Annotated in this window: 110 protein-coding genes; 46 read left to right on the top strand and 64 right to left on the bottom strand. The window is 37.9% G+C overall.

Going from position 1 to position 115343, the window contains the following annotated elements; all coding sequences use genetic code 11:
- Positions 1-24 precede the first annotated feature (24 nt).
- The 10 genes from AC27IF_RS09815 to AC27IF_RS09860 form a co-directional block, all read right to left on the bottom strand.
- Complete coding sequence (locus tag AC27IF_RS09815) at positions 25-468, bottom strand: thiol-disulfide oxidoreductase DCC family protein (protein ID WP_487054030.1); 444 nt, start codon at positions 466-468, stop codon at positions 25-27.
- Positions 469-479: 11 nt separating this feature from the next.
- Positions 480-863, bottom strand: a complete 384-nt coding sequence (locus AC27IF_RS09820; protein ID WP_487054032.1) for a DoxX-like family protein — start codon at positions 861-863, stop codon at positions 480-482.
- Positions 864-1057: 194 nt separating this feature from the next.
- On the bottom strand, positions 1058-1573 hold the full coding sequence (locus AC27IF_RS09825; protein ID WP_487054034.1) for a GNAT family N-acetyltransferase: 516 nt from the start codon (positions 1571-1573) through the stop codon (positions 1058-1060).
- Positions 1574-1637: 64 nt separating this feature from the next.
- Positions 1638-2207 carry an START domain-containing protein gene (locus tag AC27IF_RS09830; protein WP_487054035.1) on the bottom strand — a complete coding sequence of 190 codons (570 nt, stop codon included), beginning with the start codon at positions 2205-2207 and terminating at the stop codon, positions 1638-1640.
- Between the two features lie 114 nt (positions 2208-2321).
- Entirely contained in the window at positions 2322-3164 is an 843-nt protein-coding gene (locus AC27IF_RS09835) for a DUF6999 family protein (RefSeq protein WP_487054037.1), read from the bottom strand.
- Positions 3157-3840, bottom strand: a complete 684-nt coding sequence (locus AC27IF_RS09840) for an iron-containing redox enzyme family protein (RefSeq protein WP_487054039.1) — start codon at positions 3838-3840, stop codon at positions 3157-3159. Before AC27IF_RS09840 ends, AC27IF_RS09835 begins: the two co-directional genes overlap by 8 nt.
- Positions 3841-3842: 2 nt before the next feature.
- Positions 3843-4955, bottom strand: a complete 1113-nt coding sequence (locus tag AC27IF_RS09845) for a beta-ketoacyl-ACP synthase III (protein ID WP_487054041.1) — start codon at positions 4953-4955, stop codon at positions 3843-3845.
- A complete protein-coding gene (locus AC27IF_RS09850) occupies positions 4956-5516 on the bottom strand; it encodes a diguanylate cyclase (RefSeq protein ID WP_487054043.1) in 561 nt (186 codons plus the stop codon). It abuts the gene before it with no gap.
- Positions 5517-5690: 174 nt separating this feature from the next.
- Positions 5691-6296 carry a DUF1294 domain-containing protein gene (locus AC27IF_RS09855; protein ID WP_487054045.1) on the bottom strand — a complete coding sequence of 202 codons (606 nt, stop codon included), beginning with the start codon at positions 6294-6296 and terminating at the stop codon, positions 5691-5693.
- Between the two features lie 58 nt (positions 6297-6354).
- Positions 6355-7518: a benzoate/H(+) symporter BenE family transporter gene (locus AC27IF_RS09860; RefSeq protein ID WP_487054047.1), complete on the bottom strand. Its 1164-nt coding sequence runs from the start codon at positions 7516-7518 to the stop codon at positions 6355-6357.
- Between the two features lie 80 nt (positions 7519-7598).
- On the opposite strand from AC27IF_RS09860, the gene AC27IF_RS09865 reads away from it, so the two are divergent.
- Positions 7599-8153, top strand: a complete 555-nt coding sequence (locus AC27IF_RS09865) for a helix-turn-helix domain-containing protein (protein ID WP_487054049.1) — start codon at positions 7599-7601, stop codon at positions 8151-8153.
- Positions 8154-8176: 23 nt separating this feature from the next.
- On the opposite strand, the gene AC27IF_RS09870 is transcribed toward AC27IF_RS09865, so the two are convergent.
- From AC27IF_RS09870 to AC27IF_RS09885, 4 genes are all read right to left on the bottom strand, one after another.
- A complete protein-coding gene (locus AC27IF_RS09870; RefSeq protein ID WP_487054051.1) occupies positions 8177-8767 on the bottom strand; it encodes a Crp/Fnr family transcriptional regulator in 591 nt (196 codons plus the stop codon).
- 45 nt (positions 8768-8812) lie between these two features.
- Entirely contained in the window at positions 8813-9688 is an 876-nt protein-coding gene (locus AC27IF_RS09875; RefSeq protein WP_487054053.1) for a DMT family transporter, read from the bottom strand.
- A gap of 17 nt (positions 9689-9705) precedes the next feature.
- Positions 9706-10521 (bottom strand): arylamine N-acetyltransferase family protein, encoded by an 816-nt coding sequence (locus AC27IF_RS09880; RefSeq protein WP_487054055.1) that lies wholly within the window; start codon positions 10519-10521, stop codon positions 9706-9708.
- 212 nt (positions 10522-10733) lie between these two features.
- Positions 10734-11348, bottom strand: coding sequence for an outer membrane beta-barrel protein (locus AC27IF_RS09885; RefSeq protein WP_487054057.1), 615 nt, complete (start codon positions 11346-11348; stop codon positions 10734-10736).
- 306 nt (positions 11349-11654) lie between these two features.
- Between AC27IF_RS09885 and AC27IF_RS09890 the strand changes: the two genes are divergently transcribed.
- Both AC27IF_RS09890 and AC27IF_RS09895 read left to right on the top strand, forming a co-directional pair.
- Positions 11655-13700, top strand: coding sequence for an MHYT domain-containing protein (locus tag AC27IF_RS09890; protein ID WP_487054059.1), 2046 nt, complete (start codon positions 11655-11657; stop codon positions 13698-13700).
- Complete coding sequence (locus tag AC27IF_RS09895; protein WP_487054061.1) at positions 13697-14827, top strand: HDOD domain-containing protein; 1131 nt, start codon at positions 13697-13699, stop codon at positions 14825-14827. Before AC27IF_RS09890 ends, AC27IF_RS09895 begins: the two co-directional genes overlap by 4 nt.
- A 21-nt stretch (positions 14828-14848) precedes the next feature.
- On the opposite strand, the gene AC27IF_RS09900 is transcribed toward AC27IF_RS09895, so the two are convergent.
- Positions 14849-15994, bottom strand: coding sequence for an HD domain-containing phosphohydrolase (locus AC27IF_RS09900; protein WP_487054063.1), 1146 nt, complete (start codon positions 15992-15994; stop codon positions 14849-14851).
- Positions 15995-16164: 170 nt separating this feature from the next.
- Positions 16165-17073, bottom strand: coding sequence for a LysR family transcriptional regulator (locus AC27IF_RS09905; RefSeq protein ID WP_487054065.1), 909 nt, complete (start codon positions 17071-17073; stop codon positions 16165-16167).
- 165 nt (positions 17074-17238) lie between these two features.
- Between AC27IF_RS09905 and trxA the strand changes: the two genes are divergently transcribed.
- A complete protein-coding gene (gene trxA / locus AC27IF_RS09910) occupies positions 17239-17550 on the top strand; it encodes a thioredoxin (RefSeq protein ID WP_487054066.1) in 312 nt (103 codons plus the stop codon).
- Between the two features lie 61 nt (positions 17551-17611).
- Here the strand turns inward: trxA and cydB are convergent, their stop codons facing one another.
- From cydB to AC27IF_RS09925, 3 genes are all read right to left on the bottom strand, one after another.
- Positions 17612-18643 (bottom strand): cytochrome d ubiquinol oxidase subunit II, encoded by a 1032-nt coding sequence (gene cydB, locus AC27IF_RS09915; protein ID WP_487054068.1) that lies wholly within the window; start codon positions 18641-18643, stop codon positions 17612-17614.
- Positions 18636-20033 (bottom strand): cytochrome ubiquinol oxidase subunit I, encoded by a 1398-nt coding sequence (locus tag AC27IF_RS09920; RefSeq protein ID WP_487054070.1) that lies wholly within the window; start codon positions 20031-20033, stop codon positions 18636-18638. Before AC27IF_RS09920 ends, cydB begins: the two co-directional genes overlap by 8 nt.
- Positions 20034-20150: 117 nt before the next feature.
- Complete coding sequence (locus AC27IF_RS09925; protein WP_487054072.1) at positions 20151-20699, bottom strand: GbsR/MarR family transcriptional regulator; 549 nt, start codon at positions 20697-20699, stop codon at positions 20151-20153.
- Between the two features lie 242 nt (positions 20700-20941).
- Between AC27IF_RS09925 and AC27IF_RS09930 the strand changes: the two genes are divergently transcribed.
- A complete protein-coding gene (locus tag AC27IF_RS09930; RefSeq protein ID WP_487054073.1) occupies positions 20942-21754 on the top strand; it encodes a LytTR family DNA-binding domain-containing protein in 813 nt (270 codons plus the stop codon).
- Between the two features lie 160 nt (positions 21755-21914).
- On the top strand, positions 21915-22463 hold the full coding sequence (locus tag AC27IF_RS09935) for a cytochrome b (RefSeq protein ID WP_487054074.1): 549 nt from the start codon (positions 21915-21917) through the stop codon (positions 22461-22463).
- Positions 22464-22495: 32 nt separating this feature from the next.
- Here the strand turns inward: AC27IF_RS09935 and AC27IF_RS09940 are convergent, their stop codons facing one another.
- The 3 genes from AC27IF_RS09940 to AC27IF_RS09950 all read right to left on the bottom strand — a co-directional run bounded on the left by AC27IF_RS09940 (position 22496) and on the right by AC27IF_RS09950 (position 24924).
- Entirely contained in the window at positions 22496-23419 is a 924-nt protein-coding gene (locus AC27IF_RS09940; RefSeq protein ID WP_487054075.1) for a glutaminase, read from the bottom strand.
- 133 nt (positions 23420-23552) lie between these two features.
- Positions 23553-23843, bottom strand: a complete 291-nt coding sequence (locus AC27IF_RS09945) for a putative quinol monooxygenase (protein WP_487054076.1) — start codon at positions 23841-23843, stop codon at positions 23553-23555.
- A 52-nt stretch (positions 23844-23895) separates the two neighbouring features.
- On the bottom strand, positions 23896-24924 hold the full coding sequence (locus AC27IF_RS09950) for a zinc-binding alcohol dehydrogenase family protein (RefSeq protein WP_487054078.1): 1029 nt from the start codon (positions 24922-24924) through the stop codon (positions 23896-23898).
- A 232-nt stretch (positions 24925-25156) separates the two neighbouring features.
- Between AC27IF_RS09950 and AC27IF_RS09955 the strand changes: the two genes are divergently transcribed.
- Positions 25157-27130 (top strand): MHYT domain-containing protein, encoded by a 1974-nt coding sequence (locus tag AC27IF_RS09955; protein ID WP_487054080.1) that lies wholly within the window; start codon positions 25157-25159, stop codon positions 27128-27130.
- 85 nt (positions 27131-27215) lie between these two features.
- On the top strand, positions 27216-28031 hold the full coding sequence (locus AC27IF_RS09960; protein WP_487054081.1) for a hypothetical protein: 816 nt from the start codon (positions 27216-27218) through the stop codon (positions 28029-28031).
- A gap of 30 nt (positions 28032-28061) precedes the next feature.
- On the opposite strand, the gene AC27IF_RS09965 is transcribed toward AC27IF_RS09960, so the two are convergent.
- Positions 28062-28754 (bottom strand): aspartate/glutamate racemase family protein, encoded by a 693-nt coding sequence (locus AC27IF_RS09965; RefSeq protein ID WP_487054082.1) that lies wholly within the window; start codon positions 28752-28754, stop codon positions 28062-28064.
- 362 nt (positions 28755-29116) lie between these two features.
- Between AC27IF_RS09965 and AC27IF_RS09970 the strand changes: the two genes are divergently transcribed.
- The 3 genes from AC27IF_RS09970 (at position 29117) to AC27IF_RS09980 (ending at position 33527) form a co-directional block, all read left to right on the top strand.
- Positions 29117-30256, top strand: coding sequence for a YHYH protein (locus AC27IF_RS09970; protein ID WP_487054084.1), 1140 nt, complete (start codon positions 29117-29119; stop codon positions 30254-30256).
- Positions 30257-30439: 183 nt separating this feature from the next.
- The gene (locus AC27IF_RS09975) at positions 30440-31078 is read left to right on the top strand and encodes a histidine phosphatase family protein (RefSeq protein ID WP_487054086.1); all 639 of its coding nucleotides are present in this window, start codon (positions 30440-30442) and stop codon (positions 31076-31078) included.
- A 7-nt stretch (positions 31079-31085) separates the two neighbouring features.
- Positions 31086-33527 (top strand): hybrid sensor histidine kinase/response regulator, encoded by a 2442-nt coding sequence (locus AC27IF_RS09980; protein ID WP_487054087.1) that lies wholly within the window; start codon positions 31086-31088, stop codon positions 33525-33527.
- 37 nt (positions 33528-33564) lie between these two features.
- Here the strand turns inward: AC27IF_RS09980 and AC27IF_RS09985 are convergent, their stop codons facing one another.
- The 5 genes from AC27IF_RS09985 to AC27IF_RS10005 all read right to left on the bottom strand — a co-directional run bounded on the left by AC27IF_RS09985 (position 33565) and on the right by AC27IF_RS10005 (position 38066).
- Positions 33565-34842, bottom strand: coding sequence for a TRAP transporter large permease (locus tag AC27IF_RS09985; protein ID WP_487054089.1), 1278 nt, complete (start codon positions 34840-34842; stop codon positions 33565-33567).
- On the bottom strand, positions 34842-35360 hold the full coding sequence (locus AC27IF_RS09990; protein WP_487054091.1) for a TRAP transporter small permease subunit: 519 nt from the start codon (positions 35358-35360) through the stop codon (positions 34842-34844). Before AC27IF_RS09990 ends, AC27IF_RS09985 begins: the two co-directional genes overlap by 1 nt.
- A 99-nt stretch (positions 35361-35459) precedes the next feature.
- On the bottom strand, positions 35460-36533 hold the full coding sequence (locus AC27IF_RS09995) for a TRAP transporter substrate-binding protein (protein ID WP_487054093.1): 1074 nt from the start codon (positions 36531-36533) through the stop codon (positions 35460-35462).
- 89 nt (positions 36534-36622) lie between these two features.
- Positions 36623-37486, bottom strand: a complete 864-nt coding sequence (gene ubiA, locus AC27IF_RS10000) for a 4-hydroxybenzoate octaprenyltransferase (protein WP_487054095.1) — start codon at positions 37484-37486, stop codon at positions 36623-36625.
- A 4-nt stretch (positions 37487-37490) separates the two neighbouring features.
- Positions 37491-38066, bottom strand: coding sequence for a chorismate--pyruvate lyase family protein (locus AC27IF_RS10005; RefSeq protein WP_487054097.1), 576 nt, complete (start codon positions 38064-38066; stop codon positions 37491-37493).
- 179 nt (positions 38067-38245) lie between these two features.
- Here AC27IF_RS10005 and AC27IF_RS10010 point away from each other — a divergent pair, with 179 nt between their 5' ends.
- Together AC27IF_RS10010 and AC27IF_RS10015 are read left to right on the top strand one after the other, a co-directional pair.
- Positions 38246-38623 carry a flagellar basal body-associated protein FliL gene (locus AC27IF_RS10010; RefSeq protein WP_487054098.1) on the top strand — a complete coding sequence of 126 codons (378 nt, stop codon included), beginning with the start codon at positions 38246-38248 and terminating at the stop codon, positions 38621-38623.
- A 39-nt stretch (positions 38624-38662) separates the two neighbouring features.
- Positions 38663-39190 (top strand): type II secretion system protein, encoded by a 528-nt coding sequence (locus AC27IF_RS10015; RefSeq protein WP_487054099.1) that lies wholly within the window; start codon positions 38663-38665, stop codon positions 39188-39190.
- Between the two features lie 307 nt (positions 39191-39497).
- Here AC27IF_RS10015 and AC27IF_RS10020 read toward each other — a convergent pair whose 3' ends face one another.
- From AC27IF_RS10020 to AC27IF_RS10045, 6 genes are all read right to left on the bottom strand, one after another.
- Positions 39498-40601, bottom strand: a complete 1104-nt coding sequence (locus AC27IF_RS10020) for an OmpA family protein (protein ID WP_487054101.1) — start codon at positions 40599-40601, stop codon at positions 39498-39500.
- Between the two features lie 111 nt (positions 40602-40712).
- On the bottom strand, positions 40713-41609 hold the full coding sequence (gene glpG, locus AC27IF_RS10025; RefSeq protein WP_487054103.1) for a rhomboid family intramembrane serine protease GlpG: 897 nt from the start codon (positions 41607-41609) through the stop codon (positions 40713-40715).
- Positions 41610-41617: 8 nt separating this feature from the next.
- Positions 41618-41947 carry a thiosulfate sulfurtransferase GlpE gene (glpE, locus tag AC27IF_RS10030; protein WP_487054105.1) on the bottom strand — a complete coding sequence of 110 codons (330 nt, stop codon included), beginning with the start codon at positions 41945-41947 and terminating at the stop codon, positions 41618-41620.
- 8 nt (positions 41948-41955) lie between these two features.
- A complete protein-coding gene (tdh, locus tag AC27IF_RS10035; RefSeq protein ID WP_487054107.1) occupies positions 41956-42981 on the bottom strand; it encodes an L-threonine 3-dehydrogenase in 1026 nt (341 codons plus the stop codon).
- Positions 42981-44186 (bottom strand): glycine C-acetyltransferase, encoded by a 1206-nt coding sequence (locus AC27IF_RS10040; RefSeq protein ID WP_487054108.1) that lies wholly within the window; start codon positions 44184-44186, stop codon positions 42981-42983. Before AC27IF_RS10040 ends, tdh begins: the two co-directional genes overlap by 1 nt.
- A gap of 418 nt (positions 44187-44604) precedes the next feature.
- On the bottom strand, positions 44605-45354 hold the full coding sequence (locus AC27IF_RS10045) for an alpha/beta hydrolase family protein (RefSeq protein WP_487054110.1): 750 nt from the start codon (positions 45352-45354) through the stop codon (positions 44605-44607).
- 140 nt (positions 45355-45494) lie between these two features.
- Here AC27IF_RS10045 and waaA point away from each other — a divergent pair, with 140 nt between their 5' ends.
- Complete coding sequence (gene waaA / locus AC27IF_RS10050) at positions 45495-46790, top strand: lipid IV(A) 3-deoxy-D-manno-octulosonic acid transferase (RefSeq protein ID WP_487054112.1); 1296 nt, start codon at positions 45495-45497, stop codon at positions 46788-46790.
- On the top strand, positions 46783-47532 hold the full coding sequence (locus tag AC27IF_RS10055; RefSeq protein WP_487054114.1) for a 3-deoxy-D-manno-octulosonic acid kinase: 750 nt from the start codon (positions 46783-46785) through the stop codon (positions 47530-47532). The genes waaA and AC27IF_RS10055 overlap by 8 nt, the downstream gene beginning before the upstream one ends.
- 3 nt (positions 47533-47535) lie before the next feature.
- Here AC27IF_RS10055 and AC27IF_RS10060 read toward each other — a convergent pair whose 3' ends face one another.
- The gene (locus AC27IF_RS10060) at positions 47536-48192 is read right to left on the bottom strand and encodes a TetR/AcrR family transcriptional regulator (protein ID WP_487054115.1); all 657 of its coding nucleotides are present in this window, start codon (positions 48190-48192) and stop codon (positions 47536-47538) included.
- A 227-nt stretch (positions 48193-48419) separates the two neighbouring features.
- Between AC27IF_RS10060 and coaD the strand changes: the two genes are divergently transcribed.
- Positions 48420-48893, top strand: a complete 474-nt coding sequence (gene coaD, locus AC27IF_RS10065; RefSeq protein WP_487054117.1) for a pantetheine-phosphate adenylyltransferase — start codon at positions 48420-48422, stop codon at positions 48891-48893.
- Between the two features lie 45 nt (positions 48894-48938).
- On the opposite strand, the gene AC27IF_RS10070 is transcribed toward coaD, so the two are convergent.
- The 9 genes from AC27IF_RS10070 to radC form a co-directional block, all read right to left on the bottom strand.
- Complete coding sequence (locus AC27IF_RS10070) at positions 48939-50891, bottom strand: alpha/beta hydrolase family protein (protein WP_487054119.1); 1953 nt, start codon at positions 50889-50891, stop codon at positions 48939-48941.
- A 157-nt stretch (positions 50892-51048) separates the two neighbouring features.
- Positions 51049-51861, bottom strand: coding sequence for a bifunctional DNA-formamidopyrimidine glycosylase/DNA-(apurinic or apyrimidinic site) lyase (gene mutM, locus AC27IF_RS10075; RefSeq protein WP_487054121.1), 813 nt, complete (start codon positions 51859-51861; stop codon positions 51049-51051).
- A gap of 12 nt (positions 51862-51873) precedes the next feature.
- Positions 51874-52365: a hypothetical protein gene (locus AC27IF_RS10080; RefSeq protein ID WP_487054122.1), complete on the bottom strand. Its 492-nt coding sequence runs from the start codon at positions 52363-52365 to the stop codon at positions 51874-51876.
- Positions 52366-52805: 440 nt separating this feature from the next.
- Positions 52806-52961, bottom strand: a complete 156-nt coding sequence (gene rpmG / locus AC27IF_RS10085; protein WP_044834320.1) for a 50S ribosomal protein L33 — start codon at positions 52959-52961, stop codon at positions 52806-52808.
- 34 nt (positions 52962-52995) lie between these two features.
- Positions 52996-53232, bottom strand: coding sequence for a 50S ribosomal protein L28 (rpmB, locus tag AC27IF_RS10090; protein WP_159822134.1), 237 nt, complete (start codon positions 53230-53232; stop codon positions 52996-52998).
- A 300-nt stretch (positions 53233-53532) separates the two neighbouring features.
- Positions 53533-53919 (bottom strand): hypothetical protein, encoded by a 387-nt coding sequence (locus AC27IF_RS10095; RefSeq protein ID WP_487054124.1) that lies wholly within the window; start codon positions 53917-53919, stop codon positions 53533-53535.
- On the bottom strand, positions 53906-54574 hold the full coding sequence (locus tag AC27IF_RS10100; protein ID WP_487054126.1) for an AAA family ATPase: 669 nt from the start codon (positions 54572-54574) through the stop codon (positions 53906-53908). Before AC27IF_RS10100 ends, AC27IF_RS10095 begins: the two co-directional genes overlap by 14 nt.
- A gap of 102 nt (positions 54575-54676) precedes the next feature.
- Positions 54677-54979, bottom strand: a complete 303-nt coding sequence (locus tag AC27IF_RS10105) for a PilZ domain-containing protein (protein WP_487054127.1) — start codon at positions 54977-54979, stop codon at positions 54677-54679.
- A 90-nt stretch (positions 54980-55069) separates the two neighbouring features.
- Positions 55070-55798 (bottom strand): RadC family protein, encoded by a 729-nt coding sequence (gene radC / locus AC27IF_RS10110; RefSeq protein ID WP_487054128.1) that lies wholly within the window; start codon positions 55796-55798, stop codon positions 55070-55072.
- 113 nt (positions 55799-55911) lie between these two features.
- Between radC and coaBC the strand changes: the two genes are divergently transcribed.
- The 8 genes from coaBC (at position 55912) to AC27IF_RS10150 (ending at position 64917) form a co-directional block, all read left to right on the top strand.
- On the top strand, positions 55912-57120 hold the full coding sequence (coaBC, locus tag AC27IF_RS10115) for a bifunctional phosphopantothenoylcysteine decarboxylase/phosphopantothenate--cysteine ligase CoaBC (protein WP_487054129.1): 1209 nt from the start codon (positions 55912-55914) through the stop codon (positions 57118-57120).
- 63 nt (positions 57121-57183) lie between these two features.
- Positions 57184-57780: a nucleoid occlusion factor SlmA gene (gene slmA / locus AC27IF_RS10120; RefSeq protein ID WP_487054130.1), complete on the top strand. Its 597-nt coding sequence runs from the start codon at positions 57184-57186 to the stop codon at positions 57778-57780.
- Positions 57781-57877: 97 nt separating this feature from the next.
- Complete coding sequence (locus tag AC27IF_RS10125) at positions 57878-59347, top strand: aminoacyl-histidine dipeptidase (RefSeq protein WP_487054131.1); 1470 nt, start codon at positions 57878-57880, stop codon at positions 59345-59347.
- A 157-nt stretch (positions 59348-59504) separates the two neighbouring features.
- Positions 59505-60536 (top strand): extracellular solute-binding protein, encoded by a 1032-nt coding sequence (locus AC27IF_RS10130; RefSeq protein WP_487054132.1) that lies wholly within the window; start codon positions 59505-59507, stop codon positions 60534-60536.
- Positions 60537-60545: 9 nt separating this feature from the next.
- Positions 60546-62189, top strand: a complete 1644-nt coding sequence (locus AC27IF_RS10135; protein ID WP_487054133.1) for an ABC transporter permease — start codon at positions 60546-60548, stop codon at positions 62187-62189.
- A complete protein-coding gene (locus AC27IF_RS10140; RefSeq protein ID WP_487054134.1) occupies positions 62186-63250 on the top strand; it encodes an ABC transporter ATP-binding protein in 1065 nt (354 codons plus the stop codon). The genes AC27IF_RS10135 and AC27IF_RS10140 overlap by 4 nt, the downstream gene beginning before the upstream one ends.
- Before the next feature lie 74 nt (positions 63251-63324).
- On the top strand, positions 63325-63981 hold the full coding sequence (locus tag AC27IF_RS10145) for a response regulator (RefSeq protein ID WP_487054135.1): 657 nt from the start codon (positions 63325-63327) through the stop codon (positions 63979-63981).
- Between the two features lie 171 nt (positions 63982-64152).
- Positions 64153-64917 carry a phytanoyl-CoA dioxygenase family protein gene (locus tag AC27IF_RS10150; RefSeq protein WP_487054137.1) on the top strand — a complete coding sequence of 255 codons (765 nt, stop codon included), beginning with the start codon at positions 64153-64155 and terminating at the stop codon, positions 64915-64917.
- A gap of 40 nt (positions 64918-64957) precedes the next feature.
- Here AC27IF_RS10150 and AC27IF_RS10155 read toward each other — a convergent pair whose 3' ends face one another.
- Positions 64958-68425 carry a hybrid sensor histidine kinase/response regulator gene (locus AC27IF_RS10155; RefSeq protein ID WP_487054138.1) on the bottom strand — a complete coding sequence of 1156 codons (3468 nt, stop codon included), beginning with the start codon at positions 68423-68425 and terminating at the stop codon, positions 64958-64960.
- A gap of 396 nt (positions 68426-68821) precedes the next feature.
- On the opposite strand from AC27IF_RS10155, the gene AC27IF_RS10160 reads away from it, so the two are divergent.
- The 4 genes from AC27IF_RS10160 to AC27IF_RS10175 all read left to right on the top strand — a co-directional run bounded on the left by AC27IF_RS10160 (position 68822) and on the right by AC27IF_RS10175 (position 72909).
- Entirely contained in the window at positions 68822-70936 is a 2115-nt protein-coding gene (locus AC27IF_RS10160) for a TonB-dependent receptor (RefSeq protein WP_487054139.1), read from the top strand.
- A gap of 145 nt (positions 70937-71081) precedes the next feature.
- Entirely contained in the window at positions 71082-71369 is a 288-nt protein-coding gene (locus AC27IF_RS10165; RefSeq protein WP_487054141.1) for a hypothetical protein, read from the top strand.
- Positions 71369-72025 (top strand): nicotinamide riboside transporter PnuC, encoded by a 657-nt coding sequence (pnuC, locus tag AC27IF_RS10170; RefSeq protein WP_487054142.1) that lies wholly within the window; start codon positions 71369-71371, stop codon positions 72023-72025. Before AC27IF_RS10165 ends, pnuC begins: the two co-directional genes overlap by 1 nt.
- 5 nt (positions 72026-72030) lie before the next feature.
- On the top strand, positions 72031-72909 hold the full coding sequence (locus AC27IF_RS10175; RefSeq protein WP_487054143.1) for a phosphotransferase: 879 nt from the start codon (positions 72031-72033) through the stop codon (positions 72907-72909).
- 350 nt (positions 72910-73259) lie between these two features.
- On the opposite strand, the gene AC27IF_RS10180 is transcribed toward AC27IF_RS10175, so the two are convergent.
- The 7 genes from AC27IF_RS10180 to AC27IF_RS10210 form a co-directional block, all read right to left on the bottom strand.
- Positions 73260-73442 (bottom strand): hypothetical protein, encoded by a 183-nt coding sequence (locus AC27IF_RS10180; protein WP_487054145.1) that lies wholly within the window; start codon positions 73440-73442, stop codon positions 73260-73262.
- 21 nt (positions 73443-73463) lie between these two features.
- On the bottom strand, positions 73464-73775 hold the full coding sequence (locus AC27IF_RS10185) for a hypothetical protein (protein ID WP_487054146.1): 312 nt from the start codon (positions 73773-73775) through the stop codon (positions 73464-73466).
- 180 nt (positions 73776-73955) lie between these two features.
- The gene (locus tag AC27IF_RS10190; RefSeq protein ID WP_487054147.1) at positions 73956-74657 is read right to left on the bottom strand and encodes a helix-turn-helix transcriptional regulator; all 702 of its coding nucleotides are present in this window, start codon (positions 74655-74657) and stop codon (positions 73956-73958) included.
- Positions 74658-74690: 33 nt separating this feature from the next.
- A complete protein-coding gene (locus AC27IF_RS10195; protein ID WP_487054149.1) occupies positions 74691-75002 on the bottom strand; it encodes a hypothetical protein in 312 nt (103 codons plus the stop codon).
- 246 nt (positions 75003-75248) lie between these two features.
- Positions 75249-75689 (bottom strand): hypothetical protein, encoded by a 441-nt coding sequence (locus AC27IF_RS10200; RefSeq protein ID WP_487054150.1) that lies wholly within the window; start codon positions 75687-75689, stop codon positions 75249-75251.
- 275 nt (positions 75690-75964) lie between these two features.
- On the bottom strand, positions 75965-77701 hold the full coding sequence (locus AC27IF_RS10205; protein WP_487054152.1) for a sodium:solute symporter family protein: 1737 nt from the start codon (positions 77699-77701) through the stop codon (positions 75965-75967).
- A 2-nt stretch (positions 77702-77703) separates the two neighbouring features.
- Positions 77704-77952: a DUF4212 domain-containing protein gene (locus AC27IF_RS10210; RefSeq protein WP_487054154.1), complete on the bottom strand. Its 249-nt coding sequence runs from the start codon at positions 77950-77952 to the stop codon at positions 77704-77706.
- A 289-nt stretch (positions 77953-78241) separates the two neighbouring features.
- Between AC27IF_RS10210 and AC27IF_RS10215 the strand changes: the two genes are divergently transcribed.
- The 8 genes from AC27IF_RS10215 (at position 78242) to AC27IF_RS10250 (ending at position 91069) form a co-directional block, all read left to right on the top strand.
- On the top strand, positions 78242-80110 hold the full coding sequence (locus AC27IF_RS10215) for a putative nucleotidyltransferase substrate binding domain-containing protein (protein WP_487054156.1): 1869 nt from the start codon (positions 78242-78244) through the stop codon (positions 80108-80110).
- 2 nt (positions 80111-80112) lie between these two features.
- Complete coding sequence (locus AC27IF_RS10220; RefSeq protein WP_487054157.1) at positions 80113-80811, top strand: exonuclease domain-containing protein; 699 nt, start codon at positions 80113-80115, stop codon at positions 80809-80811.
- 107 nt (positions 80812-80918) lie between these two features.
- A complete protein-coding gene (locus tag AC27IF_RS10225; RefSeq protein WP_487054158.1) occupies positions 80919-82286 on the top strand; it encodes a leucyl aminopeptidase family protein in 1368 nt (455 codons plus the stop codon).
- Positions 82287-82892: 606 nt separating this feature from the next.
- Positions 82893-84473: a methyl-accepting chemotaxis protein gene (locus AC27IF_RS10230; RefSeq protein WP_487054159.1), complete on the top strand. Its 1581-nt coding sequence runs from the start codon at positions 82893-82895 to the stop codon at positions 84471-84473.
- Between the two features lie 246 nt (positions 84474-84719).
- The gene (locus AC27IF_RS10235; protein WP_487054160.1) at positions 84720-85787 is read left to right on the top strand and encodes a DcaP family trimeric outer membrane transporter; all 1068 of its coding nucleotides are present in this window, start codon (positions 84720-84722) and stop codon (positions 85785-85787) included.
- Between the two features lie 150 nt (positions 85788-85937).
- Positions 85938-86138 (top strand): hypothetical protein, encoded by a 201-nt coding sequence (locus AC27IF_RS10240; RefSeq protein WP_487054162.1) that lies wholly within the window; start codon positions 85938-85940, stop codon positions 86136-86138.
- A gap of 5 nt (positions 86139-86143) precedes the next feature.
- Positions 86144-89137, top strand: a complete 2994-nt coding sequence (locus AC27IF_RS10245) for an ATP-binding protein (protein ID WP_487054163.1) — start codon at positions 86144-86146, stop codon at positions 89135-89137.
- A 297-nt stretch (positions 89138-89434) separates the two neighbouring features.
- A complete protein-coding gene (locus AC27IF_RS10250) occupies positions 89435-91069 on the top strand; it encodes a methyl-accepting chemotaxis protein (RefSeq protein ID WP_487054164.1) in 1635 nt (544 codons plus the stop codon).
- An 846-nt stretch (positions 91070-91915) separates the two neighbouring features.
- Here the strand turns inward: AC27IF_RS10250 and AC27IF_RS10255 are convergent.
- Both AC27IF_RS10255 and AC27IF_RS10260 read right to left on the bottom strand, forming a co-directional pair.
- A complete protein-coding gene (locus AC27IF_RS10255; RefSeq protein ID WP_487054166.1) occupies positions 91916-94288 on the bottom strand; it encodes a Tex family protein in 2373 nt (790 codons plus the stop codon).
- Positions 94289-94454: 166 nt separating this feature from the next.
- Positions 94455-95726, bottom strand: a complete 1272-nt coding sequence (locus AC27IF_RS10260) for a diguanylate cyclase (protein WP_487054168.1) — start codon at positions 95724-95726, stop codon at positions 94455-94457.
- Between the two features lie 275 nt (positions 95727-96001).
- On the opposite strand from AC27IF_RS10260, the gene AC27IF_RS10265 reads away from it, so the two are divergent.
- The 4 genes from AC27IF_RS10265 (at position 96002) to AC27IF_RS10280 (ending at position 99378) form a co-directional block, all read left to right on the top strand.
- A complete protein-coding gene (locus AC27IF_RS10265; RefSeq protein ID WP_487054169.1) occupies positions 96002-96784 on the top strand; it encodes a 3-hydroxybutyrate dehydrogenase in 783 nt (260 codons plus the stop codon).
- 16 nt (positions 96785-96800) lie between these two features.
- Positions 96801-97157: a carboxymuconolactone decarboxylase family protein gene (locus tag AC27IF_RS10270; RefSeq protein WP_487054171.1), complete on the top strand. Its 357-nt coding sequence runs from the start codon at positions 96801-96803 to the stop codon at positions 97155-97157.
- Positions 97158-97519: 362 nt separating this feature from the next.
- On the top strand, positions 97520-98899 hold the full coding sequence (locus AC27IF_RS10275) for a DNA-3-methyladenine glycosylase 2 family protein (RefSeq protein ID WP_487054172.1): 1380 nt from the start codon (positions 97520-97522) through the stop codon (positions 98897-98899).
- Positions 98896-99378 carry a methylated-DNA--[protein]-cysteine S-methyltransferase gene (locus tag AC27IF_RS10280; protein WP_487054174.1) on the top strand — a complete coding sequence of 161 codons (483 nt, stop codon included), beginning with the start codon at positions 98896-98898 and terminating at the stop codon, positions 99376-99378. The genes AC27IF_RS10275 and AC27IF_RS10280 overlap by 4 nt, the downstream gene beginning before the upstream one ends.
- Positions 99379-99389: 11 nt before the next feature.
- Here the strand turns inward: AC27IF_RS10280 and AC27IF_RS10285 are convergent, their stop codons facing one another.
- The 4 genes from AC27IF_RS10285 to AC27IF_RS10300 form a co-directional block, all read right to left on the bottom strand.
- Entirely contained in the window at positions 99390-99848 is a 459-nt protein-coding gene (locus AC27IF_RS10285; RefSeq protein WP_487054175.1) for a DMT family transporter, read from the bottom strand.
- A 55-nt stretch (positions 99849-99903) separates the two neighbouring features.
- Positions 99904-100104, bottom strand: coding sequence for a 2-hydroxymuconate tautomerase family protein (locus AC27IF_RS10290; protein ID WP_487054176.1), 201 nt, complete (start codon positions 100102-100104; stop codon positions 99904-99906).
- A 2-nt stretch (positions 100105-100106) separates the two neighbouring features.
- Positions 100107-100493 (bottom strand): nuclear transport factor 2 family protein, encoded by a 387-nt coding sequence (locus AC27IF_RS10295; RefSeq protein WP_487054178.1) that lies wholly within the window; start codon positions 100491-100493, stop codon positions 100107-100109.
- A gap of 82 nt (positions 100494-100575) precedes the next feature.
- On the bottom strand, positions 100576-101178 hold the full coding sequence (locus AC27IF_RS10300) for a glutathione S-transferase family protein (RefSeq protein ID WP_487054179.1): 603 nt from the start codon (positions 101176-101178) through the stop codon (positions 100576-100578).
- Positions 101179-101351: 173 nt separating this feature from the next.
- On the opposite strand from AC27IF_RS10300, the gene AC27IF_RS10305 reads away from it, so the two are divergent.
- The 5 genes from AC27IF_RS10305 (at position 101352) to AC27IF_RS10325 (ending at position 106744) form a co-directional block, all read left to right on the top strand.
- Positions 101352-102239 carry a LysR family transcriptional regulator gene (locus AC27IF_RS10305; RefSeq protein ID WP_487054180.1) on the top strand — a complete coding sequence of 296 codons (888 nt, stop codon included), beginning with the start codon at positions 101352-101354 and terminating at the stop codon, positions 102237-102239.
- A gap of 77 nt (positions 102240-102316) precedes the next feature.
- The gene (locus AC27IF_RS10310; RefSeq protein WP_487054295.1) at positions 102317-102922 is read left to right on the top strand and encodes a glutathione S-transferase family protein; all 606 of its coding nucleotides are present in this window, start codon (positions 102317-102319) and stop codon (positions 102920-102922) included.
- A 10-nt stretch (positions 102923-102932) separates the two neighbouring features.
- The gene (locus AC27IF_RS10315) at positions 102933-103424 is read left to right on the top strand and encodes an arsinothricin resistance N-acetyltransferase ArsN1 family B (protein WP_487054182.1); all 492 of its coding nucleotides are present in this window, start codon (positions 102933-102935) and stop codon (positions 103422-103424) included.
- Between the two features lie 214 nt (positions 103425-103638).
- Positions 103639-105951 carry an extracellular catalytic domain type 1 short-chain-length polyhydroxyalkanoate depolymerase gene (locus tag AC27IF_RS10320; protein WP_487054184.1) on the top strand — a complete coding sequence of 771 codons (2313 nt, stop codon included), beginning with the start codon at positions 103639-103641 and terminating at the stop codon, positions 105949-105951.
- A 100-nt stretch (positions 105952-106051) separates the two neighbouring features.
- Positions 106052-106744: an esterase/lipase family protein gene (locus AC27IF_RS10325; protein WP_487054185.1), complete on the top strand. Its 693-nt coding sequence runs from the start codon at positions 106052-106054 to the stop codon at positions 106742-106744.
- Positions 106745-106809: 65 nt separating this feature from the next.
- Here the strand turns inward: AC27IF_RS10325 and AC27IF_RS10330 are convergent, their stop codons facing one another.
- Positions 106810-107739, bottom strand: coding sequence for an alpha/beta hydrolase (locus AC27IF_RS10330; RefSeq protein WP_487054187.1), 930 nt, complete (start codon positions 107737-107739; stop codon positions 106810-106812).
- A complete protein-coding gene (locus AC27IF_RS10335; RefSeq protein ID WP_487054189.1) occupies positions 107727-108941 on the bottom strand; it encodes an MFS transporter in 1215 nt (404 codons plus the stop codon). The genes AC27IF_RS10330 and AC27IF_RS10335 overlap by 13 nt, the downstream gene beginning before the upstream one ends.
- A gap of 153 nt (positions 108942-109094) precedes the next feature.
- On the opposite strand from AC27IF_RS10335, the gene AC27IF_RS10340 reads away from it, so the two are divergent.
- Positions 109095-112538, top strand: a complete 3444-nt coding sequence (locus AC27IF_RS10340; RefSeq protein WP_487054190.1) for a hybrid sensor histidine kinase/response regulator — start codon at positions 109095-109097, stop codon at positions 112536-112538.
- Between the two features lie 43 nt (positions 112539-112581).
- Here AC27IF_RS10340 and AC27IF_RS10345 read toward each other — a convergent pair whose 3' ends face one another.
- The 4 genes from AC27IF_RS10345 to AC27IF_RS10360 all read right to left on the bottom strand — a co-directional run bounded on the left by AC27IF_RS10345 (position 112582) and on the right by AC27IF_RS10360 (position 115304).
- The gene (locus AC27IF_RS10345) at positions 112582-113268 is read right to left on the bottom strand and encodes a helix-turn-helix domain-containing protein (protein WP_487054192.1); all 687 of its coding nucleotides are present in this window, start codon (positions 113266-113268) and stop codon (positions 112582-112584) included.
- A 316-nt stretch (positions 113269-113584) separates the two neighbouring features.
- Positions 113585-114094: an AAA family ATPase gene (locus AC27IF_RS10350; RefSeq protein WP_487054193.1), complete on the bottom strand. Its 510-nt coding sequence runs from the start codon at positions 114092-114094 to the stop codon at positions 113585-113587.
- 86 nt (positions 114095-114180) lie between these two features.
- On the bottom strand, positions 114181-114840 hold the full coding sequence (locus AC27IF_RS10355; RefSeq protein ID WP_487054195.1) for a cupin domain-containing protein: 660 nt from the start codon (positions 114838-114840) through the stop codon (positions 114181-114183).
- Between the two features lie 113 nt (positions 114841-114953).
- The gene (locus tag AC27IF_RS10360) at positions 114954-115304 is read right to left on the bottom strand and encodes a Fis family transcriptional regulator (protein WP_487054196.1); all 351 of its coding nucleotides are present in this window, start codon (positions 115302-115304) and stop codon (positions 114954-114956) included.
- Between the last annotated feature and the right edge of the window lie 39 nt (positions 115305-115343).

Consider the following 115343-nt stretch of genomic DNA (forward strand, 5'->3'; position numbering starts at 1 on the left):
TTCCAATATAAAGCTAGAACGTTTCTAATGAAGCTTGTTCTTTAGAAACCTATTATCATTTTCTTTATTAGGCGTCATACAACTATCGTATTTACCAAATAATGAATACCGATTTAGGGCTATCCGATCATAAAGCCAATTTCTTATTGCCGTTGGGATTATTTTGAATACGAATAATATGCGCCATGGGAATCCAAGCTTATTGACGACATTTAAAAATGCATCACTTTTATCAAAGTAGTGGTTACCTTCAACATACAACATGGTATCAAAATGATCCGTTGGCATATTAAAATGCGCTAGTATGCGCTGGCCTTCAGGAGATTGTACGCTACATAGTTTAAAACGCTGTCGGTTATCATATTTAATGATGAATTTGCTCCAAGCATTACAAAGCTTGCAGATACCATCAAATAAAATCACACAGTCATTTATATCAACGTTAGGAGGATACTTTTCGATAGTCATATCTTCTCCTTTCAGTGCTCATTTTTTATTTCGTCCTTTAATTCGACAAGTAAAATCAAACTAAAACCAATTAAGGCAATATTGGTGGTAACTGGGTTAAATGCTTCAATAAGAAGTTGAGGCTGCAATATTGCGACAAAACATAATAAGCCAGAAAGTCCGATAATGTTTAAGTAAACTATCATTTTATTGCGATAAAAAATGAAGAATAAAATTCCGAAAATAACCTCTCCTACACCCGCTGACTTAGTCACTAAATAAGAAAACTCGTTCGATAAACCAATGCTGGCAGTCATGGCTTTTTCTAATGGTGCAATATGAACAAGTTTTGGAAAAATCCCATGATATAACCAACTAAAGGAAATAATGAATCTTGCAATTTGTAGTGATGACAAGGTTGGCCTCTTTGTTTGTGATTTAAACTAATGATTTAAGTTGTTGGATTTGATTGAGGGCGTATTAGCATTATTAGAAATAGTATCAACATTCGCGATGTAAACATAACCAATCAAAACTAACCTCCTTTTAACCAACATCCTTTACTGCCCTTATCATACTTAGTGATTGATACAATGTCCGTAGCCTTTTATTATTTCTCGCTCTGTAAATTGATCTGGTATATATCAACACCAAAGCCATGAATACTTGATGATTTTAAAAATGAAAAGCCAGCTCTATGAGCAACTTTAATTGAAGGTACATTATTAGGGTCTATTAATGCGGAAATAGTTTTTCGTTTTAATGCTAACTTACAAAAATTAACCACTGCTACTGTTGCTTCCGATGCAAAACCTTTTCCTTGCTGTGAAATAGGTAATCGATAGCTAACGTGGAGCAAATCTTCACCTTCTACTGAATGGGAATTTAATCCGCATATGCCAACAAAATCATTCGTAGACTTTGAGAATATAGCCCATTGGCCATAGCCCTTAGAACTATATTGTTGTTGGCAATTAGCTATATATTTTTTTATATCTTCATCATCATGTACACCTACAATGGAGTACTTCATTATTTCTGGATCTGATAAAACTAGACGTAGCACTTCTGAATCTTTGTCAGTAATCTCACAAATAGTCAGCCTTTCAGTTTCCACAATACTCACAATGCACTCCTTAGAAAGTGATTAATGTTGCCCATAAAATTAATAGATTAAATTTGCTAAATAATTACTTTTCATCTGATTCATAAACATTATCTTTTAGTAAGTCCCGTAAGTCTTGAATATCACTTAATAAATAATTCACTAACTTAGAGTTAATTAACATTGGAGGTGTTTTTCCAGCAAAGTCTGTATGCATCTGAATGAAAAGCGAGCTTGATTTTGATGATAAAGACTTTAACTGGTAAGTTATAGTTGAGTTTGCTCGAATATACTTTGTATTCTCATAACCTTCTTCGTAAGGAGTTAATTTAATCGTAGCCAAACTATTGTGTTCATCTACTTGCCATATTGAACGAAATATAAAGTCTCTTTTCGTTAACGGCCAAGGCATTTTTACCACTGAGTAATAAACTCTATCGTTAGGCAATAGCTGTTTTATTATTTTGACACTATGGCAGTTCTTGATCCATTGCCAACATTTTTCATCATGATTAAATTGAGCTAGCAAACTTTTAAATGGCACATTAAATGTAACTTCTGCTTTTACTTGTAGATATTCTGAGTCGACAGCTTTGCGAGTATAAATGTTTATTGCTTCTTTTGAATGCTGTAATTTCCAAGAGGAAATTTCCACAGTATGACATTGGTAAGTTATTAAAAATAAAGTCCAAAAAGCAATATGCCTATTTATAAATATCATCTAAATTACAAAGTTCATTTAGCTCAATGAATCGCAAGACTATAATTTTCACTTTTCGTTGTACCCTTTTTCTATTCTGACCTTATCGAGCTTCGCATATAAGTGCTCTGTAAAAAAGCCATGCATTAAAAATCGCTGCCCTAAATTCCAAGGACCAACTAAGTATTGCGGGTATTTGTTATAAGCGTATTCAGTGATAGTAGTATCACCAATGATCTCTCCTACCCTAACTGCAATGGACTGGTCTAGATTGAAGCCATTAATTGCGTCACGGTATTCATCTTTTTTAAGTAATAAGCAAAATAGGCACATAAACAATGCATGCGAAGTTTCAAAATCTAAAATTTGGGTAGACTTTTTGTTAATAGAAAACTCTGCCATGTTAATTGGTTGCCAACTATGCCATTTGTATTCCTGATTCAGCGCATATGTTTTCGGCTGCTCTTTTTTACCTAACTTAATAAAGCAGTCAAACAGCTCTTGGTCATGATTAACAAATGTATCCATTAACATATCATTAATGGTTTTTGGATAAAGATTAACCCTATGATCATGCCCTGTATTTTCTGCTAAAAAGTTAAGGATATTAGATTCAGTCGCAAAATGTCGCAGAATAAGTAAGTTAGCTTCTGGGGATACAAAATACGTGCAAAACCAACAAATAGTTTTTTGCAAAAAATCATGTGCACTGAACTGAGGGAAAGGTAGACGTTTAATAAACCAAATAATATGCAGTAATATGGCAAAAAAGAACTGTAATAATGGCCTTAATACCCAGCGAAAGTTATTATTTAGATCTTGCATCCACAATTGTACTGCTTCATCTTCAATGGGTAGTGAGTCGTCGTTACTTATTGCTTGCAAGTAGGGACTAAAAGGCGGTTTACTCATTGTCTACCTCGGTTAATTGAACTTGATATAATTTCGCAACCACTTTGGCTGTTCTAATAATATCTTCAATGTTTTCAGGCGACGTGGCTACGCGATCAATAAGCTTATATAGATCAGTTAGATGATGTTCATCATTCTCGCCATGATAATCCATAAAGCTTGTTGCCGAGGTTTCAAATTGAAATTGCTCATTTACAAGCGCTGACCACTTAATTGCCATTTTATTGCCAAGGCCTTCAATAATCCACATGGCACCAATTAAATCAATGGGATTGGGCTGACTAGCGCGATACATTAAAAAACCATGTAAAGCTTCAGAGCCAATGTTTTTTTTAGCATCTTGAATAGTACTTAGTGTTCCACCAGCAGCAACATAATCAGCTTCAAGCAGTAAGTAATCTTTATGTTCTTCTGTGGCATGCGATATTACAATAGATCTTACATCAGCATAATGTCGGTCAAAGCTTGATGCACTACGGCTAATCCAACGTGATCCCTCAATAACCTGCTGGCGTAAATTAAGTAATAATTTTTGATAATCTTCAAGGCTGAGTCGCCCCTGTTCTAAACGTTTTATTATCGGAACTTGATTAACTTCAATATCGAAATTTAGCCACACAGTTAGCAGTGACTGTAAACAAGTTTGTCCTAACTTGGTTAATACCATATTGTCCATTATTAACTACCTGCTACTGTTAAGTGCATATATGCACAGTTAAAGCGTCCACTTTCGGGCACCATACAAAAAATAGTTTCACCCGCTTTAATGTCGTGCGTGTTAATAAACTCATCAAGCATGATAAAAATTGATGCGCAACCTGTATTACCTCTTTCATAAAGGTTGGTGTACCACTTTTCTTCAGGAATACTAGTCCCTGCAGTTTTAAGCATGTCAAAGATCTTGCTTTTAAAATACTTGGAAGAGAAATGACATAATACATGGTCTATTTTCTGTGTATTAACGTGACCTTGAGCAATAAGTTTTAAAAACCCTTGCACGCCAACCGCGACAATATTGTCCAATAACCTAACATCTTGACGTAACATCAAGGCACCCGCTTTTTCAGCTTCTGAATAGGTCTGATAGTCTTGCCAAGTTTTCTGCTCATCATTTTTTGCTTGCCCTACCGACATACAAACAGGGAAGGCATTGGCATGAGAGAAGCTTTTAATCCAATCAATGCGAATGCTTTTGGTATTAGGCCTTATTTGATTTTCTAATAACAAAGCACCTGCACCATCTGACAACATCCAACGTAAAAATTCGGCATTAAAATCTATATCATTATTAGATAATTGTTCATAACGTGAATTTTTAAATAAGCGTGACGTCAGCTCACTAGCGATCACTAAGGCATTATTGCTATCTTGACATTTTACATTATTGAAAGCTGTTTTCAGAGCCATCATGCTACTTGAACATATGCCATGACTAGTATGAAGCTCTACTTCTGATAAATTTAACGACGCTTGTACCATGCTACCAAATCCCGGTAATACCATATCACCTTGGCTTGTTGCACAACTGAGCATTTCAATTTTAGCAGGTGATATATAACTACCTTCAATACAGTTAATTCCTGCATTAGCTGCCATATCACTATTTGATATTTCGGTTTCTTGATGCTCATTAATGGCATAGTGTCGCTGTAATATGCCATTTGATTTCAAAATCTTCTTTTTCAACCGGCTTTCTTTGCCGTGAATTAAACCAAGTATGCCTTCAATCTCTTCATTATTAACAGCTTTTCCAGGTAGAAAATGCCCAGTACTATTGATATATACTTCCACTTAATTTCCTTTTTTTAAGTATGTTTTCAAACAACGTAAGTTTTCTTCAAAATATGGGAATACACACACCACTGCCATAAAGACTAAATAAAGCGGAATATAAGCAGAAGTGCCATGTGGTGTGTCTAATAATATTAATGACAAGCTACCAGCCCAATTAGCAGTAATAAGAAGGATAAAGACATCCCAATTAATAACAATAATAGAGATCAGCATATATAAGGGTAGTGAGCCAAGGTAAGTATGCGCATGCATTTCCCAGATAGATATTTCACGTCTAGGCGCCGCAAACCTTACATCCCAATGCGCCACTAATTCATGTGAAATCCAAGTAATAATGCAAATAAGTAGAATTAAGACATTCACGTAATAAATCAAACACAGCATTATGGGAATCGCCATTTGGATCCCCATAACCGAATGCATAAGTGACTCTTTAAGGCCTGACGTAACCTCTATTTTAGTGGCACGATGACAACACCAATCAACAAAGCCAGCTACCCCCCACAATGGAAGGAACACATAAAGCATTGCATTTATTAATAAATCAGATGTATCCATACTACCATTAACCTTATATTTTACTTTAGATACTACTTAATACATGTATGAAAAAATAGTAACTTTTCAAAGTGTACTTTTTCATAATTTGAATTGATTTTGTAAATATCTAAGTATATCTCCGTTCATTTTTTGGATCATAATGTCTAGAGCAGTTATTAACTTAGTGATTAATTACTTAAACATGCCCATCAACTGCTCTCCCTGTGATGACATTAACCAAGCGAGTGCGCCACAATTTACCATTACCGTTAACCAGAAAGTCATCCTGAATTCACGCTTTTGAGATTTATGCCGTAATGCTTGCTGGGCGATAGCGGCGCCGGGCCAACCGCCGGCTAACGACAATATGTGCAGGGTATTTTCAGATGTGCGCCATTTGCCATGTTTCGCTTTCGACTTATCAAAAGCGTAAGTAAAAAAGGTTAACATGCTCGCGATACAATAAACGAATAGTAAGTTTATAGGTAAACGTCCGAGAACAAATGCCACAAAAATCCCCGCCAAAAATAACAGGGATAAATATATTGAGAAATTACTTTTCGATTTTTGCTGTTTTTTAATAAGAACTTCGCCTGAAAAAGTCGCATTGGCTGCACAATGTCGGCCTTGCTTATCTTTGGTGGTAGAAAACGTGATTACATCGTTAATGCGTGGCATTCGGCTGCGATTTGAAAAGGCTGTTTTATGAATAAACACATGCTCGCTGCCGTCGTTAGGCGCAATAAAGCCAAAAGCTTTAGCGTCATTCCAATTAAGTAACCTTCCTTTTGAGCGCATAACACTAATCCATTAATGAGTCATTATTGCTTTGAATAAGTGTTATATAACCACACCTTTAACGACTTTTCAGTAAATTTTGTAAGAGCAAAATTAAACTACCGGCAATGAGCCCCCATAATACTGAGCTTAATCCCCATAAAGAGAGGTTTGAGGCCGTCACTAGTAAGGTAATGATTGCGGCCTCAGAAACCTTACTGTCGGTTAACGACTGTTTAATGCTATTGGTGATGGTAGATAACAGCGCTATGCCTGCTAATGCATAAATAAGTGCTGTAGGTAAGGCTGAAAATACTGTCATTAAATAGCCCGCGGAAATAGCCATCAGTAAATAAAAGATACCGCCAGCTATAGCCGCCCAATAACGCTGCTGCGGTTTTTCACTGACTTCGTCGCTCATGCAAATGGCTGCTGTTATGGCCGCTAAGTTAATGCCATAAGTACCAAAAGGCGCTGAAATTAGATTAACCAAACCTGTCACACTTAACACAGAAGAAACAGGCGCTTTATATAAATGAGCTTTAAGTACCGCTATGCCCGGTAAATTTTGTGCCGCCATAGTGACAATAAACAAAGGTAAACCAATACCTAGCATGCCGTTCACGGTAAAATTAGGTGAAATATAGGAAAACTCACTTAACTGCCATGATAATTCAACATTGGTGACTAAATCTAATTGCCAGGCAAACACGCCACTGATCACTAATACCCATAACATGGTAAATTTTGGGCTTATTAGTTTTGCTACTAGGTAAGTAACAAACATAGCCATAACCAGTATTGGCTGGTTATTCATTTGATTAAATACATCAATACCGAAGTTAATCAATATACCGGCAAGCATGGCTGAAGCGAGTTGCAGTGGTAATTTATCTACTAATTTTTCAAACCAACCCGATATGCCACAAATAAAAATGAGTAACGCAGAAAACATAAATCCAGCGACGGCTTCATTCAAACTAAAGCCTTGGCTGTTAGCAATAAGTAATGCTGCCCCCGGTGTAGACCAAGCAATAAGTATTGGCACGCGATGATACAAGGATAAGCCGATGGAAGTGAGCCCCATCGATAACCCCAGTGCCAACACCCAACTGGCAGCAAGGTTAACATCGCCCCCTAAGTTAATAACTGTTTGATAAATTAAGGCGATGGAGCTGGCAAAACCAACTATTACGGCAACTAAGCCGGCAACAGTCGCGCTAATAATACGATTGACTAACAATACCTATGCTCCCATAATAGTTTTTCTCTGTGCGTTATAGCGCACAATTTATCACTGTATGTTATAACGCACAAGGTAATATGAACAAGAGCATTATGAATGCGACTATTGGTAGTCAGCTTAAATCGGCTAGAAAACTTAAAGGCTGGAGCCTTGATACCGCCAGTCAATTTACTCACGTATCAAAAGCCATGTTAGGTCAAATAGAGCGCGGTGAATCAAGCCCTACGGTGGCAAAGCTGTGGGATATTGCCAATGGTTTTGAATACCCACTAAGTTACTTTTTGGGTGAAGCCGCCACACACAACACGACTCAAACCACGCTTGCATCAGAACAAGGAATTAGTATCACTACCCTATTTCCTTTTAATTCTGAAACACGTCTGGAAGTGTTTTCGCTATGTTTATCTGCTGAGCATCAGCATATGTCGACGCCTCACAATAAAGGCGTGATAGAACACATTTTAGTGATTGAGGGCGAAATGGAATATTTTTACCATGATAAATGGCATAAATTAGCGACAGGAGAGTCGGCAAAATTTACGGCGAATAAAACGCACGGCTACCGTAACCCATCAAAGAAGCCAGCAATTTTTCATAATATTATTTGCTATACCGAGCAAAACAGTAAGTAATTCATATTTTAGCTGTAACTAAGCTATTTGAGTTTATTTCGTATGCGGCTTAGCGCTATTGGCGTGATGCCAATATGTGAGGCGATCATTTTAAGCGGAATAATATCTCTTAACTGCGGGTTTTGGTCTAAAAAGGTTAAATATCGTTGCTCCGCACTTTGTTGAACAAAGGCGTATTCGCGCTCTTCCTTTTTAATAAACATGTTTTCAAGTAAACGATTATAGGCTGACATAAAACCGGGCTGTGATTTCATTTGTTGATAAAACACCTGCCAGTCAAATTCCAAACAAATAACATCATCTAAGGCTTCAATGCTAAACAAGGTATCAACATTTTTGGTCATTGCTCTTGTCGAGCCACTAACACTAGGAGCACAGGCAAAAGACTGAGTAAACTCTTTACCCTCAGGAGAAACACTTAAATAGCGAACAATCCCTTTGACGAGAAAAAAGAGCTTAGGTGCCGGTTGCCCTTGGCTGATTAGCTGCTGACCTTTTTGATAATGTTTGAGCTTAGCCTTAAGACCAAACTTCTCGAAATTAGCGCTATCAATACTAAGGTTAATACCTGAAAAGTATTGAACGAAGTCTTCCATATGTTTTTGCAGGCTCATGCGCTGTTAATATCCATTTATTTCGTTATGTATCGCCAAAGATAATTACTGAGGTTTTGAAGAGATCAAATATAGTGCGAATAAGGTTAACATTAATCCCGGTAATGCGCTGAATAATTGCGTTAACTCTGCTACACCTTGCGGTACAACAACCAAAGAAGGAATAAGATAAGTAAAGCCTAAGAGGCGATTGGGACCAACTTTTTTTACCAAATACTGCTGTAAAAAAAAGGTCGCAATAGTGGTAAATACCGTTAAATATAACAAGATCTTCCAAAATTTAGTTTGTTGCCACGTAATAGTATCTACCTCGCCAAACAGCAGTAAAAGCGGTAGTAAAATCACACTCCCTAATAGCATGATATAAAACGCCCCTAGCATTGGCGGTACATTAACAGCCCACTTTTTTATCAAGCTCACATGGATAGCCAAGCAGCAGCAAGCAACTAAAAATATGCTGTCGCCTAGTCGCCACTCTGTTATGGAAAGTGTTTCTTGGTTAAAGGCCTGTAACACCCATATTGCGCCTAGTGTGCCAATGAAAAACCCTGTTATTTGTTTACCCGAAGTCACAAGGTTTAAACCCAAATAAGTAATAGCAACACTCAGCAACGGCAGCAAGGTATAAATAACTGAGGTACGCTTAGCATCGGTGGTTTTAAGCGCCTCAAATAATCCGATAAAGAACAACACTAAAAAGACACTAATGAGGCTGTAATGAAATAATGTTTTTCTGTTCAGCTGTTTAACAAATGTCATGCCGACAAAAGGTGCCATCAACAATGTTGCCAATATAAATCTGAGCGCAGTACTGGCAACAGGATTTACAAAAGGAAGTAAATACTCTGAAACAACAAATGAAGATGCCATTAAACTCACCCACACCAGTAAAATGAGATTATCCCCAAGTGTTGATTGCATTGATTGCTTTCTCGTTTTTATGCTGCTTTAGCAGTGACAAACTTATGAAATAAAAACTCTGAAATAGCGATATCAATGTCGAGTTGGTATACCTCAGTTAATAATTGATGTAATTGCGCAATACTGATGATTTTAGTGGTTTGAGTAACGCCCTCTTTTATATGGTGATATTCGTTATTGCGTAATGATTTAATTTCATTAAAAAACTTACGGCAAATCACTAAATTATTAACAAAAGCGGCGTTAGGATGTTGATGCGAATAGAAATGCCCTAATACACAATCGGCTTCGCTGTAGTAATGTAAATCAAAAGTATAAAGAGTAAAGAATTCATCATCTTTAAACACTTGATAGCAATAATCACCTCGTTTATTTTTGATAATGCGGTATTGAGCATCACCTTGCTCTTGTATTACCCCAAGCGCTATTTTTACTGGAAAACGAGCGCCTAAGTGACCAAAACCAGCATCAACAATATAGTCTTCACCTGCTAAGGTAAGCAGTGTCACTCGGTGGGTTCTCGCAACGTCTATGTCTTGATTGTAGATAACTTTTGAGAGTAATAAACGCACGTTAAATTTAAGCTCAGACAAGACAGTGAAAACCAATTTATTATGCTCAAAGCAGTAACCACCACGGTGTCTGGTAACTATTTTATTAAAAAGCGATTCGGCATCTAATGGCAGCTCTTGCCCTAATACTACTGCCAAATTATTAAAACTATATTGGGCAATATGCTTACTTTGCAGTTCATTTAAAAAATCTATGCTGGTCGGCTGCTCTTGAAGATTTAGATCGGCTATATATTGCTGAGCTATTTGGGCTGTGTCCATGTTATTAGTCCTTTATGATTTTGAAGTACTTGATGAATAACTACAGCTTTATGGAGAAAGTTTGCGGGGTAATTAACCTAGGTTTAGTGCAGACAATTTTTATTAAAATAATATTTAATTAATTGAAATAAAATGTTCAGAAGCCAGAAACAGCAAACGAGTGTTATGGCTTCTAACATATTTATTCCTTCATAACCTCGCAGCGGTAACCACTAAAACTGATAGCTTATGCCCGTATTTAAGGTATAGGTATCTAAATCGCCCATATCAAATACCTCATAACCAACCTCCATGCCTAGACCAAAATCCCATCGATATTGCCAACCTGCTGATAAATATAAGCCCGTGCCAGAGTCGTCTGCTACAAGTCTGTTTTTTCTATACATATCATAGTCATATTTCTGTACGCCCACTTTAGTAAATAAACTATTACGTTTAGATAATGGCAAGGTGCCTTTCACTGCAGCAACTAAGTTTCGATAATCTACTTCATCAATACCTTGACCAAATAAATTATTATTCGTGTTTGAGCAATGCCAATCGTTATCAGAAACTTCGTTACATTCCCAATCATCAACATCAGTCCCTACATTCAAACCAACTTCAAGAGAGAAGTAGTTGTTTATGGCATAATTGTAATAGCTATAAAGCTGTACTACTCCATTATCCTTACTGTTAGAGCCCTTGTATTCCACACCACCCGCAGCTAGGTGTGTACCAAAGCTATGTTTCTTAATATTATTGTTATCATCTGTGAATGCCTGCACATTACAGCTAACCGTTATCAACAATAATAAACCCGTAGTTTGCCTAGTAAATATATTCATTTGTTCCTCTTAATATAATCAAGTGTCCTTTCTTGTGATTAAAAGTAAATCAACGCGCATGGTAAAGCTGTGTCTGTAGTGTTTAAAAAATGTCAGAAACTGTAAGGAAGGCGTCAGGTAAATATTTTATTGAAAACTGAGTAGGCATCTAATACAGCTCTTGCCTTAACACTACCGACAATTATTAACGCTATCGTGAGCAATACACGTGCTTTGCCGCTTAATTGAGAAAGTTAATTGGGTATTTTAGCAATATTGTTCTAGGCTGATTAAACAACAGACAAAAAATATCAGAAGGATTTGAATATGTTTGGCTTTTGGCGTTTCAAAGAAATTAATCACGACAACTATCAATTACTGACTTCTGAATTTAATTTTTTGTTAGTGGCTTTATCAATTGTTGTTGCCATATTCGCGGCCTATTCGGCTTTAGTTACACTCGATAGAGTCAGGGCTTCAAATAATAAAAAAATTATAGATTTCTGGTTGGTTTTTGGCAGTTTTGTCATGGGTATTGGTGTCTGGGCTATGCATTATACTGGCATGCTCGCATATAAAATGCCGATACCAATGTCATTTAGTCCTTTAATCACAACACTTTCAGTTTTACCTATTTGCATCGGCTCCTATATAACCCTACGAAAGATCGCTAACAATAAGTTAGACTTTTTAACGATTCAATTATCTGCACTTTCTTTAGCGCTAGCCATTGGTGCAATGCATTTTATTGGAATGGAAGCGATGCTGTCTGATGCCATAATGCAATATGATTTAAGCTTGTTTGTGTTATCCATCATAGTTGCGCATATTTTAGCTACCGGAACACTCTACCTCATCGTTCTTGAAACCAAATTAACTAAAAAGCGATTTGCAATACGCGCGCTTTGTGCTGTTTTCATGGGGGGAGCCGTTTCTAGCATGCACTACATCGCCATGGTGTCGGTTTCTTTTCAGCTGCCTCTTGATATACCTATACCAACGGGGCATTCAGCTCATGACTCATTAATTATCCCCGTTGCAATTGCAGGTATTATCTCTGTACTTGTTGTGAGCACAATCTTGTGTGCATTAATTGACAAACGTTTACAAGCCGCTGAGCTTTCCGTTAAGGAAAGTAAAATTAGAGAAAATGATATTGTAGAGCATTTGCCTGATGGCTTATTAGTTATAGACACTAAAGGGAAGATTGTATCAGCCAACACTGCTGCTCAAGTAATGTTTAACTTATCGAGTACTGCAATAAAAGAGCTTCAAATTGAACAACTTGTGCCCGCAGTTACCTACTCACAGTTAGTCGATGATGTCGTATTGTTTGATCATGTTTTTTTAGGGCAAACCATCGTCATTGAAGGGCTCAAAAAAAACGGTGAAACCTTCCCTATAGAAGCCCACTTTTCAAAAATGACTTTAGTTATCGATTTTCAAGTGATGTTTAGCTGCGTAATGCGAGACATAACCGAACGTATGCAACTAGAAAAACAATTAGGGCAAGCAAATAAGTTAGAGTCTATTGGTCAACTTGCAGCCGGTATCGCACATGAAATAAATACCCCTACCCAATATGTGACTGACAATACCACGTTTTTAGAAAGCGCATTTGCCAGTTGTGTTGAAGTAATTGAGCTTTATCAAAAAACCTATAACAAACCAATAAAAGAGATTAGTGAACAGGAAGTTCAAGCTCTCGCCAAGTTGGTTGATGAAACGGATATTGAGTTTATATTAGAGGAAGTGCCTTCAGCTATCTCACAATCGCTAGAAGGGTTGCATCGAATTGCAACGATAGTCAAAGCAATGAAGTCATTTTCGCATCCCAGCAAAGGAGAAATGGAGCTTACTAGTATTCCTGAGGCGATCGAAACAACAATTACAGTAGCCCGTAATGAGTGGCGATATATAGCAACATTAGAGACAAAGTTTGATGATGAATTGCCACAGATTATGTGTATCAGAGATGAATTAAATCAAGTATTCCTAAATATCATCGTTAATGCCGCGCATGCGATTCAAGATAAGCATAAAGCCCCAGATCAACCAAATGGAAAGATACACATAGCAGCATTTCAACAAGGCGATAACGTTATTATTGAAATAAATGATAATGGCTCGGGAATGCCTGACGAAGTTATTGAACGAATTTTTGATCCATTTTTTACCACAAAAGGTGTCGGTAAAGGGACAGGCCAAGGTCTTAGCTTAGCCTACTCAGTAATTGTAGACCGTCACCAAGGGACAATTAAAGCAAGATCTGTTCTTGGTGAAGGGACATATTTTATTATTTCATTGCCTATAAACAACAAACCATCCGTCGAAGAAATACCCGAAGAGTTAGAAGAAGGAACATTAATATGAGAGTAATGTTTGTCGATGACGAAATTATGATTCTTAATGGCTTAAAGCGCGCTTTATTTAGAAATAAGTGGACACTTGTTTTTGCTGATAGTGGTGATAAAGCATTAAAGAAGTTAGCGCTTGCGCCTGTTGACTTCATTGTAACCGACATGTTGATGCCGGGTATGAATGGTGCGGAATTTTTAGAGAAAGTTTCAACTTTATACCCACAAATTGTGCGAATAGTGCTGTCTGGCCACTCAGACAAGGAGGCAGCAAAAAGAGCAAGCTTTGTTGCCCATCAATGGTTTAATAAACCATGTCAGCCAGAAATGCTAGAGAAGGTTTTAAATCATATTAACGTAATTAAAAATGCTTTACCTGATCCTAATGTTCAAGAGGTTGTAGGGAAAATAAAAACATTACCTTCACCTCCCAAAGTTTACATGCGCTTGAGTGCCTCCTTACAAGATAAATCGGTAGACATGCAAAAGGTTGCTCAAATTATTGCTGATGAACCCTCACTCGTCGCAAAAATATTACAGCTAACCAACACCTCCTTTTTTTCAAACGGAAAACAAGTTGAAAGCTTAACAGAAGCAATTACCCGCCTTGGTGTGGAGTTGGTGTGTAGTATTGTCATCGCCGCCGAAACTTATTCTAAAATAGAAGAAATCCCTGGTTACTCTATTGCCGATGAACAAAAACATTGTTTGTCTACTGCTCGCTTAGCTGCTTCCATGGTTGAACCTTCACTTAGGCAAGAAACCATATTAGTCGGTTTATTACACAATATTGGCAAGTTTATTCTGTACGAAGTATCACCTGAAGCTATGGCTAGTTATATTAAACAAAGGGTTATTGGTGAGGATAATATTGAACTGGAACAAAGCCTATTTAATGCTGACCATACTCAACTAGCAGGGTATTTGCTACATTTGTGGAATTTTTCATACAACCTTATTGAGAATATTATCTTGCATCACCAACCACTTAAGCTTACAGAGAATACCTTTGGCTCAGGAGCGGCAGTTTATGTCGCCAGTAGGTTACTAAGACAGAAACCTATAGATGAAAGCTATATTAAACACTTTAATTTAGATAAAAAATTAGAAGTTTGGCAAGACAAAGCTATGGATTATTGTTGATAACGATACTTACGAACATCGTCACTCATGTTCTATTTGCGTACTAACAGTGACCTGTAAACCTTTACTTAATGCACCGTTTTCAATGCAATGAGATAATATCCTTCGCAAAGGCTCTGATATTTCCTGCCCTTTAGAAATAACTAGCAAGCCTGCTTCTGTGCAAATATCCTCTTGTACAACCATGCTATCTGTTAAATCAGCTAAATTAACTAATTCTTGGATATTTTCAATATTTGAATCTATTGAGCGTTTAAAAGCTGCCAATATTTTAGGATCATAATATTGGCTTTGTTCACTAAGCTTCATACTCGCTTGTATTGCTGTTGCTCCATTATTTTTATGTCGTAAAAAATCGAGTACTACTTTTAACATCCTCGCCCCGTAAGGGATTTCTTCACCTTTCACATCATCGTGTGGAATGCCTTCACCGTTATAGCATTTCTCTTGATATAAAATGGTCTGAGCTATATTGCTCATTCTTGGAATTTTTCGTATAAGATCGGACGCTAAGCATGGATGACGTTCTATCATTTGGCGCTGCTGCAGCGATAACGTACCTGAGTTCTGGCTTAAGTCTGAATCGGGAAACATGACACAGCCTAGTTGAGATAATTGGATCATGGGTTCAAAACTCCAATTAATAGGCATTTTTAACTCATTAGCTAATTTCATCATGTATTTTTTTATTTGAACCGTGTGCGAGAACACGGTGGGATTTACGATAGTTAGCACTTCTGCTAAAACGTTAATTGTACCTTTTAAGGTTTTATTTAATAAAACCTTCTCTGCAATAATTAAATTATACTGCTCAATGCCTGCTTCAATCGCCAAACATAAGTTTTCATGTGAACAAGGCTTGTTGATAAAGCGAAAAATATCGCCAATATTTAAGGCATCAATCGCCGTTTTTTGGTCCGCATTACCTGTTAACATCATTCGCACAGTATTGGGCGCTTTTACTTTTATTTGTTGTAATAATTCTATGCCATTCATTAACGGCATTTGCATATCAGTGATGATGACAGCGTACTTGTGCTTTTTCATCAATGTTAAGCCGTCGGCACCGCTTTGCGCGACATCAAATTTAAATTTATTCCTTAAGTTCCTGCGATAAGAGTTAAGAATATTAACTTCATCGTCAACGAGTAAAATTCGATTATTCATTGCTTATCGAACCCACATTGATTTTTGCAAAATTTGAAATAACGCATTGAAACTCCTTTTCAACTAGGGTCTAGCTTTGCTATTGAATAGATTGATAAAATAAGTTTATGCCGTAAGTTTGATTTGCGCCAATTAAATTACTTATATAGCTAATTATGCTGATTGAGTAGCTATACCTTCGTTGACAATCTACCAATGTTACTTTGAAAAAAATCTAAAAATATTCTAGTTTTAATGGGGATATCTCGGCTGTGGTACAACACACTTAACTGTTGAGCTACTGGTGCTTTAGTAAGTTTTATTCGCTGTAAATCACAGTACTTGTCTTGAAATTCATCACTGCTGTTTTGACAAATATAATTAGGAAATTTTGCTAACCCTAAACCTTGTTTGGTTGCTTCAAGTCGCATCTCAGGGCTAGAAAGAATAATTCTGCCGTGCATTGGCACTGTTTGTACGTTATTTTTATCTCGAAATAACCATTGCTGATTTGGCTCACTCAGTATCGCCGCTTCGTTTTGTAAATCTTCTGGATTTTTCAAATGTGAAATTTTCGTATCTTTCGCAGCAAACACAGATTGTGGAAAGTTAAGTAAGGTTTTTGACACCCATGAAGACTCTGGTAGTTGGCTTTCATGTAGCACGAAGGTTAAGTCATATTGATAATCCACTTCAGGAATAGCGCCTGAGTAATGACTACAATTCAAGCTGATTTTAGGATATATCTGTGCAAAATCGGTGATCAGATCGCTAATTATTTTATTAAAAAACTCTAGTGGTAAGAGAATAGTTAACCGACCTTTTGGCTCATTGATCAGCGCACCAACGTCTTCTTCAATTTGATTCAATGCCTCTATATGAGGTTTGCACGACTGATAAAGTAAGCGCCCACTTTCAGTTAACTGTTGATTTCTGGTAGTTCTAATTAGGAGTTGGCTACCAATTTGCTTTTCAAGATCAACTAAGTGCCTGCTAATTTTCGACTTTGGAATATGCAGTTTTTTAGCCGCTAGCGTAAAGCTGCCAGACTCGACTAAGGTGACGAACAGTAATAAATCATCCAGTTTAGTGATACTCATTATTGTTATCGCTCGCTATAGTTTTTTGATTTCAAAAACTTATCATTGTTTCATAAATAGAACAATGATTTCTATTAACCCCATCTAATCAATAAAAACAATTACCCTATACTGGCGCTCAGATAGAAACTTATTAACACTTTTAATCACACAATAGGAAAGCACATGAGCAATGTAGCCGTAGTAAATAGCAATGAATTTTCACAAGAAGTAGAAAATCATCAAGGTAAAGTATTAGTCGACTTTTATGCTGATTGGTGTGGACCATGTAAAGCAATCGCCCCCGTTATTGAGCAAATATCTCAAGACAATGACGAATTAAAAGTCGTTAAAGTGGATGCTGATAACGCTCAAGAATTGATGGTTAAGTATGGCATTAGAGGTATTCCGACACTGTTATTATTTAATGATGGCGAAGTTATTGATACTAAGGTTGGCGCGGCATCACTCTCTCAAATAAAAGAGTTTGTTAGTTAAAACTCATCAAAAAAGCCAGAGTGAAAGTTTCACTCTGGCTTTTTATATTATTTAACCTGAACTAGTAATAACGTAAGTCTTCAACTTTCCCCCAAAATACCCAATAAGAAAAGATTGTATATCCGACAATACTTGGGATAACTACTAAGGCACCATATAACAGAAAATTGAGAGATTCAGCTGCTGATACCGACTGCCAAATGGTTATTTGGTTAGGTACGATATAGGGGTAAAAACTAATCGCTAAACCTAAAAAGCTAAAGGTGAATATAACAATACAAGCCAAAAATGGTGCCGCTTCAAAGGTGTTTTTCTTAGCCTTATTAGCCATTGAATTATCGGTAGCAAAACCAAGTTCTAAACGCTTAATATGTTGCCAAGCGTAGATAAACATGGCGACCACCAAGGTTGGAATTAATAACAATAAACTAACCGAGGTACTTAACCAACGTTGGTAAATACTATTATCGATAATCAAATTAGTTACCGACACCAAACAAATACCAACAAAACTTATCACTAGCATACGTTTGGCATATCGAATAGCGCGCTGCTGCAAGCTCCCTTCCGTTTTCATAATCAGCCATGCTGAGCCAATAAAACAATAAGCAGCACTAACACCTAAAGCACTAATCAAGGAAAAACTAATACTGACTAGCGTTTGCTCAAAACCCATTACGTACATACCCAGCATATAACCTTGTGCACTTGAGGCTAGATAAGAGCCAAGTTTAAAGGCTTTATCCCAGGTGGGTTTATGACTAAAGGCTGCTTTAGCTCTGAAATCAAAAGCTACGCCACGTAAAATTAAACCGATTAACATAAAGACAGTCGGTAAATATAAGGCTTTTAAAATCATACTGTGTGCACTTGGGAATGCGATCAACAATAAGCCAATGGCCAATACCAACCATGTTTCATTGGCATCCCAAAATGGACCGATAGAGGCAATCATGCTATCGCTATCTTTTTGATTATCCAAAGGTAACAGCATACCTACGCCTAAGTCATAGCCGTCTAAAATCGCATAAACTAAAATTGAAAACGCCATAAGGGCTGCAAAAATTATTGCTAGGGTGTGTTGATCAAACATGAGCATTCTCCTGAGGTGATAATGATTTGTTTAACACCGGTTTATGGGCAGAATTCCTATGTTCCTGCTCTTGAATTTCTTCAATTTCCACAGCACGTAGCGTCATCACTACAATCGTACTTAAATAGGCAATGAGTAATACGCTGTAAACTAGAATGTATAACATCAAGGAGATACCAACGTTTGAGGCTGCAATATCAGTTACCGCATCTTTTACCAGTAAAACATCAGTCACTAAAAACGGTTGTCTACCTATTTCAGTAACATACCAACCAGCCAGTGTTGCTAGCCAACCTGAAAAGCTCATTAAGGCCAGTATTTTTAATAACCATGTCGGCATAGACTCATTGTGCTTGTCTTGACGGTATAATTTATATCTTGCCAGCCATGCGATGAAGATCATTAACATGCCTGTTCCCACCATAATTCTAAAGCTGAAAAATACCGGTTTTACTGGCGGTGTATGCTCAAAATCACTCAGGCCTTTAATTTCCCCATCCATTTGGTGAGTTAAAATAAAGCTGGCTAAGTTAGGGATAGCTACCTCAAAATCGTTTTCTTGGGTGGCTTCATTAGGTATGGCGAAAAGTAACAATGGCGCACCTTTTTCAGTGTGCCAAATACCTTCCATTGCTGCTATTTTCGCTGGTTGATGCTCAAGCGTATTCAAGCCATGTAAATCACCAACAAATATTTGCAATGGTGCTAATAACATTGCCGCCGTCAAACTCACCTTTAATGTTAATCTCGGTGCTCTTTTCTTATCACCATTTAGTAATCTAAAAGCACTGATCCCTGCAATTAAGAAACTTGCCGTTAGCCCTGAAGCAAGTAATACATGAACAAACCGATAAGGAAATGAAGGATTAAAAATAATGGCCCACCAATCTAGCGGAAACGCTACGCCATCGCGCATTTCAAATCCTGTTGGGGTATGCATCCACGAATTAAGTGACAATATCCAAAAAGCAGATAACGTAGTTCCAATAGCTACCACTATGGTGGCTAGAGTATGAATTTTAGCGGGAACACGTTTGATACCAAACAGCATCACCCCCAAAAATGTCGCCTCTAAGAAGAATGCCGTTAACACCTCGTACCCCAATAAGGGGCCAGCAATATTGCCTACTTTTTCCATAAAGCCCGGCCAGTTTGTGCCAAATTGAAAGCTCATGGTTACACCGCTAACAACACCTAAAGCAAATGATAAGGCGAATATTTTCACCCAAAAGCGATAAGCACGCATCCAAACAGCATCACCGGTTTGATCAAATCGAATTTTAAAAAAGACTAAAAACCAACACATGGCAATAGTAATAGTGGGAAACAAAATGTGGAAACTGATATTCACAGCAAACTGTATTCGAGATAGTAATTCGGTATCTAACATAACAACTCCTTGACTACTTTTTGGCAAAAAGCAGCCTATTGCGCCTCGAGTAAGGCACAAGAAATAATATAAATAGGATTAATTAGTTGCTGAGTTTTCAGCAGCTATTGGCGAAGATCAGGTGCCGCTTTTTAAGAATTTATCTTTCATGTCTAGCACTTTACCTATCCCAGATCCCAGCTTCATTAAGGTATTAAGCTTTTCAGGGCTCATGCCTTGCAACTCACTGGCAAAAAAGGTCAGCGTTTCGAGTAGGTCATGAATTTCATGCATTTTATCTTGCGCATAACTTTCTTCACTGTTGGCTGGCTCGTTTAATAAATTGTCACGTAAGACACTTAAGGTAGGATCTATTTCTCGTTTGCGGCGCTCTTCAAAAATACGATTAGCCATTTCCCAAATTGAGCCCGCAGGACTGTAATATTCTTTACGATCACCCGGCTTATGTTGCACCTGAATTAATCGCCAAGATTGCAATTCTTTAATACCCATACTGACATTGCCACGGGAAATATTTAATTGCTCTGACAACTCATTGGCAGTAAGTGCTGCTTCACTAATGACCAATAAACCATACATTTGACCTATGGTTCGATTAAACCCCCAACGACTGCCCATTTCACCGCAGTGCATTACAAAGGCTTCAATTTTTGCAGACATAATCATGTTACTGCTACTCCCTCAAAAGCTAAAATTCTAAAGTTTCAGAAATTACTGAAACTTTAGAACAAAGATTGATATAGATCAAGCTTTATTGAAAATTTCCCGAAAACTAATAGCTAGAATAACAGTGATAAAATTGATGACACACACGCTAACATTTTCTGTTAGCTACTCAGGTTAAATTTGCTACCAATCTAAATAAATATCATTAATAATGTTAGCTTATTAACAAGCCTAATCACCTGATGACATATTTTAAGCAATTCATTTTTTTGCCACAGTTACAGCAATTAATTAAGCGTAGCTTTATCGCTTGGCTGATATTTTTTATTGTCTTTGATATTTATTGCATTTTTTGGCGTCAATATGGCATGGGATTAAATTATGACTTTATTGATTCTTTTATTTGGTGGTTTGAAGAATGGGGAGCTTGGCTTGTTAGCATCCCTTTATTATGGAGCGCTTTAGAGCATTCACTGAAAAGGTTTAGTCTTATTGCAACGTTATCACTAAGTTCCCTAGTCTTTTTACCGTTGATGTTAGCCATTAGAATGTGGATTGGTTACCCGAACCAAGCAGATAATTTAGCACAAACCGTCGTGACAATATTCCCTCAGTACGCAACGGCATATGTTATCTGCATACTTGCCTGGTATTTTATGGTGCATGACAAAAAACACCTTGTTGAAACTGAGGATATTGCCAAGCCAGAAAACGCACCTGTAAGTAAAAAATTAACCGTTGAACATTCAGGGCTTAATTTAGAAATAGATATTGATAGTATTTTTTCAATAAAAGCGGCGGGTAATTATGTAGAGATATTTTGTCTCAATGCGAGTTATATTAAACGGACAACACTAAAACAAATGGTTGAGTCTTTATCAGAAAACAAATTCATGCAAGTACACCGCAGTTACTTTATTAACTTAACCAAAGCCAAAAAATTAGTAAATACTGACACGGGCGCAGGTTTACTCACCTTAACGAATGAACAAACTATTCCGGTGAGTAAAAAATATAAAACCACTCTAAAACAAGCCTGTATTCTAGAATATTAATCTGTTAACTACTTTTCGCTCATCCCTGATATTAACTTTTCATCCCTAATACTTTTTTACCTGCAATTTTTATCACAAAACTTGTTAATTCGTCCCAAAGCTTTGGTAGGAAAGGTATTGAGTGATTTATATTTTCCAAAAATAATACTGGAGAGCATAAATGAACAATGACAACCATACATCAACACATACACTTACCAGAAGCCTACACTGGCTTATGGCGCTACTACTATTAAGTTTATTAGTTATTGGTTTTTACATGACCATTGCTGAAGACTATAGCGTTTATGATATTCATAAAGCTTTTGGTGTGATTGCATTGGGTTTAATTATTCTACGTTTAATATGGCGAGTTAAAAACCCGTGGCAATCATCATCACAAGATACTGATCATGAAAAGTTAGTGCACTTCGCGCATTTATCATTATTAGCATTAGCACTGTTAATGCCAATTTCAGGTATGTTTAATAGTGGCTTTGGTGGTTATGGCATTCATGTATTTGGCTGGGAAATGATTGATAGTCGCTATAACGCAGAGGGTACTCGTATTGCGATTAATCAAACTTTATCTGATGCAGGTCGTCTAGTTCATGAAGTTTTAGGCTACCTTTTTAGTGCGATTATCCTTTTACATATTGCGGCAGCGTTAAAACATCACTTTATTGATAAAGATAATACCTTAACGCGAATGCTTGGCAGACAATCATGATTAATTAACCCCTGCTCCCAAGTTTAGGTTAATTAAAAAATAGACAAACCTGTTTTGGTGGTAAATAACTCAAGGGCTTTAGTTCCCACGAGTGAATTACCACTTTTGTTAAGTGCCGGAGAGTAAACTGCGATCGACATTTTACCCGGCACTACAGCAACTATACCGCCACCGACACCGCTCTTACCCGGTAAACCAACCCGAAAGGCAAAATCTCCTGAGGCATCATAATGTCCACAAGTTAACATTAACGAGTTGATACGCTTTGCCTGAGAGGGGCTAATAAATTGTATTTTGGAAATAGGATCTGTGCCATCATTTGCTAAATACAGCATAGAGCGGGACAGCTGCTGGGCATTCATTACAATTGAGCATTGTTGAAAGTATGTGGTTAGGACACTCTCAACATCATTATCAAAGTTGTTAAAGCTTTTCATTAAATTGGCTAAAGCAATATTGCGAAAGCCGTGTTCCATTTCTGATTCAGAAACCGCTTTATCAATTGTGATTTTTTGCTCGCCACTACAAGATTGAATAAAAGATAGAATTTCATTCGTGACTTGGTCGGGTTTAGAAAAATGAGACACTAAGCTATCGGACACCACAATAGCGCCAGCATTAATAAAAGGATTACGTGGTATGCCGGCTTCATATTCTAACTGCACCAAAGAATTAAAAGGATTACCCGAAGGCTCACGCCAAACACGCTTAAATAAATCTTTTTTATAGGCCTTAAGCGCCAGAGTATAACTAAAGACCTTAGAAATACTTTGAATAGAAAAGTCTTGCTCAAAAGCACCTACCCCGAATGTTTGACCATTGTTTAATGTAACAGCCATACCAAACTTCATCGGGTCTGCTTTCGCTAGCGCTGGAATATATTCAGCCACTTGTCCTTGTCCAAGTAACGGAGTTATCTCTTGCTCTATTTCAGATAATACTGTTGATAAGTTCATTCAAAACGCCTAGTAAATACGCTAAATAATTATTTATAGCCAGCGCTCTCGGCTAACCATTAACTTTCGCCTTTATATCGCTAAAGACACCATCCTGACAAGTGAAAAATTATGGTGGTAGTAAAATAAATATTTAGCTAATAGTCATCATTTCGTTAACGGTAAGTTCAGCAATTGAACCTTCAGTAGCTGCGATATAATTAGCTAAATGCTGGCTACTTAAATGCGCTTGCCAAAGCTCACGCGTCTGCCAATTTTCATAAAACATGAAATGCGCTAGATTGTCGTTGTCTTGGTGCAAATCATAATTTATACACCCTTCTTCAGCGCGAGCAACTTCAATAAGTTTCAGTAGCTCAGTTTTAACAAAATCAATTTTGTCTTCATTGGCTGTAATGTTGGCAATAACAGTGATAGCAGTCATTTAACGCCCTCGGTAATGGCTTGAAAGTGAGTTTATAAATACGTATTAACGATTATTCAAAGCCTTGTAAAACAATTTTTCCAATGGATTTACCCGACTCTATCTCTTGATGAGCAGCTTTTAAATTAGTCGCGTTAATAGTGCCTAAATTTTTACCCACTGTGGTTTGAATATACCCTTGGTCAATTAATTCAGCGACCTTGTTGAGTAATATATGTTGCTCATTCATATCTGCTGTCGCAAACATTGAACGAGTAAACATAAACTCCCAATGCAGTGATATACATTTAGGTTTGAGTTTTATAATGTCGACCGATTTAGGATCATCAATTAGGGCAATTTTACCCATAGGGGCAAGTACTTCAACATAACTATCAAAATATGAATCGGTATGCGTTAAACTTGCCACATGAGTCACTTGTCCAAGGTTTAATTGCTCGATTTGCTCAGCTAGTGGTTTAGTATGATTAATGACATAATCTGCCCCGAGCTTTTTCACCCATTGACTAGAGCTTTCACGTGATGCGGTACCAATAACTGTTGCACCAGTAAGGGCTTTAGCTAATTGCACTAAGATTGACCCCACGCCGCCAGCCGCACCGACAATTAAAAGCACATCATTAGACTTCTTTAACGCATCAGGATTTTGCTGTGTAATAGCTAAACGCTCAAACAATAATTCCCAGGCAGTAATCGCGGTTAGTGGTAATGCTGCCGCTTCACTGCTAGTTAAGGTTTTAGGCTTATGCCCCACTATCCGCTCATCAACCAATTGATATTCAGCATTACACCCTTGGCGAGTTAAATCGCCTGCATAGAAAACCATATCCCCTAATGTAAAATGACTGACTTCTTCGCCAACTCCAACAACTTCACCTACAGCGTCCCAACCGATTACTTTGTAATTGCCCTGCTCAGGTTCAACATTTCGACGAATTTTACAATCAACAGGATTAACAGCAATTGACTGAATACGTACTAATAAGTCACGACCTGATGCGATTGGTTGAGGTAATTCAATATCCTGCAGTGATGATGAGTCTGTAATTGGTAGTGATTGAGTATAACCCACGGCTTTCATAGTATTCTCCTGTGCGATTAATCGTCATAGTTAGGCTAAATAAAGCGCTGACTAATTATCTTCGCGATTAGTGATAAAAATAATAATAGTATCAATCAATTAAGATAGGTAACAAATAAAAACTATTGAAAAAATTATTTAAAGTAATTTGAGTTTGGCATTTCATAAAAAAATTTAAATTTCTGCCATACTCTACTATAACAAGTAACAATAAAGAGCTTGGAATAGCAAGATGAGTCAACATCATCATTTAGTTTCGAATATAGATCTAACAACAACGTTGCAAGGTGAATATGATGCACTCTTGGTGTTTCTATCGTATTTGATCGCAGTATTATCCGGTTTTTGTGCCCTAAGTGTTATTAAGTTTATTGAATCTAATGAATCAGTGCGCTTACCTTTGTTGTTCGCTGGTGGCACCATTCTCGGTTTGGGTATTTGGAGTATGCATTTTACTGCCATGCTCGCCTTCTCGCTTCCTATACCTGTATTATATGATCTTAATATCACCTTGTTATCAGTGCTTCCGGCAATTTTAGCCTCTATTATATTTTTAAGAAATTTAACCTCGGTAAACATTTCAAAAAGCAAAATCATCTATACGGGTCTAATACTGGCAGCAGGTATCGCCACAATGCATTTTACTGGTATGTCAGCCATGTCGATGAAAGCTTATATGTCACACGACCTTCGCCTTTTAGCATTATCAATAATATCCTCTTGGGGATTAGCCATATTGATTATCGCGTTAAAAGAAAATACTTTTAAGCTCAATATCCCTCAAAATACGCACCTAGTTTTGAGTGCATTAACCTTTGGATTCGCTGTTGCTAGCATGCATTATCTAGCCATGTCATCTACCTACTTCTTTCCTGATAGCTTGATTCAAGTATCAGGTATAGGTGATCAAGGCCTTACTAATGGCTTAGTTTTTTTTACTATTGTGCTCATGGTATTGCTGATACTCGTTTTATTTTATAAGCAGAGAATTAGCGGTTTACTGAAACTCGCCTCTACGCATCATAAACGAGTAATTGAGACCATAGATAACATGCAAGATGGTTTCATTTTAAGTAATGACGACAACCAAATATTATTAGTAAACAAAAAATTTCAACAAGATTTTGGCCAAAATAATGCCATCAGTATTGCCATCAATGACAATTTAAACGACCTTTATAATCAATTGGCTAGTCACTATTTCAAATTTGATAATGCCAGTGAAGCTAAAAAAATGCTCGATATAGTCAACACCAAGGTGAATTTGATTGAACCCTTTAAAGTGATGGATAAAGAGCAGCGTTGGTGGTTACTTAGACAAAATCGCACCTCAGCTGACACCATTATTCAAACATGGACTGATGTCACTAAACAAATTGCGCAAGAAGAAGAATTAGTGGTCGCCAAGGACACGGCAATAAAAACCCTAGAAAATTTACGAGACACTCAAGAAGAATTACTTGAGGCAAAAAAAATGGCCTCTCTTGGCGGTCTTGTTTCTGGTGTGGCTCATGAGCTAAACACTCCCTTAGGTATAGGAATTACTTCACTATCATCAATAATGGAGATTGTTGAACAAATTCAAACATCAATGTCGTCAGGATCGATTAAAAAGTCAGAATTAGAAAGCTCCCTCAAAACAGTTTATGAGTTTGAACAACTTGCCAACAAAAGTTTAACTAGGATGGCCAAACTCATTCAGCAGTTTAAATACATATCTGTTGATCAAGATGTTGAAGTATCAAAGCACTTTTCTTTAGCTCATACCGTTAATGATTTGCTTCCCATTTGGCAAACAGCCTTACATGATCAAAATTTAACTTTTAATATTGATATTGAGCAGGACATTCATATTTTTGGATTTGAGAATGCGCTCACACAAGTTATTAGTTGTCTTATAAGTAACTCCATAGAACATGCATTTGAACAATGCCAACAAGGAAGCATTGCTATTGTCGCCAAGCTTGAAGGGGCAAGAGTCAAACTGATTTATAGTGATACTGGTTGCGGTATAAACCAAGAAATAGCTAACCGTGTTTTCGAGCCTTTTGTCACCACAAAGCGTAATGAAGGCGGCGTAGGTCTTGGGTTGCATATCGCGTATAACTTGGTTAGCCAAAAGCTCAAAGGTAAAATTAAACTGGCTACTCCTGATGATGAATACAACACTGTATTTTCGATTAACTTACCGATCGATATTTCATAACACTTGAAAAAAATAACAAGTGATAATGTTGTCGAAAACAATAGTTTTTTACTATGCTTAACTGAACGCGAGCTAGATGAAGATTATGATTAAATATATTTATTATTTGATTTTGTTGCTATTCATTTATCCTCAAAATCTTGTCGCAAAACAGCCATACACCTTAACAATTCCTGCTCCTCTTAATGGCAGCGACGGGCGGAATGAGTATGTAGAAGTTTTACTCAAAAATATTTTTAGTGCCCAAGGCTATGAACTAAACATTAAGTACAGTTTTATTCCGGCGAATAAAATAAGAAGCGCTCAGCTATTAAGCCAAAATAATAAAATAGATCTGTTTTGGCGAAGTGCACGAACTGATATTGACCCCGCGTTACAAGCCATTGAATATCCGATTTATAAAGGTTATCTGGGATATCGCTTATTATTGATTCATAGCAATAGTTCTAGTCAATTTTCATCAATTTCCAGTAAAGAGGAATTAGCCACTTTTACTGCAGTTCAAAAAAAAGATTGGCTTGATTATAAAATATTAACAAGCAATGGCTTAACCGTAGAAAGTGATATGACTTTTCCTGCAATGTTCAAAGCGATTGACCAAGAGTTAATCGATTACTTTCCTCGCTCAATTGTTGAAATAGATCGAGAATTAATGAAATTTGATGCAGCCAACATAATCATAGCTTCAGACATTATGATTAAATATCCCACCGCCAGTTACTTTTATATCAATGAGCAGAACAAAGAATTGGCGACAATTATGCAGTTAGGTTTTAAAAAAGTGTATGAAAATGGCGTTTTTGATGACCTTTTCAATCAATACTTTCGTCACATTATTAATAAACATCAACTAGATAATAGAAAAATAATCGAGTTAACTAATCCATACTTAGTTAATTAGTTTCTACATATTCATATTTACTAGGATAACCTAGGATAACGCTAATTTTACTGCCTGTTTAGCATGAATTTCTGTTGTGTCATATAAAGGAATATCGGTATGCTCCTGTTGAACTAATAAGGCTATTTCAGTGCATCCTAAAATAATGGCTTCAGCGCCTTTACGGTGTAAGTCATCAATAATGTTTAGGTAGGCTTGTCTTGATTTATCGCTCATTTGACCAAGACATAACTCATCATAAATGACTTGATGAACAGTATGCCGCTGTTCATCATCAGGGGTAATTACATTGATATCAAAAGCAGTTTCTAGCCTACCTTTGTAAAAATCCTGCTCCATAGTAAATTTAGTGCCTAGCAAGCCAACACATGTCACTTTATCTGCTAATAATTTCGATGCTGTTGCATCAGCAATATGCAATAGTGGAATTGAAATGGCCTGTTCAATTTCTGCTGCTACCTTGTGCATGGTATTAGTACAAATCAATAAAAAATCAGCACCCCCTGCCTCTACTGATTGAGCAGCTTGCGATAATATTTTAGCCGTTTCATGCCATAAGCCTTGATGTTGTAACCGCTCTATTTCAGCAAAATCAACGCTATGAAGAGTTATTTTTGCTGAATGTAAACCGCCAAGCGAACTTTTAACTTCCTGATTAATAACTTTGTAATAACTTGCTGTCGATTCCCAGCTCATACCGCCAAGTAAACCTATGGTTTTCATTTTTATACTACTCCAAAGTCCAAAGAATATCGGGCTTCCACATATAGCACATTCCATGTGGTATAAAGTTACTGCTGTCGAAAAATGAAAAAGAATCCATACTAATAGCTCACCTAACAATATAATATTTCAACATTAACTTTAGCAGATATTAATATCGATAATAAAGCCATCATGTAAGCTTAGTTCAAGCCGCTAATTCAATAGTATTGGCTAAACAAAAGGCTTGTATATACTCTACATGTACTAAAATTTTGATGAGACAAAAAAGTGAATAACTCCCAACTTTACTTACCTATCTCTATTATTTACTTGTGAGATGAAATAGAGTGAGAGTAAGTTTGATTCGACGAGCTAGAAGTATGATGTTAGCAAAGAATAAAATATTAATCTTAGTACTCGGTGTATTAGTAACAGGGTGTGGCGGCTCAAGTACAGAAGAAACTAAAACAACAGAGCTTCCAGCCACTGAACAACCTATTATCGACACAAATACAGTACCAGAAAACAATACTACAAAAAATCGAGAAGGCGATATCTCATACTTAACACTAAGTAATCGCAATCCGGATTGTGAAGCCTATGTTGGTAATTATTTAGCTAATATTTTCGATTTACAAACGGGCACAATGTTAGCGAGTTACCTCACTGTAACTTCAACTGAAACAAGTTGTACCTTTATCAGTAATAATATTCCTAACCATGACCTTGGTGGTAACACTACTACCGGTAAAGATTTCGCCACAACAGTACGAGCCAATATTAATGCATATACTTTAACCATTCCTCGTAATCCTACTAAGCTGAACACACCAATCTATATTGAAAAAATAGCGGGTATGTTAACGCTAAATGGTATTTTACTTAACGGGGTAGATTTAGATATGGATTCCGCTTTTTGCTACCACCCAGACATCAATGCCGATTTAAATATTGGTTTAGGTACGCGCCAGCAATGTGGATTAAATGCTGATTGGTATGCGATACCAGCAAATAACCCTGAAATTGTTACATTAGACGAATTTACCGGACATTCATTTGATGGCCGATATCATTATCATGGCGACAATCACAGCCTGTCTCATATTGAATCTGAAGAAACCTTATCATTTACCATTGATGATATTGACCCTAGTGGCTCGCCGGTCATCGGTTTTGCTCCCGACGGATTTCCCATCTATGGTCACTATATTTATGATGAAAATTTAAAAGCGTTAAGAAAGGTAAAGTCGAGTTGGCAAACCTATACAACAGAAAGAGTTACACCGGAAAACTCAACCATTCCGGCGCCTAGTATCACGACACATCCGCGTGGGATCTTTGTTGAAGATTGGAATTTTGTTGCAGGTAGTGGCGACCTCGATGAATGTAACGGAATGACAGATGTTTATGGTAATTATGGCTACTATTACACTGAAAATTACCCATTTGGACCGATTTGTAATTTTGGTTCACCTGATAGTTCTTTCACGCTTGACTCATCAGCATTCATCGGCGACTAGTTTCGACTATATAAACAAGTGAAAGCTTTGCGCAATTGTGTCATTATCTCTTGTCTGAATAAAATATTATTAAAACTATATCGCCTAGTGTCGAGTGTTCATTACATGCAAAGTACTTGCTTTGTTTTTAGAAGTAACTGTAGACTAGCCCCCCATTAGATCGATAAGTAAAGAGAATGAAAGATGTACGTATCTAATAAAGTATTATTATTGGTCCTTTTAACATTATGCATACCCTATAGTTTTGCCCAAGCAGTCAAACAGGACGGTAGCTCAACAGCTGAGTTAATTGAGAAGCTAAAATCTGGCGGTCACATTATTTACATGCGCCACGGAAAAACAGAGCGAAAAAATACCAATCGAGACAAAAGCTTAGTTGATCTAAACAAGTGCGAAACCCAACGTAATTTATCCATTGAAGGCCGTGCTCAAGTTAGCGAAATCAGCAAAAGAATTAAAGAACTTGAGATACCAATTGGCAGCGTATATTCCAGCCCATATTGTCGTACAAAAGATACCGCAAAGGCAGTCTTTGGCGATTTCATTATTGATGAAAAGCTCGCTTTCTCTATGGGTAAAGACAAAGAAGAATCTAAAAAATTAGGCGACCATTTACATAAAGTAATGCTTGCCACCGCTGATACTAAGGCTAATACTGTTTTTGTCGGACATACCGCCAATCTAAGAGACGGTCTGGGCGTATGGCCAAAACCTGAAGGTGTTTTTGTGATATTTAAAAAAGTAGATGGCAATATTATCTTTTTAGGAATGATCACACCTGACCAATGGCCTGGAAATCCCCCTAAGACACTTCAAAATTAGATAGATAATGCTTGGCTCTTTATCGTTACGCGCACGGTTTCTTATCGCCCCAATTATTGGGGTGTTATTGACTCTTATTATTTACTTTACCAGCAATGGTATTATTAACGCTCAAAATCAATTATTTGAAAAAATTAATGAAAGCGACCTAATTCAAATAAGTGAAATTAACCGTTCAATTGCACAACTAGCGACAATTAATAGCGACATAGTTACCTTGTTGCTTGAAGCAGAAGCCCTCGATGAAGAACAAATCTATATCAAAGGTAAAGATTTACTTGATAGTCTACATAATGTTGAAAAGAACTTAAAAGAAACAATTAACAACAGCGATAGTGTTGTTATTGATAATGTCGATATCTTCGATGAGATCATTTCAGCCTTTTCATCTTATAAATCAGAAAGTATTACCGCCTTAGAAATGGCTTCGGTAAACCCTTCTCAAGCACATTATGAGTTAACGTTAGCCAGCCGAAAATTAAAAATACTCAATAAATTATTTTTAACCTTATCTGAATATCAATTACAACAAGTAACTTTAAAAGCTAATGAAATCAATGGCTCTTTGTCAGAAGAAACTTACTTAAACGAAATTTCTATTTTTCTTGTTATGCTGATGATGGGTATTTCATTTTATTTTTCTAATAAAATGTCAGCCAGTTTAATGCAAGTCTACAATGCTTTAATTCGTCTTTCTCAAGGAAACACGGACATTAAGGTTTTAAATAAGCGTGACCGATATATCCAACATTTATGGACTGCGGTTGCCGAGTTCAAAGAATCAATAACACAAAGAGTTAAACAAGAAAAAGTACTTATCGAAGCAACAAAAGAAGCTGAAGCTGCAACGAAAGCTAAATCGCAGTTTTTAGCGAATATGAGCCACGAAATACGCACTCCCATGAATGGTGTCATCGGTATGACACAATTGCTAAAAGATACGTCGTTAACTATAGAGCAGAAAGATTATCTTGATGCTATTGCTAGATCTGGCAATAACTTACTGACCATTATTAATGATATTTTAGACTTTTCTAAACTTGACTTTGACGCTATCACACTAGAGAACATCTCATTTAATTTAGAGCGTATTTGTATTGAGTGCATCAAGCTCGTTGCTAATAATCAAAAAGAGAATAACAACGTTGAATTCATTTTTGATTATCATCCTGATATATCTCGCTACTTTATCGGAGACCCGGCACGCATAAGACAAATGATTGTTAACTTATTAAGTAATGCCGCTAAATTCACCAAAAATGGCCATGTACTTTTAACAGTGACATATGAGTTTAAAGATACAGAATACGAGCGTGTAGCAATAGAAGTTCAAGATACAGGCATTGGCATCAAAGCTGACGCAATCACACATTTATTTGAAGAATTCTCCCAAGCGGATAGCTCAACCACAAGAAAGTATGGTGGCACAGGCTTAGGCCTTTCTATCACCAAAAAGCTCGTCACTTTAATGAAAGGTGATATCGAGGTCGAGTCTGTACATCAACAGGGAAGTAAGTTTACCTTATCTATTCCATTGGCCAAGTCTACGAGTCCTACCTTACCGACGAAGCAGAGTTTAACAAACGTATCTATCTTATTGTGTGATACCAATATGCATAACCGTCAAATATTAAAACGTTTATTTGAGCATATGGGCGCCAAAACAATTGTAGTCAACGATAAACAACAAGCGATATTAGCACTGTACCAAGCAAACAATGATAAAACGCCCTATCAATTGGTTATTATTGATAATGCCTTACCCGGTAACGATACACTAACTCTGGCTGAAAACATAAAAAATAATGAACTCTATAACCACCTAAAATTACTTGTTTTTTCTAGTGTTTCAAAAGCTGGAGAGGCATCACTTTATGAAAAAGCTGGTTTTAATGGCTATCTATCAAAGTTATCTCGTCATGAAACTATGCTTAGGGTATTAACCGCAACCCTAGCTCACCAACAAGATCAGGCTATTATTACTCAGCATGTCATTGAAGATGCTCAAACTGAAGAGATAGAAAAGCAGTCATTTAACGGCAAAATATTGTTAGTCGAAGACGTCAAAGTAAATCAAATCATTGCCGAAAAAATGTTGACCAATATGGGGCTAACAGTCGATATTGCCAATAATGGTCAAGAAGCTGTGGATGCTGTGACTCAAAATCAATATGATTTAATTTTTATGGATTGCCAAATGCCTGTTATGGACGGTTATGCTGCAACATTAAAGATTCGAGAAATAGAAAAAACACAACAAATACCCACCATACCAGTCATCGCATTAACAGCCAATGCTACCAATGAAGATATCATTGTTTGTCAGCAGTCTAAAATGGATGACATTGTAACCAAGCCCTATGAACTCACTGATTTACAACGTTGCCTTAATAAGTGGCTAACATCTAGAGAAGTCATGCCGCCTCAGGTTGAACAGAGTATCTATTAACCTGAGTAAATTAGCTGATAATAGATTGGAAATTAAGTTAATTTATTAACAGCTCAGGGAAAAACAATACCAATAGTAAAACTATTATTTGCATGATAATAAATGGGATAACACCTTTATAAATCACTGAAGTTTTCAACGATTTAGGCGCTACACCTTTAAGGTAAAACAAGCTAAAGCCAAACGGTGGTGTTAAGAAAGAGGTTTGCAAATTCATTGAGATTAATATCGCAAACCATACTAAGTTTATATCAAGCGCTATAGCTACCGGCATTAAAATCGGTACCACTAAAAAAGCAATTTCGATAAAGTCGATGAAAAAGCCTAATATCAATATCGCCAACATAGATAAAACAATAAAAGTCCATTTTTCCCCCGGTAACTCCATAAAGAAGTCTTCAATAATATACTCACTGCCTGAATAGCTAAATACCATTGAAAAAGCTGTCGCTCCTATAAGTACAGCAAACACCATGGAGGTTACTTTAACGGTTTCTTTTGAAACCTCATGCATTTTTCCTAGTGAAAAATTACCATAAAATATAGACAATAATACCGCACCAACAGCACCGATTGCCGAAGATTCAGTTGGTGTGGCGATCCCTGAAAATATTGATCCTAATACAGTCAGAATTAGTATTAAGGGCGGAACAATATCTTTCAACGCTTCTAATAATAGCTCACGTTTATTTTCAGTAACTATCAAAGGAGGACAAAATTCTGGTTTCACTTTTCCCAATATTAAAATGTAGAGGCTATACGCAAAAATTAATAACATACCCGGAATAACAGCGGCTCGAAAGAGATCGCCCACAGGTACTCCCATCACATCCCCTAAAATTATTAAGATAATTGATGGTGGGATAATTTGACCTAACGTCCCTGAGGCGCAAATAACACCCGTTGCCGTCCCTTGATGATAATTATTCTTTAACATCACAGGCAAAGAAATCACTCCCATCGCCACAACACTGGCCCCAACCACACCTGTTGATGCCGCTAATAATGCACCTACTACAATGGTTGAAATAGCAACGCCACCAGGCATTCCCCCGAAGAGTTTCGCCGCCGATTCAAGTAGCCGTTCTGCTAAGCCAGTTTTTTGTAGAACAATCCCCATAAATATAAACATCGGAACTGCCATTAAAATGGTATTTTCCATAATGCTCATAATGCGATAAGGCATAAATTCGAACAGATCTATGCCCAGCGTTAACGCACCGACAATTAACGACACGCCTGCAAAAGTAAAGGCAACAGAGTAACCAAGGAATAAACATACAAGAGCAATGGCAAATAGTACTAATCCAGTCATTATTGCTCACCTTCAATAGTTGAAGGGCTGATTAATACTTGAATTTGACTAAGTACCGTATACAAAATAGCAAGCATAAGAAATATTGATGAAATAGGTATAACTGAGCGTACTATCCAGCGGTGAGGTAAGCCACCGGGATCACCACTACCCTCACCCATGGTATAAGCTTCTAAGGTGTAATCAATACTGAAATAGCAAATTAATATTGTGATAGGTAATGCGAAGACTAAACTACCAAAAATGTTGATAATCGCTCGTTTTTTCGCTGACATTGCATCATAAAAGATATCAACACGCACATGCGCATCTTCTTTTAACGTGTAGGCGATACCAAACATAAACATGGCTGCAAATAAGTGCCACTCTAGCTCTTGCATACCTATACTGACGTCATTAAAAAAATACCGCATTACCACGTCATAAAAAACATTGGCAATCATTAGTAACATTAAAACACTGCAAAAATTACCTAGCGCATCAAGTATTTTTGCTATTATTTTTATTGAAAAATTCATTATTAACTTCAGACCCGAGGCATAACCAGATATAAAAAAAGCAGACACTTATACTTTAATGCATAAGAGTCTGCTTTTGCTAGATAAAAAATAGCTTAGTTATTCTTTATCACTGGTTTCTAAATAAGCGCGATCTGACAAATTTGTCCATGCGCGTGCGTTTTTCTGATATTCACTTAACGATTTTAGAATTTCTGCTGTCATAGGGTCTTTGGCTGCAAATTCTTTCAATAATGCTTTATTAGTTTCCTTAATAGCATTCATTACCGGCTCAGGAAATGAGCGCATTTTCACATCGGGATAATCTTGAGCGAGTGTGGCTAAATTTTTAGCACTTTCATGATAAGACTGGGCATACATATCATAGGCCGCAGTTTTCATCGCAACCGTTAGGATTTTCTGTAAATCCTTAGGTAATTGATTGTAAGCCTTTTCATTCACCATAAATTGCAATTCAGCCGCAGGCTCGTGCCAGCCAGTGTAATAATAAGGTGCTATTTTATGGAACCCCATACGTAAATCTAATGAAGGTCCAACCCATTCAAGAGCATCAATGGTGTTACGCTCTAAGGCGGTATAAAGTTCACCAGATGGGATATTCGTTGGCTTAGCCCCTAACCTTGATAAAACCTCTCCCGCAAAACCTGGGATACGCATTTTCAAGCCTTTTAAATCTTCAACTGAGTTTATTTCTTTTTTGAACCAGCCCCCCATTTGATTACCTGTGTTACCGCCTGGAAAAGATAAAATGCCATATTTATCATAGACCTTTTTCATCAACTCCATGCCACCACCATAATAAAACCAAGCATATTGCTCAGGGGTAGTCATACCAAAAGGAACCGTAGTAAAAAATAAGGTGTTGAAGTTTTTCCCTTTCCAGTAATAAGAGGCTGAGTGCCCCATTTGATATCGGCCAGTTTTTACAAAGTCGAAAATACCAAGCGGTGATTTATGCTTATTTGAAGAGTCGATGCGGATCAACAAGCGTCCACCCGACATCTCTTTCACCATTTTAGCCATGTTTTTTGTTGTATCACCAAAAACAGGAAAATTTGGTCCCCAAGTTTCGGCCATTTTCCAGCGGTATACTTTTCCATCCGCAGCGTTTACAGTATCTAGCAGCCCAAATGACAGTAACAAAGTAACTAGTAAACCAAGTGTTCTTTTCATGTCCTTATCCTTGTTTTTATTAATTTTTTATTTTATAAGTCTATCATTAACAGTAAGTATCACAAATGTAAACCCGACTATAGTCTAAGCTACAAATACTCGACAAATATACCAATGAATATCACCATTCCAACCCAATGATTATGTAGAAAGGCTTGAAAACAATTATCGCGATCGCGATTTACAATTAACATTTGCTGGTAAGCAAACAAACCTGCAGCAACAACTAAACTTAACTGAAAAGGCCAGCCAAAAGCTAACATATCGCCAACAGTAAAGAGTAGCCCCAACATGGTTAACTGTAACAATCCAATAATACGCTTATCGTTTTGGCCAAATAAAATGGCTGTAGATTTCACACCAATTTTAACATCATCATTTCTATCAACCATGGCGTACATAGTGTCGTATGCTACTGTCCATAATAAATTTGCAAAAAACAATAACCATGCAATAACGGTTACCTGCCCTTGAGCTTCAGAAAAAGCCATGATCATTCCCCAACTAAACGCTGCACCTAACACCACTTGTGGCAATTGGGTATAACGCTTCATAAACGGATACGATGCAGCTAAAATCAAAGCAATAACGGATAAATAAATGGTTGGCCAACTTAACGTTAATACCAAACCTAACGCAATACCAATAAGTGCACCGAACAGGCTAATCGCTTCATCTTTGCTCATTAAACCAGACACTAACGGCCTATTTTTCGTTCTTTCAACTTTGCCATCAACCTTGATATCTGCCAAATCATTAATGACACAGCCAGCACTACGCATGACGAATACACCCAAACTAAATACTATGAGTAGATGTAAACTTGGCCAGCCATCACAGGCTACCCATAATGCCCAATAGGTGGGCCACAATAACAAGTAAGTACCAATCGGCTTATCCATACGAGTAATAAGCTGAATTCCCTGCCATTTCTGTTTAAATTTATTTAACATCTAATCAATCTGCCATTTCATCCGTTTGATAAGCAAAAGCATTAGGTAAAAATACTTCGGCGACCATGAGGGGCTTATTTTCTAAAATGAATATGGAACGACGTCCCCATAGATTATGTTCAATAGGTAACTGCAAATCATTAGCTAGTTTAACTACTGAGCTATGCTGATCAAACTCAGCTACTTCAATGCTTTTCCGCTCAAGAGACGGGTTATTAAATAGCACTTGCCCTAAGGATTGAGTACCTAAATTAGCCAATGCTTGCTCAGCTCCTGTCAAACTTGATAAAGGCAATAAACTACGGGCAAACACTTGCGGTATTTCATCACAATATAATAACACTTCACGTACAAGCACTTGCTCACCTTCCGAGATACCTGCAGATGCTTCATGGCGTTGACAACGCTCAACCTGCTGACCTAATAATTCCACACGAAATTGTTGGCATTGTTTTGATAAACGGGCTGTGAGTGAATTAGGATCGAGTAACCAACTCTGTAGGTTCTGCGCAATAGAGTAGGTTTTAGCTTCTTGCCAATGGCTCGTTAAGGTTATAGGAAATAAAGACTGTAAATTCATAAATTAAAAGACTGATTAAATCAGCTGCTATAATAACAGGGCTTCATCTAGATGCACATGTTAGCGATTCATAGTATTAAAAATAATTCAAAAATTTTCAGGAAAAATGTTAATTTCAGGTTATGATAGAGTTATACGCAAAATTTGCGCTTATGATTTACAGGTAAAAAATAAAGCCTATGTTTAAATATCTTCTCGTTTTATCTTTAATATTACTACCGCTCTCAACCAAAGGAGCTGATTATGCTTATTTTGGTTTCGAACCCGATATCATCACAAATTATGTCGCAGTAAAAAAGAAGATGGGATACGTTCGCCTCACGGTTGAACTAATGGTTCCTGGCGAAAATTTAGAAATTGTTGAACATCACTCACCACTATTACGTGATGCGATCATCACCATTATAGGTAAGCAACCTGAAGCTAAAGTAAAATCAATTAAAGGTCGCTCTGAAATTCAATTACTTTGTGAAGAACAAGTAAAAGAGCTACTTACCAAAGAAACAGGTAAACCATTAATTAAAAAATTATTATTTACCCAATGGTTAGATAATTAATCTCCTTTCACGAGCCAAATCAATAGTCAGAATTAAGCAGTGCACGAATACTCTCTTCAACGAAAAAATAATGGTTTCACCCTTATTGAATTAATCGTAGTAATTGTCATCTTAGGCATACTCGCGGTGGTCGCTTTACCTCGTTATATAAACTTATCTTCTGATGCAAGAATCTCCGCATTGCTGCAAGTTCAAGCAAGTGTCGAAGGAGCGAATAAACTGCTCTTTTTAAAATCATATATGCCGAGCTATTCTACTCAAGAAGTTCCTGGTAGACCTGATTTACTAGATATTGATATGGATAAAGATGGAGATTTCGATGTTTTCTCAAGCGATGGTATTGATGTACGACTTAAATATAGAAATTTAGACAATACCGATATCATCAAGCGTATACATATCTCAGAAGAATTTGTCGTTGAAGAAGAAGGGATTGATTTCACTTATATCGGTTTTGATTTATCTTCAGATGGCACAGTAAAAAGCGACGAATGTTATTTCCAGTATACTCAGGCACAAAGTGAAACAATACCTGCTAGCTATGAAATTATCAGTACGGGTTGTTAATCACTAAAAAGTGCTTGTTCAATTAATACCAAACGGATTAATTGCTAAGTTAAGATAACCTGAGCTCGGCTTAACATATGTTTCTCTAATGACTATTTTTACTGACTTCTGCGTTAAATTGTCTTGCAATAGGCCACCTATTGACGCTAAATTTGCCTTGAATTAAGTCAAACTATCACGCTAGAGATTGATTGAAATATTTATCACTTTATTTCAAGGAGTTAAAAATCTCTTAAACCGAGTTCAGGTTAAGATAATAAAAAGCCAAAGATTTTTCTTTGGCTTTTTAGTTTTCCCACAGTAATTTCTATCGACTAGTTGCTACATGCTTAGTGACTTCAACTTTCGCATCTACTCGACGATTCTTCGCGTGAGCTTGTGCACTATCTCCGGTATCAAGTAAACGCTCTTCACCGTAGCCAACTGCAGTTAAACGTTCTTGTTCAATTGCATATTGATTCACTAGTACATCGACAATCGCATCAGCACGTTGCTGTGATATTTTTTTATTGTAGCTAGCGCTACCCTTTTTCGACGTATGCCCTTCAATAACTAAGGATACTTCAGGGTAAGTTTTCAGAAAGTCTGCCATTCTTTTTACTTCAGGCATATATTCAGGTTTAACTATGGCTTTATTGGTATCAAAATTAACGGATAAATGCATAACCTGCTGCTCTTTGGTAAAAATAGTACAGCCTTCGCTATCTACTTTATCCTTCGTTGGCGTATTAGCACAGTTATCTTGGCTATCAATAATGCCGTCTTTATCTGCATCTTTAACAACAGCTACTGCTGCAACAGGCGCTACAACCGCTTCGGCTGGTGCTGATTGCACTGTTTTCTTCTTAACAGGTGTTGATTTACTCTCAGCACCAAAAAAATATATAAAGCCGATCCGAGCACTCGCGTCTTTAAAGTTATCTGAAAATTGATAATGCCCTTTACCTTCAAAATACACTGCCGCTTTTTTACTGAAATAATGACGGTAACCCGCACCTAAATCTAATGACGTTTTACCATCAACTATATCAAGGTAGTCAACACCACTAAGCACATAGAAATTTTGCTTGGTTGGAAAATATAGCGCATCAATAGCGACTGATGAGGCATCAGGCTCACTAAAACCTCGGTTTTCTTTCACTAGATTTATATCAGTGTATGAAAATCTAAATTCTGTTGATTCGGTTAAACGATAACCTAATTCAGCACCTAAACCACTACCGTGGTCGACATTAGAATTTGGGTTAGCAGTCATTAATCGATCATTATCAGTATTAATGTAAAGTAAGTGTGCACCGCCATAAAGTTTACCAACAAGATCTGTTGCTTTAGGTTGCTCATTAGCAAAAGCGGTTGAAAAGAGTAAAGGAGTGACAAGGAGCGCCGTTTTAATTGCGAAAGACTTATTCATAAGTAATTCCATTTAGAGTATTAAATTGAGGTGTTACAAGTGGTTTACATTTTAACACTTTTGCTACATTTGCATCTTCTTTCTCAATATTTAATATAAATAAATTACTATTTAACTCCTTTTGATAATTTTGACTGTAAATACTGCAAATAAACAACCAGAGATTAGGCCAAGTAGATGCGCAGTATTGGCCATATTTACTGGCAATACATTGGCGAACCCAAGTACTAGCCAAAAAAGTAAAAAGCCGACAATGGGTTTCGACAAAAAGAGTCCTTTATCTGGCGCTAAATAACCATACCACCAAACAAATCCCATTAAGGCATACACCACACCAGACAAGCCTCCAAAGTTTGAACCTGAAACCATGAATTGCCCTAAATTGGAAAAAACAGCAGAGATTAGCAATAGATTAATCAGCGTGCCCTTTCCTAGTATTTTCTCAATACTACCGCCTAGCTGCCACCACCACATAGTATTGAAAACAATATGTAACCATGAAAAATGAAAAAGTGCTGGGCCAATAATACGCCAAGGTTCAGCAAAAAAAGCATCTATCGACAAACGAGGATAGAATTGCAACTGTAAGAATATGCTTTGTGCCCAGCCTAAATTACTCGCGAGAAAAACCAACCAACAGATGAAAAAGACAGCCAAAGTTACTATACCTGCATGACCTAAAAAACTTTCTTTAAAGGTGGTAATCAAGGTTAAATCATTACTGTCTACATCAACAGTTTCACCTTGTTGCCATGCGGCTTGTTGGTATTTATTGTGATTAGGGTTTTTGATAAATTGCTCAAACTCTTCAGTCGCTTGAGCAATTTTGTTGTGCTGGCAAAGCACAATGTATGCGAGCTTAGCCTCACTAGAAGAAGCGTTTTCATTATCAGCAACAACTTTTGCCGCTATGCCTATAGTCATTAAATAGTTAGCAAAAAGATGGGCTATACGCTTTTGTTCGATTTTCACTAAAGGCGACAAATCGCTAGTCACTTGTTCTGTCATTTATAGACCTAACTAGAGACTTTATCAGGATATTGTAATTGCCACTGAGTAAAACCACCATCTAGCGAGTACACCTGGGTAAAGTCTTGGCTGATCAAATACTGGGCAGCTTGTTGGCTAGAGTGGCCATGGTAACAGCAAACTACCACAGGGGCATCAGGATCAGCTTCACGTAAGAAGTCAGCCAAACTTTCATTGGTTAAATGAATCGAGCCAACTATACGGCCTCCTGCAAATGCATTACCATCGCGGATATCGACTACAACATGAGTGTTTTCATCCAATACCCCTGCAAGTTCATCTACTTGCATATGCATAAAACTTTGCATATCAGCCATACTACTCTTTACTCCCAATTTAAAATAACTTTTCCTGACTGTCCTGAACGCATTACGTCAAAACCTTGTTGAAAATCATCGACATCATAATGATGTGTGATGATTGGTGTCAAATCTAAGCCTGATTGTATTAAGCTTGCCATTTTATACCAAGTTTCAAACATTTCGCGACCATAAATGCCTTTTATTGTTAATCCCTTGAAAATAATCTGGCTCCAATCAATAGCCATATCTTTACCAGGAATACCTAACATGGCAATTTTACCACCATTATTCATGTTTTCTAGCATACTAGTAAATGCCATAGGAACACCTGACATTTCTAGGCCAACATCAAAACCTTCTGTCATACCTAGCTCAGCCATGACCTCGGTTAAACTTTCTTTTGATACATCGACAGCACGAGTAGCACCCATTTTTCGAGCTAGATCAAGTCGGTACTCATTAATATCTGTAATAACAACATGACGAGCTCCTACATGCTTAGCAACAGCCGCCGCCATAATACCAATAGGCCCTGCACCGGTAATAAGTACATCCTCACCGACTAAATCAAATGATAGTGCGGTATGTACTGCGTTACCGAAAGGGTCAAAAACAGCCGCTAAATCATCAGAAATTTCATCCGGCAATTTAAAAGCATTATAGGCAGGGATCACTAAATATTCAGCGAATGCTCCTGCACGGTTCACTCCGACACCAACAGTATTACGACATAAGTGTGTGCGGCCACCACGACAGTTACGGCAATGACCACAAGTAATGTGGCCTTCACCGGAAACACGGTCTCCTAAAGAAAATCCTTTAACTTCTTGGCCAATACCTACCACTTCACCTGCGTATTCGTGGCCTACGACCATAGGCACAGGAATAGTGTCTTGCGACCATTCATCCCAATTATAAATATGTATGTCGGTGCCACAAATAGCAGTTTTTTTAATTTTGATTAATAAGTCATTATGGCCTATTTCAGGTTTCTCGGTTTCGGTTAACCATATACCTTGCTCAGGCTTTAATTTTGAAAGTGATTTCATCAAATAATCCCCATCTCTTTGCCAATAGTAGTAAACGCTGCAATGGCTTGATCAAGTTGTGCTTTTGTATGTGCTGCTGAAATTTGCGTACGAATGCGTGCTTGCCCTTTAGGAACAACAGGAAAAGAAAAACCAATCACGTAAATACCTTCAGCCAATAATTTATTAGCCATATCGCTAGCAACTTTAGCGTCACCTAACATCACTGGCACAATGGCATGATCGGCACCGGCACAAGTAAAGCCTGCGGCTTCCATATTACTACGAAAATAGCTGGTATTTTCCTTAAGCGTTTTACGTAACTCACCACCTTCAGCTAAAAGTTTTAATACTTGCAGTGAAGCATTAACAATAGCGGGAGCTAACGAGTTAGAGAACAAATAGGGGCGAGAACGTTGGCGTAACCATTCAACAACTTCTTTTTTCGCTGAAGTATAACCACCTGATGCGCCGCCCATGGCTTTACCTAAAGTACCTGTAATAATATCAACACGCCCCATCACATCACAGTACTCATGACTGCCACGGCCATCTTCACCAACAAAACCCACTGCGTGTGAATCATCAACCATCACCATCGCATTATATTTATCAGCTAAATCACATACACCTTTAAGGTTGGCAATGACGCCGTCCATTGAAAATACACCGTCAGTGGCGATCAATTTAAAACGAGCGCCTGCTTCGTCGGCTTCAATCAAACATTGCTCTAGCGCTGCCATATCATTGTTGGCATATCGAAACCGTTTAGCTTTACACAAACGTACACCATCAATAATTGAAGCATGGTTTAATGCATCACTAATAATGGCATCTTCTGGTCCTAATAAGGTCTCAAAAAGACCTGCATTAGCGTCAAAACATGAAGAATACAAAATAGTATCTTCCATCCCTAAAAACTGGCTAATGCCCTGTTCAAGCTCTTTATGAATATCTTGTGTGCCACAAATAAATCGCACTGATGCCATACCAAAACCATGTTCATCTAAACCTGTTTTAGCCGCAGAAATTAGTAATGGGTGGTTAGCTAGTCCTAAATAGTTATTTGCACAAAAATTGATAACCTGTTCACCAGTATTAACCGCTATTTTAGCTTGTTGAGCGGTCGTGATCACACGTTCAGCTTTGTATAAGCCTTCGCTCTTAACTTGTGTGATCTGATTTTGAATATGGTTATAAAAATTTGTAGACGTATTGTTTGACATAAGGAAGCCTCAACGATAGTGGAAATATAATTATACCACTCCACCTAAGAAAGTGTTCGCTTAGCAAGAATTTAAAGGTTTAGAGGCAAGGCATTGATTGCAAATAATAGTTATTCTATTGTTAAAATCAATAACGCAGCATATAAGCCTTTAAAACTCGCCCTTCGGGAACGTATGGGCATCATGATAAAGGCACAAAATTTGTTTGATGTAGAATAATATCTAAACATATTTTGTTTTTTCTCATATCGCCCATGTCGTTCTAAGTGGCCACTTCTTTAGATGGATTGGTATTACAATAATGGCGCTATTGTACGCTTTAAATATATTTCGTACAGACATAGGCCGAATAGTATTTCGTTAAAAAGTAAACTTTCGTAAAATAATTCTTACTTAGTAAGAGTTATGCAACTTATATTCATTCGTTCATCGTGAACTTAATCCAATGGGCAACATCGGTTAATAAATGCTTTCTACGATTAATTAACTGGTAAGCATAGCGATCACCTTTATAAATTTGCATTTTTGAACGCTTATCACCATTCCAAGAAAACAGCTCTTGTGCTGTTTGATTACTTTCTTGATGTTGTGATGACGTGACAAAGTAACTTGGAATATCAATGAGGTTTTTATAACGCTCTTTATCACTATAGGTCATTTTTGGTGTGATCAAGACCATCGAGTGCATGAGTATTTTCTCCGCCAAAGCAACAGCATAAGCACCGCTACAGCCACTGGCAACAATAGATATACCTTTATTTTCGGCAAGTTTACTATTTAAAAAATTATACGCTGCCAGCAAATCCTCCTGCCAATAAGTTGTTAGTAATGCCATATCGCTTTGGTAACTAACGATATTTAATGCGTTCTTCTTTATCTCTTGTCGAGAAAAGCCTTCGGCAACACTTTCACCATAGCCTCTAAAATCAATTAACAGGGTGTGTAAACCTTGTGATGCTAGGCTAACCGCAACTTTCCTATATGCTTGGCGATTGTTTTTACAATCATGTAAAACTATTGCTCCGCCGCTACGGGCTTTACCTGGATAATAATCAGCCGCTAATAAAAAGTCATGATCAGCTCTCGCTTTAATGCTAACCGTTTGCACAAAATTATCCGCCTCTTCACTCTCTTGTTGTTGCGCAACTACTTGGGGAGCTAGCAACATAATAAAGCTTGTTATGGCAGGTATAATTTTCAATTTTATGTCGATTTTTGGTTTTGAGTAAAAAAGCATGTTTATGAGTATTAATAGGTATTTAATCAAAGTTAGGTATAATCTATCACAAACTAACTATAGAACAATTTATGCTTTCTTTATTCATTTATCGCTTGTTAACATTGTTATTATTGCCATTGTTAATTTTGGCTTTATTAATACGTTCATTGAGTAACAAACAATATAGACAAAGAATAGCTGAGCGCTTAGGCTTTTTTCCTAAACCATTCCAAAAAAATGGCATTGTTGTTCATGCAGCGAGTGTCGGCGAAGTTATCGCTCTTGCCCCTTTTGTTGAGCAACTACTTTCAGCCTACCCAAAATTAGCTATAACAGTTACCACCTTCACCCCCACTGGCTCTGAGCAAGTAAAAAAACTTTTCTCCGATCGTGTTCAACATGGTTTCTTACCTCTGGATGTATTGCCCTGCACACAAATATTTTTGTCGCGTTTACAACCTAAACTTGTGATATTTATGGAAACTGAGCTATGGCCTAACTTAATTAGCCAATGCGCCAATAAAAATATAAAACTATTACTTATCAATGGCCGTTTATCCAAAAACTCAATGAAAAGTTACCTAAAAATTAGCCCTTTGATCACCCCTTGCCTTAACCAATTTGATAAATTACTTTGTCAAAGTAATGATAATCATGAAAATTTCTTACGTTTAGGAGCAAAGCCTGAGCACTGCAGTGTTTCTGGCAATTTAAAATTTGATCTCAGTGTTAATCAAAATAGCTTAGACAAAGCAAAAAAACTGCAAAACCTATTACCTGATAATCGCCCTATTTGGTTAGTTGCCAGTACTCATGAAGGTGATGAAGAAATTGCCTTACAAGCTTTTAAGGAAATTAAACAGCACACTCCTGATTTATTATTAGTGCTTGTACCTAGACACCCTGAACGATTCAAACAAGTTGCTCAATTATGCTTAAGCCATGAGTTCACTTTGGTAAAACGAAGCGAAGAAGTACGAGTGCTAAAACAAGATATATGGCTACTGGATAGCTTGGGCGAGTTAATGTCTGTGTTTTCATTAGCCGATCTAGTGACTATGGGTGGTAGCTTTAGTGCTATTGGTGGTCATAATCCACTTGAGCCAGCACTCTTTAAAAAAGCCATTATTGTCGGACCAAACATGAGTAATTTTAAGGAAATAATGCAGCAGTTAACTGCAAATGATGCCATTATCCAGCTTTCTCAGGCGAACGATAGTGAAGGTGATTTCCATAGCCAAGCTTTGGCTAGCGAAGTTATACAGTTACTAAACGACAGCCAACAAGCGACATTATTAGGTGATAATGCCCATCAGGTAGTAATGGCGAATCAAGGGGCGAGCAAGCGAACGCTACTAGTAGCTAGAGATTTAATCGATGACTAATATTGACTCAATAGAAATTTTTCAGCAAAACAACACCTATTGCCAATTTGATAGTAATGAACTAATACAATTTCAACCGGGTATGCTCGATGCTGAATTTTGGCAACAAAGGAATTTGATTACAGGCTCAGCCCAAGGGCGTGGCACTACATGGTTCGTCAAGCATATAGATGAATCAACCTCCGCAGAAAAGCATTGGGTGTTGCGCCATTACTATCGTGGCGGCTTGATAGGGAAATTAATCAATGATAGCTATTGGTTTAGCTCACAACAAAATACTCGCGCCGCCAAAGAGTTTGCCCTTTTAGCAACAATGCAGCAACTAGCACTACCAGCCCCAAAACCCATTGCTTATAGGGTGATACGAAGTGGCTTACTGTATCGTGCTGATTTGCTCAGTAGTCGAATTGAAAATGCGCAAGATTTAGTCGCATTCTTATCACAGCAAAGCTTAGAAGACGACTTATGGCAAAAAATTGGTGCGACAATAAAGCGTTTTCATCAGCATAATATCTATCACCATGATTTAAATGCTCACAATATTTTAATTGATGATAGTAATAACTTTTTCATTATCGATTTTGATCGAGGGGAGTTGCGGAAGAACAACAATACCGACTGGCAAAAAGCAAATGTAGCGAGGCTACAACGCTCATTTATGAAGGAGCTTCAACAATTGCCAAAATTTCATTTTAATGAAGCTAATTGGCAATCGTTAGTAACGGGTTATTTAAATCATTAACTATTAAGCAACTTCTAAAGCTTCTTGGTATCGCTGTTGGTACATATCACGTGCTTTCAATAGTTCAGGTAATGCATTCTCAGTAGTATAAGGTCGTAAGATAACTAATATCTTCAACACGCCTTGGTAAAATACTGAATTATTAATTTCATTTACTATATTTTGCGTTTGGTAAAAGCTTAACCAAAAAGTATTGATAATACGTAAAATGCTTACGATATCAGCAAGCTCTTCATCATCAAAATCAATAATTTTTGCCGCTCTAAGTGAGACCAATAACTGACTTACACGCTCAGCAATAGAGTGTTGTACTTCAACATATTTCTCACGCAAACTTGGATTTTTATCCAAAAGCACAGGTAAATTGCTATAAAAGAAGCGAAACTTCATCATCATTTGAAAAACCGCATCCATGTAAAGGATAATGGCATCAAGGGGTTTTATCTCACTTGAAACTTGCGGAAAGGTATCTAACAACAAGTTACGCGCATACTCTTCATATATAGAGAGAATGATGTCTTCTTTATTTCGAAAGTGATAATACAGATTACCTGGACTAATCCCTAAATGAGCAGCGATATGGTTAGTGGTAACATTACGCTCTCCTTGCTCGTTAAATAATTCAATGCTGGCCTGAATGATCTTATCGCGGGTCTTCATACAAGTTACTTCTTTCCGTTTAGTGGGTTAATCCAAGAGCTATTTAAATTTTAAGCTTTCTATCATACTACCAAATTTCAGTGAATTTAAAATCTTTTTGAGTAAATACTTTAACAAAGATAATGGTTATTCATTCATTTTATAACCCATTTGATGTTAATGCTTGTCATAAACTTAATTAAACCATTACAATACTTCGGTCTTAACCATCAAATAAAACGTAAAATATGAGCATAAAAGCAATTTACCCTGGTACTTTCGATCCTGTCACCAATGGCCATTCAGATTTGATTTTGCGTGCAAGTCACTTATTTGGTGAAGTAATTATTGGGGTAGCTGCGAGCCCGAGCAAAAAACCACGATTTTCTCTGGAGCAACGCGTTGAAATGATCGAACAAATTACCAAAGACCTAAACAATGTTACCGTTGTTGGCTTTAGTGGTTTACTGGTCGACTTTGCTAAACATCATCAAGCCAAAGTACTAATTCGTGGCTTACGTGCCGTGTCAGATTTTGAATATGAATTTCAATTAGCCAATATGAATAGGCGTTTATCACCTGAATTAGAAAGTGTATTTTTAACACCAGCAGAAGGCAATTCATTTATCTCTTCTACGCTAGTTAAAGAAGTAGCACTGCATCAAGGTGACGTTAGTCAATTTGTCGATCCCATCGTTAAAGCAGCATTAGAGCAGAAATAGTAGAGGGGCTAGCAATTAGCCCCAAATACATGGTTTTTATCTTTATTATTTAACTAAGTTTTCACCTAAAAATTTAACCACCTGATTCATATATTTTTTCTGGTTTTCTGGTACAAAAAAACCATGACTTTCATCTGAAACGGTATACCAAACATATTCCTTGTCTACCTCATCCAAAGCATCCCTTAAACTTTCAACTTGTTCAACGGGTGCCCTTCTATCTTGCTCTCCATGAGCTAAAAACAGAGGCACTTTAATTTTATCGACATGATTAACCGGCGACATGTCAGCCAAAGTGGTTTTGTTGATTCCAATCGTTTGCTTTAGGTAAGTTTTTCCATACGCTAGTTTTGGAATGTCACCTTCTTCAAACATCATAGATAAATCATATATACCAGCATTTGCTACTGCACATTGATAACTGTCAGGATATTTAGTTACACTTTGCAAAGCAGAATATGCTCCAAAACTCCCCCCCATAATACATGCATTTCCCGTTTCGGCTTTACCGTTATCAATGGCCCACTGGTAGGCATCTAAGATATCTTGCTGTATTCTTGTACCCCAATTCTTATATCCTGCTTCCATGAATTTCTGACCATAACCCGTAGAGCCACGATAATTTACTTGTAATACAGAGTAGCCATTTAGGGATAAAAACTGAACTTGTGATGAATAGCCCCAATAATCTCTGCTGTGGGGTCCGCCATGCACCAGTACAACTAAGGGCGGTATTTTCCCCTCTGTTTTAACTTTTGCTTCGGTGAAAAAGCCATATAAATTTACACCATCAGAAGCTTTGAATTCAAAAGGGTCGGTATAAGCATATTGATTACTCTTTACATTAGGTTGGTAGCGAAAAAGCATTTCCAACTTATTTTTGTCGCTGTTGAACAGGTAAAAGCTGCCGGCATCAATATCAGAAGACACAAATACTATATAATTTTTTCCATCATCACTTTGGCTAGTTATACTTACCTCTTGTTGTGGAAAGGCTGATATCAACGCTTTAAATACTTTAGCTTCCTGTAACTTTTTATTCACCAAATAATAGACAGGGAAGCCGTCATCCACTTTTAGAGCATACACTTGGTGACCATCTGTTGAAATTTGAACACCGGTAATATCCACTTTACTGTCAGAAAATATTTTTTTATAACTGCCATCTTCTAAGCCTAATTTAAAGAATCCAGTCTTATCTTGACCAAAGTTATCCAACACATAAAGGTGAGTACCTGCTGAATTTATAGTTAATGGCGTGAAATCGCTGCCAAAACTATTGTTAGGAACTTCATGCCACTGATTAGACTTACGAAAATAGAGACGTTCAACATTATTTTTGTCTCTGCCAGTAGCCGCTTTAATATTCCCCTCACTATCTGAAATAAAACTGGCGTATGGAGCTGGAGCACCAGCGATTCTTTTTTTATTTATTTTACCGTTATAGACATTAAGTTTATAAACTGCTGCTAAACGATCTCCTTCGCTATCCCAAGGTGTTGAACTAATTAAGATATGTTTGTCGTCATCGGGAAGTAGATCAATAATTTCTGCCCAGCCCTGAATTCTTTTCTTTTTCTTCATACGGGTGTATTTTTGCTCTCTTGCTTCAACAGCATTTATAGAGCGGTACCCATAAATCATTTCTCCGCGAGTGCCATCCAAATTTACAGCATAAAGTTCACCATAGAATAATGGCTCTTTGCGCCACGGTTCACGCTGATTTACTTGAATAACGACACGCTCATTATTTATCCAAAAATATTGACCTACTTCGTTTAGTTGGGGTAATTTTAAACCACCAATATATTTTTTTGTTTCTCGGTTTAAAAACACAAGCGAGCGTTTATTATCTTTCATCATTGCAACGGCAAGATGTTTGCCGTCAGGTGATATTTTGACATTTTGAAATTTTGAGTAATCAAATAGGTGAGACCAATCTTCTGCCGCTGATTGCAAACTGAAAAGCAAAGATATCGCGATTAATATATTTCTCATGGTGATCCTTGTTATATTATTATTTCCTACTACTTATCAAATAATTAATAAGTAGATAATTCCACAGCAATAAATGTAACAAAATATTACTGGGTCAAACAAGTGAGAATAATTAAATATTAGTTACTAAAATGTAAAAGTAACTTTGTTTGAAATATTACTGTTGGCAGGTAGGGCAAAATACAGAGCTGCGATTGGATTGCCTAATTTCTTCTAAGATCTCTTGGCAATTCAAACATTTCTCTCCAGCACGGCCATATACAAATAACGATTGCGCGAAATAACCTGGACGACCATCCACTTGGGTGAAATCCTTTAGCGTGGTTCCTCCTTGCGTTATGGCAGCACTCAACACGCTTTTGATAATATCGGTTAAACGATCATACCGCTGCTCATTTATATCTCCTGCCTTCACCGTAGGTAATATCCCCGCTTGAAATAATGCTTCATTCGCGTAAATATTTCCTACCCCAACAACAATATGGTTATTCATTAAAAAGGTTTTTATTGGCAGCTTTTTATTTTTCGATTTTGAAAATAGATAACCATGGCAAAAGTCATCACTAAGTGGCTCTGGTCCTAACTTAGTGAGTAAACCTTGCTCATCTTCATGCTCTGCCAACCAAAGTACTGCGCCAAAACGTCTGGGATCATTAAGACGTAATACTTTGCCATGTTCAAATGCTAAATCGAAGTGATCATGCTTAGCCACAGGGGTTGATTGGTCGATAACTCGTATAGTACCGGACATACCCAAATGCAGTAATAAAGTGCCAGTGCTAAAGCGGATTAGAAGATATTTAGCACGTCTGTCAACACTTAATGCTTCTTGTCCGTTTAATTGCTGTACTTCATCAGGTATTGGCCATCTAAGCTTTTTGTTTCTGACAATAACGTTAGTGACTCTATGACCAATAACATGTGGGCTAATACCTAAACGGCATACTTCAACTTCGGGTAATTCAGGCATAATTTCGGCTATTTAATTGCTTGGGGTGAGTTGACGGCTTAACGCTGATGGCAAAGCCAACCAAAGTTGTTTTTGATGATTAAAAACAAGTAATTGGTCCATAAGTGAATATAAGGTAAATATTTGTTCGTTTTCTAAATTAGCTAAAGCAATTTTTACTTGAGTACCTTCTTTACCTTCAATAATGATATCACTGGCTTGAACCAAACCTGTGCTTTCTTGCCAAGAAAACATTAATTGATCTATCTGTTGATTACTCAAGTCAATTATCCGCCCCTGGCTCATCATTTTCCAATCTCGACCAATGCGCTCAAATAACGCGGTAGAACCATCAGGGTAACTAATGGTTAGCGCTAATATTACGCTATGTTCCGGTAGGATTCGCGCATTATCATGATTATCATCGTCGGGAAATAAACGGTTATTGGTGGTATTTATTAACAGTATGATAATCATCACAGAAAATATAATGACATTATTCCATGCGGTCTTAGAGAGTTTCATAAAAATGTTATTAACGAAATAATACGACTATGATACTGAATTTTTCAGATAAAAAATATCAGCAATGTTTAAGAAATTAATGGTTATACCATTCCACCTAAGAAAGTGATCGCTTAGCGAGAATTTAAAGGTTTAGAGGCAAAGCATTGATTGCAAATAATAGTTATTCTATTGTTAAAATCAATAACGCAGCATATAAGCCTTTAAACCTCGCCCTTCGGGAACGTATGGGCATCATGATAAAGGCACAAAATTTGTTTGATGTAGAACAACTATATCTAAACATATTTTGTTTGTTATCATATCGCCCATGTCGTTCTAAGTGGTCACTTCTTTAGATGGATTGGTATTAGTTTCAAAAGCGGAATACTTAATCAACACGCATAAAAAAACCCAGTAAAAACTGGGTTTTTTATTAATATACAAAAGTTAAAAATTAATTACTTAATTTTAGCTTCTTTGTACATTACGTGTTTACGTGCTTTAGGATCAAATTTTTTGATTTCCATTTTTTCAGGCATAGTCTTTTTATTCTTATCAGTAGTATAAAAATGACCAGTACCAGCACTAGAAACTAAACGAATTTTATCGCGCATAATAATTCCTTACTTAAGAAAGTTTACCCTAAGGTTAAACTTTTTCGCCACGGGCACGGATATCAGTTAATACTGCATCAATACCTTTTTTATCGATAATACGCATTCCTTTCGGAGTTAAACGTAATTTAACGAAACGATTTTCACTCTCTACCCAAAAACGGTGAGATTGAAGGTTAGGTAAAAAACGACGACGAGTCGCGTTTCTTGCGTGAGAACGGTTGTTCCCTACGACTGGCTTCTTGCCTGTTACTTGGCAAACTTTAGACATTTGAGTCACTCCAAAATTAATTTTAGCTCGAGCTTATTTCTTCTGAGGATTCACCCAAGACCGTCGCCTCAGGATCCTGAAAAAGGTGGCATATTATAGAGAAACTGTTTTGTGAATACCACCCTTAATAACAAAAAGCATGATATTTTGTTTTAACACTCTCTAATCAACAAGTTAGCAGGTTAACATAATGAAAAAACCCAACATTAAGCTGGGTTTTTAGTAAGTTTTTGATGACTTTCTAATAAATTCGCGCACAAAACTCCATCAAAAAATAAATAAAGGTAATAAAATATCGCCTTAATTGACCTTTGATTTAAACAATTTCTTGATTTGCTCATCTTGCTCTTTACTCGATAGTTCATCGATTAAAATGCGAATAATATGAGATTTTGCTAAATCAGTGCCCTCAGATAAATGCTGCAATTGATCAATCGTATTCTCACTTAAGGTGAAAGTAGCACGTCGAAATGGTTTACTTTGCGAGTCAGCCGTTTTTTTCCGTTCAATTAAGCGCTTGGCATCATGAATCGCTTGTTTGAGATTCATTTTACCGCGCTCATCATTGCTTACTATTTGCGGCGCACCTTTAGCATAGTTATCCGCATCAGCAATAAAATCATCAACGGTAAACTGTTCCTTAGTTGCTTTGCTTTCCTTGCCTTTTTTTAAATCAGTTAAACTCATGGGCATTGTCCGGTTTCATGGCTAACAACTCTTCTGCAATCGCTATCATTTCACCCGCAGCTTTCCCATTAGGATCAATTTCGATTACTGATGAGCCTTGCTCTTCACTGTCATCATAAACATTACGGTTAAAGGTAACGGCATCCAGTACATTAATACCGTATGAGCCACACACTTCTTTAGCTTCAAGAATACGATTTGCTTGATTAGGTAACGATGGACATTGAGTGATCACAAAAGAAGCCATCATTTTTGGGTTAACCATTTTACAGGTGCTTAACATGTCTTCCATATGAGGAACGGTTTTCAAATCTCGTCGCTTAGGACGTAAAGGGATGATGACATGATTGGCTACCGACATAGCAGCACGCAACGCTAAATTATCTTGGCCACCACAATCGACAATAACATAATCATAATGCTGCCCTAAACTAAGTAGGTCGTTGCGTATTTTTCCGTACAGTTGAATACAATTAATAGCAGGTAAGGACGGGTCACTATTTCTTGCTTGAATCCAATCAGAAGTGGTGCGCTGGGGATCACAATCTACCATAAGCACAATAGCTTTCTTATTTCGGGCGAAATACACGGCCAAATTTTGTGCCAAACAGCTTTTACCGCTGCCACCTTTTTCGCCACCCACTAATATCATCATATTCTTTTCTTCCTAAACACTACCTAGTTATTAAGTTAACCCTATAAACTTAGGCTCAGAGTTAATTATAGTCCAATTTGCTTGTCTTGCTCATTTTGCCTGTTAATCTAAAATAAGCACAATCTCATACCAACCGCTGTCTTGCTTAACACAGCGTAAAACCTTGCCAAATAATTTCTGATTATTAGCATTGGCTGATTTAAAGTTAATGGTTACTTCTGATTGAGTTGGCAGAGGTATATCACAGTCAAGCTTCAAGCCACCTCTGGCAAAATCTAAACACGCGATTTTTTTGGTTCGTTCTTGCCCTTGTTCATCTATCCAAATGATATCAACTAGCTCTTTTTCCATATCCAGACGGAATGATTTTCGGCGCTCCAACTCATCTAAACTACTATCGGTCATAAGAGGATCCTTCTTTTTGCACTCGGGGGCTAATAATTTACTATATACTCAAACTACCTAAAAGTAACTGCCATTGATAGTTTTTTCAACTTATCTTAATAATATTTCACCATTTTCTGCAAATGAATAACATTGATTTCCAGCAATTATCATATGATCTAAGACCCTAACGTCAATTAGCTGCAAAGCTTGTTCTAATTTTTGAGTAATTTGTTTGTCGGCGATGCTTGCCTCTGCAACTCCAGACGGATGATTATGGCTTAATATAACCGCTGCGGCTTGGTGCTTTAAAGCATACTCAACCACTATTCTCGGATATACGGCGGCGGCATCTAATGTTCCCCAAAATAGTCGTTCAAATTTAAGTATCTGATGTTGGTTATCTAGAAATAACACCGCAAATACTTCTCGACTTTCATGGCGTAATTCACTGATGAGATAATCACGCGTTGCTTTAGAAGAAGTTAATGCACTGCCCTGCTGTACCATTTGTTCAGCTAGATAGCGTTTTGACATTTCCAAACATGCCTGTAATTGCACATATTTAGCACGACCTAAGCCATGTTGCTGACAAAACTCTTGCTCACTTGCACGATAAATATTCGCTAAGCTACCAAAACAATTTAATAAATTTCTCGATAAATCAACTACATTACAACCCTGAACACCCGTTCTAAGAAAAATGGCTAGTAATTCTGCATCGCTTAAACTCTGCGCACCTTGATGTAATAGTTTTTCTCTTGGTCTTTCTTTTTTTGGCCAGCTTTTTAAGATAGTCCCTTGTGCTTCATTTTTTTCCAATAAGCGTGCTGGTAACATAAGTTGCCTCCTTGGCAATATGTAGATTAAATTTTCCTACGGCTAAGTTTTTCAAAACATGACAATAAGTGTTATCTTATTGCCATTATTGATAAGTTTAAGATTAGCAGCTTATGCAAATTCTACAGGACAAAAAGATTGTTCTTGGTATCAGTGGCGGTATCGCTGCCTACAAAACACCAGAGTTAGTACGTCGCCTGAAAGAACAAGGCGCTGATGTGCGCGTGGTAATGACTGAAGGCGCTAAAGCCTTTATTACCCCGCTCACCTTACAAGCCGTGTCTGGAAATCAAGTGGCTGATAGCTTACTCGATACCCAAGCAGAACTCGCCATGGGCCATATCGAACTAGCTAAATGGGCAGACATTATTGTCATTGCTCCAGCTACTGCCGATATAATAGCGCGCGTTGCCTGTGGTATGGCAAATGACTTACTATCAACGCTTTGTTTAGCGACTGACGCACCTATTGCTATTGCACCGGCGATGAATCAGCAAATGTGGCACGCCCAAGCGACTCAAGAAAATATTACTCGCCTCACTGATCGAGGTTGTCAAATATGGGGACCAGGCAGTGGCGAGCAAGCCTGTGGCGATATCGGTTTAGGCCGAATGTTAGAAGTAAGTGATCTAGTCACGTTAAGTGTTGATTTTTTTGCCGATAAATACCTTGAGAATCAGCATTGGGTTATCACTGCAGGGCCTACACGTGAAGCAATAGATCCTGTGCGTTATATCTCAAATCATAGTTCAGGTAAGATGGGCTATGCTATTGCGCATGCTGCTTTGCGTGCTGGAGCCAAGGTTACTTTGATTTCAGGACCTGTTGCTATTTCTCCTCCTGCGGGTTGTGAGTTAGTTTCAGTAAATAGCGCTGAAGAAATGCATCAACAGGCATTGAAATTTGCCAAAAGCAGTACCACTTTTATTGCTTGTGCTGCAGTTGCCGATTATCGTGTCGCCAAAATTGCCGAGCAAAAAATCAAAAAAAGCAGTGAAGCTATGCAACTTGAGCTTGTCAAAAACCACGACATAGTCGCCGATATTGCCAGTTTAGCGGACAAACCTTTTATGGTAGGTTTTGCCGCAGAAACACAAAATGTCGAAAATTATGCACGCGGAAAGCTAATGCGTAAAAATTTAGATTTGATTGCTGCCAACGATGTTGCCAAAGCAGGCCAAGGATTTAATAGTGACAACAACGCGTTAACTTTATTCAGTGCTATTGATAAGACCGAAATTCCTTTAGCAAGTAAGCAAATTGTTGCTAACCATTTAGTGTCTTTAATCAATCAACATTTTCAAGCCAAGCAAAAAAGTTAACGATTATTAACTAGAAAACAATCATAAAAACGCAAGCACAATAACTAAAGAGTAAAAATAACTATGACTACAGCCCCAAAAACTAACGCTAAACCCAACCGTAAAGAGCAAATTTTACAATGTTTAGCGTTAATGCTTCAAGATTGCCCAGGACAACGCATCACAACAGCTAAACTGGCTGGTGAAGTTGGTGTATCTGAAGCTGCGCTGTATCGTCACTTTCCTTCAAAAGCTCGAATGTTTGAAGGATTAATTGATTTTATTGAGGAATCTATTTTTACTCGAATCAACTTAATACTCGCTGATCACAAAGAAACCTTAGTTCGCTGTCATCATATCCTACATGTTTTACTGGTATTTGCTGAACGTAACCCTGGTATGTGCCGTATCTTATCTGGTGATGCTCTAATGGGTGAAAATGAGCGCTTGCGTACTCGCGTGCATCAGCTGTTCGAAAAACTAGAGTCACAATTTAAACAAGTACTACGCGAACGAAAATTACGTGAAGGAAAAACTTTCTCCATCAGCGAACAAGCACTAGCTAATATATTGGTATCCTTTGCTGAAGGTAAAATCAGCCAATATGTTCGCTCAGGATTCGACAAAAAGCCTAGTGACGAATTTAATGAGCAATGGCAGTTTTTAATGGCCAGTAAATAAGTTTTCAAAGGCTTATTAAAAAAGAATATAAATTCTAGCCCCGCTAACTTGGGCGCTAGTGAACAACACTTCCCTCAATTTTTATGAAGGCATTTTCATGAGTAAATTATCACACCTTAAACCAAGCAGTTTATGGCAATTATTTGAAAAAATTTGTAGCATTCCTCATCCGTCTAAGCATGAGCAACAGATTTCACTATGGATTCAATCGTGGGCAAAAGATCTTGGCTTAAGTATTAAAGAAGACGAGATTGGTAATCTAGCCATCCAAAAGCCTGCAACACCGGGCATGGAAGATAGAAAAGGCATTATCTTGCAGGCGCATATGGATATGGTGCCGCAAAAAAATAATGATACAGAACATGACTTTTTAACTGATCCTATTCGTCCGTATATCGTTACTGAAGCTGACGGAGATTGGGTCACTGCAGAAGGTACTACGCTAGGAGCTGATAACGGTGTTGGTTTAGCATCTGCATTAGCCGTACTGGCAAGTAACGATATATCACATGGCCCATTAGAAGTGTTGGTTACCATCGATGAAGAAGCAGGGATGAGTGGCGCTTTTGAATTACAGCCAAACTGGCTTGAGGGCGATATATTAATCAATACTGACTCAGAGCAAGAAGGTGAAGTGTACATGGGTTGTGCTGGCGGCATTGATGGCTCAGCAAGCTTTGACTTACACTTTGAAGACGTACCTGCAGACTATCAAGCTTTCAACCTTTCCATTTCTGGTTTAAAGGGTGGACACTCAGGCGTCGACATTCATACTGGTCGTGCTAATGCCAACAAATTATTGATCCGCTTTTTACTTGATGCCAGCGAACAATTTGGCATTCGTTTAACAGAATTTAATGGTGGCAGTTTACGTAATGCAATCCCTCGCGAAGCCAATACCAGTTTTGTAGTAGCTACCGATAACATAGAACCATTAAAAGCCACATTAGCGAAGTATTTGTCAACTATCAAAGCTAATTTAAGTGCGATTGAAACTGATATTGATATGCTACTCATATCACCTGAGGATTTTGAGCAATCTTGGGATAGTAAAACACAAAGTAATATTTTGCGCGCACTAAATGCTTGTCCTAATGGCGTAATACGTATGAGTGATGACATCGAAGGTATTGTAGAGACGTCATTAAATTTAGGTGTCATTCAAACTCGAGGCAAAAAACTCAATGCTTTAGTATTAATTCGTAGCCTACATGACGATGGGCGACTTGAAACACAGCGCACAGTGCAATCTGTTTTTGAGTTAGCCGATGCTAGCATAAAGTTTTCAGGTGCTTACCCTGGCTGGAAACCTGATACTGATTCCGCAATTATGCAAACGGTTAGTGATACCTATCAGCGATTATTTAATAAAGTCCCCGCGGTTATGGTGATCCATGCAGGCTTGGAGTGTGGTTTATTTAAAACTGCTTACCCTCATTGGGATATGGTTTCTATTGGCCCAACAATTAAATTTCCTCATTCACCTGATGAAAAAATTGAAATCGCTACGGTTGAGCAATATTGGCAATTACTAACCTCTGTATTAGCAAACGCGCCAACAAAATAAAGTGAAGTTTGATCAAAAGTAGCACTAGAACGAATGGGAAAACCCTTAATAAGAATTATTCTCATTACCTTGACAGTGCTCACTTTAAACATTACTCTCTTTGCCTATATTCACTGATGTTATACAATACTTTTTTCAAAGGTTTGGGAAGGTTTTTATGTTGCAAAAATTAAGCAAAACTATCACTCATTTATTAATAGCGATTACATTTATAAGTACCGCTTTCACTTCATTATTGGTTAACGCCGCACAAGAAGTTAATGTTTATTCTTATCGTCAGCCTTTTCTAGTCGAACCTCTTTTTGAAAAATTTACCAAAGAAACAGGCATAAAAGTTAATGTCGTTTTTGCTAAAAAAGGCATGGCTGAACGTGTTGCTCGCGAAGGTGAATACAGCCCGGCTGATATTTTATTAACGACGGATATTAGCCGTTTAATTGAATTACATGATAAAGGTTTATTACAAGCCAATAATGATCCAACCCTTGCTGATGCCATCCCAAGTCAATTTCGTGCTAGCGACAACACATGGTTCGCATTAACCACTCGCGTTCGTAATATCTATTCCTCAAAACGCTTAGGACCGGTAAATATCAACTATGAAGATTTAGCTGATAGTAAGTATAAAGGCCGAATCTGTACTCGTAGTGGTAAACACCCATACAACGTTGCGCTAGTTGCATCGATGATTGCAGAGCACGGTGAAGCTGAAACATTAGCTTGGTTAGAAAAATTCAAGAGTAATTTAGCCCGTAAACCACAAGGTAATGATCGTGGTCAAGTACAAGCCATTCATCAAAACCTGTGTGATATTTCATTAGGTAACAGTTATTACTTTGGTAAAATGCTAAAAGATGACAAGCAAAAAGTATGGGCTGATGGCGTCAACATCAACTTTCCAAACCAAAGCAACCGCGGTGCACATGTTAATGTTTCAGGTATTGCCTTAGCGAAATATTCTCCTAACCTTGATAATGCTAAAACGCTTATGGCCTTTTTAGTATCAAAACCTGCTCAGCAACTCTATGCAGAAACGAATATGGAATATCCAGTACGTGCTGATGTGCCATCGTCAGAGTTAGTTGCGTCATGGGGTACCTATAAAGCCGATAAAATTTCATTAGAAACTATCGCCAAAAATAGAAACCTTGCGCTTAAACTGATTGATCAAGCCCGTTTCGATCTCTAAGTACCAATAGTGATAGCTAAACATAAAAACCTAGTTTGGCGTATTGGATGTTACTCCATAGCACTGGTATTAATATTACCAGTGCTAATCATGTTAGCGGCAGGTATCAACGCCTCTACTGACTTATTTAACCATCTTTGGCAAACCGTCTTACCTGACTATATCGCTAACACGCTAATTTTAGGTGTTATAGTAGTCACTCTATCGGTAATTTTTGGCGTCATTAGTGCGGCATTAATCGTTCATACTAATGTGTTTGGTAAGAGAGCATTGCGATGGTTACTCATGCTTCCCCTAGCAATGCCCGCTTATTTGGTTGCTTATTTATATACAGATCTTTTTGATTATGCAGGTCCAGTACAGCGCATGTTACGTGCTTACTTCAATTGGCAATCACCGAGCGATTATTGGTTTTTTGATATCCGAAGCCTTACCGGAGCAGGAATTATTATTGCTCTAGTTTTGTTCCCATATGTTTATTTATTAACGAGAACAGCATTTGAACAGCAAGATCAGAACCTGTTAAGAGCAAGCCGTTCATTAGGATTAGGCGCTAAAAGTAGCTTTTATAAAGTTGCATTGCCATTAGCCCGTCCGGCAATTGCTGTTGCGGCGAGTTTAGTATTAATGGAAACTTTAGCTGATTTTGCCACAGTGCAATATTTTGCAGTAAATACACTTACCACTGCAATTTATGACACTTGGCTAGGTTATAGCGACTTAGCAGCGGCCAATGCTTTAGCCAGTGTGTTAATGTTATTTATCCTGTTCGCTGTTATTGGTGAACAACGCGCTCGAGCTGGACAAGTTCATCAATCAAACCGAATCAATAAAAGCCATCAAATCATCGCACTTTCTAAACCAACTCAAATTGTTGCAACGAGTTTTTGTTGGTTTTTAGCGTTCGCGGGGTTTTTACTGCCTTTTATATTATTGATAGATATGGCATGGCAATATAGTAATTCCGAAGAATTTTTTGCCCTTTTACCAACAGGGTTAAATAGTATAAAAGTTGCTATGTGGGCAGCGAGTCTTACTACTTTATTTGCCTTAATATTTGGGCTGTTTAAGCGGTTAAGTTCAGATAAATGGCGCAGTTTACCTGGGCAAATATCAGGGTTTGGTTATGCTATTCCGGGTACTGTTTTGGCAATGGCCATGATGTCCACTTTTGCGCCACTTGATCACTTCATCAATGATATCGCTAAGATCTTAGGTTTTCAGCCTCCGGGGTTAATACTGTCAGGCTCTATTTTTGCGATAATTTTTGCTTATATAGTACGCTTTGCTGCTATTGCTAATGGCACTATTAGCAGCGGTATAGAGCAAATTCCCAAATCAGTAGATTTCGCACCCGCAAGTTTAGGGGCCGGCTTGGGGAAAACGTTAACGAAAGTACATATCCCTTTATTAAAGCCTTCTATTTGGTTAGCTTGGTTATTAGTTTTTGTTGAAGCCATGAAAGAGTTACCTGCGGTACTCTTATTAAGACCCTTTAATTTTGAAACCTTAAGTACACATATTTACCAACTTATTTCTGATGAAATGCTTGAACAAGGTGCTTTAGGAGCCATATTAATTGTCTTACTAGGCTTATTACCGATTATTTGGCTTAATCAAAATAAGCAAACCAGCGAGAAGGATAAAGTGTGAACCACTTATTAACCATCAACAATTTAACTGTTGAACTGCAAAATAAAACCATTTTATCTGACGTTGAATTAACCCTAGCGGCCGGTGATATTCTAGGTCTTGTTGGCCCGAGTGGTTGTGGAAAAACAACCTTATTAAATACCATTGCCGGATTTATTGAGCAACAACAAGGGCTAATTACCCTTGCTGATGACATGATAATATCTGCTGAGCAAAAAGTTGCGCCAGAGCACAGGCATGTTGGTATGATTTTCCAAGATTACGCCTTATTTCCTCACTTAACTATTGAACAAAACATTTGCTTTGGTATTGATAAATTAGCTAAAGAAGAACAACAAAAACGGTTACGCCAGTTACTCGATTTATTGGCATTAACCAATTTAAAAAAACGCTTCCCACATCAACTTTCTGGCGGTCAACAACAAAGAGTTGCTATTGCCCGAGCACTTGCCACTCAACCAAAACTTTTATTACTTGATGAGCCTTTTTCTAATATTGATGCACGGTTACGAAATGAGCTGATGTTAGAAATGCGGCAATTATTGAAGCAACTTAATATCACTGCCATTTTTGTTACACACAACAAAGATGAGGTATTTACCTTTGCGGATAAAATAGCGGTGATGCACCAAGGAAGTATTTTACAAACGGGTGCGCCAATTCAAGTATGTCAGCACCCAAATAGCTGGCAAGTAGCAGATTTTTTGCAACTAGGCAGTTGGATCCCCGTAAATATCAGCCAAAATGATGCTAAGCAATTAGAGTACGTTACTTCATTAGGCTTGGTTGATGCTCAAGATAGTGAGCATAAAGACCTTGGCCAGTCGCAACTGTTACTTAAAAATATTGATATAGAGCTCATTGAGCGAGAAAAAGCTAATAGCCAAGTTGAGCATATTCGAGTAACTGAGCACGGTTTTCATTACACTTTAACAAGCCTAGATAAAAGTGCCCCTTTAGCGTTTAGCAAGCTCAGTTTATATAGCAATACCCTACTTAATCTCGGCCAACAAGTTTGCATCACTATTAAGCCTCATAAAGTATTAATCTTCCCCAAATAAAATAACTGCATGTAGGATTGTCATCTAACTAATTTCAGTTAGAATAGAGGGCTAAGCAACTGAGGAAGTTTTCTATGATTCAGCCAGAAAAAATAATAATAGCTGATGATCATCCCTTATTTAGACAAGCATTATTGGGGACTTTAAAAGCTAAACTTAACGATACGCTTTGGCTAGAGGCTGAAACTATTGAAGAGCTAGAGCAACAATTACAAGCGCATAATAATAGCGACTTGTTATTACTCGATTTAAACATTCCCGGCGCACATGGTTTTAATACCTTAATTCATGTACGTAATCATTTCCCTCAAATACCTGTCGTCGTTGTTTCAGCTCACGAAGATCACAATACTATCAGTCAAGCCATGAGCTATGGTGCAGCAGGCTTTGTGCCTAAGTCGACGCCTGTAGATGATATATTTAACGCTATTATGACGGTATTGTCAGGTGAAGTGTGGCTACCAGAGTCTTTCCAATCGACTCAAGCGAGCGGTGAGATGACTGATATTGCTGAGCGTGTTGCCAGTTTAACGCAGCAGCAATACCGTATTTTAATGATGTTCGCCCAAGGTTTACTCAATAAGCAAATTGCTTACGATTTAAATGTTTCGGAAGCGACGATAAAAGCACATGCCACGGCTATATTTCGCAAGCTTGATGTTCGAAATCGCACCCAAGCCGTTATTGTTATTAGCCAGCTAGACCTGACTGAATCAGGGTTTGGTGAATAGTAAACCTTATACTATTGATTGTGCTTTGTTTAATGGTAGACAAAAATATCTCACCACAATTTTACTAGGATCTGCTGATCTTTCGGGATTAAATTTAAAGGTTCTACTGCCCATATAATATTTGTACTCATTATTCTAAGCCCCCCATTTTTAATAGGAAACCTAAGTCAATTGAAAAAGCGTTATGATGAACAAGGTTACGTTGTAGTTAGAGATTATTTTAATACTGAAGAAATCTTAGCGCTGAGGGAAGTAATTTTGAAATTTCATCAGTTGTGGAAAACAGACAACGCTACTTTCTATCAAGAAGAGGCTTTTAATTCCTCTTTAATTACTGGAAGTCAGTACCTAGCATATAGCGATAGAGTAAAACTTTTCAATTTTATCAGCTCAAAAAAAATAATGGCAGTTGTTGATTCGATTATTGTTAATAACCCCGCTTTTATGAATACCCAATTATTTTTCAACCCCGTTAATCACCAACTAAGAGAATTTTGGCATCGAGATTGTCAGTATGATCATGATATTTCTATGCAAAAGAAAGTTATTCATGAAACGCAAGTATTGCATCTCAGAGTACCATTATTTGACGAACTTGGTATGGAGCTAGTGCCCGGCTCACATCAGCGCTGGGATAATGAAGAAGAGTTTAATGTTCGACAGGAAGAAAAAGGCCGACTGAGCAGTGATAATCTTTCTACAGGTAAAAAAATCAAATTAGCCGCCGGCGACTTATTAGCTTTTTCCGCGGATATGATTCACCGTGGTTTATATGGATTAGATCGATTAGCATTCGATATTTTAGTATTTGACTCCGCAGGAGACTTCGCTGATTTTGTCGATGATGATTGTTTACCTGAGCCTGCAATGTTAAATACAATCATTGACCCAAGAGTATTTATTAATACCATGAAGCTTAAGTCTACAGACAAATAGAAAAACAGTAATCTTGACTTAATATATACAATGTTTATTGCTAATCCACATAATCTGCTTGTAATTTTTGGGCGAGTTTTGCGCTCATCATTGCTCTTAATGCTCCCGGTTTAACCAGCTTGCGCATATAACCAACATCAGCATTACTCGCCTTCGCTTCAATACCAGTTTCCGTCGTGGCAGTGATTAAAATTGCCGGTATATACTGGTTGCACTGTTTACGTATATCGGCAATTAAGGTTAGCCCGTCAGCCTGTTCCCCTACTGGCAAACCTGCTTGATAACCTAATTGATAATCCACTAATAATATATCGATATCACTTTGATGGTTTTCAAATTCAATGAGTGCGCTCTCACGTGAATCTGCTGCCAAAATATTACAATGCCAAGCGGACAATAACTCCACCATACCACTGAGCACATCGGGATCATTATCAATACACAGTACGGTAATATCTTTTAACCCCATACTTAAAATAGGAGCCGAAGATTTAGGTAGTTGAGTTAATTGAATGGCTTTTTCAACACCAATAGAAAAGTTACAACCTTGCTCTACTTGAGATTGTAAACTAAGTTTATGCCCTAATAACTTCGCTAAAGACTGAGTAATGTTTAATCCTAACCCTAAACCTGCACCAGATTGCTTTGTGGTTGTAGCTTCTAATTGAGTAAATTGTTCAAACACTAACGTTTGTTGTTCAACGGGAATACCCGGACCATTATCTAATATTTGAATAGTCACTTTATTATCAAAAACACGAGCACCAAGTAAGACTTTACCTGGGCTTGCGTATCGAAAAGCATTACCCACTAAGTTCTGAATAATACGTCTGAGTAAATGCTGATCTGATCTTACCCATACTTTAGTTGGTACTAGTCTAAATTTAACTTTTTGCTCAATAGCTAACGCTGAAAATTCTTGTGCTAAATCATCAAACAAATCATTTAAAGGGAACACCTCCATATGAGGTTTGATGTTTCCGCTTTCTAAGCGGGCAATTTCTGCCAAGTCTGCTAATAGGTTATTCGCGGCTTTTAACGAACGATCAATATTATCCACTTGCCTTTGTTGCACGGGCGTTAGACTACCCTGCTCTGCCAATGCGGAAGTAAATAAGCGAGCCGCTTCTAAAGGCTGCATTAAATCATGGCTACAAGCTTTTAAATATTGGCTTTTAGCAATATTCGCTTGCTCGGCTTTATCATGTGCCAGCGCTAAAGCTTCATTGGTTTTTGCTAAAGTTAACGTACGCTCATACACTCTGGTTTCTAGATCTAAATTCGCCTCTTTTAGTACCTGCTCTGCCTGACGATATGCTGTGATATCTGAAAACATCATCACAAATCCACCACCCGGTAAAGGATTACCTTCAATGCGAACCGTTTGACCATTTGCTTGTTGACGCTCAGAGCTATGTGAGCTTCCTTGACGAAGATATTCCAAACGCTTAGCAACTTGATTATCAACATCACCCGCACCACATAAGCCTCGTTTAACATTATGACGAATGAGTGATTCAATAGGACTGCCTACATAGACAAGCTCTTTCGGGTATTCAAATAAATCTAAGTATTTTTTATTCCAAGCAACTAACTTTAACTCTTCATCAACAATCGAAATACCTTCACCTGCATTTTCAATCGCACTTTGTAGTAAGTTCTGTGAAAAGGCTTGTTTTTGGCTTGAAGCATCTTCCACTAACACAGCAAGCTCATCCAAAGCGATATCTCGACCATCAAGAGCAGAAGATAAAACTAAGCGCGCCGAAGAAGCGCCCATAACCATGGCTAAGGTATTCTCAGTATGCTGCAGTAATAATTGATTATAAGTTGAGTTACCTAGCTGTTTTCTGTCATGTGATGATTGAAATAAACTAAAACTCGAGATCGACTTTTTCTCACCAACAAAGCGAGATGCTAATAACTCCAGCTCTTGAACATCTAATTGGCGTTTTTTCTCAACTTTTAATATCGAAGGTGATTGCCACTCAAGAAACAGTGACGCTTGCACACGCTCTTGTACACTTTGACGACTAATTTGTGACAGTGCCCACATGACAAAAATATTTGCCCCTAAACTAAACAAGGTGGCGGTCGTTTTCGCAGGTAACACTCCTTCTGCAAAGGGTGATGGATATAAGCCAAATTGAGGTAAAAAATTAAGTGTTAGCCACAAAATAAAGCCAACGAGTATACCGGCGTACACTCCCATTAAACTGGCTCTTCGCCAATAAAAGGCAACCACCAAGGCTGGTGTTAATTGTGCAAAAGCGCCAAAAGCCACTTCGCCTAAAGATGATAAGGTATCTGGTGATGCCATAACAAACACACCGTATCCAGATAAAATAACAAACAATACTAGTAGCTTACGTATGTTTAATAGTCGTTGCCTAAAGTTATCATAGTTATTTTGAGCAACTTTTTGCTGGCGATACAGTAGTGGAAAAACAATTTCATTACTCAGCATAGTACTTAAGGCAATCGCAGAAATGATCACCATGGAGCTAGCCGCAGAAACAGCGCCTAAGAATGTAAATAAGGTCAACCAAGTTTGACCGCCGACACCGGGGAGAAATAATACATAAGAATCTGATGGGACAGTATCTCCCAATAACAGCTGACCAGCTAGCCCTAAAGGTGCGGCAAAAAAGGCAAAAACGAGTAAATACATTGGAAACACTCGTCGTCCTAACCAAGTATCTCGTTGATCACGCAATTCAACCACCATCACTTGAAATTGACGCGGTAAAGAGAGAAATGCCGCCATCACTATCACTAACATGGCAAGCATAGCACTGACATTATCAACATTCATTTGTTGATCTAGCTTCAAGTTGGCGCCAGATTGATGCCAGATATCTAACGGTGAATCAAATAAAGAAAAACAGACAAATAAGCTGACCGCTAAAAAAGCAATAACCTTAACCAGCGATTCGAACGCTATAGCCAACATCACCCCCGGGTGACGCTCAGTAACGTCAATATTTCGAATACCAAAAAGCACGGTAAAGCCTGCTAGAACTAAGCTAACCACTATGCCTATGTGCCAACTACTTAAGTTTTGATCCACTTGTAATTGTTGAAAGGTATAAACCATGGCTTTTAATTGCAAAGCGATATAAGGCATGGTGCCAACAAAAGCGACCAAGGTAACTATGATGGCCAGATTATGTGATTTACCAAATCGTGCCGCCAAAAGGTCAGCAATAGAGGTTAAATTCAACTTTAAACTGACGCGAATAATGCGCTGAATAAAGGGCCAAGCAAACACAAATAACAGTATGGGCCCTAAATAAATAGGGATATGAGATAAGAAGTTAGTGGCGGCTTGCCCTGTAGTTCCTAAGAAACTCCAAGAAGTACAATATACGCCTAGGGTTAACGCATAGATAATTCCCTGACTTTTCCTCGCCAGTTGATGGCGATATTTATCACCTAAATAAGCAATCAAAAACAATAAGCCAATGTAGAACAAACTTATACTGACTAATTGCCAATTGGGAAACATATAAAATCTCTATAAAGTTGAAACACTGGGGTTATCATCCAGTTAACCATAGCAATATAAGCAAAAGAATTCACTGAGATAAATACGACCTTTCGCTATTTTTTGCTGAAATAGTCCAACATTTTTGTATGATTTTTGCTAAACTGCGCGCGAACCAAGGAGTGCGGTTATATTTCCCTGAAAATATATGAGCAACCGCTGAGATGTTGATGATATCAACGAACCCTTTGAACCTGGACGGAAGTTAGTCGTTAACTTAACAGTTAGCATTAATTTAACCGGCGTAGGAATGGTTAATATTTATATCCAAAGTATTTCAAGCGTTTAATTGGGTATATTATATCTAGAAACCTCCCAGTGCCGGATCCTATAGTATTTTTTACTTATGAGATCTTTATGACTATTATCAAATCTAAACTCGCTATCACCATAGCAAGCATTATCAGTTTTCAAGCTTTTGCCGAGCAACAAGCCTCAAGCCAAGAAGCCACTGAAGTTATTACCGTAACCAGTGATTTTCGTCAGCAAAATTTATTAACCACACCCGCGTCACTGTCGGTATTAACCGAGATTGAAATCCAGCAGCGTAATGCTCAGCACCTCGAGGAACTCGTGGCGGTTAGCCCAAATGTGAATTTTGCTAGCGGCTCACAACGTGCACGTTATTTTCAAATTCGTGGTATAGGTGAACGTAGCCAATTTAATGAGCCGATTAACCCATCGGTGGGCATGATCATCGACGGTATTGATTTTACCGGTATAGGCAGCATTGCAAACTTGTTTGATGTTCAGCAAGTAGAAGTTTTCAGAGGACCACAAGGAACCCGATTTGGTGCTAATGCTTTAGCTGGCATGATTAACATCACCACCAATGCCCCCACCGATAAATTTGAGGGTGCAATAAAGTTAGATGCCGGAAATTATAGTAGTTACGGCTTAGGAGTAGCACTTTCTGGCCCAGCTTCAGACATTGTTAATTACCGTTTTGCAGGTAATCATTACCAAAGTGACGGTTTCATCGAAAATACTCACCTCAAAAAAGATGATACCAACAACCGTGATGAGACAAGCCTTAGAGGTAAGTTGTCTATACAAGCATCTAGTAATTTAACCATAGATTTAGCCGGTTTTTATTTTGATTTTGATAATGGCTATGATGCTTTTTCACTCGATAACACCCGTGAAACTCTTTCTGATGAGCCTGGCTTTGACACACAAGAAACGTCGGCTTTTTCAGTTGATTTCACCTATCAAGGTTTTGACACTTTCACTTTAAAAGCACTAGTTAGTACTGCTGATTCTGATTTAGCCTATGGCTATGATGAAGATTGGGCGTATGTAGGCATTTCAGATCCCGATGTTATTGAAAATCCTGATTTTGCTTATTGGGAATATTCATCTACTGATCATTACTTCCGTGATAAATCAACTCAAACAATCGAGCTTAGAGCTCTATCAAATAGCGGCAGTGAATTATTTAACGGCACAACTGACTGGGTTGCAGGTATTTACTTTAAGCAAGATGATGAAGACCTGACAAGACAATATACCTACCTTGATAGCGATTTTTCTTCAAGTTTCGATACACAATCAATTGCCATTTATGGCCAGCTTGATAGCCAACTGAATCAGCAATGGTCATTAACAACAGGCCTTCGCGTAGAACAACGTAGTGCAGATTACATTAATTCAGACGGTTTTAATGATAGTCCTGATGACACTATGGTTGGCGGTAAAATTGTCCTTAGCTATCAGCAAAATAAAAACAGTTTCTGGTATGGTTCAATCAACCGAGGTTATAAAGCCGGTGGGGCAAATACTGATGGTAGTTTACCTGAGGAGCTACGCACCTTTGAACCAGAATACTTAGTGAATTATGAGTTAGGCTATAAAGTATCCTTACTGGATAATGCTGCTTATATACGTACCGCTGTTTTCTATATGGACCGTGAAGACGTACAAGTAAAAAGCTCGAAAACTATCGTTAGAGAAGACGGTAGCTCAGAGTTTATCGCTTATTTAGGTAATGCCGCTACCGGTTCAAATATGGGTATTGAAATTGAAACTAGCTGGTATATCAATGATGTGGTTGAAGTTTATGGCTCGCTTGGTTTACTAGACACTGAATTTAATGACTTTATTAACGCTGAAGGCATATCACTCAGTGGTAGAGAGCAAGCCCACGCACCAAACTATCAATATAATATTGGCGTAAATATTCAACCCAATGAGTATTGGCTAGTGAATCTTTCAGTTGATGGTAAAGATGAATTCTACTTCTCTGATAGTCATGATGAAAAATCTGACTCCGTCGCTTTATTAAATGCCTCATTAAGTTATTTAGCCGAAGATTACCAAGTGAAAGTTTGGGCAAGAAATCTTACCGATGAAGAGTATGCTAACCGTGGTTTTTATTTTGGTAACGATCCAAGAGATGGTTATACTGCTAAACAATATACCCAACTGTCTGAGCCACTAGTTTTTGGTATTACCCTAGATTACCAATTCTAATCGTCTAACGATTAATCTTGTTGCAGTATAGCTTTATTGATACGTTAAAAGTACTCATTGACTCAAGTCAACTACGTGCTTTTTCCTGACAATAAAGACTATACTGCTTGAAGTTGAACCGTTAGGAAAATCATCAGGTCTTATTATGAAAATATCTATCGAACTAAGTCTATACCCTTTAGCTGAAACACAGTATAAAAGTGAAATTTGGGCTTTTATCAAACGCCTGCGCAATGTCGACGGACTAAAAGTCGTTACCAATGGTATGAGTACGCAAGTCTTTGGTGATTATGACTTGGCGGTTAGCAAGGTGATGAGCGAAATTAAGCATGTTCATAGCAGCATACAAGATAGAACTGGCGAAGCAGATGCCGCGGTATTTGTATGTAAATTTATCAATGGTGATCGCTCACACGTTGAAGCGGAAAGTTAATGACTGAGTTATTTACTAGCTTTAGCCAATATACCGCTAACTTACCTTGGCTAGAGCTGGTAGCCATGTTGCTGTCACTGGCTTACGTTGTCTTAGCCGCACAAGGTTCAATATGGTGTTGGCCTGCCGCTTTTATTAGCACAGCGCTATATACGATAATTTTTTATGATGTTTCATTATTAATGGACAGCGCGTTAAATGGCTATTACTTACTGATGGCGGTATATGGCTATTGGTTATGGCAAAAAACAGCTACTGAAAATTCTGCGGCAACTGAGTCATCAACAACATTCGTGGTGGTTTCTCATTCATTAAACTGGCATGTGAAAGTATCTGCCTTGTTAGTCATGATTTCGTTGGCTCTCGGTTTTGTCATGTCGAATTATACCTCTGCTGATTTTGCTTATCTTGATACCTTTACCACTGTCTTTGCGGTATTCGCCACTTATTTGGTTACTCAAAAGGTGTTGGAAAACTGGCTTTATTGGCTAGTTATCGACTGTGTTTCTATTTATCTTTACATAGAGAAAGCCTTACTCGCCACCGCCTTTTTATTTATTATTTACCTGATAATTGCCACTTATGGTTATATAAAATGGTTAGGTATCTATCGACGACACAATCAAACAAACTTACCTTTAACCTCAACGGGTTAAGACCTATGAGAGCAGAATTATCTGGGCTTGATTGCTTTAAAAACGTTAGCGCCATTGAGAATATAACCGCAGGCATGAGCAGCCACTGTTATAAAGTCACTGCCGATGGCAAGGTTTTTTTTACCAAAACCCTATCTAACCCTAATGAGGTTTTACTCGCCAAATCGGCCGCCAAACTAGGCATTAGCCCTGAGGTAATCTTCGCTAATCAACACTGGTTAGTTACTCGCTTTATTGATGGAGAGAACCTTACTGCTAGCACTAAGTCACTCGATGAAAAAATTGACGTTAGCATTAAACTTATGGCGAAGTGCCATCAGTTGACAACAAATATCCCGCAAATGTCTGCGAAAGGCATTATTAAAGATTTAGTAAACCAAGCTAACTTACCATATCTGCAACAGCAGCAATTAAATGATATTTCAGAGCAAGTTTCTGCGAGATTATTAGCCAATCATAATCTCGTTTGCTGTCACGGTGATATGAATTTCACTAACGTACTAGTAGATAGTCAACAAGCGGCTTGGTTACTAGATTTCGAATGCGCATACCAAGCTTCAGCTGAGTTTGATTTAGCCATGTTTGTAGCTATTAATAACCTCGACTCATCAAGACTGCCTGAGGTGACTACCCGTTACCAAAAAGCAAATCCTTTAGTCGACATCAATGTAAAACTGGTTGAAGATTATTTGGTATTTAGTTATTTAATCAATGGCTTATGGTATTTCGGGCAATCCCAAGAAAATCAACCTTCGCTAGGTGAAGATCGGGGTAATCAAGCCATTTTTAAGAAATTAGCACGACAACAATGGCAACAATTTGACGATTTAGTCTTACCTTTGCGAACCAATCAAGCTTTAGCCTCGATTATTGAATCACTGTAACACCGGCAATTTCGATTACAGTTTTTGCATCCGCACGCTCAATAACTTTTAGTAGCGTAGTTTGAATCGTTTCATCTTGTCTCGCATCTCCATTACAATGAATACCAATCGGATTAATTTATTCATTACTTAGCGAAAATTAAAAGGCTTATAGGCAAGGCATTGATTGAAGAGAATGGTTATTCCCTTGTCAAAATCAATAACGATGCATATAAGCCTTTTAAACTCGCCCTTCGGGAGCTTAGTAGCAATCTGATAACTTCACAAAATCAGTGAAATATAGAATAACTATGTTTAACTCATTGTGTTTGTTCTAAGCTCCCTACTATAGCTCTAAGTTAATTTATTAATTAATCCGTTTGGTATATACGTTGCTCTTGTACTTCTGCGCCTTCCACTATCACAAAACTTATAACAACTTCAGTTGCACAATTATCCGATGTGCCAAAATAAGCTAATGAAATTTTCGGGTACCCTTGAAAGCCTTTTTTCACTCTCTTGGCTATACGCTTTGTCGCTTTATCTAAATTCATAGTGAGCCTCTGGAAATAATATTATTTATCAAGTAAGTGAACACTTCGTATAAAATGGCCGTAATACAATTTCTCACCGACAAGAGATTCTAGTTCTTTAGTGCTTGGATAATGTGGCCATTTTTCAGTCGTGGATTGTGCCGCTTCTTTACTAATCCAAGTAAGATGCCAACATATCTCTTCTGCGTCGTCAGTTTTTTGTAATATTTCATGAGAAGTAATCAAGGTTTCACTCAGGTTAATTTCATCAAAAATGCATAAACTCAACTCTATTACCCTTGGAATATTCGCTAATGGTACTTTAAATACTGCGAACTCTGAACAGCTCTTCATAACTTACCCCTCACCCGAAGGTCAAAAATGATAAAATAGAGGAGGTTAGAGTATACGACTGCTAAGCAAAAACCAATTTAGTATTACTAACAATTTAGCGGATGTTGATCTTTCGCGGTTTAATTTTGTTCGAGATAAACGCGTTTTAATCGCGGTGAGTAGTTTTGAGCCTAAACTAGACTATTGAAAATAATCCATTCCTTTGTGACTCATTTTACTTAAATAATCTTGTAAGCTTTTGTTTGCTGTTAGCTCATAGTGTATAGACATCGTTTGACATGTCAAAATGCGATCTAAACGAAATTCTCGATAGTCACTGCGGTGCTGACAATAAGCAATAATGGTCCACTTTGCTCCCCAGTAAACTAGGCCTAAAGGCTCAATATTTCTTTGTGAAAATTTTTCATTAGCATCAGAATACTCAATGGCAAGCGGATTTTTCTGTTCAATGGCGGCACGAATTTGATGACTCAAGGCGGTATTGCTTTTATTTCGAAAGAAATCTGGGATAACAATGGGTGAGTTTTCATGTCGCGCTTTCAATCTATCGGGCAGTATTGCAGTAATTTTCTCTATCGCAGAGTTTGCGCCACTGGCAAGTGAGTCGTCAGCCCAAGACTGAACCATTTTAGAACCCACTAGCAGTGCTAATAATTCTTCACTGGTGAACATTAACGGCGGTAATTCGAACTTGGTATCGAGTATGTATCCAACACCTACTTCGCCTTCAATAGGAACCCCTGACAGCATTAACGCTTGAATGTCACGGTAAATGGTGCGCTCAGACACCTCTAGCATTTCAGCTAATTTGTTCGCGGTGATCGCAAGGCGTCGCCCCCTCAATAGGGTAATTAATTGAAACAGCCGCTCTGCCTTGCGCATTATAAATACCTAACTTGTCTGCTCTTAAAAGGTTTAACTTTCACACCCTTGAGATGCTACCACTTTTATATGCTCAAGTTGAACGCTTTCTTTATCAATACATTGGGCAAATTTTTCACACAAAGGCGATTTAAAGAAAGCTTGCTGTGCTTTTGTAGCATGCTCCATATCTTGCCAATAAACGATATCAGTATAACTGCCATCATTTTTTTCACATAAAGAGCGATATAACATGCCTTCTTGCTCAGCTAAGAATTGTTCCATTGGTTCATTAAACGACAAAAGATCTTGTGAGGTAAAGCCTTGAGCTAATTTGAAATTTACTGTTTCGACGATATTTGACATTTGTTCTATCCTTTTAGTTATTAGGTTGCTCGGTTGAGTAAAACTAGGATAAAACACCCCTACTGACAACGTGGTGTCAGTAGAGAAAAATAGTTTATATTTAATCTCAACTTGGGATAAGAATTTAACTAATAAATTGAAAACTTTGAAGTTAACTTTGCTTATTCTTCTAGCTTGATACTTTTTCTTAATACAGTAGTAAGAAATAGTAGCTGCTAGAAAGCAAGTTGTTATCCCAAGCTGAGGTTACTTAGTCGTTTGTGTGTAAAACTCAGAAATATATTGTCCGCCTTTAATTTTAGCAATCAAACGCAGTTTATAACTCTGACCTTTATTGCTTACTAAACTACGTAATTGGGTTTTACTGCGCCAATAGTAAGGGCTTTTTTCCATACCCAGAGGATAAGGTGTCATTTCTTCCTGCTTATCCACTAAAAATAATGTCGCACTATCAAGTGGGAATGTTGAATTGACTTCTGTTAAGCCTGCGTCATCTGAAATGTTAACTTTAAATTCCCCCGATTTAAGTACGCAATTTTGATTGATAATATCGCAATGTCCTTCAGGAATTAACTGAATGATTTTTTCTTGAGATGCCTGATCTTCTTCATAAAAATCAGCGCCAATATAACCCAGTATGGCTAAAAAAGGAGCTACCATTAATGCAAGCTTTGTGTGTCTATTCATAGTCTCTCTTCATTAATTTCTTATTGCTAAGGTCTGACTTTATCTTATACCAAACGGATTAATTAATTAACCAACTTCAAGCTGTATTAGCGAGCTTAGAACAAACAAAATGAATTAAACATAGTTACTCTATATTTTATCTATTTTAGGCGGTTATCAGTCTGCTAATGTGCTCTCAAAGGTTTCCATTAAAAAAGGCTAGGCGACTATTGATATACATGGTCGTCTAGCCTTATCTTCTGGCTTACTTAGTTAGCTGTAAGCCATTCTTTTTTCTAGTGATCGTGCGCTGCACCTGCACCTGTCGGTATACGCATATGGTCTACCATATCTTGAATTTCAGATGGTGCTGGACCCGTTACTTTAAGCATTGCAAAAGCTACGGCAAAGTTCACTAACGCACCTACTGAGCCAAAGGCATTTGGCGAAATTCCGAAGAACCAGTTAGGGCCCATATCACCTAGGAATGAAGTACCAGGAATAAACATTATCCCTTTATGTTGGAATACATAAAGCATTGTTACACCAATACCCGCTATCATACCCGCTACCGCAGCTTTACCTGACATGTTTCTAGAGAATATACCCATCATTAATGCCGGGAAGATACTTGATGCAGCCAAACCAAAGGCAAGTGCAACAGTACCTGCGGCAAATCCAGGCGGATTCATTCCCAGATAGCCCGCGAATAGAATAGCCACCGTCATGGTAACTCGGCCGGCTAATAACTCACTCTTCTCAGACATATCAGGTACAAAGACCCCTTTCATTAAATCATGAGATACTGAGGACGATATCGCTAATAATAAACCAGCAGCCGTAGATAACGCGGCAGCTAAGCCACCCGCAGCAACCAAGGCAATAACCCAGTTAGGTAAGTTTGCAATCGCTGGGTTAGCTAATACCATAATATCACGGTCAACTTTAACCATTTCATTGGTTTCAGCATCAGCAGTATATTGTACTTTTCCGTCACCGTTTTTGTCTTCAAACTTCAATAAACCGGTTTGTTCCCAGTCTTTAAACCACTGAGGACGCTCTGCATATTCAAGGTTTTGACCTGCAGCTGGTTCAATCGTATTCATAAGATTGAAACGAGCCATTGCACCAACAGCTGGAGCAACCGTATAAAGTAAGGCAATAAATACTAACGCATAACCTGCAGACTGACGTGCTGCTTGTACTGAAGGAACAGTAAAGAAGCGCATAATTACATGAGGAAGACCCGCTGTACCAATCATCAGAGACATAGTATAAGCGAACATATTCAAGGTTCCGCCCATATTAGAAGTAGTGTATTCCTTAAAGCCTAAGTCAGTAACAACCATATCTAGCTTATCAAGTAAGTAAACACCGCTACCATCAGCTAAAGTACTACCTAAGCCTAGTTGTGGAATAGGGTTACCGGTAAGCTGTAGTGAGATAAATACGGCTGGAATAGTGTAAGCAAAAATCATAACCACGTACTGAGCAATTTGCGTATAGGTAATACCTTTCATGCCGCCAAGCACAGCATATACCCAAACAACTACCATACCAATGACTAGACCTAAATCATAATCAACTTCTAAGAAACGTGAGAAAGCAACACCAACACCTTTCATTTGACCAATAACATAAGTTACCGAGGCAATAATCAAACAAATCACCGCAACGATACGGGCTGTTTTAGAATAATATCTGTCTGAAATGAACTCAGGTACAGTAAATTTTCCATGCTTACGCATGTATGGGGCAAGTAACATGGCTAATAAAACATAACCACCTGTCCAACCCATCAAGAATACTGAGCCACCGTAACCTAAGAAAGCAATTAAACCAGCCATTGAAATGAATGACGCAGCACTCATCCAATCAGCACCAATCGCCATACCGTTTTGTAATGGCGTAATACCACCACCGGCAACATAGAAATCACTGGTTGAACCCGCACGTGCCCACCAAGCAATGCCGAAATAAACGGCAAATGTGCCAAATACGGCAATATATGTATATAGTTTTAACTCATCCATGCTTAACCCTCCGAATGGTATTTTTTATCAAGCTTATTCATTTTGGCGCCATACCAAAAAATTAAGGCAAGAAATGAGTAAATAGAGCCTTGCTGTGCAAACCAAAAACCAAGTTTGTACCCACCTAGACGAATTGCATTTAGTGGCTCGACAAGTAACAAGCCTAAACCAAATGAAACTGCGAACCAGATTGCAAGACATATAAAGATGAGGCGAAGATTCTCCGACCAATAGGTTTCTTTATTTTCCACAATAGTCTCCTAGCGATGTTGTAGCCGTTATTTCACAATAATATGTGTATTTTTATAGGCTTTAATTGTAATAATTTCAGTCAAAGTGTGGATATAGATTTATCCCAAAAGCTGTAAACCACAGTGGCAAAAATCCATATTCAACTTCAACAGTCATTTAATCTAGCAAGGTTTGTTTTAGGCGGGTATTAAACTTTAGTCTAGATCGCTTGCTCAGTGGTTGACTGTACTAGCTGACAATTCTACATTAGCTAAACAACTCGACTAATCTGAACTTTAGGAGATCACTATGGACACAGAGCTATCTGAAATATCCGTCTTTATACAAAGTATTCCTCCTTTTGACAGCCTGCCACAGACTGCCCTAGCCCGTGTTATCCGCGAGTTGACGATTAGTTATGTACGTAAAGGAGAAACACTTCCTCCTAGAGGTATTAACGAGCCACGGTTATATATTGTCAGAAAAGGTGCGCTTAGCTGCCTCTCAAGTGATGAAGAATTGATTTCTCGTCTTGGAGAAGCAGATCTATGTACAGAATTATGTAAGCATATTCTGCAAACTTCACCATCAAATTCCTCTGCAGAACAGCGAATAGTCAAAACAGACGAAGACAGTTTAATATACAGCCTGGACAGTGAAATTTTACGTGAACTGGGTGATAAGTACCCCAGCATTAGTGATTATTTCAATCATAACTCTGCCGGTCGCTTGAAACAGAAAATGTCTAAAGTGAATGAAGATGCGATCATTTCTTCTACTTTAATGAATACCTCAGTCAGTAATTTTTACCATTCACCCGTTGCAGGGATTGATGCCAGTAAAAGTATTCAACAAGCAGCAATACAAATGACTGAGCAAGGCTATTCTTGTTTAGTGGTGTTAGATAACAATAAATCAGTGGGAATTGTTACCGATAAAGACATTCGCCGTCGCTGTGTTGCCCAAGGCTTACCAATAACCGCCAGCATTTGTGAAATAATGACGCGTGACATGAGCACCATAGACATAAAAAGCAATGCCTATGATGCGTTAATGGCGATGACCGCTAAGCATATTCATCATTTACCAGTTACCCAACAAGGTGAAGTGGTCGGCATGGTGACCGTCACTGATTTAATGAATAATGAAGGTCATAATGCCGTTAATTTTTCCAGCATTATTCATAAAGCTAAAAGTCTTGCTGATTTAAAAGAAATAAGCGACTTATTACCTAAATTACAAGTTCGTTTAGCTAAATTAGGGGCAAGCTCTGATCATGTAGGTAAAAGTATCAGCGCCATTACGATGGCGTTTACTAAACGTTTGATTGAAATGGCTGAGGAGAGGTATGGCCAAGCTCCGGTCCCTTATGCATGGCTAGCTGCCGGCTCTCAAGCAAGACAAGAACAGCTTGCTCATTCAGATCAAGACAATGCTATTATTATTTGCGACTCAATGAAGCCCTATGATGATGCTTGGTTTGAAAACCTAGCTCACTTTGTTTGTGATGGTTTAGCCGATTGTGGTTTTATCTATTGTCCCGGCGACATTATGGCTACCAACCCCAAATGGCGGCAGCCGGTTCGCATCTGGCAAAATTACTTTAATGGTTGGGTGGATACTCCTGATCCAAAAGCACTATTAAATTCCAGTGTGTTTTTTGATTTAGAAACCATATGTGGGGAGAAGAGCTTACTGGAAACTGTACGAAAAAACCTTCTAGCCAAAACTAAAAATAACAGTTTATTCATTGCTCACTTATCCAAAAATGCCTTAGGACTTCGTCCACCACTAGGTTTTTTCCGTGATTTTGTTCTCAAACAAAACGGTAAACATAAGAAAACGCTAGATTTAAAACATAACGGCATTGCGCCCATTGTCGATCTCGCGCGAATTTATGCACTTTCTCAGGGGATCAGCTCTGTTAATACTATCGAACGAATCCAACAAGCAGCTGGCAGCAAAGCCATTACCAAAGCTTCAGCCGATAATTTAATAGATGCTTACGAGTTTTTAGGGATTTTGAGGGTTAAACATCAAGCCGCAAAACTAATGCAAGGCCTAGAAGCCGATAACTATTTATCCCCTAAGGAATTATCTAAATTAGAACGTGAGCATTTAAAAGACGCCTTTAAAGTGATTAAAACCTTGCAAGATGCTAGACAAGCGAGTTTTTAATCATGATTAACTTATTGGTTGACCATTTTACTGGTTATGAAACAAAGCGAAAAAAGCGGTTAAAAAAAGCGCCTGATGGTGCATTAAAAGACTTCCTTTCTGTGCCTTTTCCGCCACTTGATACGCCAATTCATAATGTACCGATATTAGCATTAGATTTTGAAACTACTGGGCTTGATGCTAAAGCCGACAAATTACTAAGTGTCGGTTTTGTCGCTATGGAGCATGAACAAGTTAAACTCAGCTCTTGCTATCATCAAATCATTAAAACGCCAGCTCAACTTGAAGAAAGTAATGTCATCATCCACCACATAACTGACGAGCAAAAAGACCGCGGTGCAAACTTAAGAATAGTTATTGAAGCACTGTTACAAGCATTAGCAGGAAAAATTATGTTGGTCCACTTTGCTCGTATTGAACGACAGTTTTTAACTCAAGCCTGTCTTGAACTTTATGGTATGGCACCAGAATTTCCCATTATAGATACTCTGGTCATCGCCAAACGTCAATTAGATAAACGTGATGTCGCCTATGATCCTTCTGAGCTTAGGCTACCCAATTTAAGACAAAAATATGATTTGCCTGTTCATCATGGCCACAATGCCTTAAATGACGCGATTGCTACCGCAGAGTTATTGCTCGCTCAAATACATAACAAACCCAAAGGGGATAAGATACAGTTAAAAGATTTGATTCTATAAGCCGCTCATTACCCAAAACCTATCTTGCTAAACAAAACAGTAAGTTCTCATCCCTGTACGCTTAGGTTACAATTAAAATAAGCCATCACTCATCTCAAGGCAAACAAATGCAACAATTATTAAATGCTGACAATACTGGTATCCCACTCTTTATTTTTGAAAAAAGCCAGCCCCTTTGGGACTGGTTAGCCACTCTAGATAAATTTAGTCAAAACTGGCTTGAACAAGCAAATTTTGAACGTACTGGATTGACCCTAATCCCAGACCCGCAAGGAAAACTTGGGCAAGTACTTTTTATTGTTGATGATATTAGTCACTATTTCTCTTGTGGGGACTTAATTAACAAATTGCCCGCTGGCCAATATTTACTTAAAGCAGATCCAGCACATCACCAAGCCATTTGTTTTTCGTGGCTAGTTGGCGCTTATAACTTCTCTCCCTATAAAACCAATCAAACGGAGAAGGCATTACCTTGTTTAGCCATCGACAATGAAGATTTAGTTGCTAGCAGTATCAAATATGCACAAGCGACGTCTTTAGTTCGAGATTTAGTGAATACACCAGCAGGCGATATGATGCCGGTAAACTTAGGTGATACAGCGCAATATTTAGTCGATACCTTTGGTGGCCAAGTCAAACAAATTATTGGTGATGATTTACTGCTAACAAATTATCCCACCATCCACGCGGTTGGACGAGCCAGTATCAATCAACCTCGCTTAATTGATTTAACTTGGGGAGATAGTAAACACCCAAGAGTCACTTTGATCGGTAAAGGAGTCTGTTTTGACAGTGGTGGTTTAGATTTAAAACCTGCCGCTGGCATGCGCAATATGAAAAAGGACATGGGTGGTTCGGCACATGTTTTAGGTTTAGCGCAGCTAATAATGGCGCATCAATTACCTATCAATTTACGTGTGTTAATTCCAGCAGTAGAAAATGCCGTATCAAGTAATGCATTGCGACCCGGCGACGTTATTACCACACGAAAAGGACTTACAGTAGAAATAGATAATACCGATGCCGAAGGTCGCTTGGTTCTAGGTGATGCTTTATGTGAAGCCAGCCAAGATAAACCAGAATTAATTCTAGATTTTGCCACGTTAACTGGCGCTATGCGCGTTGCTTTAGGTACTGAGCTACCAGGATTTTTTTCCACCAGTGATAAAGTTGCAGCGGGTATTACAGAAGCAGGTAATAAGATCAGCGATCCGGTTTGGCGTATGCCTTTGTATAGTCCGTATAATGACTTATTCAAAAGTACCATAGCCGATATGACCAATTGCTCTGCAGGTCCTTTTGGCGGAGCCATTACCGCAGCGCTATACTTACAGAAATTTGTTGATGCCGATATTGATTGGGTACATTTTGATGTTATGGCTTTTAATGTTCGCGCACTTTCTGGCCGTCCTTTAGGGGGTGAAGCTTTCGGAATTCGCGCGGTATTCGACTATTTGCAGAAACGTTATCATTAATACTGCTTCATATCATTTATAGCAGGCTTTTTTAATTTCTCTTAATTATCATGTATTGCTAAAGACAAAGTTTTGGAGATAAATGTGTACTAATAGACGCTAAAGCTGATGTCCAGCTTCGCTGACAAGAAGCCGCTATTAGTAAAGCCATTAACAGCCAACATTTTTGATGATTTTGCAATGATCACCAAAAAATGTTGGCTAATTTTTTATGACAACAATGCATACTCCTAATCTCTTTTCACCCATACATACTACTCTAATAACATTTAGTAATAATAAACTCGACGTTTAATACGCTTAGAAAATATGAAACCGATGTTTTTATATCTATAGGTCATTGGTCGCTTTTAAATCTCCCATGCACTCAAAAAGATTATTGATCTTTTGCTTCAAGACATTAAACCGAAATAATCATTCGTTATTATAGGAATTAGCTTTACTCGAAAGGTTTATTTTTCTATGACCCATACAGAAATTTGTAACTATATGTACTTATAACTAAAGTCTAATTGTTAATACGGATTTTTATCATAAGCTATTAGGGATTATCTACTGCAAATATTATGGTTATTAAAGCAACCAAAAGTTGTTAGGAGCGCTCGCATGAAAAATGAACCTACGCCTGTCTATATAGTTACTTTCATTAGTGCTTTACTGGTCACATTCATTCATTATATTTGTATCACTTTTATTAGTTCTTCAATTTTATCAACATTTTTTCTGCTAATCGCAACCTTTATCATTATATTTTTTAGTTGTTTACGTTATCAGAAACAATCATCAGACAATATTAAGCCGACTTCAGCTACCGCTGAAAACTTTACTTTGGTTGGCGAAAAAATAAGTAACCAAACAAGTGAATTGGCAATAAACTCTGCTGAATTAAGTTATTTTCTTGACCAACTTAGCAATGCTATAGAAAAATCAGGGGAAGATGTAGACCGTCTTGCATCAGCAGCTGAACAAATGTCAGTCAACAGTAAACAGATTAATGACAATGCCGTCCTCGCTTCTGCACAAACCAATCAAGTCATGAGTGCCAGTAGTGATAGTACAATTCAATTAACAGACAACATTCAGGTAGTAAATCAACTTAATGACTCGGTAGAAGACGCTTCAGAAAAAATAACTTCATTGGCAAAGAAAGCAGCTGAGATACAAAGTATTACTGATGTAATAGATGGTATTTCGTCACAAACTAACCTACTGGCATTAAATGCCGCCATAGAAGCGGCTCGCGCAGGTGAACAAGGCAGAGGGTTTGCCGTTGTTGCTGATGAAGTACGCGCTTTAGCAGCAAAAACTGCTGAGGCAACGAATAAGATAGGGAAAATGTTAAATAAAATAAGTAATGAAACAACAGACACCACCGCAGTTATGGCCCAAATAGTACAACAAACGAGTAGTGTCGTCGAAACCATGTCTGATTTATCACAATCATTTACTGATATTAATCAACTAATGTCTGGTTCAGCCGCCGCCAGCGATCAAATTAGCTATGCTCTGCAAGAACAAGATTTGGCGGCTTCAGAGATATCAAGTTCAGTAGTAAATCTGCATGATTTTTTAATTGCTAAAAGCAAAGAAACACAATCGGTTTCAAAGCAAGCAGAAAGTTTATCCAATAGTACCGAGTCAATTTTTATTCATCTCTCTGATTTTGAAACTAATACCCTTGTCGATACCATGTGTAAACAAGCACAAATTACCGCTAACACTATCAGTAAATTATTTGAAGACAGTATAGCTAAAAATGCAATTTCTCTGCAGCAGCTATTTGACTTTACTTACCACCCTTTAGGTAATACTAATCCAGATAAATTTACCACACAATTCGACAGCTATACTGACCAATACCTACCAGCCATTCAAGAGCCATTATTACATCAATATAAAGAGATGATATACGCTGGTGCTGTAGATATTAATGGCTATTTTCCAACCCATAACAAATGTTTCTCGAAACCACTCACAGGAAACCCCGAAATAGACGTAGCCAATAATCGTACCAAGCGTATGTTTAACGACCCAACAGGTATTCGCTGCGGGCAACATACCGAAAAATTTCTACTACAAACCTATAAGCGTGATACTGGTGAAATTATGCATGATGTCTCCGCACCAATTTTTGTAAATGGTAAACATTGGGGTGGTTTTAGAATTGGTTTTAAAGCCAAAAATTAGCTAAATTTCAATCCCTAGACTAAAGTCTAACGCTAAAGGTGCTCATCTTAGACTTAGGTCTAATTCCTTTATGGTGTTAATAACTCTACTTTATTAACTGAATAAAAATTACTCATCACTTTTAGTAAAACGCGAAAGTGAAACAATAAAAATCAAAGAGACAAAGAGACAAAGAACTCTGACTTTTTAATAAAAAACAAACAACAAATGAAACAACTGCCTAAGGCAGATATAGCGGGGATACATATGTTTAAATTTCAAAAAAGTAAATTACTACTAGCAACAGGTTTACTCACCATGGCCAGTGTTGCTAATGCTGGTTATACCATTGATCTTTCTGACGATGATAAAATCACCTTTGGTGGCTACATTAAAGCTGACGCACGTTATGTTGATGGTAATATCGCTGCCACTGATTACTGGTATGGCGGTGGCACGGTACTTGACGCCGATCAGTCAAACTTTGGCATCTCCGTCAATGAAACTCGCTTTAATACCAAATATGTTCACGGTGATGTTACTGGCTTTATCGAAATGGATTTTTATGGCGATGCCATTTCAGGTGGCGGTAACGAAGTCATTTCTAACTCATCAAGCCCACGCTTACGTCATGCTTTTGTTAAATACAAAGATGTTCTTGTCGGTCAAACCTGGACCACCTTTCAAAATACTAGCTCTTTAGCTGAAGCAGCTGATTTTGGTGGCCCGCTAGTTGCCTCAGCTTTTATTCGTCAAGGGCAGATACGTTATACCGTCGGTGGTTTACAACTATCTATTGAGAATCCTGAATCCTATGGTGGTTACCGAGGTTCAACAACGACTCGTGATGATTCCGTTCCTGATTTTATCGCCAAATATACCTTTAAAGGGGATTGGGGTAATGTCTCTATTTCAGGCTTAGGACGTCAATTAAAATCAGCAACAAACCAAAGTGAATCTGCATTTGGCTACGGTATTGCAGGTCGAATTAAAACGTTTGGCAAAGATGATTTCCGCTTTCAACTACACGGTGGTAATGTCGGTCGTTACGTTGGTGTAACTGCCTCTACAGATATAGTCGGTGAAGAAGTAGAAGATACAACGTCAATCATGGTGGCTTATCGTCACTTCTGGACTGAAGATATGCGTAGTTCAGTCTTTTATGGCAACACTCAGACAGACTTAACCGACAGAGATAGAACTCACTGGGGCGTTAATTTATTCAAAAACTTCACTAAACAGCTCTCTTTTGGTATTGAGGTAGGTAATTTTGAAATGGCAGAATCAGATGCTGATTCGAATTACATGCAATTTTCTACTAAATACGTTTTGTAGGCGAGAACTTGTTCGCGCTTATACAATAATTTGCGTTAGTTAACCTCACTTGGGGTTATTTTATAGGGAAGCTTACGCTTCCCTTTTTTTATTCAGGCAAATTTCTATTCATCTTCTATAATCTAGATAACGTATCTATCCGTAGAAAGCATGATGGAAAACTCAAATATTCACTTATGGTTCATAGCAATTATTGCTCTGATGTTATTAATTTTTCCGGTTTTACTAGCGGATGAACTGTCTTTATTCGAAAATTGGTTATTTACTTTCTCATGTTGGTTGATCATTATCATCTTCGGCTTGCTAAAACTTTCACCTATCAAAAGCCGTACCGATAAAACCAAAGAATAGTGGCTATGATTTCCACTAATCAATTATTCACTCTACTGCTTGTTTATATCATAATCCTGTTCGCTATTGCCCAATGGGCGCAGTCAGATAATACCAAGGCGAAAAAGGTACGAAATTCTGCCCACACTTATGCTTTAAGTCTGGCCGTATTTTGTACTTCTTGGACGTTTTTTGGCAACATTGGTATTTCTGCTTCTCAAGGGTTATTTCCCATCGCTTTATACTTAGGAGCAACCATAACCTTGGTTTTTTTGAGCCCATTGCTTAAGAAAATGGTGCTATTAAAAAACGAATTTCACTCCACTAGTATTGCTGACTTTATTTCTGCCCGTTACAACAGATCACAAAGCTTAGCTGCTTTGATCAGTATTCTATGCCTATTAGGCATTGTGCCTTATTTAACTATCCAATTAAAATCTATTATTACCAGTTTTCAAGTCATGGTCGCTCCGTCTGTAAACACGAGCTTTTGGGTAGCAAACTTTGATGTACTGATAGTGTTAATGTTAGCTTTTTTTACTATTATTTTTGGTGTTCGTCATCTAGATCCAACAGAAAAACACCCAGGTATGATGGTGGCGTTAGCTTTTGAAAGTCTTTTTAAATTATTTGCTTTTCTAATCACTGCCGTTTGGATCTGCTACCTATTAAATCCAGGTGTTTTACACTTATTCAATCTACCTTCTAGCCTTGCTCTGCAACAGAGTATGCAGCCACTAAGCGCACAAAACTGGCTAAGTTTTATGTTATTAGGTGTGTTAGGGATTATGACCTTGCCCCGTCAATTTCACGTTGGCATTATAGAATGTGGCGACATGAAGTTTATTAATAAAGCTAGGTGGCTATTTCCGCTTTATTTATTGTTAATTAATATCTTCACCTTACCAATAGCACTTGCGGGTATGTTACAAAGCTCCTCTTTAGGCTCAGCCGATTTATGGTTACTTAGTCTCCCTTTATCCAACAACCAAGCATTAATTTCGTTATTGGTTTTTCTTGGTGGCTTTGCCGCCGCTACTGGCATGATAATGATCAGTGCAATGACACTTTCAACCATGCTTACCAATCACATTATGATCCCCATCATGATGAATATCACAGTACTTCATCGACTAAAACGTTACATACTTTCAATTCGTTGGCTTATGGTTTTTCTAGTGCTGTTCTTAAGTTTGTTTTACTACCGCGCCATAGGGGATTCTGAATTAATCATAAAAATTGGCACTATCAGCTTTATCGCTTGCGCTCAATTTTCTCCTGCGTTAATTGGCGGTTTAATTTGGCGCGACGGTAATGTAAAAGGAGCAATCGCGGGTTTAATAGCCGGTTCTACTATCTGGTTTTACAGCTCTCTTTTACCCTCGGTTATTCGTAGCGGTTGGCTAGACTGGTCAATATTAGATCAAACATCGGGATTTTTTTATTGGTTTAATCCGGAAAGATTTTTTGCCATTGCTCAAGCTTCATCACTCACTAATAGCTTAGCTTGGAGTCTACTAATTAACACCTTACTTTATGTTGGCGTTTCTTTGTATACCACCATGTCAGACGATGAACATAAGATCGCTCATCAATTTGTTGATACCCAAAACATTACTTATGACACCTCTGTGGCACAAACTGAACCTGACATCATAGATTTACCAACTAAAACATCACTGATAGACGGTTTATTTCAGCAATACATGCCTTCTGAAATAGCAGAGAACAAACTAAAGGTGTGCTTATCCAACACTGGGATCAGTACAAAAGACAAAATTAACATTGCCGAGTTATCTATCTTAAAAAATACCGCACTTAACGCCCTTGCCGGTGTTATCGGCATGGCATCAGCAGCTCGTGCTTTTGAGAGCATAAAGGTTTTCACTCTAGAAGAGCAAGCGCAATTGGCCTCTTATTTCTCCAGATTTTTAGCACAATTACAATTATCTCCAAAAGAATTATTTGAACAAGTCAATTTCCATCAACAAAAACGAGAATTATTGGAGAACCATGCTAAACAACAGTTAGCCAATATAGAGCAATTAGAAACTGAAATATCGCAACGCCTTAAAGCAGAGCAGGAAACTCAACGCCTTAATGAAGAGCTTGAACTTAGAGTAATTGAACGAACCACTGAATTAAGCAAAAGTAATGAAGAGCTAAACCAGACTCTATCCGAGCTCAAACAAACACAAACACAATTACTAGAGAATGAAAAAATGGCTTCCTTAGGTAGTCTAGTTGCTGGCGTTGCTCACGAAGTAAATACTCCCATAGGTATAGTGCTAACTTCAATTAGCTTTATGAAAGAAAAATGCCATAAAATTATCGATGCCTTAGCGCAGCAAAAATTAACGTCCAATCAATTAACTTTATTTACCCAAGAGTTAGAACAAGGATTTGATTTATCCCTATCCAACATTAACCGAGCAGTGGAGTTGATTGAAAGCTTTAAATTAATTGCTGTTGATAGTGTTATTGATGATACCCGAAAAATAAATCTTCATGATTATTTAACCGATATTTTGCGCTCTTTAAAACCTAAATTTAAACGCTCACCCATTGAGTTAGTGCTAAATTGTCCAGATAATATCAATATATATTCCTATCCAGGTGCTTTAGCGCAAATTACCAACAATTTAGTGCTAAATAGCTTATTGCATGCATTTGAGCCTAAAGAAAATGGGACCATTACGATAACGGCACAACAACAAGAAGATACGGTATTACTTATGTATAGCGACGATGGCTGTCCTCTAGATGAAGAAACCAAGCACAAGTTATTTGAACCTTTTTATACCACGAAAAGAGGTGAAGGTGGCTCTGGCCTTGGAGCACATATTGTTTATAACCTAGTAACCCAAAGGCTAAAAGGGAGCATTGAATTAATTACCAAACAAAATCAAGGGAAAAGCTTTAAAATACTACTGCCACGCGATGCACGAGCAATTGATGAACCAAAAATCAATATTTTTCATGATGTCGCCAAGAAATCTAATTCATACCAATCGGATTAATTTATTGATCATTTAGCGAGAATTAAAAGGCTTAAATGCAAGGCATTGATTGAAGAGAATGGTTATTCCCTTGTCAAAATCAATAACGCCGCATATAAGCCTTTTAAACTCGCCCTTCGGGAGCTTAGTAGCAACCTGATAACTTCACAAAATGAATGAAATATAGAGTAACTATGTTTAACTCATTGTGTTTGTTCTAAGCTCACTACTATAGCTCTAAATTGACCAATTAATTAATCCGTTTGGTATTATTTGTACTAAACTTTAATTAATTTCTATTAATTTTTGAGAACACTCATGGACTTATTACGCAAATACACCATTCAGCAGCGCTTTATATTATTATTGGTGTTAATTATTACGACCTTAATCATATTAAGTTCAATAAGCCTATCTAAAGCTCATCAATCATTATTAAAACAAAAATATGCCAGCAGTCAACAGGTCGTTGAAGTTGCCTACGGTGTTATAGAACATGCTCACCAACAACAGCTTTCTGGAGCACTAACTGAAGAACAAGCTAAAGAAAGTGCCCTAAATACCATAAAAAGTCTTCGATATAACAATGACCATTATTATTGGATAAATGACTTTTCACCAACTATGATCATGCACCCGATTAAACCAGCATTAAATGGTAAAAATGTCGCTGGTGTAAAAGATCCTGATGGCACGGCATTATTTATCGATATGGTAAATATAGTGCAATCGAAAGGGCAAGGATTTGTCCCTTATAAATGGCCCAAGCCCGGTGTTGATGACCCCGTTGATAAAATCTCTTTTGTTAAAGGTTTTACGCCATGGCAGTGGATAATTGGCTCTGGTACATACATTGATGATATTGAAGCCATCTTTGCAACACAAAGAAATACTCAAATTGGCTTTGCTACAGTTTTAATCATATTTATTCTTTTACTCGGCTATTTTATTGGAAAAAGTATCATAGCTCCCACCCATGAAGCGTCAAACTTGATGAAAGATATCGCTCAAGGGGAAGGTGATTTAACCCGAGTACTGGATCAAAATGCTCAAGACGAAGTTTCTCGTTTAGCCCATTATTTCAATGAATTTACCAAAAAAATGCGTGACTCGTTAAGTGATGTTGCTGGCAACTCAGATGTGGTACTAAATCACGCACAAACGGTAGCAACAGCCAGTGAAACCGCACAATCATTAACACAAAACCAAAATGATATAACTACCCAAGTTGCGACAGCTATGGAGCAAATGACCTCACAAATTCGCGATGTTAGCAATAATGCCGGCGCCGCTGAACAAGCTGCTAATGATGCCAGAAATAATACCACGCAAGGTAAAGAGATCGTATCCAGTACCATAGAGCAAATGCAGTCACTCTCAACGAATATCGATGGCGTTTCACAAGTAGTTGCTAGCCTTGCTGCTGAAAGTGATAATATTGGCTCTGTACTTGACGTTATTCGTGGTATTGCGGAACAAACCAATTTACTAGCGCTTAATGCCGCTATTGAAGCTGCTCGTGCAGGAGAGCAAGGGCGCGGATTTGCCGTTGTTGCTGATGAAGTACGTACCTTAGCTAACAGAACTGAACAAAGTACCAACGAAATACAGCAAATGATTCAAAAATTACAATCTGGTGCTCAAGAGGCGGTATCTGCAGTAAAAATTAGCCAAGATATTTCTGGCAAAACTGTTGAACAAACAAGTAAAGCCGATGACTCCTTATCTGAAATTGATAAATTAATGGAATTAATTTCCGAAATGAATACTCAGATAGCTAGAGCCACTGAGCAGCAAACACAAGCTGCTGATGAAGTTAATTTACGTATCAATGATTTGGCAGGTATGACAGATGAATCACTCGCGACATCGGATCAATTAAATAATGCCAGTATTCAGCTTAAATCAAGTAGCAATAGTATGTCAGAAGTCGTTAGCCGTTTTAAATTTTAAATAGCAAAAAAAAGCCAGTAGCAAATAGCTACTGGCTAAACCATCAAAAGATAAATAAAACTGACTCAAGGGGAAAGTTTGAGTCATCGTAAAGTCATAAGTTTAACAATAATGCGTCCTGTAACACTATCTACAACTATCCTACCCTACTACTGATTGAAGTATTTGAGAGAGTATTCACTTACTTCAACCAACAAACAAACAAATGATAATCATTCTCATTCGTATTGTAAAGCTTTAATTTATCTTTTTTGAGTAAAAGAGTTAATACAATTAAATAATTGAGTTTTGAAAAGTGATTAATTGATAAAGCATATAAAGCCAGTAACTAAAAGTAAGTACAACTTAGTCATCAAAATTTATATCGAATTGAAAAATAAAGAGAAGAAAAAGATAAGCTATTAAGTAGAAGGGACTTAGTGATTATGCGTCCTGAAACATAATCACTAAGTTTCCAGCCTTGCTATTGGTTAAAACGCTTGAGAGAGCGGTCAATTGTCCTAACCAACAACTTAATGATAATGATTCTTATTTGTGTTGTTAACGATTTTTTATGACTAAATATATCGCCAAAAAATATCCCTGAAAAAGTAATAAAAAAGCCAGTAGCTAAAATAACTACTGGCTGAACCATCAAAAATTTTTTATCAAATTGACTCACGAGGAAATATTATGAATCAATTTTGAGGAAGGGACTTAGTGATTATGCGTCCTGAAACATAACCACTAAGTTTCCAGCCTTGCTATTGGTTAAAACGCTTGAGAGAGCGGTCAATTGCCCTAACCAACAACTTAATGATAATGATTCTTATTTGTATCGTCAACTGTTTTTTTAAAAAAAGTTGTTTATTTTTTCAACTTAGCAAAAGCATCGGCAAAAGCATTGCCCATTGCAGCATTTTCAACTTTTTTTCCTCTCGGGTTATGTTGTGTCCGCTGATTCTTATTAGAGTTGTTTTTCACTTTATGTTGAGTGTGTGACTCACCCTTACCTTCATTTTTTACTGGTGCTTTGCGATTACTGCTTTTGCCATGGCTATCTTCATCTAATCGCATTGTTAAGCTAATACGCTTACGAGCAACATCAACTTCTGTAACTTTAATTTTTACAACATCACCCGCTTTTACTAACTCTCTAGGATCACTTATAAATTTATTAGTCATAGATGAAATATGGACTAAACCATCTTGATGCACACCGACATCAACAAAGGCACCAAAATTGGCAACATTCGATACAATTCCTTCTAGCACCATACCTACTTGAAGGTCAGCAATGCTATTGACTCCCTCAGCAAACGTAGCCGTTTTAAATTCAGGCCTTGGATCTCTGCTAGGTTTAGCCAGTTCTTTAATAATATCTTTAATGGTTACTTCGCCAAACTTGTCGGTGGCTAATTCATTGATATTTATTTGCTGCAATTGCTCATGACTATTAAGTAATGTATTTATATCAAGACCCAGTTGCTTAATAATATTTTCAACAATTGGATAAGTTTCTGGGTGAACAGCACACTGATCTAATGGGTTATCGCCAGCAGTGATACGTAAGAATCCTGCCGCTTGTTCAAAAGCTTTCGGCCCTAAACGCGCAACTTTTTTCAATTGATTCCGATTGGTAAAAGCCCCCTGCTCGTCTCTAAATTCAACAATGTTATTCGCCATAGTCTTTGTTAAACCAGCCACACGTGTTAGCAAAGCGGCTGAGGCTGAATTCAGATCAACACCTACGGCATTCACACAATCTTCGACTACATTATCAAGACTTTGACTTAATTGGCTTTGGCTCACATCATGTTGATACTGTCCTACACCTATCGCTTTTGGATCTATTTTGACTAATTCAGCTAAAGGGTCTTGCAAACGTCGAGCAATAGACACGGCGCCACGCAAAGAAACATCAAGATCGGGAAACTCATTAGCCGCAAATTCAGAAGCGGAATAAACAGACGCACCGGCTTCACTAACCATCATTTTTTTCGGTTTTCCTTTACCTGTGCTTTCATCAAACTGCGCAATCACATCGCTAATTAACTTATCACTTTCACGAGAGCCGGTACCATTACCAATGGCAATCAGTTCTACTTTATGTTGACGACAAATATTCACTAAAGTCCGTACCGATTTATCCCAATGATTTTGCGGTGCATGAGGAAAAATAGTAGTGGTATGTAATAGCTTGCCCGTCGCATCAACAATAGCGATTTTACAACCTGTGCGTAAACCAGGATCTAAACCTAAAGTGACTTTGGCACCCGCTGGAGCCGCCATTAATAAATCACTCAAATTTTCTGCAAAAACATTGATCGCCTTTAATTCCGCTTGCTCTCGTAATTGACCTAGCAACTCATTACTTAAACTAACGCTTAATTTACTTTTCCATGCCAAACGAACAGTATTCGTTAAAAACTCTGCAGCTGCTTGCTTAGTTAAGCGTAGTGTTAAATGCTCACTAATAATATGCTCAGCACTAGACACCGACGTTTTTTCTTGGCTTGGATCGACATCAATTTTAAGTTGTAACACACCTTCATTACGCCCACGAAGCATAGCTAACATACGATGTGAAGGTACTGTTTTTAATTTTTCACTGTGCGCAAAGTAATCACGAAATTTTGCAGCAGCTTGCTCCTGCCCTTTCACAACTTTACTGGTTAAATGGGCTTGTTTAAGTATGTGGTTTCGTAATTTTTGCAACAGATTCGCATCTTCACTGAAACGCTCAGCCAAAATGGCACTCGCCCCATCTAATACCGCTTTGACATCAGCAAAGCCCGCTGAGGGGTTTAAAAATACGCTAGCTTCTTGTTCAGGGTTTAGCTGCCAGTTATTAAATAAGTTATTTGCTAATGGCTCAATACCCGCTTCTATCGCAATTTGTCCTTTAGTTCTCCGCTTTGGTTTGTACGGCAAATATAAATCTTCTAAACGGGTTTTATTATCTGCATTCGCTATTTGTTTAGCTAACTCAGCGGTTAATTTATCTTGCTGTTTGATGCTGGTTATAATCACTTGCCGACGAGCTTCTAAATCACGTAGATAAGTTAATCTTGTTGCCAGTTCACGTAAGTGATTATCGTCTAAGCCTTGAGTCGCTTCTTTACGATAACGAGCAATAAAAGGGACGGTTGCGCCATCATCTAATAAGGCGATAGCAGCATTAATTTGTGATGGTTTAACATTAAGTTCTTGAGCAATTTGTTCGGCAATAACTGACATTGGTTGGCGTTCCGACGTTAAATAACGATAGTTTTGAATTTGAAGCTGAGCTATCTAAGCATTTATTTTGGTTTAACAAGCGTTATAAATCAGCTAGCTTTATATTGTGTTTACAAGATAGTAGGATTATATCAGAAAGTGACTTTATAGCAGAACAGCAAATGTATTAATAACTAATATCATTGCCACCTTTTACTTTAGCTTGGTAGACAGCGACATCAGCCATAGAAAATAGTTGTTCAAAAATAAAATTTCCCTCTTCTGTTGAGCTTAAACCGAAACTTGCTGATGTTTGATGACTCGACGGTGGCAAGTCTTCCATCGCTCTTCTAAGCGTTTCCGTTTTAAATTGTGCCTGCTCTATTGAGCAGTGAGGAAGAACCAATAAAAACTCATCGCCACCGAGACGAATAGCGGCATCTTCATTACGACAATTATCCTTTAAAAGATTGGCAATATCACATAAGAGTGCATCACCAGCATCATGACCAAGCTCGTCGTTAATGAGTTTAAACTTATCTAAATCTATCATTACAATCGACAAGGGGTACTTGTATCGTTGCGCCGAGCTAAGGGCCTTTTTAATATAGGGGATCAAAAAGTGCCTGTTATATAAACCAGTTAATTGATCTGTCATTGCCATTTGCTCTAATGCGCGCTTTTGAGCCGTAACTTGTTGATATAGCTGCTGTGTCAGCAGCATATTTTTAAGTCGGGCAGCAAGCTCAGCCTGTATAAAGGGTTTATTAATAAAGTCATTAGCTCCTACTTTTAAAGCATGAATACGCTGACTATCATTGAGTGTCGCTGAGATAGCGAGAATTGGCGTGAATGCTTTTTCATCAGTACGAGCTCTAATATCTTCGATAAAATCAACACCATCCTTTTTACCTTCTAGCACGATATCTAGCAAGATAAGATCAAAATCTTGCTGATCATACACTTCTAACCCAGCCTCAGCACTAGTAAAATGTTCAAAAGTTAATCCAAGCTCTTCTAACATTGCCATGGTAACTTTTGCTTGTGTCATATGATCTTCAATATACAAAATATGGCCTGTACCATCAAAAGCCACTAATTCATCTTGAGTAATATGGGCAAAAAGTGTTTTTAGTTTATCTAACTCCATTTTTTGGCAGATATAGTTGACCTGTGCCGTCTTAGCTTTTTCTAATTTCTCTTGGCTTTGCTCGCTGGAAAAAATAATGATGATACAGTTTTCGAAACCTTCAAATGCTTTAATTTGTTTTGCAAGCTCAATTCCTTGCATGTCAGGCAAATGCATTGCTATACAAACTAGGTCGTATTGATGAGCACCGATATCCGCCATTGCAGCGGCACCGTTTGTGACTTCTTTTGGTTCAATTGCAAAACCATGTAAAAACTCATTGAGTAATAAACGATATGTTTTAGAAGGCTCAACAACTAAGGTCTTCATTAAATCTATTTTCCTAAGCAATGATAATTACTTTAGTATGGTTGAAAAACTCATTTCTGCCACTTTACGCAAGCTAATCGCGTAGTACTAAGGTGCTAAATAAAAAGCCATTTATTTACGTTAATCTAGAGAGATAAACTCATATTTAAGATATTTAAATATCTCATCAAAAATCATCAACAGTCGCTTTCAACCGTAAAACTCGACACGGTTATCGATTGTTATTGAAACTGCAGATAAGTTTTATCTGTATCTGGAATAAATAGGAAACGACTATGTTAAAAAATAAAACAGCGCTTATTACCGGCTCTACTAGTGGTATAGGTTTAGCAACAGCCCATGTGCTAGCCGAGCAAGGAATAAATTTAGTATTACATGGTCTTATGACTGACAGTGAAGGCCAAGCATTGGCAAAAGAATTTTCAGGCCAATACGGTATTAAAACTATATTTGATAATGCCAATTTAATGGAGTCACAAGCGATTAGTCGTTTAATGGAGAACGCGCTTGCCGCTATGGGTAGTATTGATATTTTAATCAATAACGCCGGTATTCAGCATACCGAAGGCGTTGAGTCTTTTCCTGAGGCAAAATGGGATGCCATACTCGCCATTAATTTAACTTCTGCCTTTCATACCATTCAAAAATCACTGCCCAGTATGAAACGTAATGGTTGGGGCCGCATAATCAATATAGCCTCTGTACATGGTTTAGTGGCCTCTTTAAATAAATCTGCCTATGTAGCGGCAAAGCACGGCATGATTGGCTTAACTAAGGTAGTGGCCTTAGAATGTGCAGAACAAGGTATCACGGCAAATTCAATTTGCCCTGGCTGGGTTGATACACCTCTGATCAATGACCAAATAAATGATATCGCCAAGCAGCAACAAGTAGAGTTTTCTCAAGCTAAATATAACTTAGTCACGGCAAAACAACCTCAACCTGAAATGATGGACCCTCGTCAAATAGGCGAATTTATTTTATTCTTATGTAGCGACAGTGCTCGCAGTATTACTGGCGCCTCTCTTCCTATGGATGGCGCTTGGACAGCACAATAAATATTAAGGTTAAAATATGACAGCTAGTAAAGGTGAGAAAATTCGTCGACAAGTGATGGGTGATGATTTTGTTGATCGGGCATTAAATAACACTGACGACTTCACTCAACCCATGCAAGAGTACATCAATACACATGGATGGGGTTCTACATGGCAACGAGATGGTATAGATTTAAAAACGCGCAGCTTAGTGACTGTTGCCATGTTAGCCGCTTTAAGAGCATCACAAGAATTAAAAGGCCATATTCGTGGGGCAATCAATAACGGTGCCACCGCTGAAGAAATCCGTGAAGTGTTGTTACACAGTGCTGTATATTGTGGTGCGCCGGCAGCACAAGAAGCGTTTCGCGCTGCCAAAGAAGTGCTAGAGTAATACCAATCCGTATAAGAAAGTGATCGCTTAGCGAGAATTTAAAGGCTTAGAGGCAAGGCATTGATTGAAGAGAATGGTTATTCCCTTGTCAAAATCAATAACGCCGCATATAAGCCTTTAAAACTCGCCCTTCGGGAACGCATGGGCACCATGATAACTGCACAAAATTTGTTTGATGTAGAATAACTATATCTTCACATATTTTGTTTGTTCTAATGTCGCCCATGAAGTTCTAAGTGAGCACTTCTTTATGCGGAATGGTATAATGCGATAGCCAAACAACATACAGTTCCGAATCTGGCTAGTGTTGGTTATTGATTGCCATTACACTGAGTACATTAATACTCGGTAATAGATCACATATGAATAGCAAACAGTATCAACAAGCACGCTTATCTCGTGATGCTCGTTTCGATGGCCAGTTTTTTATTGCGGTGAAAACTACCGGCATTTTTTGCCGTCCTATCTGTCCTGCTCCGGCTCCCAAAGAAACAAATGTTGAATATTTTAACTCTTCAATTGCCGCAGTAAACCATGGTTATCGGCCTTGTTTAAGATGCCGTCCCGATGCGGCTCCCGACTCTTTTGCTTGGCTGGGAAAGAATACCAGTTTTGAGCGCGCCATCAAGCTGATTAATCAAGGGGGTTTAGCTAACCAAAATATCAGCCAACTATCAGAGCGCTTAGGTATTAGCAGCAGGTACCTCAATCACTTGTTTCAAGAAAACTTAGGCACCAGCGTTAAAAATTATGCGCAACATCAGCAGTTAATGTTCGCCAAAGCTTTATTGCAACAAACAACCATGAGCATTACTGATATTGCTTTTGCCTCAGGGTTCAACAGTTTAAGGCGATTTAACGATTGTTTTAAAACCAAATTAAAGTTAACTCCTTCTAGCTTGCGGAAAAACAAATCCACCGCCACACAAAGCAATAGTATTAGTATTTTTTTAAGCTATCGCCCCCCTTATGCTTGGTTACAATTGCGCGATTTTTTGCAAGCTAGAGCGGTTACTTATCTTGAGAGAATAGAGTCCCAGAGTTATGGTCGGACTTTTACTTGGTCATCCGCTTCAGGGGAAGTTATTTACGGGCAGTTCACTGCAACTCACCTAGAGGAAAAATGTGGCTTTAATATCAATATTACCATTAGTGATATCAGCTATTTAATGCCAGTGGTTAGAAATATTCGTCGTATTCTCGATTTAGATGCTGCCATCAATAATATTGATCAACAATTATCTAACATACCGGATTTTGCTCTACCCTTGTGTACAGGGTTACGTTTGCCCGGCACTTGGAGTTTATTCGAAGCGGGTGTTAAGGCCATTTTAGGTCAACAGATTTCAGTCGCAGGTGCGTTAAAATTAGTGACGACTCTAGTCGCGCATTACGGCCATAAACAAGATGAACTTACTTATTTTCCAACGCCTGAAGCTCTGCTTAAAGGTGATCTAGCTGAATTAAAAATGCCAACAGCAAGGCGGCATACACTATTACGATTTGCACAATTTATGCTAGATAACCCTCAGGCATCACCCGATGACTGGCTAGCGATTAAAGGCATTGGCCCATGGACCATAGATTATGCGAAAATGCGCGGGCTAAGTGATCCAAACATCTGGCTAGGAGGGGATTTAGGCGTTAAAAAAGCGTTAAGCCAAAAGGGTATGAACTTAAACCCTGAACTTGCTTCTCCTTGGCAATCTTATCTCACTTTTCAAGTATGGAACTTATTATGACCCCCCCCTTTTTTAGCTATCTAGACACACCTATTGGTCACTTAGGTATTTTTGCCGACCAACAAGCCATTAATCGTATTGAATTTATCAACAAAGCAGAGTTACTCAACTTTAAGAGTCATACTGAAAATACGGTAACTAAGTTAGCAAAAGAGCAGTTACAACAGTACTTCACAGGTAACAGGAGTAACTTTGAACTCCCCTTAGCCCCCCTTGGAACACCATTTAGACAACAAACTTGGCGAGCATTATTAGCAATCCCTTTTGGTGAAACACGTTATTACGCTCAGCAAGCTCAAATGATGGATAACCCTAAAGCAGTTAGAGCCGTTGGTGCCGCTAACGGTGCTAACCCAATTGCTATTGTTATCCCCTGCCATCGGGTTATCGGTAAAAATGGTAGCTTAACGGGTTATGCTGGTGGCCTAGATAGAAAAGCGTGGCTGTTAAAGTTTGAACAGGAACAAGTTGCTCAATAATTTTTAAAGTATTAAATATTATCAACCCGTACTGTCAGATAAACTCCAAATATCATTAATATCAAACCGACTAATCGCTGTATAGAAATAGTATGTTTTAATGCACCAAATAAAGCGTAATGATCGATAACAGCTATAGCTATAATTTGTCCCAACAACACCATCGCAATGGCATTACCAACACCGAATTTTGGTGCTGTCCACGTCATACATACAATATAAAAGAGTACCAGTACTCCACCAAAATAATAATGAAAAGGTATATGCTCTTTAAAAGCTAATTTAGGAACTCCCCCTGATAAAAATAAGTATGCCAGTGAAATAACACAGCCGGTAGTAAATAATATAGCTGTGGCTAATACTGGACTTTGCACCTTATTACCCAAACTTCCATTCAAAGCGGCCATGATGGGTATCCCTATGCCCGCCACACACATTAATAGTGCATAGTATGTTGATTGCTGAAACATAATAATCAACGCTCCTCTTCTACAATTATCTATTCTGTTAAATAAAGCCAATTGTTCACTTTTGTTTTCGAAGCTCAGTCACCTGCTCAAAGCCAATTCCCCAATTATCAGTACTTACTTCATCAATAACAACAAACGTTGTTGTGGGTGACTTATCTAGCACTTCAACCATTAATTGAGTGCAACCGGCAATGATGGCCTTTTTTTGATCATTAGTTACCCCCTCATCTGTAATTTGTACTTTAATATATGGCATATTTACTCCTTAATATCTGTATACATCTTAGTGACTATTCGCCACTGGCCTGACTCTTTCAGTAAGCCAATGAAATCGATATAATTAAAATCAAACAAAGGGCAATAAATTTTCGCCATCGCTTGGTCTTGCACTACATCAAGCGCTAATATTTTAAAATCAAAAGGCTGTTTTAACTTTTCAGGTATTGGCCTGCTCTCAACATCTTTTAACCATTGAGATAATGAGCGCCTTATATTTGGTGCCTTAAGCCAAGCATCAGGATGGAATATAGACTTTAGTTTGGCGACATCGCCATGATAAAGGCCATCAAAATAGTGATGTAAAATGCTAGAAACAGCGGTAAAGTCCCCTTCTAACTCTTCGAACCTTGTTAGATAATAGTTCATAGTTATCCCCATAAAATTTCAATATACACAACTGCCGACAATGCGTAAAAGTACCGTCTTTAACGCGATTTTATAAAATATTTCATCTAACTGAAGTAGCTTGCTCCGCTTCATCTGTTTTAATGAAATTGGGCATTGCCTGTACCGCCTTTATCATTATTGTGGTTTTCTCACCTATAATGATGTCAACGGGGAAATAGGCACCCCATCGCGAATATACTGATAGCATGATGTCAGCAGCAGAAGGGGTCTCTCCGCCCAAATAATCTTGTGTCATTAGTTTATTTTCTACTACTTGCCATAATTGATTAATACTTTTAGCTGCGGCATTTAACGCCTCCTGTTTTACTTTGTCATCGCTAATGTGTTGTGTCAGAAAAAATAACCTCCCGTAAGCTGGGTGCATAGTGGCATTAGCAAACATAATATTTTCAATTGCTTGCTGTCTATTTGTACCCGGAAAAAGTGAATTTTGATGCTTTTCTAAAAGATAAAGCAAAATAGCGGCACCTTCAGTTAAACAATTATCACCATCAACTAATACAGGAACTGCTAATACTGGATTAACCTCATTGAAGCTTTTATCTAGCTGCGCATCAATTAGTTTTACTTCTTGACCTAATTCTCTTAAAACAACTTGTGTAGCCACAGAACAGGCACCTTGTGAGTAATAAAGTGTATACATGTAATCTCCTCCTAATAAATACAGTTAACTAATCCGTTTACTCGCATACTGGGCCAACCGTGCCTCCTCAATGCGATATAAATATGTTAAAAGCTTTTTTTGTTTTCATATATATCTACAATGTGCATATACTGTTCTCAAATTGATGACAATATCATTGAGTATTGATAATTATGGATAAATTAAGAGCTATTCAATTATTTGTTCGGTTAGCTGATTTGGGGAGTTTTACCCGTGTCGCTGAACAAGTAAACTCATCTAAATCTATGGTCAGTAAAGAAATATCTAGATTAGAGAATGACTTAGGCGCGCGACTACTACATAGATCTACCCGTAATGTGCAACTTACTCATGCCGGCAAAGGATACTTACAACGAGCCCGAGAAATTTTAGCCAAATTAGATGATGCTGATAACTTTGTACAAGATTTACAGCAAAACCTTCGTGGTAAACTAAAAATAAATGCCCCTATGGCACTGGGTATTACCGACTTATCCTGTTTGTTTGCAGATTTTATGCAGGCTAATCCTGAAATAGAGTTAGACATTCATCTAGGAGATGAAAATATTGATCTGGTTGAGCAGGGATTCGATTTAGGGTTTAGAGCATCCAGCACACCGCTAGACTCTAATTATGTTGGTCGAGCCTTAACACATTTTACTTATAAAGTTTGTGCTTCACCTAGCTACCTCAAGCAGAATCCGAACATAAAACTACCAAGAGATTTAAAACATCATAATTGTTTCATTTATAGCTACTTTCAAGGAAAGAATATCTGGCCAATTGAAGATGGCGTCAGTGTTAAAGGTAATTTAAAAGTCAATAATACCCTGTTTATGATGGAGTCAATTAAGCAAGGCTTAGGAATAGGCTTTATTCCTGATTTTATCTGTCAACAAGCCATTGATAGTGGACAGGTAATAGAAGTATTAGCCGATGCCAAAAAGCCTATGCTAACCCTTTATGCATTGTACCCAGTGCGATATTTTGTTCCTGCAAAGTTAGTGCAATGCATTGAATATTTAGAACAATGGTTTGCCGATAAAAAGCGTATGAAATAAGTCATTAGCTTAAGTTTTGCCAATACTGAGTATTTACTGTAATTTAATGTCTCCATCAAGCAGGAGGATGAATAATGATCAAAATATACGGCGATATACTTTCCGGCAATTGTTATAAAATTAAATTGGTTTGTAGTCTGTTGCAAATTGAGCATAATTGGCAACATGTTGATATCTTAGCGGGTGAAGCATCTCAGGCAGACTTTTTATCAAAAAACCCAAACGGTAAGATCCCACTGCTTGATCTCAATGATGGTCGCTTTCTTACCGAATCTAATGCCATTTTAAATTACTTAGCTACCAATAGTGATATACTTCCCAAAGACAGTTTTGAGCTCGCCAAAGTTCAGCAATGGCAATTTTTCGAACAATACAGCCATGAGCCATTTATCGCAGTTGCACGCTTTATTGCCAAATATCTAGGCTTACCAAAAGAACGCCAAGCCGAGTATGAAGCCAAGCATCAAGGGGGCTATAAAGCATTATCTGTGATGGAAACTCAACTTAGTCAAACACCATATTTAGTAGGTGAGGCACTTTCCACTGCTGACATTAGCTTATACGCATACACTCATGTCGCACACGAAGGTGGTTTTGATTTAACACCCTATCCTTCAATTTTATCTTGGTTAGCGAGAATTCAAAACCAACCAAATTACATCGGCATGGACACAACTGAATAAGGTATTATTTATGATCCGCCCAGCCACCACAGCAGATGCAAAAGACATAGTCGAAATTTATAACCACTATATAAAAAATACTGTCATTACTTTTGAGGAAGAATGTATTACTGATAGTGAAATGGCGTGTCGTATCAACAAAGTCACTGATGCTAACTTACCCTGGTTGGTGATCACTCATGATGATGAAATTCTAGGCTATGCTTATGCAACTCCTTGGAAAGAGCGCAGTGCTTATCGTAACAGTGTAGAAACTACGGTTTATCTCGCCCCGTCATCACACCGTAAAGGTTTAGGTAGCCAAATATATCAAGCGTTATTGACTGAATTAACAAATCATAAAATACATACCGCTATCGGCGGCATTACACTCCCCAATCCAGCAAGCATTGCTTTACATGAAAAGTTAGGCATGACTAAAGTCGCCCATTTTGAGCAAATAGGTCGTAAATTTGATCAATGGCTCGATGTTGGCTATTGGCAACTTGTTTTGAATGATTAACGGATAAAGAACAAGTCTAATGCTTACTAATCCAATACAACATAAAGGCAACTAACCCTAAAAAACAATCCATAGCTGTAAATACTACTAAAGAGTCACTTATTTTTACTGTGTTTTTGACTACTCTATTGATGTTTATATTTTAACCAATCTAAACATTAAAAAGGAAAATCGTTACTAGGATAAGTCAAAAACAACTAAAAATAGGCTTTTTATGAAACAGTTAATTAGGTCAAAAATTTTACAATATAGATCATTCATTTCTACACCGCTATCTCTGCTAATGCTCTTTTGCTCAACAGCTACCTTAGCAGGTAGCTGGCAGCAAAATGTCACGCTAGGTGGCTTTAACTCAGTTCACATTTACACCCCAGACTCAACTTCCACTATTGGTAATGGCAAGTCATTACTTATCGTTTTACACGGTTGCGTCCAACCCATTAATAATTACCTTACTGCTCAGCTAGAAACTGCTGCAGAAAATCACGGCATGGTAATAGCCGTTCCAGATGCTATGAATAAAGCAGGTTACAGCTGCTGGTCATATTGGCAGGGTACAATTTCAAGAACATCTGGCGATTATAAAAACCTCATTAATTTAGCTAATACGATGAGTAATGACACCAACCGAGATATAGACCCGAAACAAGTGTATATTGCCGGTTTATCATCAGGAGCCGCCATGTCAGCACAAACAGCTTGTTTGGCACCCGATGTATTCGCTGGTGTGGCGCCAAGTGCAGGCCCTACTATTGGCACCAGTTCCAATGGCGCTATAACGACTTGCGAAACCGTATCAACATCAACCTTTAAAGCACGTTGTGAAGGATATGCAGGTAGCTCTGCCAATCATTTTGATAGCCAAATTGCCGTTATAGGTCATGGCAGTGCGGATACCACGGTAAATACTTGTTATAACCAGCAAAATGCCGATGGTTTTGCAACGGTATATGGTGTTAATCAATTACCTGGTACCAATAATTTATCTGATGGAGCAGGACATACCGCTTCAGAAACTTTATGGGCTGACAATCGTGTCAGCATGCTTTGGTTTGATAGTTTAGATCATTCTTGGTCAGGTGGTGCGGGTGCATCTGGTGATTATATTGCTGATGATAGCATCAACTTTGCTAACTATTTGGGGCAATTCTTTGCTGAAAACAATAAACGCGTTGATCGCAATAGCGGGCCTGACATTAGTAATTTCACTGTGCTTGCTGACAATAGCACTTTAGTCATCAATGGTAATGCTACCGATGAAGAAGGTAGTGTTGACCTCATCACTATAACCATTGAAGCAATAGATACTGGCTCCCCCATATTCATTGCAACGTTAACCACAAATGCTGATACGACAAACGGTGCCTTTTCAGCAACATCAAGTATTCTAGCTGATGGTTTATACAAAGTTACCGCCACTGCCACAGATAACGAAGGTAAAGATGGTGATAGCCTTTCGAATAACCAACGAATTGGTGATGAACCTGCTGCCGCATCACCAACATTATCAGGCATCAATGCATCGATAGCCGGCCAATGCGCCACCATTACAGGTAATGTTATTGATATAAATCAAAACCTTGATAACGTCATAGTTAGTTTTGCTAACGGTAATGTCACCGCAACAGTCATTGATAATGTTTACTCGGCTGAACAATGCAATTTAGCAGGCGGCAATAACACAGCTACAGTTACCGCAATTGATACCGGTGGGTTATCAAGCACTGACGGCATCGAATTTAACATTGATGCCGGTGTCACAGGAGACTACAACTTACATATTTCTGAAGGTCATATTACTTGGGGATCGGGTTATTCAGCCTGCTATCTTGAATTTGGTACTGCCGCATTTACCATGCGTGAATACACTGCCGGCAGCGATCAATGTCAATGGATAGCAGATGGAGCGCCAAGCTGTGCTGGGCCAAGTCAAGCCTGTACAAACAATGGCTCAAACAATTCAGATACTGATAACGACGGTATTACCGACAGTGCTGACAACTGCCCTAATGATGCTAACGCAGATCAGGCCGACAACGACAGCGATGGTATTGGAAATGTTTGTGATAGTACTCCAAATGGTGAAATAGCAGATACTGATAATGACGGTATCGCCGACAGTGCTGACAACTGCCCTAACTTTGCTAATGCAGATCAGGGGGATAACGACAACGACGGTATTGGAAATGTTTGTGATAGTACTCCAAATGGTGAAATAGCAGATACTGATAATGACGGTATCGCCGACAATGTTGACAACTGCCCTAATGATGCAAATGCAGATCAGGGGGATAACGACAACGACGGTATTGGAAATGTTTGTGATAGTACTCCAGACCCTATTGCTGATTGTACAGAAACGACTGCCAGTAATTATGCTCACGTGCAAGCCAGTCGAGCCACTACCAATGGTATCTATGCATATGCCACAGGCTCGGGAGAGAATATGGGGCTATATAATTTGTTCTACACAACAACGTTAGCTGAAACCGCCAATAATTATTATGAAATAGGCAGTTGTCCTTAAAGCTAAACAGTTTTCAGCATCCTTATAATAGCATTGTCGCTACACAGCACAATGCTATAAAACTAATCAAAAATATGGATAACAAATTATGAAATCATTCATGAAAATATTTAAAAATACCCTACTTTTTATAGTACTGCTCATAACAACGACGACAATAAAAGCCGCTTGTGTAGATAATGTTGTGTTAGTGCATGGCAATACAGGCTCACCAGATGATTGGAATAATACCTACGATGCACTAATTGCCAATGGCTATACTAACTCTCAAATATATCGACCAATTTGGGGAAGTGTTATTGCCGCTAATAATAATCATAATGGCTCAGAAGAAACACCAATCTCCAATGAGTTAACTGCAGCGATAAATGCATCTTGCACAGGAAAAATTGATGTCATCGGCCATTCAATGGGAGTCACTCTAGCTGCCCAACAAATAATTAAACTTGGCGTCAGTGGACAAGTCGATAGCTTTGTCGGTGTAGCTGGAGCTTATCGAGGTCTTTGGACATGCGGTAGATACCCTTGGAATGTCTGGTCCCTGACTTGTGGTAATTATGGCTTATCTGTTTCAAGTCCATTTTTAGATTGGCTAGACAATAAGCCGCTTGCAGATAGAGTCTATTCTATTAAAAGTTGGAGTGATCAAATAGTGTGTGGAAGTGGTATCTGTACTGTAAACGGAGTTCATTCAAGTCAAATAACCAATGAAGATGCAAGCTATACCTACGCATTGGGACATTTTGGCTTACAAACCTACACGGCCAGTAAGCAGCTAGAGCTCATTCAATAAAGTGTTTACTACAACCAATTTAGGTTAGCCGCCTAAGTTGGTTGTAAGTAGAATAAAGCAATGTCTTAACGACGAATAAACTCACCTATCATTTCATAAGTTTGTTGGCACTCGCTTGCTACCATAGAATCAAGCAACATATACGCGTGAATCATGCCATCAAAGCTATAACGACGGACTTTAACCCCCGCTTGTTTTAATGCCGCTTCATAGGCGATGGCTTCATCCCTTAATGGATCACAACCAGCGTTAAAAATTAACGTTTCAGGCATCGTCGAATCCACTGGCATAAATAAAGGAGAAACGGATTTTCTTGGCTCATTATGTTGAAAATAACTATCAAAATACCAATCAACTTTAGCTTTTTCTAATAAGAAGCCTGTGCCATTTTCAGTCACCGATGGCAAAGTTAAGGTGTAATCTACACTCGGATAGATTAATACTTGTTTATCTATATTTACTTGTGCATTGGTAATGTTTTTACTGGCTAAGGTGGTACATATGGCACCACCAGCGCTATCGCCGACAATAATCAACTGCTTATTAAAGCAAATACCTGTTAGGGATTGTTGATAATTTTCTAATACATACTGACAATCATCCACACCGGCAGGATAAGGAAATTCAGGTGCTAATCGGTAATCAACTGCAATCACGATACAGCGCCCTGCTCTGGCAATTTTTCGACTGATCGCATCATACAGATCAACACTGCCACACATGTGGCCACCACCATGATAATGAATGACAACAGGTAAATCCTCTGTCGGTGCTGGGCTATAAACTCTGACGGGAATGTCATGGGATTGTGTAGTAAATATATAATCGTTAACTAGCGCTAAATCAGGTCCCTCACCAATAAAAACACTCAATTTGTCTAAATTCTCACGTACCAAACTGGGTGTCATCACGACGCCATTTTCTTTTGCTTGGGCAGCCGTAATATTTACTTGTTCAATAAATTCGCTTAATTTAGGAGATATTACGCCTCGCATGATGAGTCCTTTTTATTCGATAAAATGTTAGTTTGTTTGGCGGTCTCAGGTAAAAAGAAGCTCCCAATAAAGAAAGTGCTACTTAACACCGTAATAAGCATAAACGCTGCGTTATAATCACCACCATTCATATCGACTAACTTGCCAAAAATCCATAACACCGCGGTCGCTACTAAATAACTAATAGAATAAAACAGACTAAATACTACCGTGATGCGTTGACCTGTCATGTTAGGCAGTTCATGAGGAATTGTGACTAGGGCTGTTATTGGAAAAAAAATAAAGAATCCTAATACCATTGCGCATATTGTTTGTAATAAAGGCGAGCTACTAAAGGATAAACCAAACACAGTTAACACTATTATCAAACCAGACCAACGAATTACAGGTACACGTTGAGTAAAGTGCTTACTGTAAACGATTCCAGCCAAAGTACCGACAATGCCAGAGCCAATCACCAATGCGCTTTGGCTAATGCCTGCTTTAGGATAAAAGGTAAATAAACAAATATAAAAGGCCAGAATTCCTGAATAACTTAATGCATACACCCAGTTAAACTTATCTTTTAAGCCATCTAGATAAGAGTAAGTTTCTGTTACTGCTTTCTCTGAGGCATTATCAGCTGATTTTTCCTCAATATCTTTCGTTAATAGCCAAGCGACACTCAACCCCAGGCTAGCTAAAGAAAATATCACCAAGGTATTTTGCCAGCTACCGGTCAGACTATTAAAGTTAGCCATTTGCCATAAAATAATGCCGGTGCCGACATTAAAAGCCACAGCATTAATACCATTGATGGTTGGTCTCTCATGCGGTTCAAACCAAGCCATAACAATAGGATTGAAGTAAACAATCATAAAGGCACCGCCTAAACCCATTAAAAACCGGCTTACTAACAGTAATTCATAATTTGGCGCATAAGGCGTTAATATACCGATAGAAATCAATATACCTGACACAAAAAAAGCTTTTTTCACCCCTAACTTCAAAGCCAACCAAGCGGCAATAAAAGTACCAACAATCTTTGCTAAAGTGACAGCGCCACTAATAAAGCTCGCAGAGGCTAGGCTATCAATATGCATAGCCGCCATAATTTGATTCATGCTAGCTGTGCCACCGACCCACGCCATAGCAAATAAGGTGTAACTAATAAAAACGAGTGCTGCGACAAGGTATTTGTTATTTATTTTACTCAGGCTCATACTGGCTACTTCAACGAAAAATTATTACTGTCAGTCAGCTTACTGCACTAATCCAGATAATGATGTACTACCTTCGTTCCCTGTGTTTAATTATTACTCGTGATATGCTGACAAGGTATTCATTAACTATTCTCAATTTCTAAGGAAAATTCGTTGCTAGTTTGGCTCTCTCTCGATACTTGGCTAATTTCCCTTTTATCAATAGGCTATCTTTTATTATTATTTGTAGTGGCTTATTGGGGGCAGAAACAAACCAACCATAACGGATTAAACCATCCTTGGGTTTACAGTTTATCGTTAGGGGTTAGTTGTACGTCTTGGGCGTTCTACGGCACCGTGGGGCAAGCTGCTGCAACGGGTTCTTGGTTAGCTCCAATATATTTTGGCTCAATATTTTGCCTCGTGCTAGCGTGGCCGATGTTGCTGAAAATTTTACGTATTACCAAGCAACAAAATTTAACCTCAATTGCTGACTTTATTGCTTGTCGTTATGATCGCTCTCCTGTTATAGCCGCCACAGTGACACTCGTCGCACTATTGGGAACCATTCCATATATCGCACTACAGCTACGCGCTATCAGTACCAGCTTTGATTTAGTTACCGGCTCGTATCAGTCGGGTATTAGCACGACTTTTGTCGTTACTGTCGTACTCATTATCTTCAGTATCTTATTCGGGGCTCGACAAGTCGTCGTTAATAAACAAAACCAAGGTTTAGTACTTGCTATTGCTTTTAGCTCGGTAGTCAAACTCTTTGCATTAACAGCTGTAGGCATTTTTGCCACCTTTTTTGTCTTTGACGGTGTTAGTGATTTATTTACTCAAACCCAAAATATTAAGCCTACAGAAACAGATGGTGGCGGTATTTACTTCGCTATTTCACAAGCTATTTTGGGCATGATCACTATATTTATATTGCCACAGCAATATCATATGTTGATGATAGAAAATCATCATGAAAAAGAGCTAAGAGCCGCACGCTGGCTTTACCCTTTGTATTTTATTCTGATTAATTTGTTCGTATTACCTATCGCTTTAGCAGGGCAAAGTTTATTCCCAGGAGGCAGTGTTGATGCAGATACTTATGTGATCACCATTCCGTTATTTTTTCAACAAGCTTGGTTAGGCGGTTTGGTATATATCGGTGGCTTAGCCGCTGCAACGAGTATGGTGATTATTGCCACCATAGTACTTAGCACCATGGTCACCACAGAAATTATTAACCCACTTTTATTGCGCCATAAAAGCTTTATGGTAAAGCAAAAAAACCAACTCTCGGGCTTATTACTAAATTTACGCAGAATAGCCATCGCATTATTGCTTTTATTGGCTTTTATTTTTGAACGCACCATTGCTGCAAAAAATCATTTAGCCGATATAGGCCTACTTTCTTTTGTTCTACTCGCCCAATTAGCCCCAATAGTGGTGGGTGCTCTTTATTGGCGTAAAGCCACCACTAAAGCCGCATTAACCGGATTAATTATTGGCAGTATCATTTGGTTTTATACCTTGCTACTGCCAAGTTTACTGCCAGATTCCACTTGGCTCAAAACAGGGCTTTTTGATATCGCTTGGTTAAAACCATACGCATTATTTGGTATCAACTTTTTAGATAATATCAGCCATGGTTTGTTCTTTAGCCTATTCGTTAACAGTAGCTGCTTTATAGTGATTTCTTTGTTAAGCCACCGAAGCGTCGGTGAAAAACTGCAAGCTGAATTGTTTATTGATAAGTCTCATAAATCGTTTGAAAAAAACCTTAGCCATAAAGATCTTCACCAGTTATTGCAGCGATTCGTTAGTAATGAGGCCGCCGATACTTTTAAACAACATTACACTGAAAGTAGCAAAAACAGCGTCGCCAGTATTGAGTTGTGTAATTACACACGCCTACAACTAGCCAGTGTACTCGGCTCAGCTTCTACACGTATGGTTATGCTAGCGGCTAGTAAGCAACAAAGTATGCCTTTTGAGGACGTGGTAAATATTGTTGATGAAGCCAGCGAGCTATTTCAATTTAATCGTGAGTTGTTACAAGCTGGCGTAGAAAATATTGAACAAGGCATTAGCGTTGTCGATGCTGATATGCGTTTAGTGGCTTGGAACCAACGCTACATTGAGTTACTCGATTATCCCAGTGAGCTAGTAACCGTCGGTAAACCCATCGCCGAACTAATTCGTTTTAATGCTGACAGAGGGGTTATCGCGAGCAATTCTTGTAATGACGAAGATTTTATTACTCGTCGACTCGATTACATGCGCAAAGGTAATAGCCATCACTTTCAAAGGGAAATGCCTAGCGGTATTGTTCTAGAAATACGTGGTCAAGCAATGCCAGGTGGTGGTTTTGTTAGTACTTTTGCCGATATAACCGATCATATTAATGCAGCAAAAGCTCTTCAACAGGCTAACGAAAATTTAGAGCAACGCGTTAGAGAACGTACACATGAATTAAGCCAAGCGAAAGCCGAAGCTGAAGCAGCAAACACCAGTAAAAGTAAGTTTTTGGCCGCGGCTAGTCATGATCTAATGCAGCCATTTAACGCCATGTCGTTATTTACCAATATGTTAAATAAGAAGGTTCAAGATACTGATTTACAAGAGCTGGCGGTGAATATTCAAAACTCACTAACCGCCGCTGAAACGTTATTATCCGACTTGGTCGAAATATCTCGGTTAGACAACAGCTCACAAAAACTTGATATTCATTGCTTTACCATCGATGAATTTTTAACGCCTTTAAATAAAGAGTTTTCTTTACTATCGCAGCAGGCTGATATCGTTTTTAGTTACGTAAAATCTACTTGTGCTATTGAAACCGATCAAAGACTGTTGCGCCGTATAATACAAAATTTCTTATCTAATGCTATTAACTATTGCCCTCAAACCAATCGCCAAGGAAAAGTATTATTAGGAGTTAGACATCAAAATCAACAAGTCGTGATTGAGGTATGGGATAACGGTCCTGGTATTCCTGTTGATAAGCAAGAAACAATATTTAAAGAGTTTGAACGTTTAGATCCCAATCAAGCAGCATCAGGGCTGGGGTTAGGGCTAGCTATTTCTGAGCGCATTGCTAAATTGCTTGGTTTGACTATTAGCGTTAAATCAACACTAGATAAAGGGACTTGTTTTAGCATTTCAGTACCTCGTAGTGATAAACGCTTAGCAAATACAGTGACTAAGCCAGCAAACGAGCAGACAACGCTTACCGGAGAATTTAATCACTTATCCATTGTCTTAATTGATAATGAGCCCTTAATGTTAACGGCAATGACAACGCAATTAAAAGAATGGGGTTGCCAAGTTATTGCTGCGCAAGATGAAGTAAGCTTAAATGCCCTATTAATGACACAGCCAACTACCCCACATATTATTATCTCCGATTACCATTTAGATAATGATAAGAATGGCGTCGATTTAGTGCAAAACAGTAAAATTAAATATGGCTGGCAAGCACCCGTAATCATATGCTCTGCCGATCCTTCTGAGCAAGTTCGCCAACAAACTAGCGATGCAAAATTTTATTTTATGCGTAAACCGATTAAAGCATTGGCACTGAAAAAGTTAATGAAGCAATTACTGATTTCTAACTAACAAGCATTGCTTCATGGTGATATTACCCTAGCGTAAAATAACTTTATTCTTTTAGGTCACAGGTATTTAGTTTGATACTTAACGGTCTAAAGATGCCTTCACTCAATACGGCGGCATATAACAGCACAATTAAGTTAACAGCAGATGCTCTTAAAAAAACAAAGTTCTCATAGGTATCAATATTAGCCAAAATGGCAATTGCGCCAATAATCAACCCAATGAAGGCACCGCCGTACAAAAACTTCACTTGGCTTGTATACAGCTCTGCCAAATATTTAGCTTGCGCGCCACCAACCATTTCTTCGGTAAATAGATATTTAAGCCCAGTTAACGACTTAAGCATACCCGTAGTACCGAAGGTGATAATAGTTGCCGCATATAAAAATAAGATTAAGAACAAACCAGAAGCAATATCAATAAAGGTTTTGGCACTAGCCCCTAAAATAATTAGCATCCCAATCGCGCCAGAGATAATCATTAACGCTATCATGTTTTTCATAATAATTTTCCTCGTCCAATTCACTTCAATTTCATCAGAAGTTGCTTTCAATTGTTGAGGAGATAGATTAAAAACCGAAGCAATGGCAAGAGTTGATTCTGCAGAAGCTCTACCGTCAGACTCTATTCGTTGAATAGTTCTTACTGATAAATCAGTCGCTTTTGCGAGTAACTCTTGCGACCACCCCTTGTCTCTACGTAATGTTTTTAATTTGTGAGTTGAAAGTAACAAGTTCACACCTCTAATATCTTGAAAACAACGAAGAGGATTATGTTCTTGTTCATTGTTTTAGCGAGTTATTTAGCACGACATTTTAACGACACCAGATGACAACCTAATAAAATCATATACTTAAATCATTTAACTTAAGCGCCTGATTGGTTTTTAAATACAAAAAAATACCACTGATATTTTAATGATAAACAATTATTTTTTCTTTGCGACAAAAGTTTTATTAATAATACGTCAATGGTATAAATACGCTGTACTAAGCATCAATAAACCAGCAACCAGAGCCGCTTCAGTGAAAATTCCAATACAGTAAAAGTTAATTCGCTGATAGCACAAACTCAGAAAAGGCAATGTTATCATTTATCTGGCGTTTTCTACCGCGAAACTGATTATAAAACTTTTGATGTGATTGCTTTGAGAAAGTATCGTCTCTTGCAGAGTATTGAGATATCCACTCAATTAGCATGGTCAAGTTGTGATCTTGCGCCTGTTTAGACTCATACTTATGTGGCTCCCATGGCCGTGACTTAGCATTGGAAATACACTGTTCAATGGATAAGTTCATAAAGATGATTTCACTGGCATGTAATTCAACTAGTGCTAATAAATCGCTATAACAGCCTTCAATTACCCAAGCAGAATGCTTATTGATAAAACTATCTATCTCTTGTTTAGACTCTGCAATCGACCTACGTAGAGGTGGCGTTGTTGCCTGCCAAGCAAGTGAGTCGAGATCTAAATGCGCTAGACCTTTCTCCTGACTTAACTGCTTAGCAAGCGTTGACTTACCTGAGCCTGAATTGCCAAAAATGATTATATTATGCAAAATACCACATCCTTTGAATAAATAACAAAAAATTAATCTGAAAAAGCGTATCAATTAAGTGCAAAATTTATATACGCGACGAACTGCTAATTCATTTTAGGATCTGATCTTTTAACGGCTTCGCCATCAGCATAGTTAGCAACTTCAGTAATGATGGCACCTTCTTTCCCTGCCATTTGCCAATGTCTTGAAAGTACTTCTTTTAAGTTAGTGAAAGTACCGGGCATGCCTTCAACAATATGCTTTGCTTCAACCTTACCATTCCAATGTACATAAGGAATTTGAACTTCTGGAAATTGCTTCATGTTATCTGGCCCCACTCCTGCAATATAACTTTTCCCCCACCGGACTAACCAACCTTCACGTTTAGCCGCAGTTTCTTTACCATCCACATGCCAGTGTTCTGCTAACATTTGGTTTGGTAGCAAGAAAATATCTAATAACATATAGAGATTCTTTTGGTTATTTTCATAGGTGATACCTGATAAACCTACTTCAGCGAAACGACCTGAATTATAATCCATCACCCATAGATCATCGCGAATACCGTCATATTTTGGGTAGCCGTGATAATCCATTAATATCAAAATGGCATCTTTAGCTTTCTCTGGTAAAAAATTACCTTTTTTATCATAAAAATAGGCATTGTCGAACTGAATACTATCTATACTAGCCGCTTGCGCTTGACTAAATACATGTAACTGAAATACACATAAAATAATTAATACCTGTAAAATTATTTTCACTATATTCTCCTTAATATCTATGATTTATTTAACTTTTCTATTTTACATTTTTTCAAAAATACAATTAAGAAATATTCTGTTAAAAGGTATTTTTTATTGTAATCTTTTCGTTTTTAATGCTTTTTACTTAACCTATTAGCCCAATTGCCTGCGTGAGTTTTATGACAGTTTTCCTCGGTGTCATAAAGTATATGGTTAGTGAAACTTTTAACGTGTATCCCCATACCAACCAGCTTATTTTGAATTAGGCTATTAAGTAAATTTTTATCATTACTTTGGGTAAATACAGCAAGCTGATCATTGCTTTCAAACACACAAACTATCTGCAAGCTGTTGGGAAAATTTGAGTAATTAACTAAATGGGTTAGCCATTGAAAACCTGAGACTTCTTTTAATGCTGTTTCACAAACATCGGTGAGTGCTAGTCTCAGTTGATTATCAAGTTTTTTATCTGTTTTACGCATGCTTACCTATTTCCTTAATGTGCCGATATTACGCGAATA

The organism is Colwellia sp. KS18-150 (genome assembly GCF_057551365.1).

Bases quoted from the DNA above. Each gene is read 5' to 3' on its own strand.
- cydB (WP_487054068.1), bottom strand. From the start codon at position 18,643: ATGTTTGATCAACACACCCTAGCAATAATTTTTGCAGCCCTTATGGCG.
- mutM (WP_487054121.1), bottom strand. From the start codon at position 51,861: ATGCCTGAATTACCCGAAGTTGAAGTATGCCGTTTAGGTATTAGCCCA.
- slmA (WP_487054130.1), top strand. From the start codon at position 57,184: ATGACTACAGCCCCAAAAACTAACGCTAAACCCAACCGTAAAGAGCAA.
- AC27IF_RS10335 (WP_487054189.1), bottom strand. From the start codon at position 108,941: ATGAGCCTGAGTAAAATAAATAACAAATACCTTGTCGCAGCACTCGTT.
- AC27IF_RS10220 (WP_487054157.1), top strand. From the start codon at position 80,113: ATGATTAACTTATTGGTTGACCATTTTACTGGTTATGAAACAAAGCGA.
- AC27IF_RS10325 (WP_487054185.1), top strand. From the start codon at position 106,052: ATGAAAATATTTAAAAATACCCTACTTTTTATAGTACTGCTCATAACA.
- AC27IF_RS10295 (WP_487054178.1), bottom strand. From the start codon at position 100,493: ATGAACTATTATCTAACAAGGTTCGAAGAGTTAGAAGGGGACTTTACC.
- AC27IF_RS10290 (WP_487054176.1), bottom strand. From the start codon at position 100,104: ATGCCATATATTAAAGTACAAATTACAGATGAGGGGGTAACTAATGAT.
- AC27IF_RS10200 (WP_487054150.1), bottom strand. From the start codon at position 75,689: ATGAATAGACACACAAAGCTTGCATTAATGGTAGCTCCTTTTTTAGCC.
- AC27IF_RS10195 (WP_487054149.1), bottom strand. From the start codon at position 75,002: ATGTCAAATATCGTCGAAACAGTAAATTTCAAATTAGCTCAAGGCTTT.
- AC27IF_RS09945 (WP_487054076.1), bottom strand. From the start codon at position 23,843: ATGACTGCTATCACTGTTATTGCCAACATTACAGCCAATGAAGACAAA.
- AC27IF_RS10270 (WP_487054171.1), top strand. From the start codon at position 96,801: ATGACAGCTAGTAAAGGTGAGAAAATTCGTCGACAAGTGATGGGTGAT.
- AC27IF_RS09835 (WP_487054037.1), bottom strand. From the start codon at position 3,164: ATGAGTAAACCGCCTTTTAGTCCCTACTTGCAAGCAATAAGTAACGAC.
- ubiA (WP_487054095.1), bottom strand. From the start codon at position 37,486: ATGTTAAATAAATTTAAACAGAAATGGCAGGGAATTCAGCTTATTACT.
- AC27IF_RS10305 (WP_487054180.1), top strand. From the start codon at position 101,352: ATGGATAAATTAAGAGCTATTCAATTATTTGTTCGGTTAGCTGATTTG.
- AC27IF_RS10130 (WP_487054132.1), top strand. From the start codon at position 59,505: ATGTTGCAAAAATTAAGCAAAACTATCACTCATTTATTAATAGCGATT.
- AC27IF_RS09875 (WP_487054053.1), bottom strand. From the start codon at position 9,688: ATGCAATCAACACTTGGGGATAATCTCATTTTACTGGTGTGGGTGAGT.
- AC27IF_RS09815 (WP_487054030.1), bottom strand. From the start codon at position 468: ATGACTATCGAAAAGTATCCTCCTAACGTTGATATAAATGACTGTGTG.
- AC27IF_RS10010 (WP_487054098.1), top strand. From the start codon at position 38,246: ATGTTTAAATATCTTCTCGTTTTATCTTTAATATTACTACCGCTCTCA.
- AC27IF_RS10175 (WP_487054143.1), top strand. From the start codon at position 72,031: ATGAGAGCAGAATTATCTGGGCTTGATTGCTTTAAAAACGTTAGCGCC.
- AC27IF_RS10330 (WP_487054187.1), bottom strand. From the start codon at position 107,739: ATGCGAGGCGTAATATCTCCTAAATTAAGCGAATTTATTGAACAAGTA.
- AC27IF_RS09960 (WP_487054081.1), top strand. From the start codon at position 27,216: ATGATTAAATATATTTATTATTTGATTTTGTTGCTATTCATTTATCCT.
- AC27IF_RS10215 (WP_487054156.1), top strand. From the start codon at position 78,242: ATGGACACAGAGCTATCTGAAATATCCGTCTTTATACAAAGTATTCCT.
- AC27IF_RS09870 (WP_487054051.1), bottom strand. From the start codon at position 8,767: ATGAGCCTGCAAAAACATATGGAAGACTTCGTTCAATACTTTTCAGGT.
- AC27IF_RS09950 (WP_487054078.1), bottom strand. From the start codon at position 24,924: ATGAAAGCCGTGGGTTATACTCAATCACTACCAATTACAGACTCATCA.
- AC27IF_RS10260 (WP_487054168.1), bottom strand. From the start codon at position 95,726: ATGAAGACCTTAGTTGTTGAGCCTTCTAAAACATATCGTTTATTACTC.
- AC27IF_RS10080 (WP_487054122.1), bottom strand. From the start codon at position 52,365: ATGAAACTCTCTAAGACCGCATGGAATAATGTCATTATATTTTCTGTG.
- AC27IF_RS10360 (WP_487054196.1), bottom strand. From the start codon at position 115,304: ATGCGTAAAACAGATAAAAAACTTGATAATCAACTGAGACTAGCACTC.
- AC27IF_RS10060 (WP_487054115.1), bottom strand. From the start codon at position 48,192: ATGAAGACCCGCGATAAGATCATTCAGGCCAGCATTGAATTATTTAAC.
- coaBC (WP_487054129.1), top strand. From the start codon at position 55,912: ATGCAAATTCTACAGGACAAAAAGATTGTTCTTGGTATCAGTGGCGGT.
- AC27IF_RS09900 (WP_487054063.1), bottom strand. From the start codon at position 15,994: ATGAATAATCGAATTTTACTCGTTGACGATGAAGTTAATATTCTTAAC.
- AC27IF_RS10285 (WP_487054175.1), bottom strand. From the start codon at position 99,848: ATGTTTCAGCAATCAACATACTATGCACTATTAATGTGTGTGGCGGGC.
- AC27IF_RS10045 (WP_487054110.1), bottom strand. From the start codon at position 45,354: ATGTTGCTAGCTCCCCAAGTAGTTGCGCAACAACAAGAGAGTGAAGAG.
- AC27IF_RS09965 (WP_487054082.1), bottom strand. From the start codon at position 28,754: ATGAAAACCATAGGTTTACTTGGCGGTATGAGCTGGGAATCGACAGCA.
- tdh (WP_487054107.1), bottom strand. From the start codon at position 42,981: ATGAAATCACTTTCAAAATTAAAGCCTGAGCAAGGTATATGGTTAACC.
- AC27IF_RS10240 (WP_487054162.1), top strand. From the start codon at position 85,938: ATGATGGAAAACTCAAATATTCACTTATGGTTCATAGCAATTATTGCT.
- AC27IF_RS10315 (WP_487054182.1), top strand. From the start codon at position 102,933: ATGATCCGCCCAGCCACCACAGCAGATGCAAAAGACATAGTCGAAATT.
- AC27IF_RS10100 (WP_487054126.1), bottom strand. From the start codon at position 54,574: ATGATGATATTAGTGGGTGGCGAAAAAGGTGGCAGCGGTAAAAGCTGT.
- AC27IF_RS09885 (WP_487054057.1), bottom strand. From the start codon at position 11,348: ATGAATATATTTACTAGGCAAACTACGGGTTTATTATTGTTGATAACG.
- AC27IF_RS09940 (WP_487054075.1), bottom strand. From the start codon at position 23,419: ATGAACTTATCAACAGTATTATCTGAAATAGAGCAAGAGATAACTCCG.
- AC27IF_RS10040 (WP_487054108.1), bottom strand. From the start codon at position 44,186: ATGTCAAACAATACGTCTACAAATTTTTATAACCATATTCAAAATCAG.
- AC27IF_RS09930 (WP_487054073.1), top strand. From the start codon at position 20,942: ATGACATATTTTAAGCAATTCATTTTTTTGCCACAGTTACAGCAATTA.
- AC27IF_RS10160 (WP_487054139.1), top strand. From the start codon at position 68,822: ATGACTATTATCAAATCTAAACTCGCTATCACCATAGCAAGCATTATC.
- AC27IF_RS10300 (WP_487054179.1), bottom strand. From the start codon at position 101,178: ATGTATACACTTTATTACTCACAAGGTGCCTGTTCTGTGGCTACACAA.
- AC27IF_RS10155 (WP_487054138.1), bottom strand. From the start codon at position 68,425: ATGTTTCCCAATTGGCAATTAGTCAGTATAAGTTTGTTCTACATTGGC.
- AC27IF_RS09985 (WP_487054089.1), bottom strand. From the start codon at position 34,842: ATGACTGGATTAGTACTATTTGCCATTGCTCTTGTATGTTTATTCCTT.
- pnuC (WP_487054142.1), top strand. From the start codon at position 71,369: ATGACTGAGTTATTTACTAGCTTTAGCCAATATACCGCTAACTTACCT.
- AC27IF_RS10275 (WP_487054172.1), top strand. From the start codon at position 97,520: ATGAATAGCAAACAGTATCAACAAGCACGCTTATCTCGTGATGCTCGT.
- AC27IF_RS10250 (WP_487054164.1), top strand. From the start codon at position 89,435: ATGGACTTATTACGCAAATACACCATTCAGCAGCGCTTTATATTATTA.
- AC27IF_RS09925 (WP_487054072.1), bottom strand. From the start codon at position 20,699: ATGATTATGTCTGCAAAAATTGAAGCCTTTGTAATGCACTGCGGTGAA.
- AC27IF_RS10230 (WP_487054159.1), top strand. From the start codon at position 82,893: ATGAAAAATGAACCTACGCCTGTCTATATAGTTACTTTCATTAGTGCT.
- AC27IF_RS09920 (WP_487054070.1), bottom strand. From the start codon at position 20,033: ATGTTAGATACCGAATTACTATCTCGAATACAGTTTGCTGTGAATATC.
- AC27IF_RS10125 (WP_487054131.1), top strand. From the start codon at position 57,878: ATGAGTAAATTATCACACCTTAAACCAAGCAGTTTATGGCAATTATTT.
- AC27IF_RS10095 (WP_487054124.1), bottom strand. From the start codon at position 53,919: ATGAGTTTAACTGATTTAAAAAAAGGCAAGGAAAGCAAAGCAACTAAG.
- AC27IF_RS10105 (WP_487054127.1), bottom strand. From the start codon at position 54,979: ATGACCGATAGTAGTTTAGATGAGTTGGAGCGCCGAAAATCATTCCGT.
- AC27IF_RS09865 (WP_487054049.1), top strand. From the start codon at position 7,599: ATGAACAAGAGCATTATGAATGCGACTATTGGTAGTCAGCTTAAATCG.
- AC27IF_RS09895 (WP_487054061.1), top strand. From the start codon at position 13,697: ATGAGAGTAATGTTTGTCGATGACGAAATTATGATTCTTAATGGCTTA.
- AC27IF_RS09840 (WP_487054039.1), bottom strand. From the start codon at position 3,840: ATGGACAATATGGTATTAACCAAGTTAGGACAAACTTGTTTACAGTCA.
- radC (WP_487054128.1), bottom strand. From the start codon at position 55,798: ATGTTACCAGCACGCTTATTGGAAAAAAATGAAGCACAAGGGACTATC.
- AC27IF_RS09995 (WP_487054093.1), bottom strand. From the start codon at position 36,533: ATGAAAAGAACACTTGGTTTACTAGTTACTTTGTTACTGTCATTTGGG.
- AC27IF_RS10235 (WP_487054160.1), top strand. From the start codon at position 84,720: ATGTTTAAATTTCAAAAAAGTAAATTACTACTAGCAACAGGTTTACTC.
- AC27IF_RS09955 (WP_487054080.1), top strand. From the start codon at position 25,157: ATGAGTCAACATCATCATTTAGTTTCGAATATAGATCTAACAACAACG.
- AC27IF_RS10185 (WP_487054146.1), bottom strand. From the start codon at position 73,775: ATGAAGAGCTGTTCAGAGTTCGCAGTATTTAAAGTACCATTAGCGAAT.
- AC27IF_RS09905 (WP_487054065.1), bottom strand. From the start codon at position 17,073: ATGAGTATCACTAAACTGGATGATTTATTACTGTTCGTCACCTTAGTC.
- glpG (WP_487054103.1), bottom strand. From the start codon at position 41,609: ATGACAGAACAAGTGACTAGCGATTTGTCGCCTTTAGTGAAAATCGAA.
- AC27IF_RS10070 (WP_487054119.1), bottom strand. From the start codon at position 50,891: ATGAGAAATATATTAATCGCGATATCTTTGCTTTTCAGTTTGCAATCA.
- AC27IF_RS10180 (WP_487054145.1), bottom strand. From the start codon at position 73,442: ATGAATTTAGATAAAGCGACAAAGCGTATAGCCAAGAGAGTGAAAAAA.
- trxA (WP_487054066.1), top strand. From the start codon at position 17,239: ATGAGCAATGTAGCCGTAGTAAATAGCAATGAATTTTCACAAGAAGTA.
- AC27IF_RS09970 (WP_487054084.1), top strand. From the start codon at position 29,117: ATGATGTTAGCAAAGAATAAAATATTAATCTTAGTACTCGGTGTATTA.
- AC27IF_RS10020 (WP_487054101.1), bottom strand. From the start codon at position 40,601: ATGAATAAGTCTTTCGCAATTAAAACGGCGCTCCTTGTCACTCCTTTA.
- AC27IF_RS10005 (WP_487054097.1), bottom strand. From the start codon at position 38,066: ATGAATTTACAGTCTTTATTTCCTATAACCTTAACGAGCCATTGGCAA.
- AC27IF_RS09890 (WP_487054059.1), top strand. From the start codon at position 11,655: ATGTTTGGCTTTTGGCGTTTCAAAGAAATTAATCACGACAACTATCAA.
- AC27IF_RS10255 (WP_487054166.1), bottom strand. From the start codon at position 94,288: ATGTCAGTTATTGCCGAACAAATTGCTCAAGAACTTAATGTTAAACCA.
- AC27IF_RS09975 (WP_487054086.1), top strand. From the start codon at position 30,440: ATGTACGTATCTAATAAAGTATTATTATTGGTCCTTTTAACATTATGC.
- AC27IF_RS10225 (WP_487054158.1), top strand. From the start codon at position 80,919: ATGCAACAATTATTAAATGCTGACAATACTGGTATCCCACTCTTTATT.
- AC27IF_RS10265 (WP_487054169.1), top strand. From the start codon at position 96,002: ATGTTAAAAAATAAAACAGCGCTTATTACCGGCTCTACTAGTGGTATA.
- rpmB (WP_159822134.1), bottom strand. From the start codon at position 53,232: ATGTCTAAAGTTTGCCAAGTAACAGGCAAGAAGCCAGTCGTAGGGAAC.
- AC27IF_RS10165 (WP_487054141.1), top strand. From the start codon at position 71,082: ATGAAAATATCTATCGAACTAAGTCTATACCCTTTAGCTGAAACACAG.
- rpmG (WP_044834320.1), bottom strand. From the start codon at position 52,961: ATGCGCGATAAAATTCGTTTAGTTTCTAGTGCTGGTACTGGTCATTTT.
- glpE (WP_487054105.1), bottom strand. From the start codon at position 41,947: ATGGCTGATATGCAAAGTTTTATGCATATGCAAGTAGATGAACTTGCA.
- AC27IF_RS09880 (WP_487054055.1), bottom strand. From the start codon at position 10,521: ATGGACACAGCCCAAATAGCTCAGCAATATATAGCCGATCTAAATCTT.
- AC27IF_RS09990 (WP_487054091.1), bottom strand. From the start codon at position 35,360: ATGAATTTTTCAATAAAAATAATAGCAAAAATACTTGATGCGCTAGGT.
- AC27IF_RS10190 (WP_487054147.1), bottom strand. From the start codon at position 74,657: ATGCGCAAGGCAGAGCGGCTGTTTCAATTAATTACCCTATTGAGGGGG.
- coaD (WP_487054117.1), top strand. From the start codon at position 48,420: ATGAGCATAAAAGCAATTTACCCTGGTACTTTCGATCCTGTCACCAAT.
- AC27IF_RS10245 (WP_487054163.1), top strand. From the start codon at position 86,144: ATGATTTCCACTAATCAATTATTCACTCTACTGCTTGTTTATATCATA.
- AC27IF_RS10055 (WP_487054114.1), top strand. From the start codon at position 46,783: ATGACTAATATTGACTCAATAGAAATTTTTCAGCAAAACAACACCTAT.
- AC27IF_RS10145 (WP_487054135.1), top strand. From the start codon at position 63,325: ATGATTCAGCCAGAAAAAATAATAATAGCTGATGATCATCCCTTATTT.
- waaA (WP_487054112.1), top strand. From the start codon at position 45,495: ATGCTTTCTTTATTCATTTATCGCTTGTTAACATTGTTATTATTGCCA.
- AC27IF_RS09935 (WP_487054074.1), top strand. From the start codon at position 21,915: ATGAACAATGACAACCATACATCAACACATACACTTACCAGAAGCCTA.
- AC27IF_RS09980 (WP_487054087.1), top strand. From the start codon at position 31,086: ATGCTTGGCTCTTTATCGTTACGCGCACGGTTTCTTATCGCCCCAATT.
- AC27IF_RS10205 (WP_487054152.1), bottom strand. From the start codon at position 77,701: ATGGATGAGTTAAAACTATATACATATATTGCCGTATTTGGCACATTT.
- AC27IF_RS10280 (WP_487054174.1), top strand. From the start codon at position 98,896: ATGACCCCCCCCTTTTTTAGCTATCTAGACACACCTATTGGTCACTTA.
- AC27IF_RS10320 (WP_487054184.1), top strand. From the start codon at position 103,639: ATGAAACAGTTAATTAGGTCAAAAATTTTACAATATAGATCATTCATT.
- AC27IF_RS09855 (WP_487054045.1), bottom strand. From the start codon at position 6,296: ATGCGCTCAAAAGGAAGGTTACTTAATTGGAATGACGCTAAAGCTTTT.
- AC27IF_RS09850 (WP_487054043.1), bottom strand. From the start codon at position 5,516: ATGGATACATCTGATTTATTAATAAATGCAATGCTTTATGTGTTCCTT.